Source organism: Algoriphagus sp. 4150 (genome assembly GCF_031457395.1).
Classification (GTDB): domain Bacteria; phylum Bacteroidota; class Bacteroidia; order Cytophagales; family Cyclobacteriaceae; genus Algoriphagus.
This window is the reverse complement of record NZ_JAVDWS010000001.1, coordinates 576715-692057: the sequence shown is the minus strand read 5'-3', so window position 1 is coordinate 692057 and position 115343 is coordinate 576715. Positions and strand designations below refer to the sequence as shown.

The 115343-nt window shown below is 41.8% G+C and carries 98 protein-coding genes (1 of these 98 running past the window's edge); 48 read left to right on the top strand and 50 right to left on the bottom strand.

What is annotated here, in order from left to right:
- From J2X69_RS02945 to J2X69_RS02930, 4 genes are all read right to left on the bottom strand, one after another.
- Positions 1-499: the start of a YaiO family outer membrane beta-barrel protein gene (locus tag J2X69_RS02945; protein WP_310098190.1), read on the bottom strand. The gene continues 731 nt to the left of window position 1, outside the view; the window shows 499 of its 1230 coding nt (coding positions 1-499); it begins with the start codon at positions 497-499; its stop codon lies beyond the left edge, outside the window.
- 347 nt (positions 500-846) lie between these two features.
- Positions 847-2316 (bottom strand): glycosyltransferase, encoded by a 1470-nt coding sequence (locus J2X69_RS02940; protein WP_310098187.1) that lies wholly within the window; start codon positions 2314-2316, stop codon positions 847-849.
- Positions 2309-3865 (bottom strand): hypothetical protein, encoded by a 1557-nt coding sequence (locus J2X69_RS02935; protein ID WP_310098184.1) that lies wholly within the window; start codon positions 3863-3865, stop codon positions 2309-2311. The genes J2X69_RS02940 and J2X69_RS02935 overlap by 8 nt, the downstream gene beginning before the upstream one ends.
- Positions 3866-3868: 3 nt before the next feature.
- Complete coding sequence (locus J2X69_RS02930; protein WP_310098182.1) at positions 3869-4231, bottom strand: response regulator; 363 nt, start codon at positions 4229-4231, stop codon at positions 3869-3871.
- 314 nt (positions 4232-4545) lie between these two features.
- Between J2X69_RS02930 and J2X69_RS02925 the strand changes: the two genes are divergently transcribed.
- The 6 genes from J2X69_RS02925 (at position 4546) to J2X69_RS02900 (ending at position 13139) form a co-directional block, all read left to right on the top strand.
- On the top strand, positions 4546-6243 hold the full coding sequence (locus J2X69_RS02925; RefSeq protein WP_310098179.1) for an amidohydrolase family protein: 1698 nt from the start codon (positions 4546-4548) through the stop codon (positions 6241-6243).
- 4 nt (positions 6244-6247) lie between these two features.
- Entirely contained in the window at positions 6248-7633 is a 1386-nt protein-coding gene (locus tag J2X69_RS02920; RefSeq protein ID WP_310098176.1) for an amidohydrolase family protein, read from the top strand.
- 21 nt (positions 7634-7654) lie between these two features.
- Complete coding sequence (locus J2X69_RS02915) at positions 7655-8959, top strand: amidohydrolase family protein (protein ID WP_310098171.1); 1305 nt, start codon at positions 7655-7657, stop codon at positions 8957-8959.
- Positions 8960-9292: 333 nt separating this feature from the next.
- Positions 9293-10462: a C40 family peptidase gene (locus J2X69_RS02910; RefSeq protein WP_310098168.1), complete on the top strand. Its 1170-nt coding sequence runs from the start codon at positions 9293-9295 to the stop codon at positions 10460-10462.
- Positions 10463-10464: 2 nt separating this feature from the next.
- Complete coding sequence (locus tag J2X69_RS02905; RefSeq protein ID WP_310098165.1) at positions 10465-12570, top strand: M28 family peptidase; 2106 nt, start codon at positions 10465-10467, stop codon at positions 12568-12570.
- Between the two features lie 185 nt (positions 12571-12755).
- Complete coding sequence (locus tag J2X69_RS02900) at positions 12756-13139, top strand: DUF3784 domain-containing protein (RefSeq protein ID WP_310098162.1); 384 nt, start codon at positions 12756-12758, stop codon at positions 13137-13139.
- A 201-nt stretch (positions 13140-13340) separates the two neighbouring features.
- On the opposite strand, the gene J2X69_RS02895 is transcribed toward J2X69_RS02900, so the two are convergent.
- On the bottom strand, positions 13341-14255 hold the full coding sequence (locus J2X69_RS02895) for a WYL domain-containing protein (RefSeq protein ID WP_310098159.1): 915 nt from the start codon (positions 14253-14255) through the stop codon (positions 13341-13343).
- 132 nt (positions 14256-14387) lie between these two features.
- Here J2X69_RS02895 and J2X69_RS02890 point away from each other — a divergent pair, with 132 nt between their 5' ends.
- Positions 14388-15980, top strand: a complete 1593-nt coding sequence (locus J2X69_RS02890; protein ID WP_310098156.1) for a hypothetical protein — start codon at positions 14388-14390, stop codon at positions 15978-15980.
- 803 nt (positions 15981-16783) lie between these two features.
- Here the strand turns inward: J2X69_RS02890 and J2X69_RS02885 are convergent.
- A complete protein-coding gene (locus J2X69_RS02885) occupies positions 16784-17341 on the bottom strand; it encodes a hypothetical protein (RefSeq protein ID WP_310098153.1) in 558 nt (185 codons plus the stop codon).
- 249 nt (positions 17342-17590) lie between these two features.
- Between J2X69_RS02885 and smc the strand changes: the two genes are divergently transcribed.
- Positions 17591-21130, top strand: coding sequence for a chromosome segregation protein SMC (gene smc / locus J2X69_RS02880; RefSeq protein ID WP_310098150.1), 3540 nt, complete (start codon positions 17591-17593; stop codon positions 21128-21130).
- 4 nt (positions 21131-21134) lie between these two features.
- Here smc and J2X69_RS02875 read toward each other — a convergent pair whose 3' ends face one another.
- From J2X69_RS02875 to J2X69_RS02855, 5 genes are all read right to left on the bottom strand, one after another.
- Positions 21135-22253, bottom strand: a complete 1119-nt coding sequence (locus J2X69_RS02875) for an HpaII family restriction endonuclease (RefSeq protein ID WP_310098148.1) — start codon at positions 22251-22253, stop codon at positions 21135-21137.
- Positions 22250-22870, bottom strand: a complete 621-nt coding sequence (locus J2X69_RS02870; RefSeq protein ID WP_310098145.1) for a hypothetical protein — start codon at positions 22868-22870, stop codon at positions 22250-22252. Before J2X69_RS02870 ends, J2X69_RS02875 begins: the two co-directional genes overlap by 4 nt.
- 34 nt (positions 22871-22904) lie before the next feature.
- The gene (locus tag J2X69_RS02865) at positions 22905-24173 is read right to left on the bottom strand and encodes a DNA cytosine methyltransferase (RefSeq protein ID WP_310098142.1); all 1269 of its coding nucleotides are present in this window, start codon (positions 24171-24173) and stop codon (positions 22905-22907) included.
- Positions 24174-24310: 137 nt separating this feature from the next.
- Entirely contained in the window at positions 24311-24802 is a 492-nt protein-coding gene (locus J2X69_RS02860; RefSeq protein ID WP_310098139.1) for a very short patch repair endonuclease, read from the bottom strand.
- Positions 24803-24878: 76 nt separating this feature from the next.
- The gene (locus tag J2X69_RS02855) at positions 24879-25457 is read right to left on the bottom strand and encodes a class I SAM-dependent methyltransferase (RefSeq protein ID WP_310098137.1); all 579 of its coding nucleotides are present in this window, start codon (positions 25455-25457) and stop codon (positions 24879-24881) included.
- A 91-nt stretch (positions 25458-25548) separates the two neighbouring features.
- Here J2X69_RS02855 and J2X69_RS02850 point away from each other — a divergent pair, with 91 nt between their 5' ends.
- On the top strand, positions 25549-26058 hold the full coding sequence (locus tag J2X69_RS02850; protein WP_310098134.1) for a DinB family protein: 510 nt from the start codon (positions 25549-25551) through the stop codon (positions 26056-26058).
- 85 nt (positions 26059-26143) lie between these two features.
- On the opposite strand, the gene J2X69_RS02845 is transcribed toward J2X69_RS02850, so the two are convergent.
- Entirely contained in the window at positions 26144-28768 is a 2625-nt protein-coding gene (locus tag J2X69_RS02845) for an ABC transporter permease (protein WP_310098131.1), read from the bottom strand.
- 3 nt (positions 28769-28771) lie between these two features.
- Entirely contained in the window at positions 28772-29116 is a 345-nt protein-coding gene (locus J2X69_RS02840) for a helix-turn-helix transcriptional regulator (RefSeq protein ID WP_310098127.1), read from the bottom strand.
- 559 nt (positions 29117-29675) lie between these two features.
- On the opposite strand from J2X69_RS02840, the gene J2X69_RS02835 reads away from it, so the two are divergent.
- Positions 29676-32369, top strand: a complete 2694-nt coding sequence (locus J2X69_RS02835; protein ID WP_310098124.1) for a discoidin domain-containing protein — start codon at positions 29676-29678, stop codon at positions 32367-32369.
- 245 nt (positions 32370-32614) lie between these two features.
- On the opposite strand, the gene J2X69_RS02830 is transcribed toward J2X69_RS02835, so the two are convergent.
- The gene (locus J2X69_RS02830) at positions 32615-33634 is read right to left on the bottom strand and encodes an aldo/keto reductase (protein ID WP_310098440.1); all 1020 of its coding nucleotides are present in this window, start codon (positions 33632-33634) and stop codon (positions 32615-32617) included.
- Positions 33635-34006: 372 nt separating this feature from the next.
- Here J2X69_RS02830 and J2X69_RS02825 point away from each other — a divergent pair, with 372 nt between their 5' ends.
- The gene (locus tag J2X69_RS02825; RefSeq protein WP_310098121.1) at positions 34007-34885 is read left to right on the top strand and encodes an aldose 1-epimerase family protein; all 879 of its coding nucleotides are present in this window, start codon (positions 34007-34009) and stop codon (positions 34883-34885) included.
- A 182-nt stretch (positions 34886-35067) separates the two neighbouring features.
- Here the strand turns inward: J2X69_RS02825 and J2X69_RS02820 are convergent, their stop codons facing one another.
- From J2X69_RS02820 to J2X69_RS02800, 5 genes are all read right to left on the bottom strand, one after another.
- Positions 35068-35712, bottom strand: a complete 645-nt coding sequence (locus J2X69_RS02820) for an NAD(P)H-binding protein (RefSeq protein ID WP_310098118.1) — start codon at positions 35710-35712, stop codon at positions 35068-35070.
- 213 nt (positions 35713-35925) lie between these two features.
- A complete protein-coding gene (locus tag J2X69_RS02815; protein ID WP_310098114.1) occupies positions 35926-36813 on the bottom strand; it encodes a LamG-like jellyroll fold domain-containing protein in 888 nt (295 codons plus the stop codon).
- Between the two features lie 23 nt (positions 36814-36836).
- A complete protein-coding gene (locus tag J2X69_RS02810; protein ID WP_310098112.1) occupies positions 36837-37922 on the bottom strand; it encodes a PmoA family protein in 1086 nt (361 codons plus the stop codon).
- Between the two features lie 62 nt (positions 37923-37984).
- A complete protein-coding gene (locus J2X69_RS02805; RefSeq protein ID WP_310098109.1) occupies positions 37985-38863 on the bottom strand; it encodes a sugar phosphate isomerase/epimerase family protein in 879 nt (292 codons plus the stop codon).
- Positions 38864-38868: 5 nt separating this feature from the next.
- Complete coding sequence (locus J2X69_RS02800; RefSeq protein ID WP_310098105.1) at positions 38869-40239, bottom strand: Gfo/Idh/MocA family oxidoreductase; 1371 nt, start codon at positions 40237-40239, stop codon at positions 38869-38871.
- 476 nt (positions 40240-40715) lie between these two features.
- On the opposite strand from J2X69_RS02800, the gene J2X69_RS02795 reads away from it, so the two are divergent.
- The 9 genes from J2X69_RS02795 to J2X69_RS02755 all read left to right on the top strand — a co-directional run bounded on the left by J2X69_RS02795 (position 40716) and on the right by J2X69_RS02755 (position 49726).
- The gene (locus tag J2X69_RS02795; protein WP_310098101.1) at positions 40716-41357 is read left to right on the top strand and encodes a hypothetical protein; all 642 of its coding nucleotides are present in this window, start codon (positions 40716-40718) and stop codon (positions 41355-41357) included.
- Positions 41357-42067, top strand: coding sequence for a DUF3307 domain-containing protein (locus J2X69_RS02790; protein WP_310098098.1), 711 nt, complete (start codon positions 41357-41359; stop codon positions 42065-42067). Before J2X69_RS02795 ends, J2X69_RS02790 begins: the two co-directional genes overlap by 1 nt.
- Positions 42068-42970 (top strand): bile acid:sodium symporter family protein, encoded by a 903-nt coding sequence (locus tag J2X69_RS02785; RefSeq protein ID WP_310098095.1) that lies wholly within the window; start codon positions 42068-42070, stop codon positions 42968-42970.
- 35 nt (positions 42971-43005) lie between these two features.
- Positions 43006-44007 (top strand): 1-acyl-sn-glycerol-3-phosphate acyltransferase, encoded by a 1002-nt coding sequence (locus J2X69_RS02780; protein WP_310098093.1) that lies wholly within the window; start codon positions 43006-43008, stop codon positions 44005-44007.
- 75 nt (positions 44008-44082) lie between these two features.
- Positions 44083-45177: a 4-hydroxyphenylpyruvate dioxygenase gene (gene hppD, locus J2X69_RS02775; protein WP_310098091.1), complete on the top strand. Its 1095-nt coding sequence runs from the start codon at positions 44083-44085 to the stop codon at positions 45175-45177.
- 186 nt (positions 45178-45363) lie between these two features.
- Positions 45364-46386 (top strand): DNA topoisomerase IB, encoded by a 1023-nt coding sequence (locus J2X69_RS02770; RefSeq protein WP_310098089.1) that lies wholly within the window; start codon positions 45364-45366, stop codon positions 46384-46386.
- A 248-nt stretch (positions 46387-46634) separates the two neighbouring features.
- A complete protein-coding gene (locus J2X69_RS02765; RefSeq protein ID WP_310098087.1) occupies positions 46635-46790 on the top strand; it encodes a hypothetical protein in 156 nt (51 codons plus the stop codon).
- On the top strand, positions 46790-47833 hold the full coding sequence (locus J2X69_RS02760) for a YihY/virulence factor BrkB family protein (RefSeq protein ID WP_310098085.1): 1044 nt from the start codon (positions 46790-46792) through the stop codon (positions 47831-47833). The genes J2X69_RS02765 and J2X69_RS02760 overlap by 1 nt, the downstream gene beginning before the upstream one ends.
- A gap of 162 nt (positions 47834-47995) precedes the next feature.
- Positions 47996-49726: a phospho-sugar mutase gene (locus J2X69_RS02755; RefSeq protein WP_310098084.1), complete on the top strand. Its 1731-nt coding sequence runs from the start codon at positions 47996-47998 to the stop codon at positions 49724-49726.
- A gap of 48 nt (positions 49727-49774) precedes the next feature.
- On the opposite strand, the gene egtD is transcribed toward J2X69_RS02755, so the two are convergent.
- The 3 genes from egtD to J2X69_RS02740 are packed head-to-tail and all read right to left on the bottom strand — an operon-like array spanning position 49775 to position 52876.
- A complete protein-coding gene (egtD, locus tag J2X69_RS02750; protein WP_310098082.1) occupies positions 49775-50740 on the bottom strand; it encodes an L-histidine N(alpha)-methyltransferase in 966 nt (321 codons plus the stop codon).
- Between the two features lie 3 nt (positions 50741-50743).
- Entirely contained in the window at positions 50744-51889 is a 1146-nt protein-coding gene (gene egtB, locus J2X69_RS02745) for an ergothioneine biosynthesis protein EgtB (protein WP_310098080.1), read from the bottom strand.
- A 42-nt stretch (positions 51890-51931) separates the two neighbouring features.
- Positions 51932-52876 (bottom strand): succinylglutamate desuccinylase/aspartoacylase family protein, encoded by a 945-nt coding sequence (locus J2X69_RS02740; protein ID WP_310098077.1) that lies wholly within the window; start codon positions 52874-52876, stop codon positions 51932-51934.
- Positions 52877-53431: 555 nt separating this feature from the next.
- Here J2X69_RS02740 and murB point away from each other — a divergent pair.
- On the top strand, positions 53432-54445 hold the full coding sequence (gene murB / locus J2X69_RS02735; protein ID WP_310098074.1) for a UDP-N-acetylmuramate dehydrogenase: 1014 nt from the start codon (positions 53432-53434) through the stop codon (positions 54443-54445).
- Here murB and J2X69_RS02730 read toward each other — a convergent pair.
- Positions 54442-54924, bottom strand: a complete 483-nt coding sequence (locus tag J2X69_RS02730) for a dCMP deaminase family protein (RefSeq protein WP_310098071.1) — start codon at positions 54922-54924, stop codon at positions 54442-54444. The two genes, murB and J2X69_RS02730, sit on opposite strands and share 4 nt — an antisense overlap.
- Positions 54925-55063: 139 nt before the next feature.
- On the opposite strand from J2X69_RS02730, the gene J2X69_RS02725 reads away from it, so the two are divergent.
- The 4 genes from J2X69_RS02725 to J2X69_RS02710 all read left to right on the top strand — a co-directional run bounded on the left by J2X69_RS02725 (position 55064) and on the right by J2X69_RS02710 (position 56835).
- Entirely contained in the window at positions 55064-55645 is a 582-nt protein-coding gene (locus J2X69_RS02725) for a DUF4136 domain-containing protein (protein ID WP_310098067.1), read from the top strand.
- Between the two features lie 193 nt (positions 55646-55838).
- Positions 55839-56195: a response regulator gene (locus J2X69_RS02720; RefSeq protein ID WP_310098065.1), complete on the top strand. Its 357-nt coding sequence runs from the start codon at positions 55839-55841 to the stop codon at positions 56193-56195.
- A 239-nt stretch (positions 56196-56434) separates the two neighbouring features.
- On the top strand, positions 56435-56614 hold the full coding sequence (locus J2X69_RS02715; RefSeq protein WP_310098062.1) for a hypothetical protein: 180 nt from the start codon (positions 56435-56437) through the stop codon (positions 56612-56614).
- 71 nt (positions 56615-56685) lie between these two features.
- Positions 56686-56835 carry a hypothetical protein gene (locus J2X69_RS02710; RefSeq protein WP_192351808.1) on the top strand — a complete coding sequence of 50 codons (150 nt, stop codon included), beginning with the start codon at positions 56686-56688 and terminating at the stop codon, positions 56833-56835.
- An 84-nt stretch (positions 56836-56919) separates the two neighbouring features.
- Here the strand turns inward: J2X69_RS02710 and J2X69_RS02705 are convergent, their stop codons facing one another.
- The 3 genes from J2X69_RS02705 to J2X69_RS02695 form a co-directional block, all read right to left on the bottom strand.
- Positions 56920-58026: a glycerate kinase gene (locus tag J2X69_RS02705; RefSeq protein ID WP_310098055.1), complete on the bottom strand. Its 1107-nt coding sequence runs from the start codon at positions 58024-58026 to the stop codon at positions 56920-56922.
- 5 nt (positions 58027-58031) lie between these two features.
- Entirely contained in the window at positions 58032-59381 is a 1350-nt protein-coding gene (locus J2X69_RS02700; protein WP_310098052.1) for an alanine/glycine:cation symporter family protein, read from the bottom strand.
- Positions 59382-59533: 152 nt separating this feature from the next.
- Positions 59534-61132, bottom strand: a complete 1599-nt coding sequence (locus J2X69_RS02695; protein ID WP_310098048.1) for a family 20 glycosylhydrolase — start codon at positions 61130-61132, stop codon at positions 59534-59536.
- Positions 61133-61368: 236 nt separating this feature from the next.
- Here J2X69_RS02695 and J2X69_RS02690 point away from each other — a divergent pair, with 236 nt between their 5' ends.
- On the top strand, positions 61369-62826 hold the full coding sequence (locus tag J2X69_RS02690) for a Gfo/Idh/MocA family oxidoreductase (RefSeq protein WP_310098045.1): 1458 nt from the start codon (positions 61369-61371) through the stop codon (positions 62824-62826).
- A 41-nt stretch (positions 62827-62867) separates the two neighbouring features.
- Here J2X69_RS02690 and J2X69_RS02685 read toward each other — a convergent pair whose 3' ends face one another.
- From J2X69_RS02685 to J2X69_RS02665, 5 genes are all read right to left on the bottom strand, one after another.
- Positions 62868-64493, bottom strand: a complete 1626-nt coding sequence (locus J2X69_RS02685; RefSeq protein WP_310098042.1) for an OmpA family protein — start codon at positions 64491-64493, stop codon at positions 62868-62870.
- 3 nt (positions 64494-64496) lie between these two features.
- Complete coding sequence (locus J2X69_RS02680; RefSeq protein ID WP_310098039.1) at positions 64497-65468, bottom strand: deoxyhypusine synthase family protein; 972 nt, start codon at positions 65466-65468, stop codon at positions 64497-64499.
- 98 nt (positions 65469-65566) lie between these two features.
- Complete coding sequence (locus tag J2X69_RS02675; RefSeq protein ID WP_310098036.1) at positions 65567-66166, bottom strand: OmpH family outer membrane protein; 600 nt, start codon at positions 66164-66166, stop codon at positions 65567-65569.
- A gap of 98 nt (positions 66167-66264) precedes the next feature.
- Positions 66265-67167, bottom strand: coding sequence for a histone deacetylase (locus J2X69_RS02670; protein ID WP_310098034.1), 903 nt, complete (start codon positions 67165-67167; stop codon positions 66265-66267).
- A 54-nt stretch (positions 67168-67221) separates the two neighbouring features.
- The gene (locus tag J2X69_RS02665) at positions 67222-67788 is read right to left on the bottom strand and encodes a hypothetical protein (RefSeq protein ID WP_310098032.1); all 567 of its coding nucleotides are present in this window, start codon (positions 67786-67788) and stop codon (positions 67222-67224) included.
- Between the two features lie 576 nt (positions 67789-68364).
- Here J2X69_RS02665 and J2X69_RS02660 point away from each other — a divergent pair.
- Together J2X69_RS02660 and J2X69_RS02655 are read left to right on the top strand one after the other, a co-directional pair.
- The gene (locus J2X69_RS02660) at positions 68365-69114 is read left to right on the top strand and encodes an acyl-CoA desaturase (protein WP_310098029.1); all 750 of its coding nucleotides are present in this window, start codon (positions 68365-68367) and stop codon (positions 69112-69114) included.
- A 162-nt stretch (positions 69115-69276) separates the two neighbouring features.
- On the top strand, positions 69277-69606 hold the full coding sequence (locus J2X69_RS02655; protein ID WP_310098024.1) for a BlaI/MecI/CopY family transcriptional regulator: 330 nt from the start codon (positions 69277-69279) through the stop codon (positions 69604-69606).
- A 130-nt stretch (positions 69607-69736) separates the two neighbouring features.
- On the opposite strand, the gene J2X69_RS02650 is transcribed toward J2X69_RS02655, so the two are convergent.
- Entirely contained in the window at positions 69737-72982 is a 3246-nt protein-coding gene (locus J2X69_RS02650; RefSeq protein ID WP_310098021.1) for a S41 family peptidase, read from the bottom strand.
- Between the two features lie 173 nt (positions 72983-73155).
- Between J2X69_RS02650 and tyrS the strand changes: the two genes are divergently transcribed.
- Both tyrS and J2X69_RS02640 read left to right on the top strand, forming a co-directional pair.
- Positions 73156-74448 (top strand): tyrosine--tRNA ligase, encoded by a 1293-nt coding sequence (gene tyrS, locus J2X69_RS02645; RefSeq protein WP_310098019.1) that lies wholly within the window; start codon positions 73156-73158, stop codon positions 74446-74448.
- A gap of 149 nt (positions 74449-74597) precedes the next feature.
- On the top strand, positions 74598-75299 hold the full coding sequence (locus J2X69_RS02640; protein WP_310098016.1) for a TetR/AcrR family transcriptional regulator: 702 nt from the start codon (positions 74598-74600) through the stop codon (positions 75297-75299).
- A 104-nt stretch (positions 75300-75403) separates the two neighbouring features.
- Here J2X69_RS02640 and J2X69_RS02635 read toward each other — a convergent pair whose 3' ends face one another.
- Positions 75404-76903 (bottom strand): peptide MFS transporter, encoded by a 1500-nt coding sequence (locus tag J2X69_RS02635; RefSeq protein WP_409014382.1) that lies wholly within the window; start codon positions 76901-76903, stop codon positions 75404-75406.
- A gap of 346 nt (positions 76904-77249) precedes the next feature.
- On the opposite strand from J2X69_RS02635, the gene pckA reads away from it, so the two are divergent.
- From pckA to J2X69_RS02620, 3 genes are all read left to right on the top strand, one after another.
- A complete protein-coding gene (pckA, locus tag J2X69_RS02630; RefSeq protein WP_310098008.1) occupies positions 77250-78851 on the top strand; it encodes a phosphoenolpyruvate carboxykinase (ATP) in 1602 nt (533 codons plus the stop codon).
- Positions 78852-79174: 323 nt separating this feature from the next.
- Positions 79175-79612, top strand: a complete 438-nt coding sequence (locus J2X69_RS02625) for a peptidylprolyl isomerase (RefSeq protein ID WP_310098005.1) — start codon at positions 79175-79177, stop codon at positions 79610-79612.
- Between the two features lie 609 nt (positions 79613-80221).
- Positions 80222-80830, top strand: a complete 609-nt coding sequence (locus J2X69_RS02620) for a hypothetical protein (RefSeq protein ID WP_310098003.1) — start codon at positions 80222-80224, stop codon at positions 80828-80830.
- Here the strand turns inward: J2X69_RS02620 and J2X69_RS02615 are convergent.
- From J2X69_RS02615 to J2X69_RS02590, 6 genes are all read right to left on the bottom strand, one after another.
- Entirely contained in the window at positions 80808-81530 is a 723-nt protein-coding gene (locus tag J2X69_RS02615) for an RNA methyltransferase (RefSeq protein WP_310098000.1), read from the bottom strand. The two genes, J2X69_RS02620 and J2X69_RS02615, sit on opposite strands and share 23 nt — an antisense overlap.
- A 20-nt stretch (positions 81531-81550) precedes the next feature.
- The gene (locus J2X69_RS02610) at positions 81551-84169 is read right to left on the bottom strand and encodes a DNA gyrase/topoisomerase IV subunit A (RefSeq protein ID WP_310097997.1); all 2619 of its coding nucleotides are present in this window, start codon (positions 84167-84169) and stop codon (positions 81551-81553) included.
- The gene (locus J2X69_RS02605; RefSeq protein WP_310097996.1) at positions 84166-84495 is read right to left on the bottom strand and encodes a hypothetical protein; all 330 of its coding nucleotides are present in this window, start codon (positions 84493-84495) and stop codon (positions 84166-84168) included. Before J2X69_RS02605 ends, J2X69_RS02610 begins: the two co-directional genes overlap by 4 nt.
- Positions 84479-85108 (bottom strand): SatD family protein, encoded by a 630-nt coding sequence (locus J2X69_RS02600; protein WP_310097994.1) that lies wholly within the window; start codon positions 85106-85108, stop codon positions 84479-84481. The genes J2X69_RS02605 and J2X69_RS02600 overlap by 17 nt, the downstream gene beginning before the upstream one ends.
- A gap of 105 nt (positions 85109-85213) precedes the next feature.
- Complete coding sequence (locus J2X69_RS02595) at positions 85214-87115, bottom strand: DNA topoisomerase IV subunit B (protein ID WP_310097991.1); 1902 nt, start codon at positions 87113-87115, stop codon at positions 85214-85216.
- A gap of 23 nt (positions 87116-87138) precedes the next feature.
- The gene (locus tag J2X69_RS02590; protein ID WP_310097988.1) at positions 87139-87633 is read right to left on the bottom strand and encodes a DNA topoisomerase IV; all 495 of its coding nucleotides are present in this window, start codon (positions 87631-87633) and stop codon (positions 87139-87141) included.
- Between the two features lie 115 nt (positions 87634-87748).
- On the opposite strand from J2X69_RS02590, the gene J2X69_RS02585 reads away from it, so the two are divergent.
- Both J2X69_RS02585 and J2X69_RS02580 read left to right on the top strand, forming a co-directional pair.
- Positions 87749-88981: a sterol desaturase family protein gene (locus tag J2X69_RS02585; RefSeq protein ID WP_310097985.1), complete on the top strand. Its 1233-nt coding sequence runs from the start codon at positions 87749-87751 to the stop codon at positions 88979-88981.
- 2 nt (positions 88982-88983) lie between these two features.
- The gene (locus tag J2X69_RS02580) at positions 88984-89370 is read left to right on the top strand and encodes a hypothetical protein (RefSeq protein ID WP_310097982.1); all 387 of its coding nucleotides are present in this window, start codon (positions 88984-88986) and stop codon (positions 89368-89370) included.
- Here the strand turns inward: J2X69_RS02580 and J2X69_RS02575 are convergent.
- Together J2X69_RS02575 and J2X69_RS02570 are read right to left on the bottom strand one after the other, a co-directional pair.
- Complete coding sequence (locus J2X69_RS02575) at positions 89351-90283, bottom strand: ROK family protein (RefSeq protein ID WP_310097978.1); 933 nt, start codon at positions 90281-90283, stop codon at positions 89351-89353. The two genes, J2X69_RS02580 and J2X69_RS02575, sit on opposite strands and share 20 nt — an antisense overlap.
- Before the next feature lie 46 nt (positions 90284-90329).
- Positions 90330-90824: a YkgJ family cysteine cluster protein gene (locus tag J2X69_RS02570; protein ID WP_310097975.1), complete on the bottom strand. Its 495-nt coding sequence runs from the start codon at positions 90822-90824 to the stop codon at positions 90330-90332.
- A 103-nt stretch (positions 90825-90927) separates the two neighbouring features.
- Here J2X69_RS02570 and J2X69_RS02565 point away from each other — a divergent pair, with 103 nt between their 5' ends.
- On the top strand, positions 90928-91302 hold the full coding sequence (locus J2X69_RS02565) for a glutaredoxin (protein WP_310097973.1): 375 nt from the start codon (positions 90928-90930) through the stop codon (positions 91300-91302).
- Here the strand turns inward: J2X69_RS02565 and J2X69_RS02560 are convergent.
- The gene (locus tag J2X69_RS02560; RefSeq protein ID WP_310097970.1) at positions 91280-92116 is read right to left on the bottom strand and encodes a S1-like domain-containing RNA-binding protein; all 837 of its coding nucleotides are present in this window, start codon (positions 92114-92116) and stop codon (positions 91280-91282) included. The two genes, J2X69_RS02565 and J2X69_RS02560, sit on opposite strands and share 23 nt — an antisense overlap.
- A 177-nt stretch (positions 92117-92293) precedes the next feature.
- Between J2X69_RS02560 and J2X69_RS02555 the strand changes: the two genes are divergently transcribed.
- Positions 92294-93184: a 3-hydroxybutyryl-CoA dehydrogenase gene (locus J2X69_RS02555; protein WP_310097967.1), complete on the top strand. Its 891-nt coding sequence runs from the start codon at positions 92294-92296 to the stop codon at positions 93182-93184.
- Between the two features lie 7 nt (positions 93185-93191).
- Positions 93192-93809 (top strand): deoxynucleoside kinase, encoded by a 618-nt coding sequence (locus J2X69_RS02550; RefSeq protein ID WP_310097964.1) that lies wholly within the window; start codon positions 93192-93194, stop codon positions 93807-93809.
- A gap of 144 nt (positions 93810-93953) precedes the next feature.
- On the opposite strand, the gene J2X69_RS02545 is transcribed toward J2X69_RS02550, so the two are convergent.
- Positions 93954-94601, bottom strand: a complete 648-nt coding sequence (locus J2X69_RS02545; RefSeq protein ID WP_310097962.1) for a hypothetical protein — start codon at positions 94599-94601, stop codon at positions 93954-93956.
- Between the two features lie 412 nt (positions 94602-95013).
- On the opposite strand from J2X69_RS02545, the gene J2X69_RS02540 reads away from it, so the two are divergent.
- From J2X69_RS02540 to J2X69_RS02530, 3 genes are all read left to right on the top strand, one after another.
- The gene (locus J2X69_RS02540; RefSeq protein ID WP_310097959.1) at positions 95014-95349 is read left to right on the top strand and encodes an Hpt domain-containing protein; all 336 of its coding nucleotides are present in this window, start codon (positions 95014-95016) and stop codon (positions 95347-95349) included.
- Between the two features lie 27 nt (positions 95350-95376).
- Complete coding sequence (locus tag J2X69_RS02535) at positions 95377-97746, top strand: S9 family peptidase (protein WP_310097958.1); 2370 nt, start codon at positions 95377-95379, stop codon at positions 97744-97746.
- 608 nt (positions 97747-98354) lie between these two features.
- Positions 98355-100556, top strand: coding sequence for a TonB-dependent receptor (locus J2X69_RS02530; RefSeq protein ID WP_310097955.1), 2202 nt, complete (start codon positions 98355-98357; stop codon positions 100554-100556).
- Between the two features lie 121 nt (positions 100557-100677).
- Here J2X69_RS02530 and J2X69_RS02525 read toward each other — a convergent pair whose 3' ends face one another.
- The 6 genes from J2X69_RS02525 to J2X69_RS02500 all read right to left on the bottom strand — a co-directional run bounded on the left by J2X69_RS02525 (position 100678) and on the right by J2X69_RS02500 (position 107670).
- Complete coding sequence (locus J2X69_RS02525; RefSeq protein WP_310097952.1) at positions 100678-100908, bottom strand: acyl carrier protein; 231 nt, start codon at positions 100906-100908, stop codon at positions 100678-100680.
- Positions 100909-100971: 63 nt separating this feature from the next.
- Positions 100972-104130, bottom strand: coding sequence for an efflux RND transporter permease subunit (locus J2X69_RS02520; RefSeq protein WP_310097948.1), 3159 nt, complete (start codon positions 104128-104130; stop codon positions 100972-100974).
- Between the two features lie 3 nt (positions 104131-104133).
- Entirely contained in the window at positions 104134-105186 is a 1053-nt protein-coding gene (locus tag J2X69_RS02515; protein WP_310097942.1) for an efflux RND transporter periplasmic adaptor subunit, read from the bottom strand.
- A gap of 19 nt (positions 105187-105205) precedes the next feature.
- Complete coding sequence (locus J2X69_RS02510; RefSeq protein WP_310097939.1) at positions 105206-106576, bottom strand: TolC family protein; 1371 nt, start codon at positions 106574-106576, stop codon at positions 105206-105208.
- Positions 106577-106648: 72 nt separating this feature from the next.
- The gene (locus J2X69_RS02505) at positions 106649-107110 is read right to left on the bottom strand and encodes a MarR family transcriptional regulator (RefSeq protein ID WP_310097936.1); all 462 of its coding nucleotides are present in this window, start codon (positions 107108-107110) and stop codon (positions 106649-106651) included.
- Between the two features lie 167 nt (positions 107111-107277).
- Complete coding sequence (locus tag J2X69_RS02500) at positions 107278-107670, bottom strand: helix-turn-helix domain-containing protein (protein WP_310097933.1); 393 nt, start codon at positions 107668-107670, stop codon at positions 107278-107280.
- Between the two features lie 229 nt (positions 107671-107899).
- Between J2X69_RS02500 and J2X69_RS02495 the strand changes: the two genes are divergently transcribed.
- From J2X69_RS02495 to J2X69_RS02475, 5 genes are all read left to right on the top strand, one after another.
- Positions 107900-108256 (top strand): DoxX family protein, encoded by a 357-nt coding sequence (locus J2X69_RS02495; RefSeq protein ID WP_310097930.1) that lies wholly within the window; start codon positions 107900-107902, stop codon positions 108254-108256.
- A 178-nt stretch (positions 108257-108434) separates the two neighbouring features.
- A complete protein-coding gene (locus J2X69_RS02490; RefSeq protein WP_310097927.1) occupies positions 108435-108998 on the top strand; it encodes an AraC family transcriptional regulator in 564 nt (187 codons plus the stop codon).
- Positions 108999-109326: 328 nt separating this feature from the next.
- On the top strand, positions 109327-110463 hold the full coding sequence (locus J2X69_RS02485; RefSeq protein ID WP_310097924.1) for an MBL fold metallo-hydrolase: 1137 nt from the start codon (positions 109327-109329) through the stop codon (positions 110461-110463).
- A 307-nt stretch (positions 110464-110770) separates the two neighbouring features.
- Positions 110771-111919: a Gfo/Idh/MocA family oxidoreductase gene (locus J2X69_RS02480; RefSeq protein WP_310097921.1), complete on the top strand. Its 1149-nt coding sequence runs from the start codon at positions 110771-110773 to the stop codon at positions 111917-111919.
- A gap of 154 nt (positions 111920-112073) precedes the next feature.
- The gene (locus J2X69_RS02475) at positions 112074-112583 is read left to right on the top strand and encodes a DUF2911 domain-containing protein (RefSeq protein ID WP_310097916.1); all 510 of its coding nucleotides are present in this window, start codon (positions 112074-112076) and stop codon (positions 112581-112583) included.
- 246 nt (positions 112584-112829) lie between these two features.
- On the opposite strand, the gene J2X69_RS02470 is transcribed toward J2X69_RS02475, so the two are convergent.
- Positions 112830-112979, bottom strand: a complete 150-nt coding sequence (locus J2X69_RS02470) for a hypothetical protein (RefSeq protein ID WP_310097914.1) — start codon at positions 112977-112979, stop codon at positions 112830-112832.
- Positions 112980-113153: 174 nt separating this feature from the next.
- On the opposite strand from J2X69_RS02470, the gene J2X69_RS02465 reads away from it, so the two are divergent.
- Entirely contained in the window at positions 113154-114014 is an 861-nt protein-coding gene (locus J2X69_RS02465) for a class I SAM-dependent methyltransferase (RefSeq protein ID WP_310097911.1), read from the top strand.
- 418 nt (positions 114015-114432) lie between these two features.
- Positions 114433-115218, top strand: coding sequence for an AAA family ATPase (locus J2X69_RS02460; protein ID WP_310097907.1), 786 nt, complete (start codon positions 114433-114435; stop codon positions 115216-115218).
- The last annotated feature ends 125 nt before the right edge of the window (positions 115219-115343 follow it).

The window sequence follows — 115343 nt, the reverse complement described above, 5'->3', positions numbered from 1 at the left end:
GCATATCTTCATTCTTGTATTTTTTCCGGAACAGGTCGGCTGCTATTGCATAGGCAGCATGATACTCTTCTTTGTAATAAAGCAATCTGGATTCCTTGTAACGAAGGTCGTCCGGGAGAATATCACCTAGATTCTTTTTAGCTTCTGCCAACACAATATCTGCTTCATTATATTGATCTGCCCAGGACAAATTATCCAAGTATGCAGAGTAACCGTCTGCATAATCAGGAGCAGCTACTATCGCCCTTTCCAGATAGATAGAAGCGGAGTCATTTTTGCCTTCCCACGCGTAGCTTCTACCCACCAAGATCAGTATATCTGCATAATCCGGATACTTTGACAACGCCCGAAAAGCAATTTCTCTGCCCTCCATATATTTGCCTTCCAAAATCAATGCTCTTGCTTCCGCTAGCAAAACATCCGGATCAAATGAATCCTGAGCTTTGACAGCCATTGAAAAAACCATAAAGCAAATCAGAAAAACTGCTATTTTTTTCATGTGATTATAAATTGTCTTTTAAAGGCCACTACCTGTCCCGAGAATCGGGATGGAATCTCGCTTTATTGATAATCATGCCTCTCCCGAAGCAAGTTCGGGACAAGTTGTGTGACGCTTGAGTCATGCTCGATTTCATCTGATTATAATTTGATTTTTAAAGGACAGATGGAATCTCGCATGCATTATAATCATTCCAGTGTGTGACTCTTGGGTCATGCTCGATTTCATCTGTTTATAATTTGATTTTTAATGACCAGATAGCCTGTCCCGATCCGCCGCGGCGGATCGGGAGAATCTCGTATAGTTTATAATCATTCCAGTGTGTGTCGCCTTTGACATGCTCGATTTCATGATGAAGAATTAAGTGTATCGGCTTCCATATTCTTTTTATCTTCTGATTTCTTAAAGCCTGTCCGGATCATTTGTCCCCACCCGCCTTTGCCCTTGATAAAGTCCCAGTGCCCACCAAGCCCCCAATAAACAATCTTTGGATGAATCATCATCGGTTCAAGAAAAGCTGTAAGTATAAGTTTGTTAAGGTCTTTTTTATCCTTGTAGTTATTATATGAAATCTGCTCATACAAGAGACTGAAGGCTGATACCAGGATGGACAGCAAGTAAAGAACCACAAACAAAGCAATAAAATAGAATGCCGAGAAATCACCAAGAATGATCAGGACTAAAGTATAAAGTAAGCCCAGTAATTCTAAAACAGGAGCCATTTTTTCAAATACACTCCAATAAGGATAAGAGAGCATACCCATTATTCCATACCTTGGATTAAAGCTAATAACCCTGTGCAGTTGCAGTGTTTCGATTGTCCCGCGAATCCATCGATTTCTCTGACGTGACAGTACCTCTTCCTTCTCAGGCACCTCTGTCCAGCATAGCGGATCAGGTACAAATCCTACTTTATAGGGAATTTTCCGCTCTTCCATATGACGTCTCATCCGTACGACCAACTCCATGTCCTCCCCGACAGTTTTGGGAAAATACCCGCCTACTTCCACGACTAGATCACGTTTGAAAAAACCAAATGCACCTGAGATAAGCATCAAGCCATTTACCCTAGCCCAAGCCATTCTTCCCATCAAAAAAGCTCTACAATATTCTATTACCTGAAACCTCCCCAAGAGCGTCATCGGCACTCGATACTTGGTCACTGTACCGTCTTGCACATCACAATTATTGGCTATACCGATCACACCTCCCACTGCAATAACCTGACGATTAGTCTCCTCCATAAATGGTCTGACCATTCTGGTGATAGATTCATGCGAAAGGATACAATCTACATCTATACAGGCTAATAGCTCTTTTGACGAAACATTGATCCCTGCATTGAGTGCATCTGCTTTCCCTCCATTTTCTTTGTCGATTACCACAAGCCTGTTGAATGAACGGTTTTTGGATTTATAGACTCCTTTCACGGGCTGCGCCGGGATTTCTTCACAATATGCAAATTCGGTTATTTCCAATTCAAAAGCCTGAATCAGCTTAGCAAGGGTATCGTCTTTTGACCCATCGTTAATTACCACCACTTCAAACTTTCCATAATGAAGAGAGAGCAGACTTTTCACATTCTGTACTATAGATTCTCCTTCATTGTAGGCAGGAGCCAAAATAGAAACCCCCGGAGCTATCGGGGATGTGATGATATCCTGGTAATCGGCAAATCTATTTTTCCTACGATGGTCACGCATTTCCAGTGCGCTCAATACCATAATAAACAAGTAGGTAACGATCACAGAAAAACTGAGGAAAAGAAAAATAACCCCCAAAACCTCCATAATAAGGTAAAACAGGAAACTATACATCTTTTAATAATGGGTCTAGTAAGTGATTGTTGATTCTTTGCGAATCAGAAGTCGGGTTGTCAGTGATGAACTGCCTATAAAGGTCCCCATTTAGATTTAAGAGACTCCTCAGCAAAATCAGTTTCAGCCCAAAGTCAGGAGCATTCTCCAATATTTCCCCAATTATTATGGCAGTACTATCATCCCCAATTGTTCCTGCAGCTTTTGCTGCTATTGCAACCAATTCTAAGTTTGCAGATTTCAAACCGGCATTTACAAGCTGCATTTCAGAAGGGACTCCCAAGTATTCGAAGGTTTTGATAATCTCGATTTTCTCCGGATCAGCTGACGATTGAAATTTCTCTTCCAATTCCGCCAGTAAATCTACCAGCCCCAGAATACGCACCAATTTATAGCCGAACATTCGTATGCTCTGATTCTTAGAGCTAAACAAACTGTTGATATGAAGATCCCTTGATGAATTTAGGTGTTTTATAATCCTAAGATAATTCATTTGCTGCCAGCGGGAAAGCGGATAAGCCTGATCACGGAGAAAAGAAAGATCAACATCGTCCGAAAGATTTAACACAGTCGCTACGGCCTGTGACCGGATTTGAAAATTGGGGGAATTGACAAGCTTCTTTACTTCTTTCAATCCTTCTTTCAAATCCATCTCATTTATCTCTACCAGCCCCATTACCACAGTGTCCCATTTAGAGCTCTTCAACTTTTCAATGGACGCCTTTTCAAGTTTCAATCTTCGATAGAGTGCTTTCAGTTTGAGCTTAAAATCACCTTTCATTTTCTTGTTTAGTGCCAATATCCGCCCTACCAGCACTTGAGTGTAAAGAGATTTTTTCAACTGTTTGGCTGGAAAGTTTGAATACAGTTCCTCATCACTCAAGGATTCCAACTCGTCAAGGGTTTTCTCAAATAAAATCTCGGAAAGCGGTGCTATAATTAGTTCATCATATAAGGTTTGTAATTTTTCCTTTCGGTTTCTTCGTGTTTTGTAGATCAACATAAAAATGATCATCCCTAATGCAAACAGCACAAATAGAGAAATAGTCAGAATGACAATAACCATCTTATAATCACCACCATATACAGATGTTCCCGGAAATAAAGGAGTATACCTTTCTTTACTGGCCAATGAAATATAGTCCTTTACGTTTGTATCGGGAGTGGTGACTTCTATGTCTCCATTTCTGAGAAGATTGGAAACGTACTCCCGTACTGCAGAAAAGGCATGTTCCTGTTCATAGACCAAAAACTGTATTTCCCATACTGAAGAATCCGATCTTAATAAACTATCCTTCAGGAGAAGCGCAGTTTTAAAATCGGCTGTCTGTCCTATTTCTGACAAAACATTGAGACTGCTGTCCAAAAATATTCTGCCTGAGCTGTCTGTCAATCGAAATTCTAATCCCGAAATTTCTCCCTGGTTAATTAAAAATCCTGCAAAAGAAATTGAGTCAGCAAAAACAGCCTTATCCTGACCTAAAACAATCACTGTTTTAGTTATCAAAAACAGCAAGAACACGAATGCAACTGCGTTTTTAGCAAACATGAATTATGACTTAAGAATACGCTTTACCCGAATGGCCAATTCATTGGGATTAAATGGCTTGGGAATGAAATCAGCAACACCCAAATTGAACGCTTCCAAAACAATTTTCTCCTCTTCCCCCAAGGAACTTAGGACTATGATAGGAACTTCAGGCTTTGTTTTTCTGGCATGATGGATGATTTCTATCCCGTTTTTGAAAGGAATCATGACATCTGTAATAATCAAGTCTAACGTTTCTGTGTCGATGGCGACGATCCCCGCATTTCCATCTTTTACCAGTACTGTCTCATACCCATCTTTTCTGAGGCGGAATTGAACAAGGCTGGAAATAAGCAAATCATCCTCTATGATCAGGATTTTTTTCATTCTTTCTTAGGTGTCACTAGTCTCAAATATAACAGCTAATGCTTGAAACCATACCTTATTTACCAGTCAAATAAATTCACATTAACTAGGGTGATTTTTATAGAAATTAAAGAGTATTTCAGACCCAGTAACATGCCATTGATCAAATAATAGGTTGTAAAAAATAATTCCAAATGGATTCCGAAAGTGCTTTTACTAGCTTGCTTTCTTAAACTCAACCATCAATCCTGAGGAGGTTGAAGCCGGGAATGACTGCAAGAACATTCAATTAATAGTTTCAATCCTTCCTCTTAATTTAAAACCAATTCTATCACATGAAAAAAAAATTACTGTATGCAGGAGTTTTTTGCATGTTGGTTACCGGTTTTCTTTCTTCTTCCAAGGCTCATGCTCAGAGTGATCCATCGGGAAAGAAACGAATCACCGATACCTATGCAATCACAAATGCAACCGTCTTTACTGCACCGGGCGAGAAAGGGACAAAAGCAACTGTTCTGATCAAAAATGGCGTAATACAGGGTGTAGGAAGTAATATCACCCTACCCAAAGAAGCAAAAACCATTGCGGGCGACTCGTTGTTTATCTACCCGGCCTTTATAGCCGGTGCGAGTGATGTCGGAATCACCAAGCCAAAAGATCCTGAACGGCCTGAGGATTTCGTCTCTTCAAATCCACCGGATGAAATCGCCGGTATCACTCCATGGAGATCCGCAGTTGATCAGTTTTCTATCAAAGACGGTAAAATTGATGAGCTGAGGAAAACCGGTTTTGCCATAGTCCAGATTACTCCTGATGGTGGCATGCTGGCAGGAAAGACAGCAATTGTCCTTTTGGGAAATGAGCATTCCACTAATTTATTGATGGAAAATACTGCTTTGGCTGCCAGCTTTAACGGCTCTAGAGGGATGTATCCCGGAACTGCCGTGGGTGTGATGGCTAAATTCCGTGAAGTTTATGACAATGCTGTACTTACCTCCCAGAGAGCTCAAAAATATACAACTGTAACCGGGCTAAAGCGTCCTGAGATCACTCCTACCTACAGTGCTATGCAGGAGGTCATTACAAGTCAAATTCCTGTATTGTTCTCTGCTTCATCCGAATTGGAAATCAGACGGGCGATCAGTCTTCAAAAAGAAAAAGGTTTCAAATTAATACTGACTAATCTGGTAGAATATGAAGGCGCTTTGGATGTGGTGAAATCTTCGGGAGTAGGTGTCTTGGTCAAATTGGAAATTCCGGATGATAAAGCCCTCAAAGCTCAGAAAGAGGATGCTTCAGATGAAGCGAAACTGCTCTATACCAGAGTGAAGGAAGCATATGACAAGGCACTTGCGCAGGCAGGAAAATTGGAGGAAGCGGGAATTCCCTTCGCTTTCACTACAGTGGGTGTGAAATCAGGTGATATTTTAAAGACTTTGCGCAAAATGATAGCAAATGGTCTTTCCGAAAAAGCAGCCCTGGCGGCCCTTACTACTAATGCAGCCGACATATTAGGCATCAACAAAGTTGCGGGATCAATTGAAAAAGGTAAAATGGCAAATTTGATTTTGAGCGCTGACTCTCTTTTCGCAGAAGATGCTCAAATCAAGCACATGATAGTCGATGGCTATCTGTATGACTACGAAACCAAAACTAAAAAGAAAGCTTCAAAAGAAGATAAAGGAGAAGGGTCAGTGAAAATCGAAGGAAACTGGGATTATACTTCAGAAAGTCCTGCAGGATCTTCGGGAGGAGTCCTGACTATAAAGAAAGATGGAGCTGATTTCACAGGCACAATCACTTACGATGATCCTTCAGGATCCGGTATGGCTACGGCAACGATTCAAAATGTGGCTCTAGACGGAAGCAATTTGTCCTTTTCATTTGATGTCTCCGCAAATGGCATGGAGATCACAGTAGATGTATCAGGAGAAGTAAGCGAAGGCAGCTATGATGCCACTATGACGGTAGGCGAGTTTGGATCATTTCCATTCAAAGGCACACTCAATCCAACCCTAACCGCAAACAAGTAAAGACATGAAGAAAACAACTTATTTTCTTGCCGCTCTACTGGGTCTGAGTATTCAGTTTGCCTCAGCCCAAGTGAAAAAAGGCAGTGTATTAATAAAGAATGCAACCGTTCTTACGATTACCGAAGGAGTCCTTGAAAATTCGGATGTGCTCGTCCAAGATGGAACCATCAAGAAAGTCGGACAAAATCTTAGTGCTCCCAATGGAGTGACTACAGTGGATGCTACCGGAAAATACCTGATGCCAGGAATCATAGATGCACATTCACACCTCGGGTTGGATGTAATAAATGAAGCTACCTCACCTATTGTAGCTGAAGTGAGGATGAAGGATGTCGTGAATCCATACGACGTAGGGATTTATCGCGCTTTAGCAGGTGGTGTTACTATTTCTCATGCTATGCATGGATCTGCAAATGTAATCGGTGGTCAAAACGCCACGCTAAAGCACAGATGGGGATCTACAGATCCGGCAGATATCATCATGCAGGATGCTCCCCGTACCATCAAATTCGCGCTGGGCGAAAATCCAACCAGAGTGCATGGACGTGGAAATGGCATCCAACCACGTACCAGAATGGGTGTAGAAGCTATTCTTAGAAACGGATTCAATGAAGCGGTTCAGTACAAGAAATCTTGGGATGAATATAACTCGGCTTCTTCCCAAAAAAACAGCAGCGCACTACCTCCTGTACATAATGAACGGCTTCAGATTTTATCAGACATTTTAGAGGGCAAAATAATCATCCATTGCCACTCCTACCGTGCGGATGAGATCTACATGTTGATCAATGTGGCAAGAGATTTTGACATCACCAAGCTGGTATTCCAGCATACCAATGAAGGGTTCAAGGTTGCACCGGAAATTGCAAAATACACAATGGGTGCTTCTGTCTTTGCGGACTGGTGGGCGTATAAATTTGAAGTGTACTACTCCACTGCTTACAACGCAGCCATCTTAACGGAAAATGGAGCCATCACCTCCATCAATTCAGATGATGCCGAATTGATTCGTCACCTCTACCATGAAGCTGCCAAAACCCAGCGCTATGGCGGAATGACAGATGAGCAGGCACTCGCCATGATCACGATCAATCCGGCCAAACAATTGGGAATTTCTGATAAAGTAGGATCTATCGAGGAAGGCAAGCAGGCTGACTTGGTCATCTTCGAAGGCCACCCTCTTTCCTCTTACGCTGTACCTCAGATGACTTTCGTAGATGGAGTGAAATATTTCGATATCAAGGAAGATGCCGATGACCAGAGATTAAAAGTAAGCCCAACTGAAATGGTAGAACCAGTGACGATAGCTGACGACCACAACGACCGATGCATGCAGGATACAGAACATCTCTTTGAGACTACCAACTCTCTTTTCCTATTAAATCAATAATCATCCGCAACGAAAGAAGATATGAAAAGATTAAATACAACCTTTTTCGCCTTGCTCCTTGCCTTGTTGCCCATGTTGGCAGTAGCACAACAGCTTGACGGAGAAGTGGTCAAGCCTAGAGCGGGTAAGTTCCTATTGCAAAATGCCACGGTGGTAACCATCACCAAAGGCATACTTAACAATACCTCTGTCCTAGTGGAAGACGGTAAAATCAAAGAAGTTGGGACGGGTATTTCAGCGGATGGAGCTGAAGTAATAGACTGTAGTGGGAAATTCATCTATCCCGGTATGATCGATGGAGGCACCAAACTTGGGTTGGTGGAGATCAACTCTGTTCAGGAAACGGTGGATCATATGGAATTAGGAAATTTCACTCCTAACATGCAGGCATTGACTGCCGTGAATCCTAATTCTGTTGCCATTCCCGTGACAAGAGTTTCGGGAGTAACAACGGTACTTTCTGTTCCGGGCGGAGGTTTATTTCCGGGAACAGCCGCATTAATCAATCTCAATGGATACACTCCCGATCAGATGTATGCAGGTTTTGAAGGTATAGTAATGAATTTCCCTAGCTCAGGTAGAAGAGGCAGATTTGACCGCAGGTCTGATGAGGACATCAAAAAGGCCAATGAAAAATCCCTTAAAGAAGCCGAAGCACTTTGGGAAAATGCCAAGAGTTATGCGTCTCTAAGTGCAAATGGTGCTGAATTGGAATATTATCCGGAAATGGAGCAGTTTGCTAAAGCAACTACGGGCGAACTGCCACTTCTGATTGAAGTGAATACGGTTTCTGATATTCAGGGTGCGCTCAAATGGCTGGAAGATAAAGATGCGAAAGTCATCTTCACCGGAGTGGCGGAGGGATGGAGAGTTGCCGACGAAATCGCAAAAGCAGGAATACCCGTAGTGACGGGTCCTATCCAATCACTTCCAACCAGAGAATCCGATCGCTACGATGCTCCATATGCGAATGCTGGGAAAATGGCTAAAGCCGGAGTAAAGGTGGCCATCAGAACCAACGGACAGGAGAATGTGAGAAATCTTCCTTTCTTCGCAGCCTTCGCCGCTGCGTATGGTATGGGCAAGGAAGAAGCTTGGAAAGCTGTGACGATCAATCCTGCCGAGATCTTCGGTTTGGCTGATCAGTACGGATCTGTGGAAGTCGGTAAAGTAGCCAACTTGATCGTGGCGGATGGAGATCCTTTCGAGACCAAGACCAATATCCAACATGTGTTTATCGATGGCTATAGAATGCCGCTGTCTAACCGTCAGATCAGACTATACCAAGAGTTCTTAGATCGCTCTCCAGGATTGAACATGAATTAATTTCCAAAATCAATCAGAATAAAAAACCACAGGGAAAGCTCATATTTGGGGCATTTCTTGTGGTTTTCTTTTATTTTGCCTTAGCTATGAAATCGAGCATGTCGTAAGCGACACGCAGTGGAATGATTATAATCTTGCGAGATTCCATAGCCTGCCCCGGCTAATCGGGGTGGCCAGTAGAAAACAATTATAAACACATGAAATCGAGCATGACGAAGAACGTCACACAACTTGTCCCGAACTTGCTTCGGGAGAGGGATGATTATAAACCGTGCGAGATTCCATCCCGATTCTCGGGACAGGTAGTGGCCAATAAAAATCAATTATAATCACATGAAAAGAATATATACCCCGATTTTAATTGCAGTGATTACTGTTTTTTTTTCCTGCAAAAACAATGAACACGACGAACAAGTATTAGCGTTAATTGAGGCGAAAAGAACAGAAGTTGCTCCCGATAAACGTGTGGCAATTTGGGATTTGACCTTCGAAAATGACTCTCTGAAAGGTGAAACAGATCAGCCGGAAGCTTTGGAAGAATTAATCAAAGAACTCAAAGCCCAACAAACCACCTTCACAGATGCCGTTCTACGCTTGCCGGATACTGCGCTTGGAGAAAAGACCAAAGCCTTAGTGACCATCTCGGTGGCCAATATTCGAAGCAATCCCAAACACTCAGCTGAACTTGCCACCCAAGCATTGATGGGAACTCCTTTGAATGTCCTTAAAGAAGACGATGGATGGTTTCTGGTGCAAACTCCTGATGGATATCTTTCCTGGGTAGATAAAGCCGGAATACAGTTGATCACAGAAGCGGAACTGGAGGGATGGTACAAAGAGCCGAAAGTAGTTTTCACTGCGCTCAGCGGCCACCTCTGGCAAAATACTGATCAGAAAGAAATGGTGTCTGACCTCGTTGCAGGAAATATTCTCACACTTCTGGAAGAAACCAAGGATCTCCTAAAAGTGTCCCTCCCGGACGGTCGCCAAGGCTGGATTTCCAATAAGGAAGCCCAAGACTGGGAAAACTGGATAGCGTCAAGAGAAACATCACCTGAGGCCCTAATTTCCACAGCAAAGCAAATGATGGGCATCCCCTATCTCTGGGGAGGAACTTCTATCAAAGGAGTGGATTGCAGTGGCTTTACCAAAACGATTTATTATCTAAATGGAAAGATTATTCCTCGGGATGCATCCCAGCAAGTCAACGAAGGTGAGCTGGTCGATGCGGACAAAAACTGGGAGAAACTCCAAGTGGGAGATTTGCTTTTCTTTGGAACAAAAGATACTCCTGAGAAAAAAGAGCGGGTAGTGCACGTGGGCATGTGGATAGGCAATGGAGAATTTATCCATTCCAGGGGTTTGGTAAGGATTTCAAGCTTTGATCCCGAAAACCCCAATTACGACGAGTATGAATTAGGAAGATATCTTAGAACAAAAAGAATTGTCAACGTTTCTTCGGAGCATGTTTTATCCGTTTCAGAACTTTTAACCATCAAATAAATATGTCCATAAACAAACCTATTTTAGGCATTGCTTTCGCTGTTGGATTAGCCATTTCAGCAAATGCCCAACAAGTCACCGGCTTTTTCCCACAGGATAAAAGTAAGCAAACTGTCATTGAGCAGGATTTGCTGAAAACTATCAACTTTGAAAGCTTCAAAGTTCATCTAAAAGAGCTGACTAAAGCACCACATATAGCAGGGACACCCGAAAATGAAGAAGTAGCTGCTTACTTGACCAGTGTGATGAGTAAAGCCGGAATGGAGGCAACCTCCTATCCTTATGATGTGTATCTGCCAAACGATCCCGGAGAGTCACTTCTGGAGATCATTACACCGGACCAGATCACATTATCTCAGCAAGAGGGACCAATCGAAGGAGATCCTTTCTCCACAGATCCCCGACTTCATAAGGGATTCAATGCCTACTCAGGCTCAGGAGATGTCACGGCTGAGGTGGTTTACGCCAACTATGGTGTGAAAGCTGACTTCGAGAAACTCGCCGAAATGGGAGTTGATCTAAAAGGCAAAGTAGTCATAGCCCGCTATGGTGGAAATTTCCGTGGGTACAAAGCACAATTTGCCGAGCAATACGGAGCAGCTGCACTGATTATTTATACTGACCCAAAAGATTCCGGATTTGAAAAAGGTGAGGTATATCCTGATGGGCCATTTTATAACGAAACTACTATTCAACGAGGCTCTTTACTGACACTGGACTACACGGGAGATCCTTTGACACCTTTTGAGCCTGCACTTCCACTGGATGGAGACAAAAAAGTGAAGCGTTTGGACCCTAAAGATGTTGCTTTTCATTCGATTCCCGTTTCGCCGATTGGGTATGGGGCAGCCAAGGAGATTTTGAGCAGGATGAAAGGAGTCACTGTGCCCGAAGAATGGCAGGGAGGATTGCCTTTTGAGTATAAAATCACCGGAGGTTCTGAATTGAAAGTACGTGTCAAAGTGGAGCAGCCAATCGATTATATCAGAGCAAATAATGTGATAGGAAAGTTTACGGGAAGTGAATACCCCGATGAGTGGATTATTCTGGGAAGTCATTACGATGCATGGAGCTTTGGGGCTACTGACCCGAATTCAGGCACAGCAATGATGCTCACATTGGCTGAGGCATTGGGAGAATTGATCAAAAAAGGTGAAGGACCAAAAAGATCAATCCTGATCGGTCACTGGGACGCGGAAGAGCAAGGCGTGATAGGTTCTACCGAATGGGTAGAGCATTTCAAGGATGAGCTGGGGGCAAAGGCCGTAGTGTATATGAATTTTGATGCAGCTGTTTCAGGAAGGAATTTTGGGGTATCCGCTGCCCCTACGCTGAAGAATCTGATCATAGAAGCTTCCAAGGAAGTCGCTTATCCGGATTCCGCCAAATCAGTCTATGAGGTCTGGGCCGGAAAGGACGAAGAGCCTAGAATCGGAAATCTCGGTGGTGGATCCGATCACATTGCCTTCTATATGTATGCAGGAGTGCCAAGTTTGAGTGGAGGAACCGGCGGAACTTCTGCCTATCACTCCAACTATGACAACTTCCACTACTACAGTAAGTTTGTGGATCCTACATTCAAAATGGGTGGAACCGTAGCTTCAGTGATCGGTGTGCTTACCCTCCGATTGGCAAATGCTACGATCATTCCCTACGATGTGCCGAGATATGCCCAGGACTTGAGGATGCACTTTGACAATGCGGTGGAATCTGTAAAAGAAATGGATTCTTCGTTCGCTACTTTTGAAAAAGTAGATGCTGCACTAGAAAAATTGAAGGTAAGTTCGGACGCTTACGAAAAAGCTATAAATACTGCCTTGGAATCGGATAAACTATCCGGAAAGCAGATCCGTGTATTAAACAAAGAACTGATCGGCTTGGAGAAAAGCTGGATCGATCCAAAGGGAATGTACTTTGGTAGCTGGTATAGATCTCTCTATGTGAGCACAGATCCATTCTCAGGTTATGCTTCCTGGATTTTGCCGGGCATCAAATATGAGGTAGAAACCAAGTCAACAGACCGCTTGGAAGAATGGGATACGCGCTATTCAAAAGCAATTTTGGACTTGAGCAAAAAAGTGGAGAAGATGACCAAGAATCTAAAATGAGACGTTAGATTCTAGACATCAGAAACTAGACTGGTTGATTATAAATTTAAAAACGGGCATGGATATTAATCTAAGCCCGTTTTTCTGTGCTATCCAGCTTCTCCAGAAGCTGGATTTACTTGACACTTTTTCCATCTTTTGTAAAGTCCCCTGCTCAAGGAGAAGTTTAAATCAATCTATATTTCTTGTTAAACAATTTTGAGATTGCTATATTAGGTTATGATTTTTTAAAAATTACAAACGCAATTATCATGGGAACCATTTATGTAGGCATACTTTTTATAGCAATCGGCATTTTGATCAGGATATTTCCAAATCTATTAGCGGGCTACAATCAATTATCCCAGAGAGAAAGAGAAAATTCGATAAGCAACGGCTTGCCTACATTTGCATTTATTGTCTTTTGTCTCATGGGGATAATACTAATTGCCGGACATTTTGCTGCAATTGGGTTAAATAAGCCCTCCTTAAGTGGAAGTATTAATATTTCCGTAATCTTAATAGGTGCAGTAGTGTTGATTGTTTTTGGGAAAATACTTACAAATAAGCGGGTAAAAAAAACTGAATAAATACAATTCAAAGGGCAACACAAGTTTAGCGTGGTACATCGGGCTGAGCACCTGTCATTCCATATTATCCTGCTTCTCCAGAAGCAGGATTTTACCATTTCGTCACCGCTCGTAAAGTCCTCTTTAGTGAATGTTTTGTAGAAATGCGGAAGATCATTACTAGTAAAACAGGAATACTACAGCTAATGGATACACTCGAACTTAAACGAAACTTGTATTAGCCAGCTGCTCCCTTAAATAAGCCTTCATCTCCTCTCCTTCTTCCACTTTGATCTCTCCCGGCAATCCCAGAATAAATCTGGCCAAGCCCGGCAGCTGCGGAACCTCCCCATCGAAATAATATTGATTTCTGTTCTTGATGGCCATAAATGGACGGGCATTCGGATGCTCCTCCATCATCAACTGATAAGCCTTCTTACTTAGTTTTAATTTTACCTTGAATTTATTTTTACCGGTAAACCCAAATAGCTGCGTTCCGGGAAGCTGATGTTTCCCTTCATATTTCCAAGCTCCCTGACTTAAGACCACTTCCCCAATCCGCTCGATTTTGAAAACCTTCATGCTTTTGCTTGCAGGCTCGAATGCATGGATAGTTTCGTAATTTGATGAAAAAGCCACCGGCTCGACTAAGCGATCACTGGTAGTGTCAGAACTGAGAGAATAGTAATCCTTCAGCCAGACTTGCACTTTCTGTTGAATCCCCTGGCCTATTTCATCTACCAACCTTCCCAAGTTCGCTTTAAAAAGTTGCTCTGTCCCCTGTTTTACTTCGGATCTTACATCAAGCTTTTTGATAATCGAATCGTGAAGCAAGTTATTCTTGCCCTGGCTTTCTATCACACTTCGCAGCCATTGACTTTCCTCCTGCGAAAAAGTCCCGTAATTCAAGGTTTGATCCGTCCCTGAACGTTGCTGGATTTTATACTTACTGAACTCCTTCACCACCTCAAAACCCAATGCTTCCAGCAGCTTGAAGTAGCGATAGATCGTCCGCTCATCTGTTTCCAGAAGTTCTGCAAGTCTGTGCACAGGCTTGCCGATATTGCTCTGCAAAAGGTTTATCAGTTTGAAAACACGAAGTATTTTTTGCTGTTCGATCTTTCCTGCCTGGCTCATAATTAATTCAGAATTTAGAAAGTTAAAAGTAAACAAATGAGGCAAGGTATTTAACGAATTGACGTGTATTGTCAGTTTATCTAACTTACTTTTTTAAGTTATAAGTACAAATTTCCCCCTATTTTTAGCTCAATGAATAAGTTACAACCCAGTCCATTTTTAGAAAAAGCACAATTGAAAGCTTTCGCAGTAGGTTTTCTATTTCTGTCGGGGTATTGGATTTTTGGGTACGACGGGATTACGTTCAGTGATGACGTCTACTACTTACTCGCCGGCAAAAAATTCTGGAGTGGCGAAATGGAAGTAAATGACTATCATTTCTCCAGCCGATGGGGTGCTTATGTGCCGGCTGGACTTATTGGATACTTATTTGGATTTGATGCGCATACCATCTCTCTGATATCACTTATAAGCTACCTGTTTACGCTGTTTTTGTTGCTAAAAATCCTTCCTAAATCAGTGCCGGCTTGGGTATTGGTTTTATGGTTTTGTACGCAGGTTTATTTTCTTCATTTCCTCACCAAAGTCTATCCGGACAGCTTACTGATATTCTTTGTCTGTCTTGTCCCTGTAGCTGCTTGTTACAGAAATACTAAACCGGTATTTTCCGGATGTATGCTGGTTTTAGCCTTGTTTTTAGGTTTTCTCACCAAGGAAACCAGCATATTGTTAGGACCGTTTCCCATGCTACTTTTGGTTTTTGATTGGAAGAAAAAGGAGATTTCAACGGCATTTTACTTATCCATTTTGGTCGCCGGAATTGTACTTCTCAGTATCTATTTGGGTTATTTTTGGATCAAATTTGGAGATCCATTTCACCGCATCAGTTCTATAAATGCGGGCCATTACATCTCTGAATTTACTTACGCTGACAAGGGCTTATGGTCAATGCTTAGAAGACTGACAGTTTTGCCAATCCTTACTTTTATAGAACGATCTTATTGGCCTTGGCTGGTCTTTGCCCTTCCGGGGATAGCCCTCGGATTGAGGTCAAAAAAAACTCCGTCATTTGAGTTTTCCCTTACATTCTTATGTTTGCTGGTTGGCTTTTGGTTGATGAGTTCCACACTGGAATTTTACAATCCAATTTATCTCAACCCAAGACACTTGATCATACTTATTCCCATTCTTGCGATGTTGATTGCATTAGGTTGGAATGAATGGCAAAATTCCAAAAAATGGAGAATGTATATAATAGCACTTCTCGCCTTCGGTGCAATTATAAGCTCCGCTCAAATGGATTGGAAAATGGCAGGATTTCAACTCGCATTGGTAGTAGCTGTAGTTGTCTATCATACTAAATTTCAGCCTATAGTTTTCGCAGGAATTCTGGTTGCTCCAGCCTTGTTGGCTATACCGTATCAACAAAATCTGAAGCAGTATGATTTTATGATTGAAACTTTAACGAAAGAAATTCAATCTTCAGGAAATCAATCGTTTTTATTGACCAATGATTTTCTTGAATTCAGTGATCAGGTACTTTTCCCTGATGATGAAATCAGTCAAAAAAAACTCAATGGGTTAGAGAGTCTTTCAAGCTGGAATGAATCCAAAGCGGATACAATTAAGCTTGTCCTGTACTCCTATTACCTGCATGCCTATCCTCAGGAACAAGAGGAGATTGATCGTGTGCTGCTAAAGCTTGAGCAGCTGGGATACAGCTTGAAGAAAGAAGAAAGTGACGGAGTATTATGGAAGGGAATCTATGTGAAAGAGCTGAAATAATTTGAAATCTCTAATTAGAAATTCACAATCTGAGAGGAAAGATAAAATCCTGTATTATACAATCTGCGAAGATTTGCGTCCTTTTCAGCGATCATCTGCGGGAGCCATTTAAGACTTGTAAAAATATTTCTGAATCAATAATTCACAATCTGAGAGGAAAAATAAAATCCTGTAATATACAATCTGCGGCAATCTGCGTCCTTTTCAGCGATTATCAGCGGGAATAATTTAAGACTTGCGAAAAAAAAGCCTCACAATGACTGCTGCCTTTAAAAATGCTTCCTATCCAAAATTTCCGCCGCCGTTCGGGTCATCACAAACCGAGATGAAAGATAAAATCCTGTATTATACAATCTGCGAAGATTTGCGTCCTTTTCAGCGATCATCTGCGGGAACCATTTAAGACTTGTAAAAACATTTCTGAATCAATAATTCACAATCTGAGAGGAAAAATAAAATCCTGTATTATACAATCTGCGAAGATTTGCGTCCTTTTCAGCGATCATCTGCGGGAGCTCTTTAAGACTTGTAAAAACATTTCTGAATCAATAATTCACAATCTGAGATGAAAGATAAAATCCTATATTATACAATCTGCGGCGATCAGCGTTCTTTTCAGCGATCATCTGCGGGAGCCCTTTAAGACTTGTAAAAACATTTCTGAATCAATAATTCACAATCTGAGAGGAAAAATAAAATCCTGTAATATACAATCTGCGGCAATCTGCGTCCTTTTCAGCGATCATCTGCGGGAGCCATTTGAAAACGTTCAGAAAAAAAGCCAAACACACTGACTGCTGTCTTTAAAAATGCTTTCTATCCAAAATTTCTTTGAGCACCACCGCATCTTTGATGGATTGCGGATTTTTAAGCATACGTGCATAGCGGCTTTTCCCTGCACTGGAAGATTCCACAGTCACTTCCTTCAATGAAGGAATCTCAGGAATACCCTTGGAAGTTTTACTTAAATCAGATTTGGCATTATCAAAAGCTCCGGAATAATACTCAATCTCATCATCGTCGGTATCCTCCATTTTCTTGGTGGGGAACCTCTTCACTGCCGGAGGTGGATCTGCTCTCCATTCCGGTCTTACGACAGGCTCAGCTGTGCGCTTGTATTCCACCGGCTTTGGTTGATCTACCGGTGCAGGCTGCATTCTGGGCTTTTGAGGCTCTACAGGCGTTGGCTTCTGCGCGTTACGGATTTCCCGCATCAAATCCTCAAAGGAAACCGGTTTCTGCTCAGGCTCATCCACCATTTCCTGTGGCTCTCCATCCTGATTCTTTTTCCTGCCTTTGGTAGCCTGATAAATAAAATAAGCCAATATGGCGACGATATAAAGTATATTTCCTAAATCCACAGGTGTAAGTTAATCCATTTCATTTAGTATTACCTAGTTTTTTACCACGGAGTTTGCGGAGGTGAGGCAGAGAGCACAATTCGATTCTTTTCAACTTGAAAATTGAACATTGAATCTGATCATTGAGTACTGACCACTGCGACTGAAAACTGATCACTGGCTTTTTTTTCCTCCCGGCTAAACCACAAATCTTTGGACAATCTCACAAATGATCTTATTTTGTTAATTATTTAAGACAAATCAAAAAGGATGCTGCTCAGTAAGCTGGAGATCAAAGGGTTCAAGAGTTTCGGGGATAAAATGGTGATCAACTTCGACAAGGGAATCACCGGTGTGGTAGGGCCAAACGGCTGTGGCAAATCCAATGTGGTGGATGCCATCCGCTGGGTGCTCGGAGAGCAAAAAACCCGTATGCTCCGTTCGGACAAGATGGAGAATGTGATTTTTAACGGTACCAAAAACCGGAAAGCATCCAACCTTGCCGAAGTGTCCCTGACATTTGAAAACACCAAAAATCTACTTCCTACCGAATACACCTACGTCACCGTCACACGTCGATACTACAGATCCGGAGAAAGTGAATATCAAATCAACGGAGTCACCTGTCGTCTGAAGGATATCACGAATCTCTTCATGGATACCGGGATCAATTCAAACAGCTATGCCATCATCGAGCTGAAAATGATCGATGAACTCCTCAATGACAAGAATAACTCACGAAGGGATTTGTTCGAGGAAGCTGCGGGAATTTCAAAATTCAAAAACAGAAAGAAGGAGACGCTCCGAAAACTTCAGGATACAGATGATGATTTGGCACGTGTGGAAGATGTGCTTTATGAAATAGAAAAAAATCTGAAAAGCCTTGAAAAACAGGCTAAGCAGGCTTCTAAGTATTTTGAGATTAAAAAGGATTATAGAGTAGCAAGTATCAATCTGGCAAAGAAAAGCATAGAGAAATACAGTAAATCGCTTATTGAGGCAAATCATAAAATCCAGGAAGAAGGAGACAAAAAACTACAACTTCAAACGCAGGTTGCAGACCAAGAAGCACTACTCAGCCAATTAAAGGCTGATTTGATCCAAAAAGAAAAATTGCTTTCAAGCCGTCAAAAAGCACTGAATGAACATGTAAATAAGATCAGGACTTTTGAGTCGGAAAAGAAAATCAAGAATGAACGCCTGAGATTTTTGGAAGACCGATCCCAAAAATTGCGGGAACAGATTGATGCTGACCGAAAGTCAAATGATCGCGCCGGCTTTAGTATCCGATCTCTACAGCAGGAAAAGGAATCAGCCGAAAAGATGCTTGCCGAGAAGGAAATGATCGTTTCGGAACTGCGTGAAGCTTACGAAAACCAAAAGTCAATTCAAGCTGAGAAACAACAGGCCCAAAAGACAATCAACCACAACTTCGAAGCTCTTAAAGAGAAAGTCTATCAGCTAAGTAAGGATATTGAGATCAAACAAATTCAGCTTTCTACACTTAAGCAGGAATTGGAAAGAACTTCCAGCGATGATTCCAGTCAGGAGGCCAGTTTGGTGGATTTCGAAGAGAAACTGATTGCACTGAAAGCCGAACTCGATGAGTCAAACAGTGGCTATCAAGAATTAAAAACTAAGCAGGAAGATCTGGATCAGAAGATCGAAGAAACCAATCGGGTGATCGAAATGATACGGGAGGAATTGACGCAATCTTCCCGTAAGCTCGATTCCAAAACCAACGAGTACAACCTCACCAAATCTCTGGTCGAGAATCTGGAAGGTTTTCCTGAGGCAATTAAATTCCTGAAGAAGAATCCAAGCTGGGGAAAGGATGTACCGCTACTCTCCGATCTGCTGACTACCTCAGAAAAGTATAGAGTCACCATTGAAAATTATCTGGACAGCTACATGAATTATTATGTAGTGGAGACGGAATTGCAGGCAATTACTGCCATCCAACTACTGAGTGACTCTGCCAGAGGAAAGGCCAATTTCTTTGTACTTGAGCATTTTGAGCGGTTCAAACCGAGTCAAAACAAGCTTTTTGCCAATGCAACCGCGGCTACAGAGATTATAGAATTTGATGTAAAGTATTCCCGCTTGATCAATTTTATTTTGGATAATGTGTACATAGTTCAGGGTGAACACAGAGATTTTCCACAGGATACTGAGGCCGTCTTCATCTCGGAGAACGGCAAATATACCAAACGGAAATTCAGCATTTCAGGAGGTTCTGTGGGCCTTTTCGAAGGGAAAAGAATCGGTAGAGCCAAGAACTTGGAGAAGCTGGACAAGGAAATCAAAGAACTAAACAAGAAAGTCAGCAGCACCAGAAATAACCTGGACAACAAGTTGTCTGAACTGATGAAGCTGAAGGAGATCAGCTATAAAAAGACTTTGGAAGAATGGCAAAATAAGATCAATGCCATCAATCAGGATTTCGTATCTGTTCGCACCAAAAAAGAACAGCTGGCAGAATTACTCAGCTCCAATGCCAATAAGCGGGAGGATATTCTGGACAGAATTGCTTTCATCGAAGAAAGTTTGACCGAGATTCAGCCACAGCTCTTTGATGAGCGGGCTGAGTTCGAAGCCATGCACGACGAACTCGAAGAGCTAAACGAGTCCTACGAAAAGGAATCCGGACTACTTACCGAAAAATCCCAGGCTTTCAATGCCGAAAATATTCTGTACCATCAGCATCTGAACCGTGTGACGAGTTTGGATCAGGAAATAGAGTTTAAGCAATCGGCTTATGAGGGTTCCAAAGAACGGATAGAGAAATCTCAAACTGAGCTTTCCCAGCTGGACACGGAAGTCAAATCCTTGCTTGACAATAATGAAGTGAAGGATGACGAATTGATCGAGCTGTATTCAGAAAAAGAAGGAATCGAAAAAGGGGTTCAAGAGGCAGAAAAGGATTATTATTCTTCCCGGGGATTGATAGACGAGACTGATCAAAAAATCCGGAGTTTCCAAAAATCAAAGGAAAGCTATGACCAACTGATTCATGAACTGGAGAACGCAGTGAATGAAATCAAACTGAAAATGACCGGAATGAAGGAAAGACTCAGTGTGGAATTTGAGCTGGATCTGGATGTACTGATGGAGGAAAATCCTGAAATAGATGAGGAATTCAGGGAGTTTGCCGAAGACAAGCTCCGTGAGCTCGTAAGTAGACAAAAGGAGAAACTCGATAAAATCGGACCAATCAATCCCATGGCGATGGAAGCTTACGATGAGATTAAGGTTCGGTATGATTTCATCACCATACAAAAAGAAGATCTTATCAAAGCCAAGGAATCTTTGATGGCCACAATTAAAGAGATCGATCAAGTCGCAAAGGAGACATTTCTGGAAGCTTTCGCAAAGATCAAGGAGAATTTCATCAAAGTTTTCCGCTCCCTCTTTACCGAGCAGGACGATTGTGATTTGACTTTGGTAGATCCAAGTAATCCGCTGGAATCTGCGATAGAGATTATGGCTAAGCCAAAAGGTAAGCGACCGCTGACGATCAACCAGCTATCCGGAGGAGAGAAGACGCTTACAGCCACTTCCCTACTCTTTTCTATTTACCTGCTGAAACCTGCTCCTTTCTGTATATTTGATGAGGTGGACGCCCCGCTGGATGATGCCAATATTGACAAGTTCAACCAGATTATCCAGCAATTCAGTGGAGAATCCCAGTTTATCATAGTGACCCATAATAAGCGTACCATGGCCAGCACGGACATTATTTATGGGATTACCATGATCGAAGCCGGGGTTTCTAGGGTGGTTCCGGTTGATTTGAGGGAGTTGGTTTAGAGGATCATTTCAAAAACCTAATCTGAAGATTCAGTTTAAAAAAACACTCATCCCCTACTTTATAGACTTTACCAAAATCATGTCTGGAACTGCTTGCCGTTTCAAATTTTGTATTGTTTAGCAAGTAGTCTTCAAATTCATTTCTATTGTAAATATGGTAGCATACTATTTCGCCACCTTCTTTGACTATTAGATAACCTCCCGTAGCTTCCAGTTCTCCAGTCCATACTTTAGCAGGCATCATTCCCAACGCAATATCAGTCAACAAGCGTTTAACTTTATAGAGGTAAAATGGATGCCTAGTATCAAAATTGTAACCTATTGGATTTGCTGTAGAGACTTTTGAAATCAATTCCTTTGTTTTTGAAATAGTTGCACTAAAAAACAGTTTAACCATTTCAGCAACTATTGCCGGCAAGGCGCTGTCTATCAAAGTTAGATTATTTCCAAAAACTGCACTCTCAGTACGTGCATATTCCAGATTTCCGGAAAATCCCCTTATTCTCTCAATTCTATCTTTAATCTTACTCTTGGTAGCTATCGTGTTGATTTCATTGATTTGCAAATCTGATAAAGAAGCTCCGGTTATTTTGTAGATAAAGTTGGTAGCTCTGCCGGCGTTTAGAAGTGTGGAAGCCCCTCCTAACTGGGATTTGATACTAAAGCCTAATTGGGGAGTTGTTCCTGTTCTTAGATCATGCAATACTATATCAATATCACTTTTAACTGTAGAATTTGCTTTTAATGAATGGCATTTGTAAGAATTTATAAAGTCAATCACTTCATTCACAGCAAAAGCTCCGGAAGCCTTTTTCATTTCCTTTAGAAGAATCCGGGCCATTTCTCCAAACCGCTCAATAGGAATTCGTAATGGTTCTTCTTTAGCTAAATTGAATAATGAAGGAGAAAATTCAACTCCTTTAAGAGCTATTTCCACAAAATCATCTTGGACAGTAAACTCAAAAACCCCATTTGATTCAGTTCTTATAACTTTCAGTACCGGAAATGCCAATTCATCAATTCTATTCAATTGACCGTCTCCGGCAAAAAGTTTTCTGTCTGAGATAATCTTAAAAAGTGTATACAATTCACTCCATTCTCCTTTGTTCCCGGTAAGCATCATAGGCTTTTTAGGGTTAAAATCAAGGAATCGATGTGAGTCTCTGTCAACAATAAAATCTGCCCGCACTTCTTTAGTGAAGATCTGTCTACTGAAAACTCTACCTGCTTGATACCTGCATAATCATGTCTGTTTTCTTTTTCCCGCTTGTAAAATTGTGCTCTTGAAGTATTGATAAACAAGGAGATGAAATAATCGACATTTAAATAAGAGATCTTAATATCCAAACCATCAATGTAATCAGTTCTCATAGAATAGGTAACCTGATCGAATCTTGCGGACTCAATCAATAAATAAACAAAATGTAAATCCCTGATTAGGCTTGGGTAGGTTCTGAGAATTCTATTCTTTAGTCCCTCAAGCTCAAACACTTCTCCATTAAAAATAAAATTGTTGTGCTCGATTTTCCCAAAGCTATTTAAATAGGTTTGGAGAAATTCAGTTTCACTTGGGATTTTAAGTGAAGCAAAAAACAGGTAATAAAATGCCTGTATAAAAGGTGGGAACTTAGTGTGCTCAACCTTAAAATCCTTTGGTTTGGATTCTCCTGAATAAGTTAACTTTTCAATTTGATCCTCTAACTCTTTGACTACTATTTTGGGCTCTCTTATTACGGACATATAATTGTCTGAAATTACGATGTCCCAAATATTTTTAAAAAACATCCATCTTTTCTAATATTTGCCGGGCTGTTGCCTTGATTGCGGGCACCGCCACAGAATTTCCAAATTGTTTGTAAGCTGATGCATCTGCAACGGGAATGACATAATTATCAGGAAAACCCTGAAGCCTTGCCCATTCCCTTGGTGTCATTTTCCTTATTCCAAGTCGGTTTACTTCTCCTTTGATATGGGTAACAGGAGTGAAATCTTCCAATCGATGATCATACACCAAATTACGCTCTCTTCCCATTCCCCCGCACACCACTGCATTCGCAATTCCATCATCAGGAATAATCTCATATCCAAACCCATTTCCTTTTCCCTCATGTCTGGCTTTGTGCTCAACGAGGGTTTTCATGTACTGCGTGGAAAGGTAGTATTTGACAGAAACCACAGTTTTTTCCTTTACGTCTTCAAAAGAAACTGCCTGATCAAGAGGAGCAGGATAATCAAAATCACTAACACCAAGATCGGCTCTAAATCCCACAATAAAAATCCGCTCTCTATTTTGAGGAACTCCGAAGTTCTTTGCATTCATCACCTGCGGATCAGGCACGTAATACCCCAGATCTTCTCTCAATACATTAAGTATCGTTGCCAAAGTTCTTCCTCTATCGTGATTGCGTAGCCCTTTGACATTTTCCAAGAAGAAGGCTTTTGGCTTTTTCCTTCTGATAATCTCAGCCACATCAAAAAACAAAGTTCCCCTGGTATCTTCAAACCCGCCTCTTTTTCCCGCAATCGAAAAAGCCTGACAAGGAAATCCCGCGCAAAGCACCTCAAACCCATCAGGTATAAATTGCTTTGTTTCTTCCTTTGTAATATCCCCAAAAGGAACTTCTCCAAAATTAGCTTGGTAAGTCTTCTTGGCTTGCTCATCCCACTCGCTGGTAAACACACACTTGCCACCCAAACTTTGCATCGCCATTCTGAAACCTCCAATTCCCGCGAATAAATCGATGAATTTGAATTCCGGCTCTACAGGAGCAGGGAATGGAACATCAAGCTTTGAGTCAGAAAGCATATCCTCAAGTACTTTTTCCGCATCCGTGGTTGAAATCTCCACATCCGGGTATTTAAACTCCATAGCCCTTTTCACATGCTGAATGGCTTCGTTTTTATAAAACTGAGAAACTCCATTTTGACTATTATGCATGTAATGAGTAAAGGCAGCTTTGCCAAAATCAGAAGGTTCAACTTCTTTTCTCTTCGGCTTCTGACTGAAAACCTCTTCTAGGGATATGCTCTCGTTAAATTTCATTCTGGGTAAAATTAGGCTGAGCCGACACTTTCCAACAAACTGCCCTCAACTAATTCTCATTAAAATAAGATGATTCAAATATATCCATTATCATTTTAGCCTCTTATATGGAATTGCATAATATTAAAAAATTGACATCAATCGTCAGTTCTAGCTGTATACTGGTGACCAATCGCATCTAAAATCTTCTTCAAACAGATCCCTGTTTCCTTCTTCACCTCAAAATCCCAAAATCTAATCACTGTCCAGCCTTTTGAATGGTAAAAACCATTGACTTCTCTATCCCGCTGCATATTTCGCTCGATTTTGGAAATCCAAAATTCTTGGTTGGATTTGATGGTATGCTTACGGTTTTCCCAATCGTAGCCATGCCAGAAAGATCCGTCTACAAAAATCACAAGCTTGTGCTTTTTTATACTGATATCAGGCTTTCCCGTAAGAGTCGTTTTTGGTGTCTTGTACCTCACTCCCGCTTCCCAAAGTGCTTTTCTCAGCAGTTTCTCAGGTTTTGTCCCCTTTGACTTGATTTTGGACATGTTCAGTGAGCGGGCTTTTGTAGTATAAAAACCATTCTCCTCGCAGAATTGCGCCACGGCAATTTTAGGAACAATGTATTTTTTAGTGCCCAATGGGATAATGTTTTGGTGGATATTCCGTGATAGAACCTAAGAAACCGGAATAAAGTTAACGATGCTATTCTCCACTTTATACTCTCTTCTCCCAAAACTTCAATTTCCCTTTATTACCTGACTTGATCAGTCGGTAACTTTCGGGTATCTCGGAAGCATCACCACAGTAGGTTACGATTCTGGTTTCAACGGGTAGTTCTTCAAACTTCTCCCGGATTAGCTTCTTATACGCATGATATTGCTCATGGTTGATGGCGTTATCCTTGTGAAGCTTATCTCTGAGATCTATGTTTTCTTCAAATGCATTGAAGAAATAAAAGGAATCAAATAGACTAAAATCCAGATTCCTCAAATCATCACAAATGAAATTTGTATTCTCTACCTGATATTTTTCTGCCAATTTTCCGGAGATCTGAATTAGATTCATCCGCTGCTCTACTCCGGTAATTTTAGCTTCAGAATTTACCGCCGCCACCAAGCAAAACTTTCCAACTCCCGATCCTAAATCCAAGACAGATTTACCTCCTCCCTCACCCAAATATGCTATAGCTTTCTTTGCTACATCCACCGGCGTCCAATGTGTACCGGATAGTTTTTTGATTTTTACAGGATAAAGCAAATCAAATTCTTCGTCAGCTAGTTCTCTCAATTCCATGATCCCCCAAAAGTATTCAGCTTTTACTTAATTTTAAAAACACGCAAAAATAAAACAACTCATTAAGTACAAGACGTCAAATCTAATGGTAATGAAAACCCAACCCGAAGTTTGGTTAAGAGGGCCCGTGACCGGTTTTTCTTCAGCATTGCAACCTGTGGTGCATGCTATTTTGCAGGCACAGGAAGAAATCCATCAGCTGACGAAAGACTTTCCTTCGGAGCTGCTCTGGAAAAGACCTGCGGGAATGGCAAGTCCCGGATTTCATCTTCAGCATATCACAGGAGTACTGGATCGTATGGTCACATATGCTAAAGCGGAAACCCTAGCTCAGCAACAATTTGATTATTTGAAAAATGAAGGACTGGCCAATAAAGACCTGACTAAAGAAATTCTAGTCGGAAACTTGGACGATCAGATCACTGAATTCTTGGATTTTCTTTCTGTCCTCGATGTCAATACCTTGCCTGATTTTCGGGGAGTGGGAAGAGCACAGTTACCTTCCACTGTCGGTGGATTATTGTTTCATGCTGCAGAACATACCCAGCGGCATGTTGGGCAATTGCTGGTCACAGTAAGGGTTTTGTTGGCTACTAATTAAGATAGGTGATTATCCGCAGCATTATCAGTGGTATAGTAAAAAACAGGCAGCAACCGAAAACTTTTCCCGCTGCTGCCTATTTTCTTCACTCTGTTTTTAGACTTACAGCAGGATTAATTACCGCCGCACGGACTACCTGATATCCCACAGATAGTGCTGCTATCAAAAATGAGCAGCCTACCGCAATAGCAAATGTCCAAACGTCCAATTTGATTTTGAATGCAAAATCCTGAAGCCAATTGCTCATAAACCACCAACCCAGTGGTGCTGCGATAAGAAATGCGATCACTATCAACCGGACGAATTCTTGTCCAAAAATCCAGATAATATGGCCTATCCCACCACCCATTACTTTTCTGATGCCTACTTCCTTGGTTTTCTGAGCAACCATAAATGAAACCAATCCATACAAGCCAAGACATCCGATGAAGATTGCGATAAAAGAAAAAATCTGAATTCCTCTTAGAATAGTTTCCTCGGATTCGTAAAATTGGGCAATACTTTCATCCACAAATGAGTACTCGAAAAGTTGATCCGGATAGTGTTCTTGCCAAAGCTTCTCTATTTCACTCAGAGTAGCAATCGTTGTGTTACTGTTGATCTTAATGGCAAAGTTGGAATACCAATCACTTCCGGTAGCAATCAATGCTGCGGAAATTTCCTCATGGAATGATTTATCATGAAAATTCCGAACTACTCCTACAATGGGCCCTTTCATTGACCCACCATTCGCATAAATCATTTTTCCAAGTGCTTCTTCGTATGATTCTATCCCAAGTTTGTGAAGTAAAGCTTCATTTACTACCACCTCCCGCACTGTATCTGAAGGATGAAGATTTCTTCCCGCCAGCAATTCCAAATCAAACGTGGAGATATAATCCGCATCTGCCAATTTCATATTTGTCCGAAAATTTACCTCTTCCGTATCATTTTCGAACCGGATAGAGTTTCCCCAATCATTGGTTGAAGCAGGAGCAGCAAGGCAAAGCGAAACTTTTTCCACTCCCGGTAACCTTAAAAACTCATTCTTCAGTGTGTGCATAGTATTCAGAGAATCCCCGCCCAGCTTCACCATCACCAGTGATTCTTTGTCGAAACCAAGTTCCGCCTGCCTGGAAAAACGCATTTGATTCATAATGACAATCAGACCTATGATCAATACCTGTGAAATAGCGAACTGCGTAACAATAAGTGAGCGCCGGGTATTGAAGCCGCCCAACTGCTGCATGGAAAGTTTTCCCTTCAGTGCAGTCACCGGCTTGAATCCAGTCAATATAAGCGCAGGATAGCATCCTGCAAGAAAAGTAATCAAGATGCCCAGACCTGCAATAAACAGCAGGAACATTCCGTCTACTCCGAAATTCAGCGGTATCTGTGTTTTGAAAAAAGAATTGACTGAGGGTACCAAGAAATATGCTGCCACTAGTGCCAAGAATATGCTTGCGGACGTGATTATGGCTGTTTCCATAAGGAATTGCCAGAAAAGCTGTCCGCGGAGACTGCCCAGAACTTTTCTTACGCCTACTTCTTTTGATCTCTTAAGTGCCTGCGCAGTAGCAAGATTTATGAAGTTTACACAGGCTGTAATCAAAAGGAAAATCCCGATAGCTGACAGAATCCATAAATCAGACTTCTCTATGGCTCCTCCGTACTTGGCATTGAAATGAATGTCCGACAGCGGCTGTAATTTGTAGTGATGTACATTCTTACTAGTTGGCCGGAACTGTTTTACATAAGGCTGTAGCGCTTCCTCTACGTCCGCAGGAGTCACATAAGGCTGAAGCAAAGTATAGCAATACATCCCACTGCTGATTCCTCCCCAGGCGTTTTCGCTTGCCAGCCAGGGATTGAAATCCTTCAATGTAGGATAAGAAACAAATAACTCCGTTTTGATATCCGTGGTAACAGGCAGATCCTCCAAGATGCCCGTAATGGTAAAAGGTATTTTATTGTTATAGGAAATCACCTGGCCTATGGGATTCTGGGTTCCAAAATACTTCCGAGCCATCCGTTCGGTAATGATTGCAGTATTGGGTTCATTTAATGCTGTGGTGATATTCCCTTGGGAAAGCGGGAAATTAAAGATTTCGAAGAAGGCCGGTTCAGTGAAAGCTATTCCCTCTGGTTCTTTGATTTTCACCAGCTCCCCTCCCCGTTCAAATGTGATCAGCGCATCGGTTTCATTGAACAGCCTCGCTACTTTTTCTCCGTAAGTATGATTTTCCCTGAAAACTTCTCCCAATGGTGAGGGGACCGCATTGACAAAAGAAACCGTTTCACGATGTTGCTCGGTTACTATTCGATATATCCTATCCCCATTTTCATGAAAATCGTCAAAGCCTGTATGATGCTTCACCAGTGCGAAAATTAAAATGCAGCAGGTGATGCTGAGTGCCAGTCCGGCAATATTGATCAGCGCATATTCTTTGTTCCGAATGATAGTTCTCCAGCCGATTTTGAAATAACTTTTATACATACCGTTTGTGTTAAATTTTTGATATCCTTTTCTTGATTTTATTATGCCCGGACGAAAAAGCAGGGCTACATCGATAATGAATTTCCAGTCAGCTTTACGTTTTCCGAATTCTTTGTAGCGACGGTCATATACTTCCAGTAGATCTCCTTCTATGTAATCCAGAAGTCTTGGTTGACAAAACCAGCGGAAAAAGCTCAGGAAAAGTCCGGGAGGAGAAATTTGTTTTTCCTTCATCGCTTATATTCCTGCTAAGTTTGATTGCCAAATTGTCTCCGGGATCGCTCTCCAGAGTTCATCCCGGGTATCTTTGGCATATTGTATAGCTTTCTTCCCCAGTGCCGTGATTTCGAAATACCTTCTCGGGCGGCCTGCCCTCTCCTCGGTAGATTCACCTGCATAGGATTTGAGGTAGCCCTTGTCTTCCATCCTATTCAAAGCCGTGTGCAGAGCTCCCATACTCACAGTTCTGGTGAGTCTGGATTCTATTTCATCTTTGATCGCAACGCTATAGGCAGCATTATTCAGAATTCCAACAGTAAGAATCACGATTTCTTCAAACTCCCCCAGTTGATAATCTTTCATAGCATACAGTATATTCTCTAATTGTAGGAATAAGAGTCGTGCCAATATAATAACCCCCTAATCTGCCTAAGGAAAGGCTATTTCTAAACTTCCGGCGTACGCAACAGAACATCTTTGACCGATAATGGACTTTTTCAAAAATTCCGATAACAGACTTCCCCTGTGAAAGAAGATAAAAGCATTCTGGGATTTGGTAAACTTTAGTACTTCTGTCAAGCAAGCATCATTCATCTTGCAGCAAAAAGAAGCAAAGGATAGATGGATTCATAAAGAATCAGCTCTATACTATTCTTCACATTTTACTTTTTCGGTAAAAAAGAAACTCCAATAATCCCATAATTTGCAAATCCTTTCTGCTAAGACAACAATCATGAAGTAGGGCTTCATAAACAGGCATAAAATTGTTCTTGGAAAATAAGACTTAGACTTGCTGCCCTTCCTTCGGCGGGCAGGCGCTCAGTCTGACAATTATCGCTAATACCGTGTCCTCTGCGAAAACCTCTATGTACTTCGTGGTTAAAAGTCTTTCAGAAAAACTTTAAATAAACCTATTCTCCAAATGCATAAACCTATTAAGCTACTTCTTTCCTGTAGCATATCACTTGTTGTTTTTTCCAACTGTACCCCCGAAAAATCTCCGTTTGACGTTTCTCCCGCAGATTCTCTGGATCCAAAAAGGATGGAGGCTCCCTATCCTTCCATCAGTATTCCCGAAGGAACAGATATGGAATCCCCACGCTGGAAGGGCATAGACTTATCTCCCCAGCCTCCTGTGGTTCCCCTTTCAGCAAATGAACAGCTGAAAACTTTTGTGCTGCAGCCCGGCTATAAGCTGGAACCGATTCTTTCTGAACCTCAGATCCGGGAGCCCGCAGCGATACAGTTTGACGGTAACGGGAGAATGTATGTCTTGGAGCTGAGAACATACATGCAGGATATCGATGCCAATGGAGAACTAATGCCGACTTCCAGGATATCAAGATGGGAAGACAAGGACAATGATGGAGTTTATGAAACCAGTGTCATCTTTCTGGACAGTTTAATATTCCCGCGATTTGTAGTTCCTTTTGGGAAAAACTCCATTCTATCTATGGAGTCAAACGAGGATAATGTCTACAAATACACCGATACCAATAACGACGGCAAGGCAGACAAAAAGGAGCTTTTTGCGACCGGACTGGGAAGATCCGGAAACGTCGAGCATCAGACGAGTTTCCTGACTTGGACCATGGACAACTGGATGTACAGTACCTATAATTCGAAAAGGATCCGCTGGACACCCGATGGAGTCATTCAGGAACCTACAGGAAACCCTTATGGGCAATGGGGCGTAACCCAGGACAACTACGGTCAGGTATGGTTTCAAGATGGCGCAGGTGGTGTGCCGCAAAACTTCAATTTGCCAATCGTCTATGGCAATTTTGCTATTAAGGGACAGTTTCAAGATGGTTTCAGAGAACCGTTTAGCTTGGTGAAACTGGCTGATTTCGAGCCCGGCATGAGAGAAACAAAACCTGATGGCTCGCTGAGTAATGTAACCGGTTCAGCAGGAAATGATGTGTTCAGAGGGGACAGACTTCCAAAGGAAATCCAAAATCAATACTTCTACGGTGAGCCTGTGGGACGAATTATACGTCAAGTCCAAGTAGAGAAATCGGAAGGACTTTCGTATATCCAAAATCCTTACAGAGAAGCCCAGACGGAATTCATCCAATCTACCGATCCACTTTTCCGACCGGTGGATATGGCAACTGCCCCAGACGGCACCATGTATATCGTCGATATGTACCGCGGCATTATCCAGCAGGGAAATTGGACTCAGGATGGCAGCTACCTGCGTACCAAAATCCAACAATATCAAATGGATGATATCATAGGCAACGGAAGAATTTGGAGATTGACCTATGAAGGAATGGAAAGAAACAAGGAGAAGCCGAGAATGTACGAGGAAACTTCTGCCGAGCTTGTACGTCACCTGAGCAATCCAAACGGTTGGTGGAGAGATCAAGCGCAGCAGCTGATCATTCTAAATCAGGATAAATCGGTGGTGAAGGAGCTGGAAAATCTGGTGAACACTTCCGATAATGAATTGACCCGTATTCATGCGCTATGGACTTTGGAAGGCTTAAGTTCTCTGGATCTTGCCCTTGTCAAAAAACTGATGAAGGATTCCAGTTCGCAAATACGGATTCAGGCACTTCGTGCAAGTGAAAGCCTATTCAAATATGGAGAGAAAAGTCTGGCTGCGGATTACAGAGAACTAATCAAAGACCCGTCTACAGATGTGGCACTACAGGCATTGCTAAGTGCTTATGTAGTGAACATTGATCAGGTAGAGGATTTGATCAAAGCTACGCTAAAAGAGAATCAAGCACAGGGAATTCAGGTCATTGGAACCCAGCTTTTGGAACGTATGGCTAAGGAGAAGGAACTCTCAGCTACCCAGTATGCTCCTGAGGAATTGGCGCTTTTTAATAAAGGAAAAAGCATTTTTGACAGCTACTGCTCTACCTGTCATGGAGTAAAAGGTCTGGGAACTCCTACCGGCGGAGGGCAACTGATTGCACCAGCTTTCTCCGGATCACCAAGAATCATGGGGCACCCGGAATATGCTGTAAAAACATTGCTGCATGGCTTGACCGGTGCGATTGACGGCAAAGAATACGAAGGTGTGATGATTGCTATGGATAGCAATGACGACGAGTGGATCGCCTCAGTCGTTTCATACATTCGAAATGAGTTTGGCAATTCAGGAAGTTTTGTGAGTCCTGAATTTGTAACTCAACTGAGACAAGAAACTGCAAGCAGAGAAGGTACATACCAATTTGATGAACTAATTCAGGAAATACCCAAGGCACTTAGCTATCAGGATAACTGGAAAATCACTGCAAGCAGCACTGCACTGCAGGGTGTGGGCTCTACGAAAGATCCTTCTTACGCTTTCAGCTTCAAAGGATGGAAAACAGAAACTCCACAAGAATCAGGGATGTGGTTCCAGATCGAACTTCCAAAAGAAAGAAACTTGACTGAAATACAGTTTGATGCCGGTGATAAAAAATTTCCTAAAAAGTACAAAGTATCACTTTCCCCTGATGGCAAAAACTGGACTGAGGTTGCCCAGGGATCAGGTGCAAAAGGATTGAATACCATTCAATGGAAAGCCGAAGAAAATGCAAGGTTTCTGAAAATGGAAACTACTGAAAAAGGTGAAGAACCCTGGGCAATGAAGCAATTGCTGCTCTTTGCCAGATAATATTCAACGGTCTATAGACTTTACCAAACTTAGAAAACCCTTTGCTGCTTTATTTCGGCAAGGGGTTTTTAAACCCGGATTATGCATTAGGTTTCGTTATGAGGACATTAATTGCAAGAAAATCAGGTTGTTTGGAAAGTGAGGCATAGCACCGCTATGGTGAACTCGAAAACGGCAATGTAATGGCTGATTTTGAAGCAATTAATGGCCACAATAGAATTGCTAATGCATATTCCGGGTTAAAATTACTTTCTGTAGTTCGCCTGACGTTCTACCATCCAGCCGGGATATTGCATAGCAAGCGGGCTGACTTCATCTATTTTTTTCAAGTCATTTTCCGTTAAAATAAGATTCGTAGATTCTATATTTAGCTGCAGTTGCTCTAAAGTTTTTGCCCCAATAATTGTACTGGTAATTCCTCTCTGCTGTCTTACCCAAGCCAACGCAACCTGTGCGATACTTGCATCATGGATCTTTGCCAAATCTCCCATCACATCTATCAGGTCATAGGCCTTCTCCTTATCAATCGGAGGAAAATCAAATTTTGATCTTCTCGAATCCGAATCTGCTCCCTCTCTGGTGAATTTTCCCGTCAAGAAACCTCCTGCAAGCGGACTCCACGGAAAAATGGCCAAGTCGTGATCTATTGCCATAGGCACCAGCTCATGCTCAATATCACGACTCACCGCAGAGTAATAATACTGCAAGCCCATGAATTTATGCCATCCTCTATAGTGTGCAATCGTTTGGGCCTTTGCCACCATCCATGCAGGCCAATTACAGATTGCTATATATCTGACTTTGCCTGATTCCACGATATCGTTTAGCGAGCGGACAATTTCCTCCAGTGAGGTCAAAAAATCTGCACCGTGGACATATAGAATATCTACATAATCCATTTGCAACCTTTTCAAACTGGCTTCTACCGAGTTGAAAATATTGTACCTGGAAAGTCCGGCGCTATTTGGTTTATCCTTCATCTTGGCCAGTAGCTTGGTCGCTATAACCACCTCATCCCTTGGCACAGATAAATCCAGTAAGCCTTGGCCCAATAGCTTCTCCGACTGCCCAAAGGAATAAACATTGGCAGTATCGATAAAATTAATGCCCGATTCTACCACAGCATCAAGCATTTCATTCACTTCGTTTTGTTGCAGCTTGCCGATATTGGCCCACATGTCAGCTTCCTGACCTCCAAAAGTCATGGTTCCAAAGCAAAGCTCAGAAACCATTAAGCCGGTATTTCCGACAGAATTGTACTTCATCATTAAAATAGGTTAAGTAGTGGTTATAGATTAATGCGGGTAAAACAGAAGCTGCGCAAAAACAGTTGCCTAGGGCGAAAAAATTATCCGGTTTATTTTAAATATTTTGGATTTGAAGCATAGTCAACCATCTTCTTGAATTATTTTTGGCAAATCAACACAACCCGGATCTATCAGCCTGTAATAGAAAATCCAATGCATATTTCGGGTTCAAACCTATTTTCAAATGAAATCGAGCCTGCCTGAGGCCAGACAGGCATGATCCCGTAGGTACCGGATGACACACCGGGATGATTATTGCCCTGCTAGACAGTTCATCCTGTTTCTTTCGCCACTGGGCAGGTTATGACCATTAAAAATCAACTATAAAACATGAAACACAGAATTAATTCTTCAGAATTATCCATAGAAATCAATCAGACCGGAATGGAGCTTTCCTCCATAAAATCCCTACATACAAATACTGAATACCTTTGGCAAGGTGACCCAGCTTTTTGGAGCGGTCAGGCACCTGTATTGTTTCCCATTATCGGAGCGCTGAAAGATGGCTTTATGGTATATAAAAATCAAAAGTATGCCATTCCAAAACATGGAATTTTAAGAAATTCACCTAAACCTGTCCTAAAGGAATCCACAGAAAATTCCTTGTTATTTTCTTTAGTTTGGGATGAGGAAAGTCTAAAACAGTACCCATTTAAATTTGAACTGGAGATCCAATTCACTGTGCTGGGCAGCAAAATTGAAGTTGTCCATAGAATCCTAAATCAGGGTGAAGAAACGATGTGGTATAGTTTAGGCGGACACCCTGCATTCAATTGTCCGCTAAATGAAGGAGAGGAATACGAGGACTACTTTCTACAATTCGCCTATCCTGAAACTGACTCCACCTGGAACGTAGAGTCTAGCGGACTTATAGGAACGGACACCAAACCGGTATTGGAAAACAGTTCGGCATTGCCCCTCCACAAGCATCTATTTGATGATGACGCGTTGATTTTCAAAAATCTCAAATCCCGGGAAATTACCTTAATGAATAAAAATATAGGAGGACTCCTGTCTTTAAAATTTGATGATTTCGATTATCTGGGAATCTGGGCAAAGCCCGGAGCTTCCTTTGTTTGTATCGAGCCATGGTTGGGAATAGCCGATAGTGTAGATTCCAATCAGAAGTTTGAGGAAAAAGAAGGTATTCTGAAATTGGAAGCTCATCAAAGTGATGTGAAAACATACTCAATAACTATCCTGAAATAAGATTTTGAGGCTGTCTCATAGTCAACTTTTCTTGTCAGGCTGAGTAAGGAAAATTTGGGATTTACGAAAAAATTAGGACAGTAAGGGATTTAGGTACAAAGGTGGGTCACCCTGAGCGGAGTCGAAGGGTCCTCGACTCCGCTCAGGGTGACAATTATGAGTTATGAAACAACCTCTATTTTCTATTGATTAGCTATAAATGGAGCCTGTTTAATAAACCGTCTATCTGACAGTTGATCAATGAGAAAGTGAGCCAGACTCGTCGCCGAGATCTGATCCCCAAGGCAATCTTCCAGTGAGACGTTGATTGGCTTGTTCTCCTCATCCATAACTATTAAAGGTAATCTCACCAAAGTCCAATCCACTTGGCTCTCCTTGAGTAGTTTATATTCAAACTGCCTATCAATAGTAGAATCAGGATAATTTGCGTACATCCACTCAGTAGCAGCTTTTGTAGTGGCTCCTTTTTTATCTCCTTGTGCATCTACATTTATTCCTGTCACCACCACATATCGCTTGATTTGATGCAGCTTCATTTGTTGAAGTACATTCCCAGTTCCTTCTGAGGAAATCGTATTCTTACTTGGAGGCACACCCCAGCCCAGTGCGCTGATCACAGCTTCACAATCCTCCAGTAATTTATTGACTACAGTTTGGTTTAAAACATCACCTAACACAACTTCTATCTGAGGATTGGAAGCAGGTGCCCGATCAGGATTTCTGACAAGCATCTTGATTTGAAAACCTGATTTAACCAATTCTTTGACAAGGAATTTACCTGATTTTCCGGTTCCGCCGATTACGGCTATTTTCTTATTTGTATTCATGGGATTCTTTATAAAATGTGATAAAAATGTACCCTCACATCTTCCCTGATTGGAAATGTTATTCCATTGCTTCTAGCAACAGATCGGGTGTTCAGCTATTTTATAAAGAGATTTTAATACGCCAAACATAAGATAAAATAAGGATGTAAAAAAGAAAATCCTGAGATGGTAACACCTCAGGATTAGAAATAATTATCTATTTTTTATAACAGTCTAGAAATTTGCAAGGTCTTTAACTTCTTGCTCAGTCAGTGCCCGATCAAAAACTACCAGACCTCCAATCTGGCCTTTGAAGAAATTTCCCATTCCTCTTTCCAATAAAACAGCTCCTACAGTAAAATCAGATCCATTATCACCCAATCCATCAGGAAAATGATAAGGGTTTTTCGATTGCACCAAACCTTCTGGATAACCTTCAAATCCTTTGGTATGGTTAAGCAGTTCAGGTTCTCGGGACTCAAAGTCACCGTTCACAAATGACTTGATGTATTCCCCATCATAAGTGAATGCAATACAACTCCACTGATTCTTCACTACAAGTTGCTTACTTGCTGAGTAATCAATGGAATATGGAAAAGGAGGAGTAGCTTTTCCAGACCAAGAGACATGACCACAAACCTGATCTGCCCCATTATAATAGCCCAAAGATACGAAGAGTCCGTATTGCCTTTTCCCGCCTTCCTCGTGTTCATTCCACATACCTCCTACAAAACCTGTTGGCTCGCCTGACCATTTCACCCAGGCGATCACAGTGACTCCCTGATTTTTTCCATGGATATTGAGTTCCGCTGTTTGATCACTGGGCAAACTCAGGAAATTTGTCCCGTCAAAATAAGATGAAAATCCTGAAATCGGCCCCTCTGAAACCCGCTTGACCTTAGTGGGAAATTCCGATAAGGGAAATTTTCCTTTGCCTTGTGCCAATCTAGGTTCACCTGCACTTTCATCAAATTTCCAGAAAGCCACCATTCCTTCTGTAGCTTCAATTCGTCGGATTAAATCTTCATTTTGACTGTTTTGCTGCCCGGAAGCTACTACGCCACTTCCGAGTACGCAAAAAGATATTGCAAGGAATGAAAAGAAGTTTGGCGGTTTAATCATTTGTGGTAGGCTAAAACAACAAACTATTTCGCCCATTGGATATAATCCTGATTGACTTGACCGTCGAAAATACTTTCATTGGAATAAACGATGACTCTATACTTGAATGTTGCTGATTCACCTTTCTCAAGTTTGAAATTAAGCTCTTCCTTGCCATCACTTAGCGCTTTTTGACCCAGTGGATTTGCCGCAAACAAACCATATCCTCTTGCGTGCCAGTAAGTCGGATAACCGGGATTGGAAGGGAAATCAAGGATTGCAACAGAGATATTCTCGTTATTGATCTTGCCTGTAAGACTGACCCACTCTCCTCTGGTTCCCCATACATCGTGTCCTTCCACTCCTTTACTACTCAAGTACATTCCTGTGATCCCCTCATTATTCATCGTCGGCACATCGGTTGCTTTGCCGGAAGCATCAGTGAATATTTCGGGCTTATCGGAAGGATGCTCCAATTGCCTGGCGGTACGAAGACCCAGCATACCTTCTTTGTTATCTGTCAGTTTCACTTCACCGTTAGGAGCAGTCAGCGTGGCAATTCTATCAATGGATCTTTGGTCATCTTTTCCCCGGAAAATAAAGGTGGTATTCTCCGTCAAAAGCACTTCTCCTTTACTATTCATCCAGTCCATACTTACTTCCAACACACCCTCTTCCTTACCGCTCTTCACAGACTTGATTGATTTATGTGCGATATGCCCATAGTTCGTTTTGTCTTTGATATCAGAAGAATTGTTCCAAAAATCAAGACCATTCACATCTCCGTAGTTAAACCAAAGTCCCAAATGATGCGGATGATCCACACGTTCTCCCGGACGGGGTGTAATTGGCCAGCCTCTGGTAATCGCATTTCCATTTGCTGTATTGATTGGATATAAAACCGGCTTTTCCAGAGAATCGGGATAGATGTACGAGGTGAAGAGCTTTCCGTCAATGAGGACATCTACTTTCTTGGCAGCTTCGTCTTGGATCAGTTCTATTCTGTCTTTCATCTGTTCGGGTTCTGATTCTGACACTGTTTTTTCCTGAGTTCCACCACAGGCAAAAGTCGCTGCTGATAAAGCTATTACAGTAGTGTAGCTAAAGAGTTTATGTTTATGAAAAATCATCGTATAATTCTGGTTTTGATTTTAATAGTTTTAAAGATTAAGGCCGATAAGTTCAGTTGGTCTTATTTGTTCTCCTTCTTTAATTGATTGAATAAAGCCAATTGCTCCTTCAGAGCAGCTACCCGGTCTGTTGGTTCAGTTCTGGCTTCCATCAGAATCCAGCCATCGTATTTGATGTCATTGAATAATTTGAAAAGGGCTGGATAAGGATAGTCGCCATCGTTGAATTCACGCACATGAACCGTGTCACCAAACCATTTTTTCACTGAGTTGAAATTAGCTTCTAATCCGGGAGGCAGAAGATCCTCGTCGTTACAGTTCCAGCATATCTTAACGGCCGGTTCAGTGACTTGATCAAAAATTGCTTTCATATTCGGAAGTTCTTGGGTTAAATGCCCATGCACTTCCACCCGTACCAATTGTCCGTAATCAGCAGCAAACTTCCCAACTTCATTGAAGGAAGCCGCAATCTGGGCAATGGTTTTTTCCTTGGGAACATCAGCCGGGAGATTGTTAGGTTTCACTTTAATCCCTGTAGCTCCTATGTCCTTGCAAAGCTTGATATATTCTTTAGTTCCCTCAATGTTTTCCCGGAGTACTGCCGGATCAGGACTGTGATACTCAAAATTACTTCCGTAACCCAAGCAAGTCACTTTGCTGTCCTTGAATCGCTTTTTCACTTCAGCTCTTTCTGTAGCTGTCAGACTTGTTTCCACTCCATGAGCATGCTCTGTACGAAGCTCCACACCGAGCACACCGGCTTTTTCGCAATTCGATATAAGTGTAGGAAGGTCCCAATCCCTACCCCACTGATAGGTTACCAATCCGAATTTCATTCCTGACTTTGCCATGGAAAAAGCATCCAGGGGAAACTGCATCGCTGCCATGCTCAAGCTGGCAGCTACGCTTTTCTTCATAAAATCTCTTCTGTTATTGCTCATAAAAATCAAACTTTAGTTGGAATGGTGTAGGGATCACGATACGCTCTTGTGAGCATTTTATCTGCTTCCTTATCCTTGACAAACGTTTCGGTAGTGCCGTCAAATCTTAATTCACGACCTGTCAGGTAAGATACATTGGCGATCAATGGTAGCACTGATGACTTAAAACCTTCTTCTATATCACAGTGAAGAGCCTCGTTATTCCCTGCTCTTATTGCATCCAGGAAGTTGGCATAATGCTCTGCACCTCCCGGCGCTGCCAAAACTTGGCTACTCGGCTCCTGAACGGCTTCTTTTTTAGACTGGGCAAAAGGCTCCGTTTCCTTCTCACGGAAAGCTTTCCACCTACCTCCATTCAACTCCAGATACCCTTTGGTTCCGTAAAACACATTGCCTATATGGACATCTAAGCTGGATTCTCCATTTGTATATCTCCCTCTGGTTTCAAATTCCAGCATAGTGCCATCGGCGTATTTGAAGACCGAGCTTTGCGTATTGGGAGTTTCCTGTGAGCATTCGCTCGGGTCGATGCCGTAGATTCCTCCGGCAGAATAAACTGAAACAGGATGCTCATTCTTGTTCATTCCCCATCGGGCTACATCAAACTGATGCGGTCCCTGATTTCCTGTGTCTCCATTTCCTGTGGCCCAGTGCCAGTGCCAATTGTAGTGTACTTTCTTTTCGTTATATGGAATCATCTCAGCAGGACCTCTCCAGTAATCGTAGTGCAAAGAATCGGGTGCTGTACTATCTGCCACTTTGCCAAAAGAATCACGTGGCTTGAAGCATGTGCCACGGGCCATGTAGACATCGCCTATTCCCCCACCGTGAAGAAATTCCATCGCTTCCATTACATTGGCAATGGACCGGTTTTGGAAGCCTACCTGTACCCTGCGGTCATATTTGCGGGCGGCTTCCACCATTTTTCTTCCCTCCCATACGTTGTGGCTGGCAGGTTTTTCTACATAGACATGTTTTCCGGCTTGGCAAGCCCATATAGTGGCCAGCGCATGCCAGTGATTTGGTATAGCAAGAGACACCGCATCTATTTCTTTATCTTCCAGTACCTTGCGTATATCCCATTCAGTCAGGGGAGTTATTCCTGTTTTCTCAATTACAACTTTTGAGCCCGGTTCGAAATACTGCTCATCCGCATCACATAGGGTTTTCAATCTGACGTTGCGGTTATCTTTCAAAGCGCACCACTGATCGATGTGATTGCTTCCCTGTCCCCGGATTCCCACGACGGCTATGTTGATCCGTTCGTTTGCTCCAATGATCGAAGCGTATGATTTGGCACTCATACTCATGCCGGCCACCGCTATTCCGGCAGTACCTAAGAGACTTTTCTTAATGAATTCTCTTCTTTTTTCCATTTGATATAAGGTTATAGGGTTTGTTGTGTTTTTTCTGAGTTTTTAGATACATCGCTTGTTCGCTCATAATCAGTTCTTCAGCTATGACTTTTTAATCTAATCAATCTCTTTCTTTCCACCAATACTAATTATCCGGATAGCCAAATAACATGTGCAAACGATTGCGTTATTTATTGTACAACCACCGGGTTCTCACTATTTCCGAAAGACAAATCAGTTGTAGCTAGTGTAATGTTAAGTGTGAAAAGTACTGGATAAACCTGTCAGGTGGGGTGTTCAATATGATCGATATTTCAATATTTCCTCATCTCATTTACTAAATGTTATTAATCAAAATATTGGAAATCAGCGTGTTTAAGTCGATTTCCAAATTCGCTGATATACTGGGACACTATCGCCATTTACGGTGATATTCTATTTTATCACCATTTACGGTGATATTTTGATTTATCACCATTTACGGTGATATTAGCACCATGATTGCATTACTTACAGGAGATATTATCAATTCCAGAGAACTGAAAGATCAGAATCTCTGGATCCAACCGGTTAAGAAATTGCTGAGCAACTGGGGACAAACACCCAAGCAATGGGAGATATTCCGTGGTGATAGTTTTCAGTTGGAAATACCGGATCCCACAGAGAGTCTTCTGGCAGCCCTACGGATTAAAGCGCTAATCAAAAGCCTTCATAATCCGGATGAGAATAAAAGAAGCTCTCCCATCGATGTACGCATGGCGATAGGAATAGGCTCCAAGACCTATGACGCAAGTAGAATCTCCGAGAGCAACGGAGAGGCTTTTGTACGATCAGGTGAGAAATTTGAGCAACTGAAAAGTGAAATGATCACACTAGCCATTAATTCACCCTGGACGGATTGGAATATCGAAATGAATCTCTACCTGAAACTGGCAGGGATCCAAATGGATAGTTGGTCGATTTCCTCCGGTGAACTGATGTCAGAAATGCTCTCCAACCCGGCGCGTACACAAACAGAAATAGGAGAAGTGCTTCACATCAATCAAAACTCTGTGAGTAAACGGTACAAAGCAGCACATGGAGAAGATATTATGGCAATGGAAAAATTGTTTAGAAAGAAACTCAGCCAATTACTCTAATGCTAATTCTTATAAAACTCATACTCGCTCATCTAATTGGGGATTTTCTGTTGCAGCCCACCTCTTGGGTGAAGGAAAAAGAACAGCGTAAAGCTACCTCTCCAAAACTTTACTTTCATCTATTGATCCATGGTTGCCTTGTCCTGTTGCTTCTTTGGGATCTTGGCCTTTGGCCAATCGCCCTCTCTATCTGCATTGCACATGGGCTCATTGATCTGCTCAAACTTTACGCTCAGAAACCTAAAACCAAAACAAGGTGGTTTGTCGCAGACCAAGTGATGCATCTTGGGAGTATTTTTATTATTTGGGCAGTTTTCACGAAAGTGTCCCTGGATTGGCAATCCCTATTTCAGGATCCTACGATCCTTGCACTGATTACATTGGTGTTTTTTCTCACTCAACCTACGTCCATTATCTTATCAACTTTGCTCAGAAAATGGTCTGATTCCATTCCTACCCAGCCTGATCAATCCCTTCAGGATGCAGGCAAATACATAGGGATACTAGAGCGACTGTTTGTTTTTTCCTTCATAGCCACCGGGCATTGGGAGGCAGTGGGGTTCCTGCTCGCTGCCAAATCTGTATTCCGATTCGGCGATCTAAGAAAATCCAAAGAGCGAAAGCTCACTGAATACATTCTGATCGGAACCTTGCTGAGCTTTGGAACCGCCATGCTTTCAGGGCTTATCTTTTTATCCATTATCAATTAAATGAGCCCAAACGCAGAACTGGATTCCATCCAACTCAATTTTTCCTCCGGTGATTTGTTGCTTCTCAATCTCGCCCTGGCGCTGATCATGTATGGCGTAGCCTTGAACTTGAGGTTCGAAGATTTCAAGTACTTGGCAAAAAATCCCAAAGGCTTCTTTCTGGGCGTATTTTCCCAGTTTCTACTTTTGCCATTTCTTACTTGGTGTCTGGTGCTGATTATGAATCCCCCGCCATCGGTTGCTTTGGGAATGTTTTTGGTAGCAGCTTGTCCGGGAGGAAATGTCTCCAATTTCCTATCAAGTCTCGCCAAAGGAAATACAGCGCTCTCGGTAAGTCTCACTGCATTTTCCAGTTCTATTTCCATTATCAGTACTCCTTTGAACTTTGCACTTTGGGCAGGTTTCTATGCCCCTACTTCAGATTTACTTCGGGAAATCAGTCTGGACTATTCTGATGTCTTTTCTACAGTTTTGTTGATTCTGGGTGTTCCGTTGATTCTTGGGATTTTCACACATCGCTATGCTCCTGCATTTGCTGAAAAAACCTCCAAAATCCTCAAGCCATTGAGTATTCTGATTTTTGCGGCCTTTGTGGTGATTGCTTTTGCAGGGAATTTTAAGCTGTTTACCACATACATTTCTCTTATTTTCCTTTGGGTATTGGTGCATAATTTTGTGGCAATGGGCTCGGGATTTATTACAGGCAAAATCTTCAAATTGCCCCTGGCAGATGTGAAAACTTTGACGATAGAGACAGGAATTCAAAATTCAGGTTTGGGGCTGGTTTTGATTTTCACTTATTTTGATGGACTTGGTGGAATGGCTATTATTACGGCCTGGTGGGGCATCTGGCACCTAATCTCAGGAATGAGCATCGCAAGTCTTTGGAAATCAAAAGTCTGAATTATGACAACAGTTTGTGAAACGCTAAAAAATCAATGAAATACTTAATCAATGAATTCCTTCGCTTACTAGTTAAGATCTCGTTGAAGGGCTATTTCAAGAAAATCATCATTGAGGGTGCTGAAAATATACCGAAAAACACTCCCATTCTTTTGGTAGCAAACCACCAAAATGCACTGATTGATCCATTACTTTTGGCCACACACACTTCGCTAAAACCATATTTTTTAACTCGTGCATCTGTTTTCAAAAAATCATTTGTTGCCAAATTGCTGAATTTCATCCAAATGTTACCCGTATATAGAGTACGGGATGGATTCGCTACAATTCAGCAAAATCAAGGCACTTTTGACCAAACCTATGAAGTACTTCGTAAAAATGGATCAGTGATTATTTTTGCTGAAGGCAGTCATAGTCTGATCCGAAATCTACGTCCTCTAAGTAAGGGTTTTACCAGAATAGCTTTTGGTCTCAAAGAAAAATATCCTGATACTATCCCGGTAATTTTGCCGGTAGCATTAGACTATAGTGCACATAAGCGGTCCGGAAGTATTGCACGCATCACAATTGGGAAAATTATTCCTGTGGACATGCCTGCTTCAAAATCCGGTCTACTGACCAAATCGGTACAAAAAGCGCTGCAAGACCTCGTGGTGGAGATACCGAATGAAGGATATGAGCAGCATCTGGAAAACCTAATAGAGCATCAAGTAGACCTGAGTTCAAGAGCAGATGTAAATCTATTCTTGGAAACAGGCGAAGTTGCAAATCCTGTAGCAGAAGCATCAGGACTAAAAAACAAACTGATGAAAATCTTCCATTTTCCACTCTATTGGCTGTGGCTATGGAAAAAGCCAAGTGTACAGGACCCTGTTTTTTCATCCACTTGGAAGTTTATGATAGGCTTTGCTTTAGCTCCATTTTACTATTTATTCTTGCTTTGGTTAGCGATGGATACCTCACTTGGAAGCTGGGCGTTGGCATTCCTGATTATGGCTTGGATTTCCCTCGTAGGCAATAAAAATCCTCAGGAATAAAGATGACCCTGGCAAAATTTTCTTTGGGATATTTTATAACTTTGAAAGAAGAGATAAACCCAAAAGAATATAACCATGAGTCAAGACTTCCTACCTTTAAAAGGGACTGATTACGTAGAATTGTATGTAGGCAATGCCAAACAATCTGCGCTCTACTATCAATACGCTTTCGGCTATGAACTGATAGCCTATGCGGGTCCCGAGACCGGCGTGAAAGACCGGGCTTCTTATGTCTTGAAGCAAGACAAAATCAGATTGGTACTCACTTCTCCCCTACAACCGGATGGAGAGATAGCTGCACATATCCAAAAACACGGCGATGGGGTAAAAGTACTGGCTCTCTGGGTGGATGATGCAAAGCAATCGTGGCTGGAAACAACCAATAGAGGGGCTGTTTCCGCTATGGAGCCACAAACGGTCATGGATGAAAACGGTCATGTGGTCTTGGCATCCATTGAAACTTACGGAGAAACCATCCATACTTTTGTGGAGCGTAAGGACTATACCGGAATTTTTCTTCCCGGATATCAGCCGAGATCCAGTACCTATTCACCTCAGCCCATTGGTCTCAAATATATAGATCATTGTGTGGGAAATGTTGCGCTGGGGGAAATGAACCGTTGGGTTGAATTTTATGAAAATGTCATGGGATTCAAGTTGCTCATCACCTTTGACGACGAGGATATTTCCACTGAATATTCCGCGTTGATGTCCAAAGTGGTGTCCAATGGCAACGGTTACATCAAATTCCCCATCAATGAGCCCGCAGAAGGCAAAAAGAAATCGCAAATAGAAGAATACCTTGATTTCTACCATGGTCCGGGCGTACAGCACATGGCTATAGCCACAGATGACATTATTCACACCGTGACGGAGTTGAGAAAAAGAGGAGTAGAGTTTCTGGTGGTGCCCGCTTCCTACTATGATGACCTGCTTGATCGTGTGGGTAAAATAGATGAAGACCTTCAGCCATTGAAACACCTAAATATCCTTGTAGACAGGGATGACGAAGGGTACCTGTTGCAGATTTTCACCAAACCTGTGCAGGACAGACCTACTTTGTTTTATGAAATCATCCAGCGAAAAGGTGCGAAATCCTTCGGAAAAGGAAACTTCAAAGCACTGTTTGAAGCCATCGAGAGAGAACAGGGACTCCGGGGAAACCTATAATAACAAAAAGCCGACTTCTGATAAGGTCGGCTTTTGATTTGCAATTCTTTCCACATCCATGCTTTCTGAAAGATGCGCTCTGGATAAGCCGGAGAGCTTCTCGCCTGACTTTAGCTTTCTGTCACCAAATCTGCTTGCGCATGAGTCTTGTTAAGTAGAGATAAATTACCCAAACATGACGAGCAAATGGTCACAGCAGCCGAACTCCCAAAAGGTCTTGTGTATATACGGGACTCACAGCCCGGAATACTTAGAAAGAAACGAGGCCGTGGTTTTATTTTTCTGGACAAAGACAACCAAAAGCTTACCGATGAGTCACAATTAGAGCGGATCAAAGAGCTGGTAATTCCACCGGCATGGAAGGATGTATGGATCAGCCCAAAAAAGAACAGCTATTTACAGGCTACAGGAATAGACGAAAAGGGCAGAAAACAATACCTATACCATCCAAAATGGTCAGAATATTCAACTAAAATCAAGTATGACGACCTGCTCAAATTTGGGTTTTATTTGCCCATTCTGCGAGAGCGGTACAAGAAGGACTTAAAGGAAAAAACCTGGAATAAAAATAAAGTTTTGGCTCTGGCAACGGCATTGCTGGATGAATTATACCTACGTGTGGGTAACAAACACTATACAGAGAGCAATAATACCCATGGACTGACTACGCTAAGAAGAAAGCACCTCAAGGAAGATGGTCAAAAATTGCTGATCAATTACACGGCAAAAAGCGGAAAAGAACGCTCTGTTTCACTCACCGACAAAAGACTGATCCGGCTGCTCAAAGATTGCTCTCAGCTCCCCGGATATGAGCTCTTCAGGTATCGGGATGGAGATGTGTGGCATACAGTAGGCTCTTCTTCATTAAACGACTACATCAGCCAGGAAGCTCCGGAAGATGATTATTATACTGCCAAATATTTTAGAACTTGGGGAGCAAACTGTGTTTGTATCAAACATACAGATGAAGTAAAACTCCTGTGTGAAGGGACAAAAAAAAAGCCTGAAACTACTTTAATCAAATTGGTAGCGGAAGAAATGGGACATACAGTAGCTGTCTGCAAAAACTCCTATTTGCATCCTGAAATTTTGTCCCAATGCCTGAATCCCCAAAAGCTAAAGAATTGCTTACCTAAAGGATTTTCCAATAGAGGATACAAACCTGAAGAGATTCGACTGATGAAAATCCTTTGTTCCAGAATTAGCTAAATTTCGATAAACTCACCTTGGCATGTTTTTTTAACTCTAAAAAAGCAAAGAAAATATAACTATGAGCAGAACCGATGTGAGGCATAGCATCCAAAAGATATTTGCACAAATCACACACAAACAAAGTGGATGACCTTACATTTTGACAGAGAAGCTACCTAATCTTCCAATTAGTCATATACATCATATCTGTCCTACTATTTCCATGCGATTATCCGAAAGAAACAATCACAAAAAATTCAGTGTGAATGAAACTATCAGTTGCTCAAAACCTTACTATGATACCATTCCCAATTCGTACTTTGGGTTTTGAAACCAAAGATGGTAATCAGCTTTATAAGCAATTGGCAGGATCATTCCCTACTACTCAATTTGGCTCTTCAAATACAACCGTGAGTTACTAATGGAAAACGAACAAAATATGGGAAATCTAACCCCGTCGCGATTTAAAATCACACATATCCCCAACTTAATGGTGGAGAGTTTTAAGCAATGGAATGACGCTGATCCATGGAGGCTCAGTGCCGTGGTAGCTTATTATGCTGTGCTATCTCTCCCGGCACTTATGGTGATTGTGATCAATACTGTAGGAGCAATCTGGGGCGTAGAGATCGTCACAGGCCAACTCAACAATGAACTTGCTTCAGCTATGGGTCCGGAAACGGCAAAATTCATGACTGACATGGTGGAGCAAACCCAGAGTAGCGGCAAGTCCTGGATTGCTTCTATCATTGGGATTGGTGTTTTGATATTCGGTGCTTCAGGTGTCTTCTTTCACTTGAAAATCTCTATAAATGCCATCTGGGGACTCAAGCAAACAGATGACGTAAAATGGTACTATACTTTGTGGGATCGTGCCCTCAGTTTCGGATTTGTACTAGTGTTAGGTTTTTTGTTATTGATCAGTTTTGTATTGACTGCACTCCTGTCCTTCTTCAGTGATTTTATCAAAAGTATATTACCTGAGTTTGTTGTAGTTTTTGCGTTTGTCGTGGATTTCGCAATTTCTTATGGAGTAATCGCCTCCCTTTTCGCCTTAATATTCAAATACCTGCCAGACGCAAAGATCAGATGGAAATCCGTGTGGGTCGGAGCATTTCTCACTTCTTTCCTTTTCTCCATTTCTAAATTCCTACTGGGTATATATTTTGGGGCTGCAGAACCGGGATCTACCTACGGAGCCGCAGGCTCAATAATTCTGATCTTACTTTGGGTTTCCTACTCCTGCTTGATCTTCTTCTATGGTGCCGAATTTACCAAAGTATTCTCCATAAGATATGGCTATGGCATTATCCCCAAAAAACATTATTCCAGAGTAAAAAAAAAGGAGATAGTACTTAAAGGGGATTATGTCCCTCCGCCAAAAGATCCTGTGGTGGAAGGTGAAGTGGATGAATTAAAAGAAGAAAATCAGCCAGGAAGAGAAGATGGTGTGGATGCAGGTTAAAATAAGATTGGCGATTGTAAATGAATTTATCCAAATGGTTTAGAGGGGGCTTAGCAGTGGAGCTGAGAGAAATTTAACCCAGTCATATTCAATATCGAAAGAATTAACAGATGGCATATTTTGTGTTTTTATATATCTTAGAACCTAAATAATTTTTAAAACATGACTACCATAGATCCCAGCATCTCAGCCAAAGCAGACTTTTGGCTTAATGGCAATATCGATGAAGACTCGAAAGCCCAAATCCGAACACTTATTGATCAAAATCCCTCAGAGTTAACAGATTCATTCTATCAGGATCTGGAATTCGGCACCGGAGGACTTAGGGGCTTGATGGGTGTAGGAACCAATAGAATGAATGTCTACACGATAGGAATGGCTACCCAAGGGCTGGCAAATTACCTTCTGAAGTGCTTTCCCGGTGAAACAATCCGTGTAGCAATTACCCACGATTGTAGAATAAATAATACACTTTTTGCCACAACTACGGCAAATGTCCTCACTGCAAACGGAATTCACGTACTCTACTTCAAAGAAATGCGTCCTACTCCCATGCTTTCTTTTGCTGTACGTCATTACGGTTGCAAAAGCGGTGTGATGATCACAGCTTCGCACAATCCAAAAGAATACAATGGCTATAAGGCCTATTGGGACGACGGTGCACAGGTAGTCGCTCCGCACGACAAAAACATCATCGATGAAGTGAAAAAAATCACCTCTTTTGATGATGTCAATTGGGATAAAAACGACGCTCTTTTCCAGTACATCGAAGAAGACTTCGATGGGATTTACATGGATCTTGTCAAAGGATTGAGCCTGGCTCCTGATGCTATTGCTGCACAAAAAGATATGCCTATAGTCTTTTCTCCAATCCATGGAGCTTCAGGCAAAATGGTTCCTGCAGCTCTTAGGGCCTTTGGATTTGAAAATATCAACATCGTAAAAGAGCAGGCTGAACCCGACGGAAATTTCCCGACGGTCATATACCCAAATCCCGAAGAAGCAGAGGCTTTGACACTTTCACTGAAGCTTGGAAAAGAAGTAGGAGCAGAATTAGTGTTGGCTTGTGATCCCGACGGTGACCGATACGCAGCAGCTGTACCAAATGCTTCCGGAGAATTTGAACTGTTGAACGGAAATCAAACAGGTGCATTTCTGACCTACTATCTACTCAGCCAATGGAAAAAATCGGGTAAATTAGACGGTAATCAGTTCATGGTGAACACCATCGTCACCACAGAGCTAATTGATAAAATCTGTGAAGGATTTGGAGTGAAATGTTTCTCGGTTCTAACAGGATTCAAAAACATCGCCGCAATCATTAAAGATCTTGAAGGGAAGCAGACCTTCATCGGTGGCGGGGAAGAATCTTACGGATATTTGATTGGTGATTTTGTACGTGACAAAGATGGGGTTAGTGCCTGCGCCATGGTAGCAGAAGCAATATCCTATTACAAAACCCAAGGCAAGACCGTGTTTGATGTGCTTGCCGAGATATACACTCAGTTTGGATTCTATAAGGAATCACTTATTTCTGTCACCAAAAAAGGCAAAGACGGAGCTGAGCAAATTCAAGCTTTAATGACTGATTTCCGTCATAATCCACCTGCAGAAATGAATGGTGTGGAAGTAGTGAAAATAGTGGATGTAAAAGAAAGTACCGTAAAAGATGTGAAATCCGGAAAGTCAGAAAAACTCGATATGGATAAATCCAATGTGATGCAGTTTTATCTTACTGACGGAAGTAAAATCTCTGCCAGACCTTCCGGAACAGAGCCTAAAATCAAGTATTACTTCTCGGTAAATGCTCCATTGACCAATGCAGCAGACTACAGAAAAGTAGAAGCTACCTTATCTGAAAAACTGGAAGGACTTAAGAGATATTTCAGCTAATATCCTAACCAATCAAACTACAAAAAGCACTGATTTCTCAGTGCTTTTTTATTGCCTTTTCCACAACACATCAGCAAAATATCCTTCCGAATCCATAAAACTTTCTTCTACATGAAATCCACCTGATGATGCTAAAGCATGGATTTCACTCAAACTGTACTTCTTGGAAATTTCAGTAAAAATTGACTCATATGCCTCAAATTCAAAAGTTTGATTTAAGGCTCCAACGGTTACTTGCTGGGCTTTTTGAGAAACCAAATAGCTTCTACACTCCCCGCTTACAGGATTATAAGTAGGCCAGTGCACAAATGAATCCCGGTCAAAATCAGCGTCCAATTCTCTGTTGATTCGGTCAAGCAAATTAAGGTTAAATTCACGCGTAATTCCCTGCTTATCATGATAAGCATCTAAGATGGTCTGCGGATGTTTTTTTAAGTCAAAACCAATCAAAACCAAGTCTCCGCGCTTAGTTCCCACACGTAAATGGTTTATAATATTTTTGGCTTCTTTTACCCCAAAATTTCCAAGATTGGCTCCAAGAAATAAGACAAAGTTCGGTTTTCCATCTTCCCAAATTTGCTTCTTGAGTGAGTCACTATAGGTATCCTGAATAGGGCTAACCGATAATTCAGGAAGTTCAGACGCCAAACTTTGCTGCAACTCTTCCAATACCGATCCTGAAAAATCCACAGGGAAATAGCTGAACTCAACTCTCTTTTCTACTAGATATCTCAGTAAGATCTTCGTCTTTAATCCATCACCGGCACCAAGTTCCACCAAATTGAACGGTTTTCCCAAAGCAAGAATTCCTGCCAATATTTGCTCCTGCTGTTCTTCCAATATCTCATATTCCTTGCGTGTGAGGTAATATTCCGGCAACGCCATAATCTGCTGAAAGAGTTTGTCTCCTTTAGCATCATAGAAATATTTGGAAGGGAGTGTTTTGGGCCTAGAATTCAGTCCCAGCATTACATCTTGGGCGAAGGTCCCAAAATCTGTGTTTTTTGCATTCATAAATTAAAGTGATTTGGCAAGGCGTATTCCCATAAACTGCCATCTAAACTGTGGATGAAAAAAGTTTCTATAAGTAGGTCGTGAGTGATCTTCAGATGTAGCAACAGAAGCTCCCCGCAAAACCATCTGGTTTATCATAAATTTGCCGTTATACTCCCCTATCGCACCTGGAGCAACTTTAAAGCCCGGATAAGCCAGATAAGCAGAGTTGGTCCACTCCCATCTTTTGCCCCAGTCAAATTGACTCTGGGCTACTTCCCACTCAAATTCTGTGGGTAATCTCTCCCCTCTCCAACTTGCGAAAGCCGATGCTTCATAGAAATTCACATGGGCAACAGCTGCTTCTTTATCAATTGGATTCAATCCATTTAATGTGTAGTAGAACCAAGCGCCGTCTTTCTTTTCCCAATAAAGTGGAGCTTTGACCTTCAATTCCTTTGCCCAAGCCCAGCCTTCATCATGCCAAAAGGTCGGTTCTTCATAGCCCCCGGCTTCCATAAACTCCAAATACTCCTGATTGGTAACTAAAGCAGAGGAGATTGCAAAATCATTGATATAGACCTTATGCGGATTAAGCTCATTGTCATAGCAAAAATCATCACCTCCATATCCAATTTCATAAATACCTGAATCAACAGCAATCCATTTTGACTTTGGTTCAGAAGCATATTCTTTGATATCCATCACACTTGGATTCAACGGATTAAACCACAAACTGTACTTTAAATCCGTGATTAGTAATTCTTGGTGCTGCTGCTCGTGATTCATTCCTAAGATTACCAGGTCATTTATCCCGGCAATATTCTTTTGAATCAGATTTTTCATCGCCTCATCCACATAAGCCCTATAAGTTTTCACTTCCTCGACAGAAGGCCTGGACATCAGCCCTCGCTGATTTCTCGCTGTTCTGGCTCCTAAAGAATTATAATAGGAATTGAAAAGGAAATTGAATTGGGGATGTTTCACCACATAAGTGGGGTCATTTGGCACCAAGATAAATTGCTCAAAAAACCAAGTAGTATGGGCCAAGTGCCACTTGGGAGGGCTCACTTCCTCTGAGGCTTGTAGGCTGAAATCCTCAGTAATTAAATTTGAGCAAAGATGAAGGGAGCAATTTCTAACTCCCTGAAAAGCTTCTGTTAAATCCATATGTGTCTAATAGATAAGCTACAAGATATAAGGTTATGGTTTTTATTCCTTGCCAATATGCACCAAAGCATCACCGGTATTGATCACCGGCATATTGTTCATTCCGATGATATGGCCATTGGTCGGTGACTTAACGGGAATTTTAATCTGACCATAAGGATCCGAAATCCGTGCCAAGATCTGACCCTTTTTTACTGATTCGCCTACTTTGACACTGGCATTGAAAATCCCGGAAGCCTTAGCCCTTACCCAATTACTTTCTTTCAGGAAAACAGTCGTTTGAGGCGCAGGAGCATCCGCAAGCATTCCTAAGCTTGCCAGCATACGCTTTGTCCCATTTACTCCTTCCTCTATTCCATAGTCATCCAGACGCATAGATTCTCCACCTTCAAAGACCAAGATATGTTTCCGTGCTTTGTAGGCCTCCTTTCTGAAGGACTTCTCTATGTATTTTGAGTTGAGTATGTAGTGGGTTCCGAAAGCTTTTGCCAGATCTACCGCTACTTTATCCTTATAATCCACGCGAACTTGCGGATAATTACCCAGCATACGCCCGCCCGTATGGAAATCAATACCGTAATCAATCTGCGGTATAATTTCATTGCTGAGAATAAAGGCAATACTAGCTGCCAAAGATCCTTTTTTACTCCCCGGAAAACTACGGTTCAAATCTCTCCCATCAGGAAAAGTCCGGCTATTGGAAAGAAAGCCGTATATATTCACCAAAGGGATAAATATCAAGGTCCCTCTCAAAAGCTGCAGCCCCTCGTCTATTTCCTCCAAAAGCCTCTTGGCAGTTACCACACCATTGATTTCATCTCCATGTACTCCGCCACTGATCAAAACTACAGGGCCGTCTTCTTTGGATGATCGAATGAAAATAGGAAGATCAATTAATGTATGGGTGGGGAGTTTGGCGATTGCAATTTCTATATTCATTGACTGACCCGATCTGATCCGCACACCGTTTATGACCAATTCTTTCATGTGTGTTTATAAATTAAGTTTTTTCTTTTAGAGAAATAGTCGAGTTTAAATGGGTTATTAAATAACCTTCTGTGTGATCCCGTAGGTACGGGATGAAGCCTGTCTGGCCACAGGCAGGCTTCATTTCTTTGTTCTTTTGGCTTGGCCCAAAAGAACCAAAAGGCCAAGACGCCAGCAATCTTCCGCCCTCAGACCAGCCGCACCCTCGTGCTGCGTCACCCTCCCGATACACTGCGTTATCGGGACAGGCTAACGCGCCCTAACAACAAGCAAATCTGCTGAGGCGGTGTATGCCTGGATATAATCCCTGTACGTCGACCGCCTGTCATGGGTATTTCATCTGTTTATATTTTATTTTAAGAGGTCAGATAGCCTGTCCCGTCCGTCGCGGCGGATCGGGAGAATCTTGCCGGCTTTATATCATCCCAGTGTGTGATCCCGTAGGTAAGGTATCATGTCTGCCTGACGGCTCGATTTCATGTAATAAATTCAATTGGATGATTTCATTTCTTATTGGAGTAAAATCTTGCTTATTTCGCAAGGCACTCTAGGCTTATGAATATACAAGAAAACATTTCCCTCAAGGCATACAACACGTTTGGAATTGCTAAAAATGCGCGGTTTTTTGTCTCAATAAAATCAGTAGATGAGCTGAAAGAAGCGTTAGAATGGGCTAAAATACAGAATATCAATCCCTTGATCCTTGGTGGAGGAAGTAATATTCTATTAACCCAAAATCAGGAAACATTGGTGATTAAAATTGAAATTCAAGGCATCAAGGTAGTTCAAGAAAATGATGGGTTTTATTTCGTCGAAGTTGGTGCCGGAGTGAACTGGCATCAGTTTGTCCTTACTTCCATAGAAAATAACTGGGCAGGAATAGAGAATTTATCACTGATTCCCGGAACCGTAGGCGCATCCCCCATGCAGAACATCGGGGCGTATGGAATAGAGATCAAAGATGTATTCTCCAGCTTGAAAGCGCTTAACCGCGACACCTTAACACTACAGGAATTCAATGCCGGGCAGTGCAAATTTGGATATAGAGAAAGTATATTCAAGCATGAACTCAAGGACAAATATGTGATTTGCTCCGTGGTTTTCAGGTTGAGCAAAGAACCGAAATTCCATACAGAATACGGAGCTATTAAGGAAACGTTGGAAGCCTCAGGAATAAAAGAGCTTAGCCTAAAAGCAATATCAGATGCAGTGATTCATATTCGCCAATCAAAGCTTCCCGATCCAAAAGAAATAGGAAATTCAGGTTCATTCTTCAAAAATCCGACTATTTCTAAGGAGCACTTCAGCGTTTTGCAAAATGAGAACCCTTCCATTCCGGGTTTTCCAAATGCCGAAGGGATAAAAGTCCCGGCTGCCTGGCTGATCGAGCAATGCGGCTGGAAAGGACAGCGGTTTGGGGAAATAGGCGTACATGCAAAGCAGCCCCTTGTGCTGGTGAATTACGGTGAAGGAGACGGAAATGAAATCAAAAATTTGGCGACAAGGATTCAGCAATCTGTCCTTGAGAGATTTGGTATAACTATTCACCCGGAGGTGAATTTCCTTTAAACCAAGGGATCGTTGACCTCCAGTGTCTTTTCGTATTTGTCCACTTGTACGCCGAATTTTCTCAAGAAATCCACCCCTTCGTCGGAGCCTATGCCCTTGTATTCTGCATATGAAAAAAGGTAAATAACTCTCGAAATACCCATGGAGAAAATGATTCTAGAGCAGGCAAGACAAGGAGAAAGTGTCACAAAAAGTGTTGATCCTTCCACTGAAGTGTTATTTTTCACCGCATAAAGTATTGCATTTTGCTCAGCATGCAGGGCTAGTGAACAGCTTCCTTTACTGTCTCTGGCACATCCTTTTTCGGGGAATTCAACATCACAATTATGAGTTCCGGCAGGAGGGCCGTTATAGCCTATAGAGATAATACGTGTGTCTTTTGTGAGAACAGCTCCCACATGCTTCTTGATACAATGAGAACGTTTGGCCAAATTGACCGCCAGTTCCATAAAAATATCATCAAAATCAGGTCTAATCATTTCTTATACTTTCGCCAAAATTAGCATTAGAAATCGAAGGCGGGTAAGAATCCTAAATTTTTGGTGCAAGTTTTTCGTTAATAAAGTATAAGTTAACATTCAGATACATTCCCCGTATTGAGAAGAAAAGATTAAAGCAATGAACAATCAACGCAAAAGCCTCTTTCTATTTACACTTATTCTGGCAATCGGTCTTACCTCTTGCAGCTCCATAGAAATTTTTGAAGAGAACAATGAAATCCCCATCAAAAACCCGTATCAGTCATTTGTCATCATCAATCAGGAAGTGGGGATGAGAGGTTTTTCTTCAGAATTTATAGATCACCAAGTACAAATACACTTAAGAGAAGCTTTGGAAGCACGCGGGTTAATTTACGATAAAACAACTCCTGAATTGGTAATCCGCTACACATCAAACGAAGATCCTAGAAAAAGAGAAAATTTCCAGAATTACAACCCTTACCCTTTTTGGGGTTACAGAGTATGGGATCCTTGGATGTACAATCCATACTTCAATAATCGGAATAACAATTCGGGCACAACCCACTACGAATTAGTTCAGGTGATTGTAGATTTTATCGATCAGAAAGAGGATAAACTACTGATGACTCTGACAGGGGTAACTGAAGTAAGCAGTCAGAAAAGTAAAAGTAAAAAAGTACTGAAAACCACTGATAAAATCATTGATTACTTCCTATATGAGTTGAAGCAAAGCCAATAGCTTCTACATTATTTCCCGGAAGCCGGTTACACCGGCTTTTCCCGGATTTCATCCGTATCCAAAACGCCCCCTCTTTCTGATAAAACCCTCATTTTTATTTGATACTTAGTTGGCAAAAAATTTGTGGCGCATTAATTGACTGTTACTTTTGTAACATATATAATGTATTTCAAACACAAATTTTAGTCATTTGATGCTAACCATTGTCCTGATAGATGACGATCCAATCAGTACCTTTATTACTGAAAAGCTCATTTCCAGAAATGTGAAAGAGCCCTGTCAATTCTATAAATATCTAAGTGCAAAGGCGGCTCTTAAAGAAATCTATTCCATCAAGCCCAATTACCTATTTTTGGATTTGAACATGCCGGAGATGACAGGTTGGGATTTTCTGGATAATTTTAATTCTGAGCAGACCGAAGCTCAAATCTACATATTGAGTAGTTCTGTGGACGAGAGGGATATCAGCAAAGCCAGCCGCTACAGTGTAGTGAAAGACTATCTCTCAAAACCCCTCATAAAAAAAAATATCAAATCTATTTTCAATTAATTCCCGACAGAGGCATTTACTTGCTTAAAAACGGGCTTTCAAACTTAATATCCACCATTTTTCTTTCTCTCACCTAAGCTGCCATATAGAGATGGCAGCGTAGAACTATCCTGTAAAACTATCGGAATATAGGTCGCGTAAAAAAAGTTGAAAAAAAATATATCCGCAGTATGGTGCTAATTATTTTTTTACTTTAATTCGTATCATTCAACTATTAAAAAACCCCTATCTAAACTACTATGGAGGATTTTGACGACGATTTCGAAGATGACGACAACTTCGCTGATGAGGAGGATTTCGACAATGATTTCGAAGATGAATATGATCTCGACGAAGAGAGTGGATTTGTCGATGACAACATCTTGGATTTTGATGAGGCCGATGAAGAGGAAGATTTCGATGATGATCAGTTCGATTAACGGGATTCCTTTGGTTAATTGGACTGAAGAATTTATCTTCGGGCAATCTTTAGAATTTCAACAATTTGATCATGATACTACTTGACGTTTTCAGTTCTCCGCTCGCCGGAGGTGCCCAGACCTTCCTAGTAATTGTATGTATATTAATCGGTCTTGGAGCCGGAATAACTGCAATAGACACCAGGAGCACATTCACCAAGAAGAAGAAAGCTGATCATTAATAACTTATATCTTAATTAAAAGGAGGCAAATGCCTCCTTTTTTTATGCCCACTGAAACACGCTTAGAGACCAAACCACATCAATTCAACTTTCCGGAGAAAATTCACTTTCCAGTAAAGCGAGGAGGTTTCTCTTGGAATTTTCTCTGTAGTTTTCCTGTGAAAAATCCAGATCAGGCAAAGTCATCACCTGATCAAATTGTTCTACTCCTCTTTCCCGGCCAGAGGTAATCAGCGTTATCTTCTTTGCATTCCTATGGGCTAATTGCAGCAATTCATAGCAAGCCTTACCTTCAGAAGACTGGCTATCGTATCTCCCCTCTCCCGTAATTATCAGATCGGCCCATTTCACTTTAATTTCCAGATTCACCGTCTCAAAAAAATACTCGGATCCAAACTTGATTTCCGTCTCAAAAAAAGCCGATAAGCCCAACGCAATTCCGCCCGCAGCTCCAAATCCAGATCTGTCTTCAAAAGTTTTCTTCTGTTTAAGAAACAAGCGGTCAATGACAGTTTTACATTCTTCTTCGTAAGTCTCAATTTGGTTTGGCAAAATTCCTTTTTGCGGGCCAAATACGGGAATTGCTCCCCTATCGCCGAAAAAAGTATTTCTAACATCACAAAGGCAGGAAAAACGAATGTTGTTGGGTGTTCGCAAAGATCTCTGAATGTGTCTGATTTTGGAAAGATAATTAGGAGAAAACTGTGTCAATTCCCTTCCCCTCTCATCCAAAAAAACTACTCCTAAAGCGGCTAGCATCCCTATTGCCAAATCAACTGTAGCGCTTCCGCCAAGTCCCAATATTATCTCCTCAGCGCCTAAGTCCACAGCATGCCCGATAAGCAGACCTGTACCAAAGCTGGATGCTACAAAGGGCTTCTTGGCCTCATTTCCCAACTTTGCTATTCCCGAGGCAGTAGAAACGTCTATATAGGCTTTTTTAGCGTCTTTATCCCATCCATAGGAGCAGGGAATGGGTCTTCCAAAGGGATCAAGAGCCCAAACACTCTTTCTTTCCAACTTTAGAATCTCAGTCAACAACTCACAGGTACCGTCTCCACCGTCAGCAATTGGAAGAACTTCTGTATTGACCTTGGAAAACTTATTGCGGATAAAAGTCTGTATTATTTCACCTGATTCACGTGCACTCATCGTGCCTTTGAATGCATTGGGAGAAATCAGGATATTCATAGCAATCAGGAATTTTTCATTCTTCGAAAATAATCCTTTGAAGCAGCTCTTACTTTTGGAGCTAAGTAAAATGTGGAGACCATAGTAGGAACGGCCATAATCGCATACATGCCATCCACCAAGCTAACCACCACCTCCAGGGAAGCTACAGCACCGGCAACGATTGTGATCAAATAGAAATAATTGTAATAATCGGCTCTTTTGGCTCCAAACAGATAGCCAAAACACTTATGACCATAATAAGAGTAGGTGAACATAGTGGACAGCGCAAAAACCAATACAGCAAACATCAACAGGTATCTACCTACTACCGGAAGCGCCATATCAAAAGCCGCGAGTGTAAGCCTCACACCATCCTTTTCGGTTGATTCCCACACGCCCGTAAGCATAATCACCAAAGCTGTCAACGTACAGACGATCACTGTATCGATAAAAGGACCAAGCATTGCAATCAAACCTTCACGAATAGGCTCATTGTTTTTGGAAGCACCATGTACCATGGGAGCAGTACCAATACCCGCTTCATTGGAGAAGGCTGCCCGTCTCGCTCCTACGACAATCACAGCCCCTACAGCTCCCCCTGCCACCGCCTCTCCTGTAAATGCATCAGTTACGATTTTCAACAGCATCTCAGGTACATCTCCTAGGTATTTGAATACGATAATAATCACCGTGACAAAATACAGCCCGACCATAAACGGAACCATCTTAGCCGCCACTGCAGCGATTCTCTTGATTCCTCCAAGAATTACGATCGCTACAAGTACCATCATTGTAATGCCTATAATCCATCGCGTCTTATCTCCTTCGTCCAGTCCTGCCGGTTCGAGAATTACCGTTCTGAGTACGGCAGTTAATTGATTGGCTTGAAAAATCGCCAGCAAACCTAAAATGCCTGCTGTACAAAAAATGACCGACAGGAACTTCCACTTTTTTCCCATCCCCTCTTCTATTACATACATGGGACCTCCTTGTATTTGTCCTTCGGAATCTTTTCCCCTATACATAATGGCGAGACTACAGGTATAAAACTTGGTTGCCATGCCTACAAAAGCAGAGACCCACATCCAAAAAATTGCACCGGGGCCGCCCATATTTATTGCGATAGCCACACCACTGATATTTCCAAGACCTACCGTGGCTGCAATAGCCGCAGACAATGCCTGAAAGGATGTGATCTGACCAGGCGCCATACTATCATCGTATTTCCCGCGAAGCAATCCTACCGCATGACCTATGCGACGAAAAGGAACAAACCCTGAGTGAAACAATAAAACCATTCCTCCGCCCATTAATATGATAAGCATTGGGGTTCCCCAAATCCAGTTAGCAAAGGAAATAATGTACTCGCCCATTAAGTGTTTATTGTTCCGGTAATCAAATTACCTGATTGTATCATTTAAATTAACATCCATATTAGGTTCATTTTAATCAATTTCAAAGAAGATTTCCGTCTAAGCAATAAAAAACCCGACTTCCGCCGGGTCTTTTAATTCTTTAATATGGTTTACCAATTGACTTTTGGAGATCGGTAGAAGCCTATACCGTTGATATCCCAGCGCTTACCCTGAATAGCAATTCTCTTCTGAAAATCTTCCCAGTTTCTCCGTTCATTGGATGACCAGGCGACTTCGGCCAAAGCTGCCAATCTAGGGAAAGCCATATATTCGATGTCTGCACGGCTGGCGATAGTTTCAGTCCACAGCGGTGCTTCAACACCCAAAATATCCGATTTGTTTATCCCTTCTGAATAAGTGGCAGGATCCCAATTGTACGCATCATCAAGTTCTATATAAGCTGCCCAGTGAAGTCCCAGTGTAGAAGTGGAATCATATTGCATATCAAGGTAGGCGCGCTTGGCAGGTGACATCAGTATTTGATTTCCTTGCTCCTTAGCCAAGTTTGCATTTTCTTCCAACGCCCAAAACTGAGCTACTGATCCGGGTAGCAGTTTTGCTGTGGCTATTTCATCCCAACCTATGCTCTTTTTACCATACTTGGTGACGATCTCCTGCACACGCTCTACAAAATAAATATAGTCAGCCTTCTCAGTGACATGTGACTCATCTCCACCAATATGAATATATGGTCCGGGAGTAAGCTCTACCAGTTCTCTTATTACATCCTCTACAAAAGTATAAGTGATCTCTTTGTTGGTGGCGAATGTGCTAAATCCCACTTCAATCCCCGTGTAAATCTCGGCAGGCTGAGGATTCTTGTCAAGAATGTCAAAATCAATCTTGCCTTCATTCATTATAGCGAAATCACCATTCGGCAGATTCACCCCCGGGTTTAGTTCTCCGTAAGACGCCAAAGCAGCATTGGTATGACCCGGCATATCTATTTCCGGTACGACTGTGATAAATCTATCAGCTGCGTATTTGACGATTTCGACATAATCTTCTTGGGTGAAAAATCCACCTTCAGTTCCCCCAACCTCGGTTTTCCCTCCTATTTCGGTCAATTTTGGCCAAGATTTGATTTCAATTCTCCAGCCCTGATCATCAGACAAATGTAGATGGAGGTAGTTGAATTTCAGGCTTCCCATCTGATCGATGTAATGCTTCACGTCTTCTACACTTATAAAGTGTCTAGCCACATCCAGCATTGCTCCTCTATAGGCAAACTCCGGTTCATCTTCAATTTTGCCATTTGATACCAACCAATCATGAGCTACGACAGAAGTGTTTTCTATCTCCACAGGAAGAGCTTTGATTAAAGTCTGCATCCCATAATACAACCCAGCGGCAGAAGTGGATGATATTTTTATCCAATCACTTTTGATTTCAATACTATATTTTTCTGAGGCCTCTCCGGAGATCAATTCCAAAATCAAATCGCCTTTACCAGTGCCTACAGGAATATCATATCCGGTGGCCGGACGTAGCTTTTCTGCCAAGTAATCTCCCACCCTTTTCAAGTCCTCACCACTTCCTACCAATTGAATGGAAGATCCTGAACCTAATTCAAATACTCCCGATGAGGATAAGATAGAGCTTGGAATTGGAATAATGCCCGTCTGGTCCAAAGGTATTGAATTTGGCGCTTGACAAGAACTGATAGAAAATGCTACAAGTGCAGCAATGATCTGTAAGGTATGCTTCATAAGATAAAAGGTTTGAGTAAACTTAATCTATTTTTTCAATAATCTCCCCAGCACTAATTGATTTTATAATTAAACAGCTATTCTTGTCTATTCATAAATCTCTTCAGCATAAGTCGAAGTATTTTTATGAGTGGACTCAAGATTGTGCGTTGTTTTTGATAATTTCAAATTTTACAGATCAGGAATTTGTCCGGTCAAATAAATCCAAAACCCTCTTTAACATAACTATTAATCTAATGAAAAGTGAAGGCTCAAATTCTGGGAATTCCAGAAGAAAATTTCTCAAAGGCTCTGCATTGGCAGCAGCCGGGTTTTACATTGTTCCCAGGCATGTCTTAGGAGGTCCCGGTTTTATAGCTCCAAGTGACAAACTTAGGGTAGCCGGTATTGGTGTAGGTGGAATGGGAGGAAGTGATGTACGTGGTATAACCCAAACAGGAAAAGTTGACTTTGTAGCACTTTGCGATGTAGATGATAGTAGAGCAAAGTCAAGTAGGGAATTACACCCAAAAGCTAACTATTACAAGGATTTCCGGGACTTGCTGGAAAAGGAGGAAAAGAATATTGACGCAGTCACTGTATCCACTCCCGATCACATGCATGCTGTAGCGGCCATGACTGCCATGAAAATGGGTAAGCATGTCTATGTGCAAAAACCACTTGCCCACGATATCTACGAGGCTAGAATGCTTACTGAAGCAGCTGAAAAATATAAAGTAGTCACCCAAATGGGTAATCAGGGTTCTTCAGGGGATGGTGTCCGTCAAATGGTGGAGTGGTACGAAGCAGGATTAATAGGTGACGCTACCAAAGTATATTCATGGACAGATAGACCGGTATGGCCTCAGGGGATCCAATGGCCTACAGAACCTGTGACTCCTCCCGCTGATTTGGACTGGGATCTTTGGTTAGGGACAGCACCATACAAAGATTACGTAGGCAATCTAGTTCCGTTTAACTGGCGTGGATGGTGGGATTATGGAACAGGTGCACTAGGCGATATGGCTTGCCACATTATGGAGCCTCCATTCCGGGTTTTGGGTCTTGGCTATCCGAAATCCGCCGAGTGTTCTGTAGGTTCTGTATATGTGGGTGAATTTAAAAGAGGCTACTTCCCTGAAAGCTGTCCTCCTTCTTCCCATATTACTTTACGATTTGACAGACCGGGAAAAGATGACCTTGAATTCCATTGGATGGATGGGGGCATTCAACCTACCAGACCTGAGGAATTGGCTCCAAACGAGCAAATGGGAGATGGCGGTAATGGCGTTATAATAGAAGGCACTAAAGGAAAAATGATGTGCTCTACATACGGTAAAAATCCGCAGTTGCTACCTACTTCAAAAACCCAAGAAGTAAATACTCCTCAGACGCTGCACAGGGTTTCCGGTGGAGATAGTGGTCACTACAATAACTGGGTAGAAGCCTGTATCGCCGGACATGGATCAGAGGAGTTCAAGAACTTAAGTTCACCATTCTCTATCGCAGGTCCATTGACTGAATCTGTCCTGATGGGAAATCTTGCTATAAGAAGCTACGATTACAGAACCCCTAAGCCTGATAATGCCAACCAATTCGATTATCCGGGCAGAGGAATCAAGCTAGTATGGGATGGTCCTGAGATGAAGGTTACCAACTTCGAACCTGCCAATCAATTTGTTCGCAGGGAATACAGAGGAGATTATTCACTTTAATAAAAAAAACGGCTTTGAAAATATTTTCAAAGCCGTTTTCACTATTGCTCTACTTCCAGTTCTACTCTTCTGTTTTTGGATCTCCCTACTTCTGTTGCATTGGAAGCAAGTGGCTTTGTACCTCCCCAGCCTGAGATCCTGAGACTCTCGAAGGCAACTCCCTGTCCGGTCAAGAAATCCCGCACGCTTCCGGCTCTTTCCAATGAAAGTCCTTTGTTCAGCCCCGGATCCCCCGCATTGTCCGTATGCCCATGGATTCTGAGTTTCATACTCGGGTTTTCCAATAAGAATTCCGCCAATTCTTTCAATGAAGCTTTTGTCTGCTCTCCTTCCAATTCTGCAGTTCCTCTTTTGAAGTTCACATTATCAAGCAATACCACATTTCCAGACTCTGCTTTTGTCATTAGAACCACAGTAGGCTCACCGGTCTTTATCTCATTGAGTGAAATAATTTTCGGGAAATACCCTTCGGCATTGACCTTTATCTCTCCCACTTTTGTATCCTCCAATTCTGAAAATTTAATAGGGTCAGTTGCACTTTTGGAAACTATTGAGTCTCCTACTTTCCAGGTGATAGTGTAAGGAACCAATTTCTTATTCTTTGCATCCACGACGAACCAAGAAATAGGATTTTCTTCCTTATCGGCACTTTTTTCCATTACTTTCACCTCAGGAATTCCAATAGTAGTAGAAGGATAAATTGGCACCACTGACACGCTTTTGGCCTCTGCCTGAGGGATCTCAGGAGTCAAAGGCTCAGAAGCAGCCGCGGTAAACTCCTCCGGTATCACTAGAGGAACCACGGTTTCGAAAGTTAATAAGTCTGCAAAACCATCGCTATTCTGCGTGCTAGTCCACACCACCTCTTCCTCATTGATAAATGTAACTGAAACTTCAGATCCCGGAGAACTCACTTGCTGCCATATTACCGGTTTGCTCCAGTTATCCCAGCCGTCTCCCATTCGTTTTGAAATAAATATATCCTTCCCCTGTGCTCCCTCGTGCATATTGGAAGAGAAATACAATTTTTGTGTTTTAGAATCGTAGTAAGGACTCATCTCCTGTCCCTTGGTATTTATAGCAGCCCCAATGTTGACAGGGGTTGACCATGCGATCGGTCCGGTTTTCTCGCTCACATAGATATCTTCATTTCCTTTGGAATCTTTTCCCTTTCCTGAAAGAAAAATCACATTCCCGCCCGAAGCCACTCTACCGGTGACCTGCCCGGAAATCCCTTCCAGACCATCCATGGTTACCTGACGAAGAAAATTCCATTCAGTACCAAACTTGGAATATTGGTAAATCCCGAATCTCTTACCTCCTGTATGATACACCAGCAGGGTAAGGTAATCTTCCAAGCCCAGGGAAAAATCATATCCATCTGTGCTGAGATCTGCGCGGTGAACTGCTTCTTGCCATTCTCCGGACTCGGATTTTCTGGTCATCCAGATATCTCCGGGATCTGTGATGCCCCCAATATTATCAGGGTGAAAAGCACGGGTGAACAGTAGCGTATTGTCTCCAATCCATACCGGATTCATATCATCCTGTGGACTATTGGCTCCGGAAAGTGATACTATCTTTTGAGCTTCCAGATTACCTGAAAAGCAAAAAGCAAGTAGCATTGCGCCACTTGCTCCTTTTAATACATTCGTGAATTTTCTCATAGTTTATTGATCCAGCACAATGGCAAATACCAATGGTGCTACGATCGTTGCATCAGACTCGATGATAAATTTCGGAGTATCTATTCCCAACTTGCCCCAAGTGATTTTTTCATTTGGCACAGCTCCGGAATACGAACCGTAAGAAGTGGTCGAATCAGAGATCTGACAGAAATATCCCCAAAGCGGCACATTATCTCTCTGCAAGTCCTGATGCAACATCGGCACCACACATATAGGGAAGTCTCCTGCAATTCCCCCGCCAATCTGGAAAAATCCGATAGTACTTTCGTCGGTTGCGGTATTAGTATACCATTCGGCTAGGTACATCATGTACTCAATTCCGCTGCGTACGGTGTGTACATTCTTCACATCACCGGAGATCACATGACCTGCAAACATATTTCCCAACGTAGAATCTTCCCATCCCGGCACAATGATAGGCAGGTTTTTCTTAGCTGCCTCCAGCAACCAGCTGTCCTTGGGATCGATTTGATAAGACCCTTCCAACTTACCGGATAGGAGAATTTTATAGAAAAACTCGTGCGGAAAGAAAGCTTCTCCGGCCTGATCCGCCTTTACCCATTCTTCCAAGATCACATTTTCAATTCTTCGCATAGCTTCCATTTCAGGAATGCAGGTATCAGTCACACGATTCATGTGCCGCTCTACCAAATCCTGCTCCTGTGCAGGAGTAAGCTCACGGTAGTTTGGAATCCTCTCATAATAATCATGCGCCACCAAATTGAAGACGTCCTCTTCCAAATTTGCACCTGTACAGGTGATGATTTGGATTTTGTCTTGACGGATCATCTCAGCAAGAGAAATACCCAGCTCAGCAGTAGACATCGCTCCCGCCAGGGTGACCATCATCTTACCACCATTGTCCAGATGGCTTTTATATCCTTCTGCGGCATCGATCAATGCGGCTGCATTGAAATGACGGTAGTTATGCTTTAAAAATTCAGTGATTTTCATTCTATAAATTTTCGTTAGAGTGCCAAAATTACCCAATTTTTTCCCACAAAAAAACCCAGTCTAAACCGGGTTTCACTAGTTGGAAAGAGTAACTCAACTTATTTAGCTGTGTCCGTAGGAGACGAAGTGTACTCTTTATTAATTCCTTCAATTACGGTGGAAGTAAGGTCAATTGCATCATTGGCGTACCAAACTGCTCCGCCCCTGGTGTAGCTCAAGATCACATCAATGTTATTGGTTTCGGCATAACTTTTAAGATACTTCTGAACTTTGTCATAAACGTCGCTATAAAGAGTAGACTCATCAGCCGACAATTCCTGCATCAGATTATCACGGTAGGTCATCAAGTTTTGCTCTTTCTTAGCCAATTCCTCTTGCTTAGCTCTAGCCTGATTTTGAGTCATATTGCCACCAGTCTGTTGGAAAGTTTGGATTTCCTGTTCAAATCCCCTAGCTCTGCTTTGAAGATCGCCTTCAAATTTCTTTCCTTTTTCGGTAAGCTCTTCTGATTTCTTCTTAAAGTAATCATACTTATTGATCACGCTGTCAGTGTAAACAAAAGCGATGTTCAATTCGCCTTGTTTCACTTCTTTGGAAGTGCTTTCGCCAGCCGCTGTAGAAGTTTCAGCTTTATCACAGCTGTATAGAAGCATTGTAGCAAGGCTCAATGCACCGATTAGTATTAGTCCTCTTTTCACTTTGTAGATGTTAATGATTACAAGGTCGCAAATATAAAGAAAGTATTGATTTTACAAGAATTGACTAAAAATCTCTCTCAAACTTTAAAATCCACCTTTCAAAAATACAACTCTTGGGCTAGCCTATATACCATGGTATGAGCTTCGACTATTTTGGATACCTGAGAGGAATATCCACCGCCCATACAGCACATTATTGGTACATTCAGAGATTTAGCCAGCTTCAGAATAATAGCATCGCGGGTTTTCACACCGGCTAAACTCAATGACAACCTTCCCAATTTGTCACTATCCAACACATCCACCCCAGACTGATAGATGATGAAGTCAGGTGTGAATTTTTTCAGAATGAGTTCAAGCTGAGATTGAAGAATTGCTAAATATTCCTGATCTCCGGTCCCATCCGCCACCGCACAGTCTAGGTCAGAAACTTCTTTGTGCATAGGGTAGTTTTTTTCTCCATGCATGCTGAACGTGAAAACAGATGGATCATCAGCAAATATACTTGCAGTGCCATTGCCCTGATGTACGTCTAGATCAATAATCAAAACTTTCTTAGAAAACTGATTGTCAATCAAATAGTTAGCCACAACAGCAATATCATTTAACAAGCAAAAGCCCTCTCCCCGATCAGCAAAAGCATGGTGGGTGCCTCCTGCTATGTTCATCGCAACCCCATACTCCAAGGCATACAGCGCAGCTTGTATAGAACCCTGCACAATAATAACCTCCCTATCCACCAGTTCTTTAGACAAAGGAAAACCCGTAGCGCGAACTTCTGATTTGGACAAAGTCAACTGCTTAAGCTTATTCCAATATTCCCTCGTATGGGTATTTAGAATCCATTTTTCACTTACAGGAGTCGGTTCAAAGAAATTCTCCTCAGTCACCACCCCTTCGTATAATAACTGACCCGGGAGCAACTCATATTTCTCCATCGGAAATCTATGATTTTCGGGCAATGGATGCTTATATATAGGCGAAAATGCAATTTTCAGCATAAAAAAACGCTTGTGGTTAGCAAGCGTTGTTTGGTGTTTACGGCTAAAATACCATCAATCTTCGATATCCTCCTCTTCTTCGGATTGAAAAGCATACATGGTATCGTCAAGCTTTAGCGTGTCATCGTTAAATTCCTTAATAAAATTTGAAATCACAGTCTCATCTATATGATCCACATTCAAACCGGCATCTACACCTATGCCGAAATCATGATGAGTATCCACATCTACGAATTCCTGTACTTTCACACTTTCCTCCTCTTCGATTTCCATGATAATTTCGGTGATAAACCAACCGATTTCCTCCTCCTCACTTGTCAATGGCTTCAGATTGCCATTTTCATCTTCTTCATAGGATATACTTTTAAAATTTGGAAATTTCTGAGCGGCCTTATGTTCAGCCAATTCATATACTTCACTGGCATGATGTAGCCTAAGTGTGTACAATGCTGCATCGTATATTACTTCTTTGCCTTGATACATTCCTATGAAATAGAAATTCACAAACTCGTCGGAGTTTTCTTCATCGGGAATGATTTTGAAGGTCTTATTGAGCTTACTTAGCTCTTCCTTTAGCTCCTCGATGCGCTGCGGGTCAAAACCTGGATTTGAGATTGACATAGGTCAAATATTTAAAGAATATTTAGTTTAAGTGATTAGCAGGTCAATAGTACTAAATCCTTTAGTAATATAGCATCAAAATCTAATCGAATTTTATTAATTACACAAAGTCTTCTTAAGAAATTGTAATGAAATGGGATGTTTTTTAGAATCACAATACCCTGAAATTCAAGGAGAAAATTGATTTTTGTTTTTTCAGTATAACTGCAAGAGTGAATTTTTTGTTTTTCGTATTTACTGATTTTTAGGCAGAGTAAAATAAGGCGCATTATTAGAACGAATGAAATGGTCAAATAATCTTCATTTCCTACATTTCTGCCTCAAAAAAATCATTTTCTCGAATAGAGGGTTTCAAATCATGGACTAAGCCTTTAAGAGAATGAGTGACTCACAGAGCATTCTGTCTTGAAAGCTCAACCATTGCCCCTTACATCTAAGCAAGTCGTATTAAATCCGGCCTGCATTTTTGAAAACCTGATAAATATCATCTAATCAGATGGAATGGAAAGGGCATGAATTTCGTTACTTGATTTACGTTGCATTATATTTGTATTTCTAACATTAATCTTAAGCCGAGTGATAATTATAGTCTTCTTCTTGTTGCATTGGTATTTCTCCCTGTTTTGCCAAAGCTTCTTCCTACACAGATACGCTGCCCATCAAATGTTCTACATGAATAAGTATTGGGAAAAGTTCTTCTATTTCTTCACATGGATGTGGCAAGGCAGCTCATACCTTTCTCCACGGGCATATGCTATCTTACATAGAATGCACCATGCCTACAGTGATACCCCAAAAGATCCACATAGCCCTCATCATACAGAGAATTTATTTACCATGATGTGGAAGACAAAGAATATTTACAATGAGTATTTTTCTTTCCGTCTGAAACCTGAAGAGCGATTCTCCAAGGATATTCCTGATTGGAACAAATTTGACAAATTTGCAGACACCATGATTGTGAGGGTAAGCTGGGGATTACTGTATGTAGCCATCTATGTACTTTGTATCTCTGTATTTGATCTGCCCGGTACACATTGGTGGATGTATTTCCTTCTCCCTATTCACTTCCTTATGGGGCCAGTGCATGGCGCTATTGTAAACTGGAGCGGGCACAAGTACGGGTATGCGAATTTTGACAACAATGACCAGTCTAAAAACAGTCTTCTTCTAGACGTTTTGATGCTGGGAGAGTTGTTCCAAAACAATCACCACAGACTTCCCAACAGACCAAATTTCGCTGTTAAATGGTATGAATTTGACCCTACTTACCCGATCGTGAAATTGCTTCACATGACAAGGATAATCAAATTAAGACCTGCATAATTGAAATGGCCTCAAATGAGGCCATTTTTGTTGAAATCGATAAATTAGAGTACAAACGTCAGATCTCTTTGGTTAAAAAATATTAAAAGTAAAGGTGGTTTTTTTTGCAATTGTGAAACTAAACGAATAATTTTCTAGCAATTAAAACTTAACGCCTTATTTATGAAACCATTAACAAGAGCAGAAGAGGATATCATGCAGATCCTCTGGGATATCGAACGAGGGTTCGTGAAAGATATCCTTACTCCGATGAGCGAACCGAAGCCCGCCTATAACACTGTCTCGACAATTGTCAGGATTTTGGAAAGAAAAGGATTTGTAAGCCACAAATCTTACGGTAAAAGTCACGAGTACTTTCCAATTGTTTCCAAAGACGAATATCGTTCATTCATCATTAAGAAAATGCTGGATGGCTATTTCGAAAATTCTTTCGGAAAACTCACTGATTTTTTCAAAAATGACGAGACACTGAATACGAAATCGTATCAATAGCCATTTTTGAAAAAGTGAAAAAGAACAAAAACCTGGTAGTAATACCAGGTTTTTTTATCTCTAACTTATATTCCATTTTTGCCCCGATAGGCGTTATTCCGACATATCTCGGCAAGCTTTTTCGACTTTATCAATTCACTTCTTTTAATAATTCTTCTACAGCCTTCTGAAGTTGCTGATCTTGTCCCTGATCAATTTTGCCCGGCATATTTTTCACTTCAAATTGAGGTTTGGTCTCGTTATTCTCCAGCCATTCTCCCGCTTTATTCTTAGCCGATATAGGTACGGCTCCCCAGCGTGATCCATCAGGTAAAGCTTCCCAGCCGGCAAATGAACAGGTGCCCGGCGTAGGCATTCCCACTGTCTTACCTATCTTTAAATCAGTGTAACCACAGGCGAAGCAATGCCCGTCAGAATAATTGGCTTCATTGAACATCGCCAGCGTAGGCTTAGTCCATCGGGCAGTAGGCTCGTATCCTACTTCCCTCGCCTCAGTAGCGTAAGTCAGAAATTTCTCTCCCGTGAAAAACATGGCCAAGTCAGCTACCAAATCACCGCCTCCATTGAATCTGGTATCTACGATTACAGCCTCACTATCATGGTATTTGCCCATCATCTCCTCATACACGTTTCTATAAGGTTCATCACTCATGCCCGGAATATGCACATAGCCGAGTTTGCCATCACTAAGACTGTCCACTTCTGCCTGATTCATTTTCACCCATCGCTTGTACAGCAATTGATTTTCTGTCCTAAGCGAAATCGGCTTGACAGTAACTTGCTTTCTCTCCTTCGACTCCGGATTTACCAGTTCAAGTAATGTGAATGTATCCGCTTTTCGATTGAGAAACTTTGCTATATCACTTTCAGCCGTAAGGGTCTGACCATCTATTTTCTCGATAACCATTCCTTTCTTGATGTCTAAACCCGTTTTATCCAAAGGTCCACCTGCAATAACCTCCGTGATTTTAATGCCGTCACCCGTATGTTTATAATCCCAAAACACACCCAGAGATGCAGTGGCATCAGCCATATCCACAGATCTTGAGTATCGGGCACCGGCATGTGACACATTCAATTCTCCTATCATCTCTGAGATCATCTCAGAAAACTCGTAGCTATTACCTATGGATGGAAGATACTTCTGATAATCTACCTTGGCAGAATCCCAATCAACCCCATGCATGTCCGGCGTATAGAATATGCCTTTGGTGCGGAGCCATACGTGCTCAAACATATAGGCCATTTCTGCTTCCTTATCATACGTCATTTCACCTGAGATTTTAATCGCCTCCTTTTTCATCCCTTCAGGATTGATCTTAGAGATGCTTCCATTGCTTAGCAGATAAAGAAATTTCTGATCCTTATCCCAGGTCAAATTCGCATAATTGGCATCTAAGCTAAGTTCCTGCTTTGTCTCCTTGGTTCTAAGATCTGTGCTCCATAGATTCATTCCCTTCTCAAATGCCGCCAAATAATAAAGTTTATCTCCATCCTTTGACAAAACCGCATCTCCAAGAGAAGAAGAATGAATCGTCAATTTGGCTTTCCGGTCTTCTATTCCATCCCACTCAAACTTCAAATCCCCAACCTTCTTGTCTTTTTCTTTGTCCTTCTCCTTATCCTCTTTTGATTTATCGTCCTTCTCTTCCTTCTTATTGGCTTTCTCTATTTCCTTCATCAAGTCAAAGTCTTCTTTGGATAGGGTGAATTTCTCCCAAGCAGTCTTATCAAAAAAGAGGGTATAGACATCATTCTGGCTTTGTCCACTGGTAGCATAGCTCCGCAAACCGTCTCGATTGGAGAACCACAGCATTTGTTTTCCATCGTTCACCCACATCGCATTGTCATCTCCGTACCCACTTTTAGTCAGGTTTTTCATCTTCTGCTTGCCGGAAGCATCCAAGAGCACGACTTCGGAATTTGCCATTGTAGGTCTATAAGTAGCCAAAAGCCACTTGCTGTCAGGAGCCCAAGTGAAGTACTGATCTCCATCACGCATATGGAAAAGTTCATCCGGAGTCATCAGCGTAACAGTTTCCTGCGATGCCAAGTCCAATACTTTTAGAGTTCTTCTGTCTTCCACATAAGCCAGCTTTTTCCCATCCGGGGAAAACTTGGGTAAGTAAGCCTCACCTTCTGATTTTACGAGTGGTTTCTCTTCCAGCAGTGTTGAAGCAAAGAAAAAAGGCTCTTCTGATCTTACTTTGGTACTTTGGAAAATCTGCCACTTGCCCTCTCTTTCACTTGCATAGACCAGTGATTTTCCGTCAGGGGCAAACTCCACAAAGCGTTCCTGCTCCGGAGTATTTGTGATTCTTTTAGTGAAAGATCCGTCCACTGAAGTCACAAAAACCTCTCCTCTAGCCACAAAAGCAATCTCTTTGCCATCGGGAGAAATGGACATTTCTCTTACGCCTCCATTGATAGAGATGTAATTATCTGAATTGGTAATTGCTTGTGTCTGGAGCGTGATCGCGAGCTTCTTTGGAGCTTGCCCCTTGCGAAGTGTATAGAGTTCTCCATCGTATCCAAAGCTCATCAACCCATCACTGGAAATGCTCAAAAAACGGACTGGGAAATTCTCCAATGTAGTAAGTGCCTCTGTTTGGGAAGGATCGGCAGCATTCATTGCAAAGATATTGAAGCTTCCATTGGCCTCGCTCAGGTAATAGATCTCCGATTCATCAGGAGAAAAGACCGGGTTTCTATCTTCTCCATAGAAGGTGGTCAGCATTTTATGGGTGTTGGCTTTGGTGTCATAGAGCCAGATGTCTCTGGCAATGCCCGACTGATGGTGCTTGCGCCATTCATTCTCTCCTCCCTTTTTGTCGTGGTAGATCATCTTGCTTCCGTCCTTGCTCACCTTCGTATATTCAGCAGGAACCGTCAAGATCTGATCTACCCTTCCACCCTTACGGGGGACGGAATATAGCTCAGGCTGCGAACCCGATGGATATTGTCTATGCTCAGCCATATCCATCCGCTGGGTTCCAAATAGTATCGATTGATCATCCGCGGAGAATTCAAATGGCAGTTCATCATTCGAATGAAATGTAAGTCTGGTAGCAGGGCCGCCTTCAGGACTCATGGTGAAAATATCAAAGTTACCATAGCGGTCAGAAGCGAAAGCGATTGTCTTTCCATCGTGACTCCATACAGCCTGATAATCATGAGCCTCGTGAAATGTAAGCTGTCGGGCAACTCCCCCAGAACTGGCTACTAAATACAGATCACCCTTATAGGTAAAGACAATCCGGGTTCCATCGGGAGAAATAGCCGGATAGCGCATCCATCTGGGAGCTTCTTGTGCTATTGAAATATTGCCCAATAAACAGCATATGAGCAGTGCAAAAATCTTTAATCTTTTAGTCATAAAGTTGGATTTAGTGCTTTAAATTAAACAAAAATCGAATTTGAATTACCTGACTTTATTTGATCGGCTTTATTCTGTACACTTAGGATTAAAATCCTATAATGGATTAAAGCTTTCCTTCATTCCTTCGGTATACAAGACTATATTTGCACCTCGAAAAATCAACTCATTGGATGAACTCATTTATAGAAGAATTACGCTGGAGAGGCATGCTTCAGGATATGACCCCCGAAATCGAAGAACACCTGACTAAAGGCATGGCTTCGGCATATCTGGGTTTTGACCCTACAGCAGATTCCCTGCATATTGGTCACTTGGTAGGTGTGATGACCTTACTGCACTTCCAGCGTGCCGGACATAAGCCATTTGCGCTCGTAGGCGGTGCTACAGGGATGATCGGAGATCCTTCCTTCAAATCCGCTGAGAGAAATCTTCTGGATAAACCTACACTGGATCACAACGTGGCATGCATTCAGGACCAACTTTCGAAGTTTTTGGATTTTTCCGGTTCTACGGCTAACAAAGCCGAACTGGTGAATAACTATGACTGGATGTCAGAATTCAGCTTTTTGGACTTTATCCGCGATATAGGAAAACACATCACCGTGAATTACATGATGTCCAAGGATTCTGTAAAAAGACGACTGGAAGACGGCAATGGGCTTTCCTTTACAGAATTCACTTATCAGCTGATCCAAGGCTATGATTTTTATCATTTGTGGAAAAATAAAAACTGCTCTATTCAGTTGGGCGGATCAGATCAATGGGGAAATATCGTAACAGGCACAGAATTGATCCGAAGAATGGGAGGAGGAAGTGCTTATGCGCTGACCGTTCCTTTGATCACCAAAGCAGATGGAACGAAATTCGGCAAAACCGAAGGCGGCTCGGTATGGCTGGATCCAGAAAAAACTTCCCCTTATGCATTCTACCAGTTTTGGCTGAATGTGTCTGATGAAGATGCTACGAAATACATCCGGATTTTTACCGTTTTGGATCAGACCACAATTGAAACACTGGAAGCTGAGCATGCCGAGGCACCGCATCTTCGCGTATTTCAAAAGGAAATAGCGAAGCAAATCACGGTTATGGTTCATGGTGAATCCAATTTTGATATGGCCGTGAAAGCATCGGAGATATTATTTGGCAAGTCTTCCACTGAAGATTTGGCGGCACTGGATGAGCGTACTTTCCTTCAGGTCTTCGAGGGCGTTCCCCAGGTTCAGGTTGATCGGGAAGAATATGCAGGACTAAATTCTATTCTGGATCTCTTTGGGGAAATTACTCAGGGAGTTGTTTTTCCATCGAAAGGAGAAGCCAGAAAAATGATCCAAGGAGGTGGAGTAAGTATCAACAAAGAAAAGCTTTCGGATCCGAACGCTGCAATTGATTTGACTCTACTTCAAAACAAATATTTGCTTGTGCAAAAAGGCAAGAAAAATTATTACATCGTGGAAGTTAAGTAAGTACATGATACTCACTCCAAAAAAGGCTTTAGGGAATCTCTAAAGCCTTTTTTTTAGGACTTTTGGTCAAAATAATAAATGACCGCAAGCCTGTTTTTGACCCAAGTTTAATATCTTTGAACTCTATTTTTATAAACTATTTAATATCCATGGCAGGAGAGAAAAATAAGGAAAAACTCATTTTAGATTCAGCTGTAGCACTCTTTACTTCCAAAGGTTATCTGGCCACTAGAATGGAGGATGTGGCCAAAGCAGCCGGGATCAGCAAAGGCCTCACCTATTTCTATTACAAAAATAAGGAAGACCTTTTTATGGCTTTGACCAAGAAAGCCTTCGATCAGTTCAAGGATGAATTCCGCGACGAATGGTCTACTAGATCCAAGGGGAAAACAGGGCTGGATATGCTTTGTTCTTTGCTGGTGAAGATTGTTGTCTTTGCGAAAGCCAATCAAGTGTATTACGATTCTATTCTCAATTTCCTTGATCTACTCAAGAAGTACAACAATCCGGAAACACGAAAATTAATTGATCCGAAAACACTGGAATCTACCCATTTTCAGAAACTCCTGGAAATCCATCATGAGCCTGCCAAAATAGGAATAATGATGGTGAGTCAAGGGATCAAAGACGGCAGTATTCGGGCAGAATTACAGCCGGAAATTACTTTTTACACGATCTGGAGTATGATCATTGGCTATGAGAAAATGCTCGGTCCGATAGAATATGAAGGCAAAGATCTAAAAATCCACTCTGAAAACTGGGAACCGGGATTCCTTCGTCTTATGCAGGAAATGCTAAAAGGCACTATTCAAGCAACCAAGAAAACTACAGTGCAAACTAGCTTATTCTAGTACAAGTAAAGAGAGCACAGGTAGTATAAAATAATAAAGGCTGTCGAGAAGGTTTTTCGACAGCCTTTATTTATATACTTAGTAGATGGTGCTCAACTTAATTATCAATTTACATCTCCCATCATTTTCTTGATCATAGGCCTCAGTAGGAAGAGTAAGGCAGCAGAACCGAAGACGGTATAAACGATCAACATGTATTGGTCAGGCATCTGGGCCAAGGCTTCATCCGTACCACCGCTTGCCTCACCGGCTATCAAGCCTGCAAACAGATTTCCCAGAGCAATGGATAAAAACCAGATTCCCATCATTTGCCCTCCATAGCCTTTTGGAGCCAATTTAGTCACCAGACTAAGCCCTACAGGAGATAAACTCAATTCACCGAATGTATGGAACATAAAAGTGACCAGCAGCCAAGTAGGTGCTGCAAGCTCACCTGAAGCTGCGATTTTGGTAGCGAAATACATCACAAAAAAACCAATGCCCAAAAACAGAAGCCCAAACGTAAATTTCAGAGGTGAGCTTGGCTCAAGGTTCCTTCTGCCCATCCATACCCAAAGTGCTCCAAAAAGCGGTGCAAAAAGGATAATAAAAAAAGAATTAATAGACTGGAAATAACTGGTAGGGATCTCCCAATCCAAAATAGTGCGATCTGTAAAACGCTCAGCAAATAGATTCAGTGTAGATCCTGCCTGTTCAAATCCTGACCAGAACATGGCGGAGAAAAGAAATAGAATAGCAATTACCCCTACTTTGCTTTTGTCTGACTTTTCCAGCCCTCCAAAAATTATCACATATCCCAGATAACCGAAAGCAACCAGTGCGATAATCGTACCCGAAGCTCCTGCGATGGCAGAAACATTGATCGGTATCACACCCATAAATAGCACCCCAACTACCGCTACCACACCAAGTCCTATATAAGTCACCAAGGATCTCAATTTCTTTTGACCCGATACTTCTTCTTCGGTCACCACCAACGGCGGTTCACCGTATCCTTCCAGTATTCCCCCGGACAGTTTATACTGAATTAGTCCGAAAACCATTCCCAATCCCGCAAGCCCAAAACCGAGGTGCATATCATAAGTTGCCAACGTACCACAGGCAATTGGAGCTATAAATCCGCCAAGGTTGATTCCCATGTAGAAAATAGAAAAACCTGCATCACGTTTTGAGCTCCCTTTAGGATAAAGCTGTCCTACAATCGAACTGATATTTGGCTTCAAAAGCCCGGTTCCCACTACTATCAGTACCAAACCCAGAAAGAAAGAGGAGGTATCAAGTGCGCTCAATTCGGCTTTGATCGAATGGCTGCCCGAGAACAACGCCATTAATCCGGGAAGAGCCATTGTAAAGTGACCTATAGCAATGATAATCCCACCGTACCATACAGATTTTTTCAATCCGAAAAGCCGGTCCGCAAGCCAGCCGCCGGGCAAAGCCAACAAATAAACCCCCATGGTGTAGAGACCATAAATTGCTCCGGAAGTCTGGTCGTCAAACCCCAAACCTCCCTCCGCGATAGACATAGTCATAAACAGTATGAGCAATGCCCGCATGCCATAAAAGCTGAATCGCTCCCACATTTCTGTGAAAAAGAGTATCATCAGGCCTTTAGGATGGCCAAAAACAGTAGGCCCTTCAAATTCAGGAGTAAGTTGTTTTTCCAAGGAAAGTTTTATTTGGGTGAAATCAATTTTGCAATGATAAACCTTTTTAGGGCTTGTTTCCAAAGTTAGAGCAACTGAATTATAGCTTTGTACCTGATTTTTACACCACTGGAAAGACATAACCGCACCATGTCTTCTTATATACAAACCAGTACCGAAATAAACATCTGTTTTTTACATGCAATCGATTGTAATGTAAAATAAAGCACATTTTATTGGTCTATTTAAAAGGTATTTCAGTAGTTTTGTGAAGACAATTTTCAGATTGTAAACCCAAATATTTATGCAGGAACTAGATCTGGCAACCCAGACTTCCCCCCTGGCTTTTCTTAGTACTACAACCAACAGAAAAGTTCATGTCAATCTTCCACCCGCTGAGCTGGTGGAAATTGCTTTAGCGCGAAAAGAAGGAAAACTCACTTCCACCGGCGCATTGATGGCAGATACCGGTGCATTCACCGGGAGATCCCCAAAAGACCGTTACATCGTCCTAGATGATAAAACCAAAGAATCGGTCTGGTGGAGTGACATCAACATTCCATTTGATGTTGAGAAATTCAGTCTGCTAATGGGCAAGATGAAAGCATTTTTAGCGGACAAGGAGCTCTTTGTCAGGGATGCTTATGCCGGTGCAGACGAGAGCTACAGACTCAAATTGAAGGTGATTAATACCAAAGCTTGGCACAATCTCTTCTGCTACAACATGTTTCTAAGGCCTTCGGAATCAGAATTGGAAAATTTTGAGCATGATTTTACAATCATTTGTGCTCCGGAATTCGAGGCCGATCCCAAAACTGACGGTACCAAAAGCCCAAATTTCGCAATAATCAATCTCACCGAGCGAATCATCCTGATTGGTGGTACCGGTTACGCAGGGGAAATGAAAAAGGGGATTTTCTCAGTACTCAACTTCATTCTTCCCCATGAACGAAATGTTCTTTCTATGCATTGCTCTGCAAATGTGGGATCGGATGGAGACACCGCTATTTTCTTTGGGCTATCCGGCACTGGCAAAACCACCCTTTCGGCAGATCCTAACCGATATTTAATCGGAGATGACGAGCATGGCTGGACCGAAGAAGGAGTATTCAACTTCGAAGGAGGTTGCTATGCCAAAGTCATTGATTTAAGCAGAGAGAAAGAGCCCGAAATCTGGGATGCGATCAAATTCGGATCCATCGTAGAAAACACACGATTTAAGGGAAAATCCAGGGAAGTTGATTTTACGGATAAATCCGTAACTGAAAATACCCGTACTGCCTACCCTATTGACTATATACCGAATGCACTGATACCATCTAAAGCAGATATACCGAAAAATATTTTCTTCCTGACGGCAGATGCTTTTGGGGTGATCCCTCCTATTTCCAAATTGAATAAAAGTCAGGCAATGTATCATTTTATTTCCGGCTACACAGCAAAAGTGGCAGGGACAGAAATGGGTATAACCGAACCAAAACTGACTTTCTCGGCATGTTTTGGTGCAGCTTTCCTTCCACTTCATCCTACAAAATATGCCACTTTATTCGGCGAAAAGATGGAAAAGTATGACACCAATGTTTGGTTGATCAATACCGGCTGGACCGGTGGTCCCTACGGAGTAGGATCAAGAATGAAACTGGCTTATACCCGGGCTATGATTACGGCAGCTTTGGAGGGGAAATTAGATCAGGTCAAGTTCGCTGAGCATCGGTTTTTTGGATTTCAGATCCCTCAGGAATGTCCAAATGTGCCCTCAGAGATACTTAATCCGAGACAAACTTGGACAGATGTGGATGCCTACGATATCCAAGCAAAGAAACTTGCGGATGCATTCAAGACAAATTTTCAACAATTTGAAGAATTTTCATCTGAGTCCATCATAAAAGGAGGTCCACTTCTCTGAAAAGAATAAATAAGCTATAGAAAGGTATGTCTTGGTACAAGACCCTTTCTACAACTTGGTTTCAAATGGTTAATGGAAAATCCTTTGAAACTTTATTTCGGCGTTTCTACTGTCCTGACAATAAAACACTACGTGTATCCGTGTGGATGCACGTAGTGAATTTATCCCTGATTTCAGCAAGGATGTGCTCATTCAGAACAAGCAAGAGTTCATAAAATAGTCACCGGTATAATTTTCGTGTTAAATCTTATCGTAATTATTATATTTTTGCGCAGCTAAGAATCTAAAAGCTCCTGATTGGAACATAACGAAAACCTGAAAAAATGAAGACAGCAGAATTAATTACGGAGAAAGGCACAATGAAAGTGGAGTTCTATGAGAAGGATGCACCTATTGCAGTACAGAATTTCATTGACCTTGCCAATAAAGGTTTTTACGATGGATTGACTTTCCATAGAGTTATCCCAAATTTTGTAATACAGGGTGGTTGTCCCAAAGGCAATGGTACCGGCGGCCCGGGTTACCACATTAAATGTGAACTGGACGGAGAAAATCAGTACCATGACCGGGGTGTACTTTCTATGGCACATGCGGGAAGAAATACGGGAGGATCTCAATTCTTTATTTGTCATAGCAGAGACAATACAGCCCATTTGGACAGAAATCACACCTGTTTCGGCAAAGTAGTGGAAGGCTTGGATATCATCGACGAGATCAAAGCAGGAGACAAAATCGAAAAAATTGTAGTTTCTGAGTCTTAAACGACACCTCCAAACGTTGAAATGCCCTCATCAGCCAATTGCTTTTGAGGGCATTCTTTTTTAAGTCTATTTGGCGCAGAAAGTCTATTTACCACTGAGGGCACAGAGAATTGCGCAGAGGGACACAGTTTATTGAAATACTGCGAGACGAACGCCTGCATCAGAGTTATCCTGCTTCTCCAGAAGCTGGATCTAAATGCGCTTTCCTCCCATTTCTCCGGAAATCATTCTTGATTCTACTCAGCCTTAAGCACAACCTCGGTCCTTCGCCCCCGCGCGTGTCCTCACGCACGGAAAAAACGGTATCAGATACCTGTACACAAACGCCCGATTCAGAGTTATCCTGCTTCTCCAGAAGCTGGATTTAGTTTGCACTTCCCCACTCATTTCTCCGGAAATCATTCTTGATCCTATTGAGCCTTAAGCACAACATCGATCCTTCGCCCCCGTGCGTGTCTCACGCACGGAAAAACGGTATCAGATACCTGTACACAAACTGCAACAAAGGAGAGGTTCTACATTCCAACTTACGATTGTTTTATTGTGACTGCATGAAATTTAAAGGTTGGAATAGTTATTGAACAACAGTCATTTCCTTTGATATAGTCTATGAAAATACGCCTTACGCTCGTCACCATCGTGTTCTTCGCAACCCTGCCCATCTCAGAGGCTCAGCGCTATGGAACTGCAGTGGGTCTCCGTTTTGGAAATAATAATCTGTACAGAACAGTTGGGATGACAGCACAGCAGAGGATCACAAAAAGGCTCACTCTGGAAGGAATTCTCCAATCCGATTTCAAGTTGAACACTACTTTTTCAGTATTGCTGGAAAAGCATCACCCCATAATCTCCAAACGCTTTAATTATTACTATGGAGTAGGTCCCTCATTTGGAGTAGAAGAGAGCTTTGTGAAAGATCCGGAGCAAAAACAAATTCTTCATACCTATGGAAACTCCACTACAGGATTGGATTTGATTGGGGGACTGGAACTAACGCTGTTGAATACGGTGGTTTCTCTGGATTATAAGCCTAATATCAATCTGGCTGGGCGGGAAGAATTCTATAGAGGACAAGTCGGAATCTCCGCACGTATGGTTTTGGTAAAAAGCAAAGAGCAAAAGAAAAGACAGAGAAAGCGACAAAAAGCGAAAAGGAAATCTCAAAAGAAGAGTTCATTCAATGACCAAATCAACGCTATTTTTCAGAAGAGGAATTAGGCAGTTTTGACTTCAAATAAGCCTTTTCATGTAAATCAGCTCTATTTACCACCGACCTATACCATTTCATTCTTAGGATTTGCTTCTCATCCCCTGTCAGATAGAAATCAGTATGATCGTAGTTTTTGGCTTTTTTGACAAGCTCATAGAGAGAAATGGAAGCTGCTACTGAAATATTGAAACTCTCAGTAAAGCCCAGCATAGGAATATGCACCAATCCATCCACACTTTCCTGAACTTCCGCACTTATACCCTCATGCTCATTTCCAAATACCAGCGCAAGCTTTTCATCTGGTTCCAGATCATAGATTGAAATAGATCCGGGCAATGGGCTGGTTCCGTAGATTTTATATCCTCTTTCTCTCAAACTGGAAAAACAATCCTGAACCGCTGATCCCTCCTTGGTGTAATACTTATGCAAATCCACCCATTGGGAGGCGCCCCGGGTCACGTAAGGATTGATTTTGTACTTATTCACCTTCTCGATGACATGCACATCCTGAATCCCGAAACAATCGCATGTGCGTAAAACAGCACTGGCATTATGAGGTTTGAAAATATCCTCCAGGACTACAGTAAGGAAGCGGGTTCTTTTCGCCAGCACCTTCTCCATTACTGATTTCTTATGTTCAGTGATGTATTGGCCCAAATAATCCAACCAGTCTTGATCTATAGTTTCTAAGTGATTTTTCGCTTCCATTTTGAAAAACATGGGGCTAATTAAAACAGCCCCAGTTGATCTTCATCGTCTTTATTAACGGATAAGTCTATAGTGGAACCAACTTCCAAATCATCATCCGAATCATTTTCATCTCCTTCAGATTCAGAATCTTTGGATGGTTCGACTTTTTTAGACTCTATCAGACTCAGATCTTTCACTTGATAGGTACTTAATTTATTACCCAACGCCTTCCAGCCCTTGATATCAATCAGCATATCCAAGTCATACTCCATCACTTCTTCCTCTTTTCCTTTGATCAGAGTCACACGCGCTTGTGGTTGCTTCTCCGTGGAAATAAGTTTCAGATACGATTGCTTATGATCTGAAATGAAATTGAAATTCTTGTTTAATGTCGTTGTTTCTATCTGGAAACGTTTTATATAATAGGTTTTACTACCACCATCAAAGTAAATGGCTGACAGCACTTTATCCGGATCAAACTTCTCTATAAGTAAGATATTGGGAGCATCATATCTATTGGTAGTTTCAAAACTGGTCAATTCATAGTCTCCACTTTTGTAGCAGACCAACACCCTATCGTCTCCCAAGAAATTACCTATCAATTTCCCACGCGCATCGGTATTCAATCTTCCTACAATGGAATCATAGTAAACATTTAATCCTCCCAGCGTAGACACACCTTCCATTTTCAACTGGATTTTCCGTATCGGATATCGGGTCAAAATATTTCCGCCTGCTCCCCTGCCCTTGATATCTATTGTAGCGAAATCAAAGTCAAAAACTTTCACACGGGCTTTTGCTCCCTGAGTCAAATACACCGTGATGATCTCAGCTTCACCATTTGCGTTGGCAGTGAGGTAAAGTGTTTTACTTCCCTTGGTACCTTTGGTAAGCAGGTATTCTTTATCACGAGTCACGGCCAATACCTGAAAACGCTTGACCATCGCCCGTCCGGTATCACCATCCAGATAGATATAGTTGTATACCATCCGCTCGTCGCCTTTGCGGAACACGGCTACATGCAAAATATCCTTGCCCATGAAATTCTTCTCCTGGATCTTGGAAACCATACAGACTCCATCCTTGCGGATCACGATGATATCATCCAGATCCGAACAATCACAGACAAACTCATCCTTCTTAAGCGCATACCCTACAAAACCATCTGCACGATTTACATACAGCTTTGCATTACTGGCAGCTACAGCATTTGCCTGAATGGTATCAAAAGCTCTGATTTCTGTCTTACGCTCTCTCCCTTTACCATATTTTGTAAGCAGATTTTCATAGTAAGCAATTGCGTAATCCGTCAGATGCCTTAAATGATGATTCACTTCCTTCAGCTCATCCTGAAGTCGCTTCATCAGCTCATCTGCTTTGAATGTATCAAATTTGGAAATACGCTTAATCTTAATCTCAGTCAAACGGACCAAATCCTCCGTAGTGATCTCTCTATAGAAATCTGGCTTGTAGGGATCCAACCCCTCATCTATTGCCTTTAAGACATCATCCCAAGTGGTACATTCTTCTATGTCCCGGTAGATTCTGTTTTCGATGAAGATCTTTTCCAATGAGGAGAACAACAACTTCTCCATCAATTCCGCCTTACGGATTTCTAACTCACGCTTGAGTAGCGCTTTGGTTTGCTTGGTATTGTATTCGAGGATATCATTTACTGTCAGGAAGACCGGAGTATCCTTGATAATTACACAGGCATTTGGTGAAATCGATACTTCGCAATCCGTGAAAGCATAAAGTGCATCTATCGTTACATCAGGAGAAACTCCAGGCGCAAGTTGTATTGCTATTTCTACATCTTTGGCAGTATTATCTACGACCTTCTTGATTTTAATCTTGCCCTTCTCATTTGCTTTCAGGATAGAATCAATCAATGTATCTGTAGTTACTCCAAAAGGTATATCTTTGATTAAAAGAGTTTTACTATCCTCCTCTTCTATTCTTGCTCGAACTTTTACTTTGCCTCCTCTCAGTCCTTCATTGTATTCAGAAAAATCAGCAAATCCGCCGGTGATAAAATCAGGAAGCACATTGGATCTATTTCCCCTGAGAATCTCGATGGAAGCGAGTATCAGCTCACAGAAGTTGTGTGGAAGGATCTTGGTGGAAAGTCCCACAGCAATACCTTCTACTCCTTGCGCCAGCAAAAGGGGAAATTTAACAGGTAATGTTACCGGCTCCCGCTTTCTACCGTCGTATGAAAGCTGCCACTCAGTAGTCTGGGCATTAAACAACACCTCAAGTGCGAACTTGGAGAGTCTGGCTTCAATGTAACGGGCAGCCGCAGCCCGGTCGCCGGTCCGCACGTCTCCCCAGTTACCCTGAGTTTCTATAAGTAGATCCTTTTGACCGATATTTACGATAGCATCTCCAATGGAAGCGTCACCATGCGGGTGAAACTGCATGGACTGACCGATGATGTTGGCAACTTTATTGAATCGCCCATCATCCATTTCCTTCATCGCATGCATAATACGACGCTGCACGGGTTTCAAACCGTCTTCGATCGCAGGAACCGCCCGCTCAAGGATGACATAAGAAGCATAATCAAGAAACCATTCTTTGTACATTCCTGTCACCGGGACAGAAGTGTGCAGGGATTCGTCTCCATTTTCAGGCAAATTGTTTTCTTCACTCATGTTGTAGTCCAGTATTTATAAAGTTGGAAGGTCAATAATACCAATCCAACAGAAATCATATTTCCAATCAGGAAATAATCATTTGAAATTTTATTGTCATCCACTTTGATTCTTGTTCCTATTTTCAAAGCGCCAAATAAAGTCAATCCATGGTAAACACCACTAATTAGACATAGATAGATAAACATCCGCTCTATTATCCCATTCCACATCGGGCGTCTAGAACCGTAGTTTTTCAGATACTTCATCCGAACCAACTTAAAAACAAAATAAGCAACCAGTTCTGAAGCCAGATAAAAGCCAATAAACCTAATCCCTATCTCCATATATCAGATTGACAAGCTTCTTCCGTTTTTGATAAGAGGAAAATTCTAACGAGTTAAATCTTCTCCACATCAAAGAAACATCCTTGTTTAAGTCTTTTGCTACTTTTTTGTAATCCTTAAACTTAAAATATCCTTTGATAATGTCCCTATCCTTCCATTTCCATTGCTCCTGCAATTCTAGCAAAAGATTGAGAGACAAAGCCATTTGACGTTTTTTTGGGAAATCTCCGTTCAATACCAATCTATCTTCGGCTGACTTCATCTCGACCAAGGCTTCTCTCGCTTCTGCCAAGCCGGCACCAAGCATTCCGTAAGCGATTACCGGATTGATTTCAGTATCAATCTCCCCCAACGTCACACTATATCTAATCAAAATAGGAATCTCCAGCTGCCATCGATACTCTTCCAAGGCTACGAGTACAAAGGCTACATCTTCTGAAGATTTCACAATTCCCTGAAATTCATCCCCGAGCGTAATAGTTAGTGGAGAGGCCAATTCCTCTTTGAATGATTCGTTAACCATTTTGATCAGCACAGCAAAATTCTTCTGTAAGGCGATTTGATCTGCATGACTGCTTTTGATCACATCTCCCATTAGTATCCACTCTCTCATACAGCATTAGATTTACATTAATAACATATTGTAAAAATAATGCAATTTTTAATAATTTTGCATAAAACATACAATACTTTACATTATTGCATATTTTATGCAAAACTATGCCGCTTCGCTTTCCTCTTCAGCCACAGCGGCGGCTTTAGGATCCTCAAGTGCCAAATCCTTCTCTATCTTTAAATTCTTAATAATAAAGTTCTGACGATTGGGGGTATTCTTACCCATGTAGAAAGTCAGCAAGTCACCTATTTTGGTTTCCTTATTCAATATTATCGGCTCCAAACGAATATCCTCTCCGATAAATCCTCCGAATTCTTCAGGAGAAATCTCACCCAATCCTTTAAATCGTGTGATTTCAGGCTTATTACCCAGCTTATGAATCGCCCGCTGCCGCTCCTCATCCGAATAGCAATAGATCGTCTCTTTTTTATTCCTCACTCGAAAAAGCGGTGTTTCGAGAATGAATAAATGCCCATTTTTCACCAAATCAGGAAAAAACTGCAAGAAATAGGTCATGATCAGCAAGCGGATGTGCATCCCATCGACATCAGCATCCGTAGCAATTACAATCTTTCTGTAGCGAAGATTTTCTATTCCATCTTCAATATTCAACGCATGCTGTAAGAGGTTGAACTCCTCATTCTCATACACCACCTTCTTGGTCATCCCAAAGCAATTCAAAGGCTTCCCTCTTAGGGAAAATACCGCCTGAGTCTGCACATCACGGGATTTGGTGATAGATCCGGAGGCAGAGTCCCCCTCGGTAAGGAACAGCATGGTATTGGCTTTCACATCCTCATTGGCTTTAGGATCATCATAATGCACACGGCAATCTCTCAGCTTCTTATTGTGAAGATTGGCTTTTTTCGCCCGCTCGTTTGCGAGTTTCTTGATGCCGGAAATCTCTTTGCGCTCACGTTCAGATTGGAGGATTCTCTTTAACAGAGCATCGGCAACCGCCGGATTTTTATGTAAATAATTATCCAGCTCTGTCTTAAGGAAGTCATTGATAAACGTGCGGACGGTCGGACCATCAGGCCCTACGGATTGAGAACCAAGTTTAGTTTTGGTTTGTGATTCGAACACCGGCTCCTGCACGCGGATAGAAATAGCGGCTACCACACTTTGACGAATGTCGGAAGCATCGTAATCTTTCTTGAAAAACTCCCGGACAGTCTTGACCACCGCTTCACGGAATGCGGCTAAATGTGTCCCACCCTGGGTTGTGTACTGTCCGTTTACAAAAGAATAATATTCCTCTCCATACTGATTGGAGTGAGTGAGAGCCATTTCTATATCATTCCCTTTCAGGTGAATAATAGGATAGCGCTGGGTTTCTTCGTCTATCTTATTGGATAGTAAATCGAAAAGCCCCCTGTCAGAGAAATACTTCTTTCCGTTATAATTGATCGTAAGACCTGCGTTCAGATAAGCGTAGTTCCAAATCTGGTTTTCGAGATATTCCGGTATGAAATGGTAGTTTTTGAAAATGCCGCCATCAGGAGAAAAAACGACTTTTGTGCCATTTCTATCTGATGTTTTGTTGATCGGAGGATCATTTACCAAGATGCCTTTTTCGAATTCGGCTACCTTGGTTTCTCCCTCACGATAAGCCTGTACTTTGAAGAAATCGGACAAGGCATTCACTGCTTTGGTACCTACCCCATTTAAGCCTACAGACTTCTGGAAAGCACCGGAATCGTATTTACCGCCTGTGTTGATCTTGGATACACAATCGATGACTTTGCCCAGGGGAATTCCACGGCCATAGTCACGGACTTCCACCTTATGTTCGGAGATTTTGACATCTATGGTTCTCCCATAGCCCATCATATGCTCATCAATAGAATTGTCCAGCACCTCTTTTACAAGGACATAAATCCCATCATCCTGCGCACTTCCATCTCCCAATTTACCGATATACATACCGGGTCTTAGCCTGATATGCTCCCTCCAATCGAGGGACTTGATACTGTCTTCTGTATATTTAACTGCTTCAGCCATATGCTATTTGATACTTATTCTGCTCAAGACTTATTTTTAACTTGATTGAATTTCCCCACGAGAATCGCGAACAATCCTATAACCCAAACGACAAAAAGTCCGGGAATGAGGTAAAAGAAGAAATTGTACTGACTCGCAGCGATTTCCTCCTGATTATTGATCGCATGGGTATAAAATACCAACATGCCCAAACTCATATTAAGGATTCCCCCAAAAGAATAAAACCATCCCAAATAATAATCCCGAAACTTATCGCCAATCGGGAAAATCCGGGTCAAACCCTGATGGTTTTTGGTTTCCAGCAATTTAGGAGGTAGTAGAACAATCATATTCATGATAATAAAAACAGCGATCATTCCATAGAAGAACATCTCCTTACTTACTTTTTCGGGTGACAGTCCATTTTCATCAAAATTGTAACTGATATTCTCCGCCAATGCAGAATAGAAATACAGCAGAAAGAAAATGAACAGGACTATACTTAGAAAATAGAAGGCTTTTCCGAATCGGTAATACATGATAGAGGGGAATTGAATGTGCTAATATAAAGGATTTGGACAAACTGAATCCGACTTATCGATGATCCTTTTATCTTTATCTTTGACAAGTAGCTTCGCAAAACCACCCAAAATAATGAACCTCAGCCCAGTAGTGATCGCGATTCCGATGTATTTCATTTTGATGGCAATAGAAATGATTGCCCTCAGATTTCAAAGACATCCAGGATATAGGCTTAATGATGCTATTACAAATATCAATTGTGGTGTACTTTCTCAAGTCACCGGCGTCTTCATCAAGGTACTTTCCATCGGGATTTACACCTTGATCTTTCAGCATCTCGCCCTCTTTGCTATCCCCAACAACATCTGGACATTTTGCCTCCTATTCTTCCTTTATGATTTTTGCTACTATTGGGCGCATCGGATGAGTCACGAGGTAAATCTATTCTGGGGAGGCCATGTAGTGCATCACTCCAGTGAAGAATATAATCTTTCGGTAGCACTCCGCCAGAGCAGCACCCAGACTATTTGGACCTTCTTTTTTTATTTCCCGCTTGCACTACTTGGGTTTGATCCCATCATGCTGGTGCTGGCATCAGGAATCAACCTATTGTACCAATTCTGGATTCATACCGAAGCAATAGGCAGAATGGGATTTTTGGAGAAATTCATGAATACGCCTTCCCATCATCGCGTTCATCACGGCCGCAATCCCAAGTACATCGACAAGAATCATGGAGGCACTTTCATCATTTTCGATAAATGGTTTGGCACCTTTCAGCAGGAAGAGGAAAAACCCACATACGGTATAACCACCCCCGTAAAAAGCTGGAACCCACTCTGGGTGAATCTTGCCCATTATGCCAATATGAAAGAAGAATGGAAAATGATCCCCAATTGGTCGGATCGTATGAAATACCTCTTTTACAAACCCGGCTGGCTACCGGAATCGCTCGGGGGGTATCGCGCGCCCAAAGAGGTGGAAGCTGATTATCAGAAGTTCGATACAGTAGTTCCCAATTCACTGAATTGGTATGTGTTTGCCCAATATATTTTCATCTTACTGCTTACAGGTTTCTTCCTCTTCGAAGTGGACAGTTTTAACTGGCTGCCCAAAGTTCTAGTAAGCGCACTCATCATGTGGACTACGATAAGTTTCTCAGGAGTCTTTGAAAACAAAAACTGGTATCTGCCACAAGAAGTAATAAGAATTCTTGCTTTTGCAGCTGTTGTCTTTTTCTTAGTTCAATCTCTCCTACCTTTGCCGATCCTAGTCGGAGTTTCAGGCGCATATTGTTTGGCCTCTTTCTACTGGCTTTGGAAAAACCAGCAGCTCAAATCGCAAATCCATTCCATTTCTGTGTAATCATGAATAAATCCTTATTGTTTTTCTCTGTCCTGTTTCTTTCCATTGCCTCTTCCTGCAGCTCAAAAAAAGACACAGGAGATATGAATATGGAAAACTGGAAATCTGACCGATATGGCTGCAAGGGATTAAGAATACAGGATTTGGAAGAGTTTGAGCGATTAAAGCACTCTTATCTAGGTGCTGACAACCAAGCCTTGATCAAGACATTTGGTCGTCCGGACCGTGTGGAATTGGTGGATAAAAGCCAAACTTTCTTCTTCTACTTTCTAGAACCCAGTGGTAACTGTGATGGAGTGGAAATGGAAAAAGAACCCCTGAGAGTTCTTTTTCGACTGAATGCTATAAGTAAAGTATCCGAGGTGACTATTACAACCCAGAACCCATAAAACACAGTGCTGCAGCCCCAAGGGTTCCTGCATTGTTTTCGAGAGTGGCTTTCTTCAAAATCAAATCCTTACTATAATACTGGGATAAATATTGTTTGATGGTACGCTCCAGTGTAGGCATCATAAATTCCAGTCCGGCAGAAATTCCACCGCCAAAATACACATCGGTCACATCCAGAATACGGATAGCCGATACAATGGCTTCTCCCAGAATCCTCCCTACCTCTTCGAATACCATCAATGACACGGGATTTCCGGCCTTGGCTGTGTCAACTAGAAGGTGAGTCCCCAGTTCGGCACCAACCAAAACTCCGGCCTTTTCGGGATATGCATCTATAAAACGCGACATAATATTCAAAATTCCCTGTCTTCCGATAAGCGTCTCAAGCCTTGCTGCTCCCTGAGAAAGCATATGCCCCATTTCCATTGCATTTCCTCTGGATCCTTTGAACACTTCTCCGTCCAATACCAAAGCACTGCCAATTCCTGTTCCCATGGTGATGAAAAGGAAATTCTGAGAGGGTTCATCCTTTCCAAAATAAAACTCTCCGATTGCAGCTGCTGCTGCATCATTTTCCAAAGCAAAATCATATCCCGGATACTTCTCTTCCAATCCTCTTTTGAGATTGAAACCGTTAAGTGTAGGGATTGCAGGAATCTCAAGAGCAGTAGTCCTGTCCTTTGAAATCATACCCGGTAAGCCAATTCCCACATCTTTTACGTTGGGATATTTGGTCAGAAACTTCCCCAATCCTGTAATAAAAGCAGGCCCAAAGCCTTCAGGATGATCACGGTAAGAGGTGGTATCTTCCTTTACAAAGTCCAAAATTTTTCCTTCCTTATCTACAAGGCCGATTTTCAAGTGAGTTCCCCCCACATCCACTCCTAGGAATTGTGCTTCCTGATTTTGCATAATATTATTAATAGGTTTACGGTTTCAAAAAAGCAAAAGAATAGCATTACTTCCTATAATCCTTGCCAATCTGCTGGAAAATTTTGAAAACAGCAGGGCAAACAAGGGTATTTTTAAGCGAAAGTTCCAAAATACCATGCATTTTTTTACGGTTGGTGTGAGGATATTCCCTACAAGCCTTCGGCCTATCTTCATACACGAGGCATTTATTGTCCTGACCCAAAAATGTACAGGGAGAAGAATTCAACACAAAATCTCCTTCCTCATCCCTATGTAAGTACTCATCAATAAAAGCACTGCTCTTCATTCGAAAAACTTTGGCAAGGCGATCAATATCTGTATACAGAAAAATAGGGCTTGTCGTCTTACAACAGTTGGCGCAATCTAAGCAGTCTATCCCGCTGAAGGTCTCCTCATGCAATATCCCAAATCTTTCGTCCAGTAGCTTTGGTTTTAATTTCTTAAGCCTGGCTTTTAATTTTTGGTGAGAAGAATATTCTGATTTACACTCTTTACCAAAATTCTCAAGGTCAATAGCCATTTTTTATGGAAGTTCAATTAGGTAAAACCGTTAATTAAGAAAAAAAACTCTTTTATAAAACATAGATTTTCAGTATCTTATAAATCATCAAACCCTTTTAGTCATGAAAACTCATCCTTCAGAACTGTATTTCTACCATTCTCCCACTCAGGTGGTAGATAAGCAAACGCTTGCTTATGCCAAGTCAATCTCCCAATTCGTCAATACAATTGACCTGAGTAAAGAAAAGCTTACACCCACCCAATGGAATAGTCTTTTGCTCAAACTGAATCTCAGAGCTAAGGATCTGCTCAACCGGGCCCATCCTGATTATCAGAAATTCATCGCAGGCAAAAATTGGGATGACGAAAGCTGGCTCAACATCTTGATCAAATCTCCCAATCTGATCAAAGCGCCCATAGCCAGTCTTCGTGGAAACGCAGTGCTATGCCTTACACCTACTGATATCTTAAAGCTTAATTCGATGCATTTAGTCTGATTCCATCGGGCTCGATTTGAATCATTCTCGCTTTGTACAACTGGCCAATGCACTGTTTGAAATGCTTTTTGCTCATTTCCAAATACTCCTGAATTTCTTCGGGGGATGATTTGTCATGCACCGGCAAAAAACCTTTTGATTCCAGAATTGCAAGTATTTTTTCTGATCCCTCATCGTACTTCACGCGACCGGGAGGAAGCAACTGCAGATCCAACTTACCGTCTTCCCGGTTCTTTTTCACATATATTTTACGTTTTACGCCCAATTCCAAGGGTTGGAAAACCTCATTTTTAAAAAGTAAACCCTCATATTGGTTGTCTATCAATACTTTGAATCCCAAATCGGTCTCCTCGAAAACCACTCCTTCAAGTTCCTTTCCTTCCTCCCAATCCAGCGGAGCCAACCGCATGAAGTCCCGATACTTATTGACTCCGATTAATCGGTTGGTTTTGTAATCCACACAGATCTTCACCAAGTACTTTTGGCCAACTTCCATGTTTTTGCCCATTTCGGATTTAGGCACAAACAGATCTTTTGGCAGTCCCCAATCCACAAATGCTCCGAAAGAGGTGACTTCCTTAGCTTCTAGAACAGCAAATTCGTCCAAAAGCGCCAAAGGCTTCTGCGTCACTGCCACCGGTCGATCCTCACTGTCTGTGTAAACAAAAACTTCAATTTCGTCTCCTTCTTTTTCCTCTCCCGTGAGGTATCCTTTGGGAAGCAAAAGTTCTTCACCTGAACTGAGAGCCAAGTAAGCACCGAAATCCGTAAATCTATTGATGGGTAATTTTGAAATTAGACCAAGTTCTTTCATGCCCTAAAGGTAGGCAATAATCGCAGTTTGAAACTGAACTTTTGTGACAAACAAAGCCATGAAATCAAAAGTTAAAAAATTGGATTTGGTAACAGGCAGGATTAGCTTTGAACTCTTCAACTGTTTAATTCCGTTGATATAGACCCAAATTTAACTTTAATCCTTAATCACCTCCTTATGAAAAACATCTCTGTCATTGGTTCCGGCACTATGGGAAACGGCATTGCCCATGTATTTGCGCAGCATGGCTATGAAGTCAGTCTGATAGATATCAAACAGGATTTTTTGGACAAAGCCATGGCTACCATTCATAAGAATCTAGACAGGCAAGTAGGTAAAGAGTTGATTTCCGAAGACGATAAAAGGGCAACACTGGGAAGAATTGCCACTTTCACCGACTTGGAAGCAGGTGTCAAATCAGCTGATCTTGTGGTGGAAGCGGCCACGGAGAATATGGAGATCAAACTGGATCTTTTCCGGCAGATCGATAGATTAAGTCCGGAAGCGGCTATTCTGGCCAGCAACACTTCATCTATTTCCATCACAAAAATAGCTTCCGTAACCAACAGACCGAAACAGGTGATTGGAATGCATTTTATGAATCCGGTACCGGTGATGAAGCTGGTGGAAGTAATCCGCGGATATGCTACTTCTGATGAAGTGACCGGCAGAATCATGGCTTTATCTACCAAACTCTCAAAAGATCCCGTAGAAGTGAATGATTATCCGGGATTTGTGGCAAACAGAATATTGATGCCTATGATCAATGAGGCGATCTACTCCCTATTCGAAGGAGTGGCTGGTGTGAATGAGATTGATACTGTGATGAAACTTGGAATGGCACATCCCATGGGACCTTTGCAGCTGGCGGATTTTATAGGTTTGGATGTCTGCCTTTCTATCCTCAAAGTGCTTCATGAGGGTTTTGGCAACCCAAAATACGCTCCATGTCCTTTGCTGGTGAATATGGTTCAGGCCGGCTACAAAGGAGTCAAGACCGGAGAAGGATTCTATAAATACACTGCCGGCAGCAAGGATTTGGTTGTTGCTCCCCGCTTTGACAACTAACTAGACTATGCACATTGCTGTATCCGGAAATATAGGTAGCGGTAAGACCACCCTCACCGAAAAACTGGCCAAACACTATGGCTGGAAGGCTGAATTCGAAGCTGTAGATGAAAACCCTTATCTACCTGACTTCTATGAAGATATGAAAAGATGGGCTTTCCACCTTCAGGTGTATTTTCTAAACTCCCGATTCAACCAAATCAAGACCCTTCAGGAAAGTAAGACTCCTACTATTCAGGATAGGACTATCTATGAAGATGCCTATATTTTCGCTGCCAACCTCTATAAAAGTAAACTGTTGACCGAGCGGGATTATCAAAATTACCAAAGCTTATTCACAAGTATGATCGCTCATGTGAAAGCTCCCGACCTTTTGATTTATCTGAAAGCTGATATCCCGAAACTTGTGGGGCAGATAGAAAAACGTGGGAGAAGCTATGAGACGACCATGCGGATAGATTATCTGAAAAACCTCAACACACATTATGAAGAATGGATCACCGGCTACACTGAGGGGAAATTATTGATTATAGATGTCACTAAACTGGATTTTGTGGAGAATCCGGGCGATTTCTCTTTTGTAGTGGAAAAAGTGGAGAGAGAGATATTTGGTCTATTTTCCTAAGATATAAAGCACTGAAATCAATAAACCATATAGTCACATAGAAAAGCATAGGGCTGAACTACTAAGCGGAAAGGAAACACATTATTCTTGCTCATCCGACATAGCGACCTCTGCGAAAATCTTTGTGACTCTGCGGTGAAAAAATCACCCTTTATATTTCCTGATAAACCAATTCAACAGCATTGCCCGTTGCTCCTCTTTTGGATTGATAAGCAATTGATCCAATCGCTTCAGAGATCCACCGGTCATCAGCGTCTCGAATGGTGTGATCCGAAAAAACTTATAGCCGTGAATTCTTGTCTGTATATCATACTGACAGTCGTTGTAGGCGGTAAGCTTCCATCCTGTTGCCCCATTTCCGGAGAAGTCTCCAGGCTCAGTCGCTTCTCCAAAACAATGCTTGGCCAAAGGAGCTCCATTCCAGATTCTTTGCTGCATCCCCACCTTCAGGCATTCCTTTTCATAGCTTCTACATAGCCTTTTCTGAGTCTCCATAAAAGGAAAATTCAACTCAGAATAAAGATCTGATCTAAAAGTTATTAGACGATACCTATTGAAGTGAATTTCATCATCATAGACAAACAGATTACGATTGATTTTAAAGTCAAACTTCAACTTCTCAAGCAAAGGATACTTTCCAACTCCGCCGAGGTCTTCATAGATTTCTGTAACCCATTTTCGTCCCTTTTGGTCCAGGTATTTCGGTTCTAATTCTAATTCAAAATCCCGTTCAAAATCCACTTCCCCTTCCCGTAAAATAAGGTCAAGCTGGCGGGTCATTAAGTTATCCATTGAGTTGGTTTTATCCCGGTAAGGCTACCGCGTAGTCGTAATCCATCATACAAATTAGTATTGAAGGAAATTATTTTCTCCCTTTTTCCAGGTCATCACCTATTCGCTGCTCTAAATTTCCCTTGGAGCCGGGAAAAGTCGTTCTCTGTGAAATATCATATCCGATCCAGCACATGATCAACATGAATATCACAAACAGGATCAAAAATATTTTCTTATTCCGCTGCATATCGGATTAAATGTCTGTCTTGATGGAGTGCAAAATTAACCAATCATAGGAAATCCAAGGCCATTGTTCATGAATTAGTGAAAAACTTTGTTGAAAATCATACTTTTTCAAAAATGTGGTTAATTTTAGGTAGATGGTTGCCAAACCGACTTTTTTACATTTTAGCACCTTCTCCATCCAGTCATGTATAAATTCATAAGTACGCAGTCGATTTATCAGTACTTTGGGGAAGATAAACCAGAGATGATTAGAGAAATGATTCAGATAATTTTAGATACCAATATCAAAGATTTGAAGGAGTTGGACACATACTATAAGCTGGATCAATATGCAACAGTTAATAACCGTTGCCACAAAGCCAAGCCAACAATGGTATACATAGGAGCTCAAAAGACACGAAAAATTTTAGAAGAGATTGAAACTAATCCCGGAGATTTCCCTGAATTGAATGAAAGCCTTCAAGCACACCTTATCGAGATAGAAACTGAATTGAATCAATTTCTTGCAACACTAAATTAAATTCAGAATAAACAAACCCATAAGAATATGCAGCGAAAACTACTGTTTCTGCCTTTGCTTTGCATTGCCTTTTTGCAAGCTCAGGCTCAATCAACTTTAAGTGTAGAACACATCATGCAGGATCCGACGTGGATGGGAACTTTCCCTTCTTCAGCATCATGGAGCGACGATTCCCAGACTATTTACTTCCGGTATAATCCTGAAAAGAACCCCGCTGATTCATTGTACAAACTAAATTTAGCCAATAAAACCTCCATTTCTAAAGTGAGTTGGAAAGAGCTAAAGGACAATGAGCGTAGTGAAGAGGATTTTAATACAGACAAGTCTCTACGCGTATATCAAGCGGACAGAAAGTTGATGCTTGAAAACATGATTTCTCACTCGACTGAGTTGCTTCTTGAATGGCCGGAGAACTTTACTAATCCAAAGTTTATGGCAAATGAAATGGAGATCTCATTCGCCTCAAAGAGCAATATTTTTATCTTCAATAGGTCTTCCAAAATATTCCGAAAAGTCACCAACATATCCACGGAATCCAAGCCAAAAGACGATTCCAACAGTGAAGATGAAAAGGTAAAATGGCTGGAATCCGAAAATCTTGAACTCCTTGATGTGGTAAGAGAGCGAAAAGAGAAAAATAAAATGCAAAAGGATTATAGGGAGACTTATCGTGATTCGGAGAAGGATAAATTCGCCTACTATACCGAGGGGAAAAGCCCGGTAAATCTACAGTTGTCTCCTGACGGAAACTACGCCTCATTCACCATCTATAATTCTTCAGAGAATAAGAATACCAAAGTTCCGGATTACGTGGATGCTTCCGGATATACGGTGGAACTGAACGCACGGTCAAAAGTCGGCTCAACTCCCACTAAAACGGATGTGGGAATCTACGATTTACAGCGCGATACGGTGTATTTCATAAGTTCTTCTGAATTACCGGGAATCAAAGATTTGCCGGATTATGTAGCTGACTACCCCGACAAAGAATGGGAAGAGAAAGAAAGAGATGTCATTTTCTCAAATCCATATTTTTCTCCTGATGGCAAAAAAGCTATCCTAAACATCCGGTCTACCGACAATAAAGATCGATGGATTGCTTCCATAGATTTGGAAACAGGGAAATTGAACACACTTGATAGACAACGCGATGAAGCGTGGATTGCAGGTCCCGGAATTGGTTATTCATTCTCCGGCGGGACAATGGGATGGCTCCCTGATAATAAGCACATTTACTTTCAGTCGGAAGAAAGTGGATATTCTCACCTTTACCTGCTGGATGTCGTTTCCGGTGAAAAGAAAGCGCTCACTTCAGGAGATTACGAGGTGTTTAATCCTTTCCTATCCAAGGACAAAAAATCATGGTACTTGACCACGTCTGAAGTAGATCCCGGTGAGCGGCACTTCTACAAGATGCCGGTGATGGGTGGAAAAATGCAAAAACTAACCTCCCTCACGGGTAACAATGAAGTTTCTCTTTCTCCTGATGAGAAAAAACTTGCCATTATCTATTCCTACAGCAATAAGCCCGCAGAGCTTTACCTCCAAGACAATAAAGTAGGTGCAAAACCTGAGCAATTAACCTCCGGTCAAAGCGAGGAATTCAAAGCTTACAATTGGAGAGAGCCTGAACTTGTAAGGTTTACCGCAGAAGATGGAGCTCAGGTACCTGCAAGACTTTACCTACCCGATCCGGCCAAAAAGAATGGTGCAGCTGTAGTGTTTGTCCATGGCGCAGGCTACTTACAAAACGTCCATAAATGGTGGAGCAGCTATTTTAGGGAATACATGTTTCATAACCTGTTGACAGATTTGGGCTACACGGTGTTGGATATTGACTACAGAGGATCTGCCGGATATGGCCGTGACTGGAGAACGGGTATCTACCGTCATATGGGAGGGAAAGACCTATCCGATCAAGTTGATGGTGTGAAATACCTCGTGTCTTCTCATGGAGTCGATCCGGATCGTGTGGGTTTATACGGCGGTAGTTATGGTGGATTCATCACGTTGATGGCACTTTTCAATGCTTCTGAAACATTCAAATCCGGTGCAGCGCTACGTTCAGTTACTGACTGGGCGCATTACAATCACGGCTACACTGCCAATATTCTCAACACACCGGAGGAAGACCCCATCGCGTACCGTCGTTCCTCTCCTATTTACTTTGCCGAAGGCCTAAAGGGAAACTTGCTGATGGCTCATGGAATGGTCGATGTAAATGTGCATTTCCAGGATGTGGTAAGGCTTTCGCAGCGATTTATAGAATTGGGAAAAGACAATTGGGAAATGGCTATCTATCCGGTGGAAGACCATGGATTCGTGGAGCCAAGCTCCTGGACGGATGAATACAAACGGATTTTAAAGTTATTTAATGAAACACTTTTGGAGGAATAGTATTAAAAAAGCAAGCAAAAAGTAAATTCCAGTTTAAGGCTGTCTCATAATCAGGTTTTCTTGTCAGGCTGAGCAGCCAGTCTGCCGAAGGCATGAAAGCCGAAGCCCTTTAAGTGCTAATTAAGCTCATTTCGGCTTCCAGTCCTCCGGGAGGCGGGCGCTCAATGAGACAATTATGAGTTATGAGACAGCCTCTTTTTTTAAATGAATTCTGTGCATTTTTTTTCAAAGCAAGAGAATTACCCAAATTCCTTTTTCATAAAATAATCATGACTCATTGTTTAATCAACAGGCAAAATATACAGATCATTCAAGAGAATGACTTCAGCTTATATTTTTATTACCCAAGTAACTGTACTGTAAAACAAAAACCGGTAAGTACCAGTCAAACATACCGCCTGTTTGGGTAAAACAGAAGTTCATACAACAGTTTTTTTAACCTTAATCTGAATAAAAGTGTGGATTCTACTAAATACATCTGATAGGCTCAGTAAGGAATCAGCAAGTAACTCACTTATAATCAATTAGATAAATAAAAGTAAATCTAAATTTGGGACAAAGGGTATCAGAATATATATTTGTATTTAATTAATCTAAATAAAAATAATATGAGAAAATATTATACTCTTGCTCTTTTTGTGTTGACGGGGAGCATGTCAACTGTCTTTGCGCAGGAAGCGGAGAAAGACACGACCAAGGTATCCAATCTGATGGAAGTGGTCGTGCTCGGTACCCAGAATATTGTCAAGAATGCCAACTCAGAATTTGTGGCAAAAATGCCGCTAAAAAACCTGGAAAACCCACAGGTATATACGAGCGTATCCGCAGAATTAATGAAAGAGCAGGTGATCAGCAATTACGACGATGCATTGAGGAATGTCCCCGGCATAGCGAAAAGCTGGGAATCCACAGGACGTGGCGGGGATGGTGGCGCTTATTTTTCCTTAAGAGGATTTGAGGCACAACCGGCATTGGTGAACGGATTGCCGGGATTGGTCAGTGGCAACCTTGATCCTTCCAATGTCGAGGAAATACAGGTCATAAAAGGGCCTTCGGGTACATTATTCGGTGCCAGTTTCTACGGCTATGGCGGCATTATCAATACGATCACTAAAAAACCTTATCTAGGTTTTGGCGGTGAAGTGGCCTACAATACCGGCAGTTTTGGTTTGCATAGGCTGACTGTCGATGTCAACACTCCATTGAACAAAACAAAAAAAATGGCACTTCGGTTAAATACTGCCCTTCATACCGAAAATAGCTTTCAAGACGCCGGGTTTAAAAAATCATTTTTTATCTCGCCAACATTTGCATATGAAGTAAATGACAAACTCACAATTTCCCTACTGATGGAAATTCTGGAGGAGAAACGGGCGGTTCCACCTGTGCTCTTCCATACAGACCGTCAGAGCCCTTTGGAATTCAAAAACATTGAAGAGCTAAATCTCAACAATAAGATGTCTTTCACCAATAATGATTTGACGATCATGAACCCAAGAAAGAATCTGCAAGCTCAAGCTTTGTACAAACTCGGTAATAGTTGGAACTCACAAACTGTGTTTTCCGCAAGTAATATTAAGTCGGACGGAATTTATACCTACCTATGGGGAACAGACCCGGATCAACCTTCACAGCGGGATTATTTTTATCAGTATTTCAACAATCAGGATTATAACACTAACACGTTAGATGTACAACAGAACTTCAATGGTGATTTTAAAATAGGCAAGCTGAGGAACATGCTCCTAATTGGAGTGGACTTTTTTACAAGAACCGTGGAAAACAAGAGTTCTGGCTGGATTCCCACAAGAAGGATAAATCCTCAGGGTGATTTTATTGCCTTAGATCCTTCTAATCCTGATGGACTGAACTCATCCATCATCGCAGATCAATTAGCTGCCAGCAATCATTCAAATACCAAAATCACAAATAGCGCTTATAGTGCCTATGTGTCGGATATGTTACAAATCACTCCTACACTATCCACGTTAATAGGTTTAAGGCTTGATTATTTTAATAATAAGACAAATGAAAACTCGGAAGACTACAATCAACTAACCTTTTCTCCAAAATTTGGATTGGTGTACCAACCGATTGATGACAAACTCTCTCTTTTCGGGAACTATATGAACACTTTTTACAATGTAGCACCAAGGGAAATTTTTGATGATGGGGGAAATAGCCTTGGTGTAAAGACATTTAAGCCAGAGCATGCCAATCAAATGGAAGCTGGAGCCAAAACCATCTTAATGGAAGGGAAATTGTCGGCGACTGTTTCCTTGTATGATGTAAGGGTTTCGAACCGTGTGTACTATTCACCGACAAGTGCCATACAAGGTGGAAAGACAAGAAGCAGAGGCTTCGAATTGGAAATAAAGGCAAATCCAATACCCCGATTGAATTTTATAGCAGGGTTTAGCTATGGTAAAATCGAAGTAACTGAAGGCAACACGGCAACACCAAATGACTTCTACAACGAGGAAGGAAGAAGTCCAGGTGGACAGGGACCGCAAACATTGGCCAACTTTTGGGGAACTTATAAAATCGACTCCGGTAAACTCAAAAATTTCGGCTTAGGGTTTGGCGGTAATTATGCCGGCGTGTACAAAGTGATTGACAATAGTGTTACAGGTGTGTTTAACCTTCCCAGTTATACTCTTTTGAACAGTTCATTGTTTTATAGTGGCGAAAGGTTCACCGTTTCTGCCAATGTAAACAACCTTACCAACGAAACCTATTACATTGGTTACTGGTCTGTAAATCCCCAAAAACCCAGAAATTTTGCTGCACGTGTAGCTTACAAATTCTAATGGTGATAAGAAAAACAGTCTATATAAAGTGTTAGGAATTTTCAACTTGCAGCCACTACTTATGCTAGTCACATAACAAATAAAAAAGAGTCCCGCACGTGCGGGACTCTTTTTCAAAACATTAACTCATCAACAATTCAATAATCTGGGCGGGTGCCTGTACACCTTCAACCTTATCATCGGCAATCTCTTTTCTTAGTTCGTATTCCAGCTCGAAGATCAAGCCGGAAACGAATACTTTATCCATTCTCAAATCGCTTTCGAAAGAAGCGTATTTTCTTTTTCCTGTCAGGTCTATTCCATATTGATGGAAGACCTTCGAGATTTTGCGGAGATCGTTATAGTTTTTCATTGGGTATTTGGCTAACCCGTGTCAATCTAAGCGACTGACACGGGTAGAATGAATCATTTATTATTACACGTAAGCTGCAGCTTCGGATTCAAATTCCTCCACATTCGTCTCTTCGAGTTCGATTTGCTTCTTCTCAGCTTTGCCTATTTTCACCATGAATCTGTCAAACAGATAGTAGATCACAGGAACCACGACCAAAGTCAGGAACATGGAAGAAAGCAAACCACCGATGATTACCCAGGCCAGGCTGTTTTTCCACTCAGCACCCGCACCAGTCGCCAAAGCGATAGGCATCATACCTATCACCATCGCAATCGTAGTCATCAGGATTGGACGGAATCGTATCTTCACCGCTTTCTCAAGAGCTGCCTTCACCTCTACCCCAGCCTCTTTCAGCTGATTGGTGAAATCGACCAATAAGATCGCATTCTTCGCTACCAGTCCCATAAGCATAATCAATCCCATGATAGAGAAGATACTTAGGGTTCCCTTGGTCAGTGCCAAAGCAAGTAAGGCTCCGATCAATGCCATAGGAAGAGAGAACATCACCACCAGCGGATAGATATAGGAATCATACAATGCCACCATGATCAGGTAGATCAGAATGATAGAAGCCATAAGTGCTATTCCCAAAGAACCGAAACCTTCGCTTTGGTTTTTCATATCACCGTCATAATTGATCTGCACCTGCTGTGGAAGATCCATTTGCTCTATTGCGGCAGTCAATTCGGCTCCCACTGTTCCCGAAGGAACTCCGGCAACCTGAGAGGTGATTTTCACGGAGGAAACACGATCTCTTCTTTCCAATTTGGTCGGTCCTTCAGACTGATTTACTGTTGCAAACTGCTCTAGCTTCACCAGCTTTCCATTTCTGTTTAAGAACGTAAGGTTTTGAACATCTGAGATAGATTTTCTGTCAAACTCATTCAGTTTGATCATAATATCATATTCGTAGTCACCGTCTGTATATTTTGAGTCATCGTTCCCGTTAAACGCTACCTGAAGTGCTCCGCCCACCATGTCCATGGAAAGGCCAAGTTCATTCATTTTATAGCGATCCACTTCTACACGGATTTCAGGATTACCATCTTCGAGTGAGCTCTCGATTTTACGGGTTCCTTTCAATCCTGCCAGAATAGCTTCTATTTTCTCAGACACTACACGGATGGAATCCTTGTCAGGCCCCGAAACAATCACCTGAATCGGTGCATCATTTGCAGTACCCATGATAGAAATCGGAACACCGGTATATTCAGCTCCGGTAATATTTTCCTCCAAGTAATTTTCTAGGTTTCTGGCATAGTCAGGCCCAGTCATAGATCTGTATTCAGGTTCTACCAGTTTTACGAAGATCTCAGAAGTGAATGGGGAAGACTGCGAACCTGTAAACTGACCACTGGCCACACCCACGGTGGTAAACACCTCAGTGACCTCAGGAAGAGTTCTTAGGTAATCCTCTACTTCGCGGGTTTTGAAGTTAGTCTGCTCCAATGTTGCATCCTTAGGCAGTTCCAGTCTAAGAAGGAATTCCCCTCTATCACCTTCTGAAACGAATTCGGAACCGATAAAGCCTTGGATTACCAAGAAGAACGAAGAAATAAAGAGTAAGAACGTAATTGCCAACAAAGCAAATTTATGAGCAAATCCCCATCTCAAAATCCCTATCAACCAGTCCACAAAGGCATCCAATCCGGCTTCAAAGCCATAGACGATTTTTCCAAAGAAAGAATTCTTATCCAAATGCTCCAGCTTCGAAAACCGCGAAGTGAGTAGCGGAATCAGTGTAAATGCAACCAGTAAACTGATCAATGTAGCCGTGGCCACCGTGATACTGAATTGGGTCAAAATACCTGCAATCAATCCTCCTGTCATCGCCAGTGGTACGAACACCACAATAATCACCAAAGTGATGGATACTACGGTAGAGCCGATCTCACGAACACCGTCATATGAAGCCTGGGCTATGCTTTTACCCATCTCCAGGTGTCGGTAGATATTTTCAATAACCACAATGGCATCATCCACCAGAATACCCACTACAAGTGAAAGTGCCAGCAATGACATCAGATTCAGTGTAAATCCCGCCAAGAACATCACTGTAAATGTGGCCACGATAGATGCCGGCACTGCAACCATTACAATGACTGCATTTCGGATACTGTGCAGGAACAGCAGCATAATCAAAGCCACCAACACAATCGCAATAATCAAATCCTTGATCACATCATTTGCAGCTTCCAAGGTAAACTCAGAGGTATTCTGAGAAATCTGGAAAGAAACGCCCTCAGCAGTATAAGTCTGCTCTATATTATAAAGTTCATGCTCCAACATCTCCGAAACCTCCACCGCATTTGCATCAGATTGTTTTTGTACCGTAAGACCAATTGCTGATTTACCGTTTAATCTGGTAAGTATATCTTCGTCCTTATAAGAGTCAGCAACTTCCGCCACTTCTTTCAATTGTATAGGAGATTCGTCATCACGGTAGGCAATCACCAGATTTTCTATATCCTGAATGTTTTGAAATTTCCCCGCAAGACGGATTAAAACTTGGCCCTCATTATTTTTCAACCTTCCGGTAGGAAAATCAAGATTGCTCGCATTGATAACCTGTGCTACCGAAATTGGAGAAATACCGTATCCATCCAGCTTGTTTCTATCCAAGTTTACTTTGATCTCACGCTCAGTACCACCCAACATATTCACTTGAGCCACACCTTTGATCTGAGCCAGCGATGGCTGAACCTTATTCTTGATCAAATCATAAAAATCGGAAGGATTCAGATTGGAGTAAACTGCAAGTTGCATGATGGGCAAATCATCCAAATCAAACTTGCCCAAACTTGGAGGATCAGCATCATCTGGAAGATCTCCCAAGATCGCATTGATCTTACGCTGGGCATCCTGCATGGAATAATCCACATCTTCTCCTGCCTCCAATTCTATAGTGATGATGGAGATACTTTCTTGGGAAATGGAACTCATGGATTTGATTCCCTCCAAAGAAGCTACCGCATCCTCGATCTTCTTAGTCACGGATGTTTCCACTTCCGATGGAGCAGCCCCCGGATAGATGGTGGATATGGTCACCACATTGGTTTCCATCTTTGGCAATAGCTCGTATGACAGCTGCGTGTAGGAAAAAATCCCAAGCAAGGTCAGTACTGTGAACAGTACGACCACCATGGTCGACCGTTGTATCGATATTTTAGTGATTTGCATAGTTTACTGAACTTTGACTTTTGTTCCTTCTTTCACATTGATCAGCCCTGAAGCAATCACTTCGTCACCTGCTGTCAAGCCTTCTAGGATTTCTACAGAACCATCATCCAAAGGATGGATTTTTACTGGCTGATACATTGCCACATCATTTTTGATCAAGTAAACCCCCGGGGATTTCAGGCTTCCCGCGATTGATTTTCTGTCAATCTTCAGCACTTTCTCTTCCTGTGAGAATTTGAACTGAGCCGTACCGAACATCCCCGGCTTGATCTGATCCTGGTTGGCGCTATTCATGATAAGTTCCACTTCGTACTTGAAAGAACCGTCTGCTTTATCGGAAATGAAGTGTACTTTGCCGGTAAAGTCCTGATTTGATATAGCATTTACTTTTACTGCGATCTCATCTCCTATTTTCACTTTGGAGATTTCACTTTCAGTTACCTTCACAGACAGTTTCAATGGATTTTTATTGATGATATCTGCCAAAGGCATTCCCGGGCTCACCAAGGTTCCCAATTCATAGTAATCCTGATTGATAAAACCGGCGATCGGAGCAATCACCTGTGTGTCGTCCAGCCTCTTCTTCAAAGCTGTCAACTGTGCATCAGCTATTTTGAAAGCATTTTCGTTCTCTTCCAGCTGCTTCTTTGTAATCGCATCAGTGGCTGCAAGATTTTCAAAACGCTTCAGGTCTTTCTCCGCTTGGTCTCTGTTTAGTTTTGCGATAATATATTCAGACCGAATCAGACGGTCATCTACCTGCACCAGCAAGTCTCCTTTGCGCACATAGTCTCCTTTTCTTCGTTGGATTTTTATAATCGCCCCTGAAGTCTCAGACATCAATTTCAATTCTTGGGATGGGGCAAAAATTCCGTTTGCTTCAAAATTTCTGTTAACGGTCTTCTCTTCCACTTTTTCCACTGTCACAGAGATGTATTCGCTGGACTTCATGGCTAGTGTGGCGGCTTCGTTCATTTCCTGTTTATTATTATAAAGCGTGAATGCAACTGCCCCTACTCCTATCAGGAGTAATGCTATGATTATTAATTTCTTCATCGTTGGTATGAGTTTTCTATTACAGTAAAAGATTTGTGATTTTTCCGGTGGAATTCAGAATCTCCAATTGGGCGATTCTGACCTGTATGATTTGATTGTTATAATTTGCTTGTGCCTGACGCTGGGTAGTCTCAGCATCCAGGAGGTCAGTCAATGGACTCAGGCCTTCCTTGTAAAGCAATGTGGTCTCTTGCAGCACTTCATCAGCCAGATCAAGATTCCCATCCAGCGACCTAAGTGTGCTTAGGGAATTGTAATACTTATTGAGTGCATTCTTATACTCCAATTCTGCCGCATCCTCTGCCTGTAGACGGTCAAGACTTAATTGCTGTGCATTCACTTTGGATTGAGCTGCCTTGTACTTTGTCTGCATTCCATCAAAAATTGGAATCTGCAGTTTCAATCCGATCAAAAACCCCTGATACCAAACTTTATTTTGGCTCATAAAATCAAAATCCTGAGAGAATGCATTCTTGTTGAAGTCAGCAAAACCAACTAACTGTGGCTGGTGGGCGGCTTTGATATTTTTGTACTCGTAATCATACAATTGCTTCTGCACACCCAGTACTTGTATATCTTTTCTATCTAAAATATTGAAACCCTGTATTTCGAACGCCTTAATTATCTGATCAGAGTCAGCTATAGATTGATCAAGGTTGATTTCTGTATCTACCGGAATCCCCATCAACAGCTTCAGGTAACCCTCTTGTTGGTAGATAGAGATTTCCAGATTTTCAAGCTCACTTTTAATAGAAGTCAGGTTTACCCTTACCCTATTTAGATCCACTTTGCGCGCCAAATCATTCTCATATTGGGATTGAAGAATTTTCTCAAGACTCCCCAACTGATCAATGTTTGCCAACAAATTTTCTTTTTGAAGTTCCAGTTGAATCACTCCCAAGTAATTCATTGATATTTCGCGGATTACATCTTCTTCTGACTGCTGTGCCAGTATATGGTAAAACTCTTCGCCTGTTTTAGCCGCTTTCAAACCTATCAAATAGGAATTGCTGAAAATCAGTTGATTCAATTCAAAGCCCGCTTTCAATGACTGCGGTACACCCAAGGATATCACTTCAATATCATTTGGATTACCGCCGCCGAAAATCCCACCAGGAACTGCCTGAGGAAATACATCCAAGAAATTATTGTATTGACCATAAGCAGAAAACTGGGGAAGACCGGATCCTCTGATCTCATTTCTCTGATACTTAGCCTTTTCTTCATCCAGAATGGCTTTCTTCAGTGTTCGGTTGTTCTTCAAACCAATCTGTATACTCTCTTTCAGTGTGAGCGTATCCGAAAGATTAAATTCCTGCACCGTTTCTTGACCCATAGCCACCGCCGGAGCCAATAAGAAAAATGCATACGTTAAATACTTCTTTAACATGTCTTTGATTAATAGTTGGTTATAAAATATGTAGTTGGTTCTGTTTTTAATGAACTTACTGTTCAAATTTTTTTAGCCTTGTTGTCGTCTAAAGCGTTCAAACAAAACTGGAATCTCCTTTTTGAAAAAGCCCAAGAAGTTGGAAAAGTCCTTCATCTTACAATTGAACTCTGGGTTTCTGTCTGTTCTCACTTCCAGCACCTCATCTATGAATTTTTGGATCTCTGCAATGTTTTCAAGTTCTTCAGCAAAATCCTCTCGCCAATCACTCATCTTCAATGCGAAATATCTTTTTCTATCACCTGGACGGGTAGAATAGACACATCTGCCTTTGGCCTGAAGAAAAGTCAATGCATTACTTACTGCACTTTTACTTACTCCAAGATGCTCCACAATTTCATCAAAAGAAACCTCACCTTCTTCGTGAATCAATAGCAGTCCGATAATCCTTCCTACCAAAGGTTGCATTCCCTTATGCTCATGGAATACACCAATTCGCTCGATCAACTCCTTATGTCTTTCTGTTAAAATCATCTTCAATTAATTTGGGTTATGCTCTGACAACGGTGCAAAGGTATATAAAGTTCTTTTGGTTCTGCAAATACAGAACCAAGTATTTTTTATGCATTTTCTAGGTCGTTGATTCTTAAATCAATACACTAAGAAAAAGATGGAAAATTTAAAGTAAGGGCAAGTATCAATCAAACCAAATGATCCTTGTTCACAGGTTCCCGCAATGAATGGTCCCCAAAGATTTTGCGTCTGTGGTTCACTCCCCAAACATGAAGGGACTCAATGACATCCTTGAGTGTTTCCCCATATTCTGTCATTGTATATTCCACTGTCACAGGAAAAGTATCGTAGACAGTCCTCTTGACCAGATGATTTAGCTCAAGATCCCGAAGTTCCTTCGAAAGCATTCGATCAGTAATTCCATGTACCTGTCTGGAAATTTCCGAAAAACGCTTGTACCCATGCAGCAAGGCCACAATGATAGGCAACTTCCATTTTCCGTTCAATACGTCTAAAGCATCCTGTACAGGTCTAATAATACCTGTGCATTGCGTGTGGTTCGATTTATCCAGCTTCTCCATTAGTCTTCTGATAGTAATCCGGCCAAAACTATACTAAAGTATAGTGCTATACAATGTTATAGTACTTACAAATGTATAGCTAATTCCTTTAGGTTTGTGAAAAGATTATGCAATTATGAAATCGAACCTACCTGCGCAGACATGATCCCGTACGTACGGGAACCCGCAGAGGAATGGTTATTCGTAATGCGAGACAGGTTGTGACCAATTCAAACAAAATTACAAACACATGAAAAACAAAATTATTTACTGGGTAGCTACTGGGCTGGTATCACTTATGATGCTTTTCAGCGCATATGCCTACTTCGCCGATCCAAGCGTATCTGAGGGATTTGCTTCGATGGGATTTAAGGATTTCTTCAGAATAGAGCTTGGAATAGCCAAAATACTTGGAGCATTTGTATTATTAATTCCCGTAGTTCCCAAGCTAATCAAAGAATGGGCTTATGCAGGATTTGGGATCACGTTTATCTCGGCTTTTATAGCTCATTCTGCCAACGGGCACCCAGCGAACACCATGGCAATGCCTCTAATAGCATTCGCCTTATTGGTTACTTCCCGGGTTTTCCTCGAAAAAATCAGCTAGTATTACTCTTGCCCTCTTGAAGCATCCTAAAAGAAATTTTGGGATGCTTTTTACTTTTATATGGATGTCCACTTTTATGCAACTGATTGAATTAACTTAGAAAATTCTACCTACATAAGCCCAATTCAGAACTTTTGCTAGACTGAATACATTTGTATTGGGTAATAATCCCTGAAATATGCCCCTGATATACGTCAAAAACATGGTATGTCCCCGCTGTATCTCTTCTGTGAAGGAAGTTCTGGATCAGCAGCAACTGTCCTACTCCACGGTGGAATTGGGAAAAATAGTATTGGATTCTCCACTTAGTCACCCTCAAAAAAAACAATTGGCTAAAGGGCTGGAAAATCGTGGTTTTGAACTTTTGGAAGCTGAAAAATCAAAGTTAATATCTCAGATCAAAAGCATTTTGATCGGTCAGATACAACATTCAGATCAGCCAATGTCTGAAAACTATTCGAGTTTTATCTCCGAAAATCTCATGCATGAATACACGTATTTAAGTAAGCTTTTTTCGCAGGTAGAAGGAATAACTATAGAAAAGTACATCACCGGATTGAAAATCGAGCGTGTGAAGGAGTTGATTTTCTACAATGAAAAAAGTCTCTCGGAAATAGCTGATCTGCTCAATTACAGCAGTGTTGCCTACCTATCGTCACAGTTCAAAAAAGAAACAGGCATGTCTCCAAGCATATTCAAAAAACAGGGAAATCACAAACGTAGAAGTTTGGATGAAATTTGAATGGTTCAAAATCAGATCATGTGTAGTGAGGAGGCAGAAACTTTGTGAGGTGATTCATAAGTTGATGAGCACACGACATTTTTTCACGAGGGTATTTAATTAAACATAGGAGTTTTCGCTAAGGCCACAGTTTGGAAATAATTTTCTGTCAAAGTCGAATTTTGCCATACTCAGACTAAGCGTCTGCCTTTACGGATAATCAGAAAAAAGCATAAAAAATAGCTCAACTTGCATCTTTTACTCAGTTTTTGAGTTAAAGCCCATAGTTTATCCCCCGCTATTACGCCTCCTTATGCTCAGGTTATTGTTCAAAACGCTGAAAATCTTTATGATCACTCTAATTTCCATTGTACTGATTCTTTTATTGGTAGTTGTATTATTTGTCAATTTCAACCCTGAATTTGGTGGCAGCCCTTCCAAGCAAAAACTAGCTCAGTTTGAAAAACTGGACTATTTCGAAGATGGAAAATTCAGCAATCTGATGCCTACCAATATGGATATGGATTTTGCTGAAGCAATCAAAATGCTTCCTGAGTTCTTTAAGAATGATCCGACACGAAGACCTGGTTTTGATTTACCGTTAGTGCATAGGGATGCCTTGGAATTGGTGACAAAAGAGCAGCCTACCCGTCTGGTTTGGTTTGGGCACTCTACATTTCTGCTTCAAATGGATGGCAAAACAATTCTCATCGATCCCATGTTCGGAGAAGTTCCTGCACCCAATCCTATTTTAGGCAAAAAGCGCTTCAGTAATCAACTTCCTATAGCCATAGAAAAGCTGCCTCAGATAGACATGATTATTATGTCCCACGATCATTACGATCATTTGGACTATGGTTCAATTCAGAAATTAAAAGGTAAAACAAAGGCTTTTTATATGCCTCTGGGGATGGGAGCGCATTTTGAAGAATGGGGAGTGGATTCTTCCCAAATCCATGAATTAGGCTGGTGGGATGAAATTCAGGCCGACGGATTACTCTTGGCTTTGACCCCTGCCCGTCATTTCTCCGGACGGGGCTTGAACAACCGCTTCTCTACGTTATGGGGCTCCTGGGTGATCCGCGGTGAAAGCGACAATATCTATTTTAGTGGAGACAGCGGATATGGACCTCATTTTAAGCAGATCGGAGAGAAATACGGACCGTTCGACTTTGCCATGATGGAGTGTGGTCAGTACAATGAGCGTTGGAAAGATATCCATATGATGCCCGAGGAAACTGCCCAAGCGGCAAAGGATATCAATGCAAAGGTATTTATGCCTATCCATTGGGCTGCGTTTACCCTGGCGATGCATTCTTGGACAGATCCGGTAGAGCGGGTAATCGCAAAGGCAGATGAAATAAACCAACCCATCTTTGTCCCGGAAATCGGAGAATTCATTGAGTTGGAAAAAAATCTCATGACCAAGCGTCAGTGGTGGCTGGCCCCCTCCTCGCCATCTAACCAAATGAGTTCCAAACAGTAGAAATGTAAATTTCGCCAATCTCTTATTTTCTTCCGCTTTCTCAGGACAGACTAATAAGGAAATCTCCCCTAATCTATGGAGATGTTTTACGGCATTTTTCCTAATTTGACATTTGATAATTAAATCAATATCCGCTTTTCTGCCAATAAAAGGGAAAGACTATAGTCCGATATGCTTGGCTCTAATGAAATAGGGAGCTTCGATCAACGATCTTACAACCCTATACCTTTGTATCATTCAATGTCTTTTATTAGTAGAATTGTAGATAATCAATTTTAAAATTAATTTATAACAACCTAAAAAACCTATGTCTCAGACTATTAATGCTGCTGTTGTGGGAACCGGATTTATCGGTCCAGCTCATTTGGAAGCCCTTAGAAGAATCCCTAATATCCAGGTAACCAGCCTGGTAGAAGTAAATCAGGAAGTGGCAGATGCCAAAGCCAAAGAGCTTGGAATCCCAAATGCCTACACTTTTGACAATATGCTGAAGGATGACAGTATAGATGTAGTACATATTTGTACGCCTAATTTCCTTCATTTCCCGCAGGCAAAAGCATGTTTGCTAGCCGGCAAGCACGTGGTATGCGAAAAGCCTTTGTCAGTCAGCGTAGAAGAAGCTGAAGAGCTTGTGAGATTGGCTAAGGAAACAGGATTGATTAATGCCGTTCACTTCAATCTTCGCTATTATCCTATGGTTCGCCAGATGAAAGTAATGCGTGAAAAAGGTGAATTGGGAGATGTTTATTCTGTCATGGGTTCCTACCTGCAGGATTGGCTTATCCACAAGACTGATTACAGCTGGAGATTGGATCCTAAGCAATCCGGAGGATCAAGAGTGGTGGCAGACATCGGTTCTCACCTATTGGATATGACCGAATATGTGACTGGACTAAAAGTCACTGCGGTAATGGCTGATTTCTCTATAGTTCATCCTACCCGCCTGAAACCTCTGAAAGCTGTCGAATCCTTCTCAGGCAAAGCGCTAGATCTGTCGGATTACGAAGAATATGAAGTAACGTCTGAAGATTACGCTACTATTATGCTTCGCTTTGATAATGGCCGGACAGGTTCTATCGTAGTGAGCCAGGTGAATGCAGGGCGTAAAAACCGTCTGAACATCGAGATCTCAGGTTCAAAGGCCAATTTCGAGTTCAACGCTGAGAAGCCAAACGAGCTTTGGATAGGAAAGAGAGATTCCGCCAACTCCATCCTGATGAAGGATCCTTCTTTGATAGACGAGGGAGCACGCTCGTTGGTAAGTTTCCCGGGAGGTCATCAAGAAGGGTTCCCGGATACGTCAAAGCAGCTTTTCAAGGAAGTGTATGCAGCGATAAGAGAAGGCAAGCAGCCTGAGTCCCCTACTTTCCCAACTTTCGCCGACGGCCTTCGGGAACTGATCATCGGTGATGCTATTGTGGAAAGCAATGCTAATGAAGCTTGGGTGAAGATTTAGGGCAAAGACAGGAGACAGAAGACGGGAGATTAGAGAACTGCAACATTGAAGCTTCTCATGATCACTGTCTTTTGTCTTTCCAATAAAGTCTGATCGAAGATGTTCTGTTTTCATAAAATGTCGTATTTTAATGGCAAATCTAAAACCAATGACAATGAACTTGAAAAAGAACCTTTTAGCCTTTGCCCTACTCGCATTTGTAGGCTTTGCTGCTAATGCACAAGAGAAAGCCAGCCCAGCCAAAACCGCAGAAGGAATGGTAGGTGACGCCAAAATCACGATTAATTACAGTAGTCCTGCAGTAAAAGGACGTACAATCTGGGGGGACTTGGTTCCTATGGGAGAAGTATGGAGAGCAGGTGCCAATGAGGCGACTACCTTCACTACCACGAAAGATATCACTGTACAGGGACAGAAACTGCCTGCAGGTACTTACGGTTTCTTTATTATTCCAAGCGAAACAGGTCAGTCTACCTTTATTTTCAACAAGGTTTCCAAGCAATGGGGAGCTTTTGACTATGACTCAAGTGAGGATGTTCTTAGAGTGGATGTTCCTTCGGGAGAAAACTCCACCTTGGAAGAGCGTTTGGTATATGAGGTTAAGCCGGAAAGCTTTGAAATAAGATGGGAATACGGAAAAGCTTCCGCTAAGCTTGGTTCGTAAATCAGAAATCTAATTCACAATAAAACCACGGGATAAGCTCTCGTGGTTTTTTTCTTCATTTTTTTTTAACCGCTGAGCACACAGAGGTTTTTGCTGAGAGCACCATTGCGGACGACGGAGAAGTACGACGACGCTGTATGGTACTTGATACCGAGCTTGTCTATCTGATGCAAGATTCTTTTATGTCAGCTTCATCTTAGTTCCCACTGATCGACACAGAAAAGAGCTCGGATCTCCGCAAATCTTTTAAGGAAGCCCAAGCCATGAATTGAGATAAGCAAAGGTGGGATGATCAGTCTGAGCCTGAACACTCGAATAGCAAAGCACTGCAAAAACTAAAGCGAACAGGTGTTTTCCATAAGTGTACGGATTTTCTGAATCTAAAAACTTGAGCATAGGATTGATGGTTATAGTTTTTATAAAAGTAAAATTTTGAGCTTAACAACCTTTGATTGACTGTATGAACGGACTAAAGTTATTTTAATCATAAAATCAATTGTACACTTTCAGAAAAAATACAGACCTTGAATATGAAATTTTAAGAGCAGCTCAATTTTTACAAAAAAAATTATGAATTCAGATGAAAAGTCACCTTGGGAATTTCCTTTTTATATTCCCACAAACCCGGTTAAAAAATTCCTCAAAAATTCAATTGGAAAAGCAGCCATACTTATTTCCCCAAAGATCAAAAATGAATTGTTGGGTGGCAAAATGCCTAAAAACAAGTTTGAACGTGCAGCCCTTACATCTATCTTCATTGAGTTAAATGACAAAAAACTCCTTGATGAATTGGCTGAACTTCATAAGAAAATCTGGACCTCAAATGACAACCAAGGCTATTACGATTTCACCTCAAATCGTCTCCGAGGTATGTTTGAGCAACTGAAAGAGCCTCTTTACACAACTATTTCCAACCAAACTAAAGAAAATGCCTATGACGAGTTCATCGAATTAGGCTGTGGTGAAGGGATTATTGTCAACAGAATGTCAGAGAAATACCCGGAAATCAACAGCTTTTTGGGAGTGGATATCAATAAGGCTCAGATTGAGATAAATAAAACTACTTATGCCGGTAATACCAAGCTTAGATTTCAGTCAGGCGATTTATCCAAGGACCTGGCTTCGATAAAAGGCCCAAATAAAATCTACCTGACTTTTGGAGGGGTGCTGGAGTATTTGACAGAACAAGAATTACTGTTTCTTCTGAAGGAATTATCCGTTTTGAAAAACACAGTATTTATACTTTACGAACCTATAGAACCGGGATTCAATATCAAAGAAGAGAAACATTCCATACTTTACGGCAGTGAATTCAGCTTTTGCCATCCATACCATTACTATTTATCCAAAGCTGGATTTGATATAATTGGTGAAAAACTTGTGAACTCTGACAAAACCAGCTGGATATATCTTGCTGCGAAGATTAATTAGGGCTTGCTGAAAAAGTCTCAGGCATGCCAGCTTCAAGGCGGCCGAGTGAAGATGTATGCTTATACCTCGAATGAGGCCAACATAGAAGATGGCATGCCTGAGGCTAGCTAAAAAATCCCGATTTTGGAATTTTCTGATGCATGGATAAATGCTTATTGTGTTCAATAAGCTTGCACTTGCTGAAAAACCGTTCGCATCAAAAATGGATTAAGCATTCAATTTGATAGCTTTTGATCTATTATTGGCGTTTTTCGGCATGCCCTAATTAAAGCGTTTATCAGCAATGCTGCCTGTAGCTATGTCTTCTTTGGTTTAATGGCTGTAAATCCCCGCCTACCGGAGAGGAAGGCAGCCCGATAAGAAAGGAAAATATGGCTACTGGTATCACTACCTATAACATAATAACCACTAATTCCCCATGTACTTCCTTCATCAAATCCATCTTCCCACAAGTAGAAGTGCCCAGTTTCCCTTTTCGATAAAGTCTTTGGCTGAATTGGAAACGATGACTTTCGATAATCCGGTGACGGTTTTTGTTGGGGAAAATGGATCCGGAAAGTCAACGCTTCTAAAAGCGCTGGCTATCAAGTTGAATTTGCCGGCCATTGGCAGTACAGATTTGGAAAAAGACGACACACTTGATGGAGTCAAATCCTATGGAGAAAGTATAATCACCCGATGGAACAATAAAGCATATCGAGGCTTTTTCTTTAGAGCTGAGGATTATTTCGGCTTTGTAAAACGTCTTCGGAACCTGGACGATGAACTGAAAAGGGACATTGTGGATTTCGAGAAAAGATTGAGCGGATCCGGATTAAAATTAGCTGTGGGAGCTGTGCAGGGACAGAAGGAAGCATTACTCCGCAAATATGGAAACCTTACAGAAGTTTCACACGGAGAGGGCTTTCTAAAAGTCCTGGAAGGCAGGTTGCAGGCAGAAGGAATTTACCTGATCGATGAACCCGAAGCCGCGCTTTCACCCCAGCGCCAACTGGCACTTTTCTCCCTGATCAAAAATCTGGCAGAGAATCACGGTTGCCAGTTTATCATCGCCACCCACTCTCCTATCTTGATGACACTGCCGAATGCGACGATATTCCAATTTGGGGATAAAATCCGGAAAGTTGATTATCAGGAAACAGAGCATTTTACGATTTTGAAAAACTTCCTGAATAACCCTGAGGCTTTCTTAAGGTATTTGTAGCTGAATGGAATAGGTAATTATTCCAATAAGAACAGAGAAACCCTTCGGTGGTTTTAGAAACCCCAAAGGTTAATTGTCTCTTCCGCACGCACCGTGTGCTCTGTGTTATCTTCTGTTACCAACGT

Coding starts and splice junctions, on each gene's coding strand:
- J2X69_RS02670 (WP_310098034.1), bottom strand. CDS start 67,167: ATGCTGAAAATTGCATTTTCGCCTATATATAAGCATCCATTGCCCGAA.
- J2X69_RS02605 (WP_310097996.1), bottom strand. CDS start 84,495: ATGGAGATAGGGATTAGGTTTATTGGCTTTTATCTGGCTTCAGAACTG.
- J2X69_RS02525 (WP_310097952.1), bottom strand. CDS start 100,908: ATGAAAAACTATAACGATCTCCGCAAAATCTCGAAGGTCTTCCATCAA.
- J2X69_RS02600 (WP_310097994.1), bottom strand. CDS start 85,108: ATGAGAGAGTGGATACTAATGGGAGATGTGATCAAAAGCAGTCATGCA.
- J2X69_RS02845 (WP_310098131.1), bottom strand. CDS start 28,768: ATGAAGGAAAAACAAATTTCTCCTCCCGGACTTTTCCTGAGCTTTTTC.
- J2X69_RS02555 (WP_310097967.1), top strand. CDS start 92,294: ATGAAAAACATCTCTGTCATTGGTTCCGGCACTATGGGAAACGGCATT.
- J2X69_RS02545 (WP_310097962.1), bottom strand. CDS start 94,601: ATGGATAACTTAATGACCCGCCAGCTTGACCTTATTTTACGGGAAGGG.
- J2X69_RS02810 (WP_310098112.1), bottom strand. CDS start 37,922: ATGATTTTTCATAAACATAAACTCTTTAGCTACACTACTGTAATAGCT.
- J2X69_RS02855 (WP_310098137.1), bottom strand. CDS start 25,457: ATGGAATTGAGAGAACTAGCTGACGAAGAATTTGATTTGCTTTATCCT.
- J2X69_RS02650 (WP_310098021.1), bottom strand. CDS start 72,982: ATGACTAAAAGATTAAAGATTTTTGCACTGCTCATATGCTGTTTATTG.
- murB (WP_310098074.1), top strand. CDS start 53,432: ATGAATATACAAGAAAACATTTCCCTCAAGGCATACAACACGTTTGGA.
- J2X69_RS02705 (WP_310098055.1), bottom strand. CDS start 58,026: ATGAATATCCTGATTTCTCCCAATGCATTCAAAGGCACGATGAGTGCA.
- J2X69_RS02720 (WP_310098065.1), top strand. CDS start 55,839: ATGCTAACCATTGTCCTGATAGATGACGATCCAATCAGTACCTTTATT.
- J2X69_RS02895 (WP_310098159.1), bottom strand. CDS start 14,255: ATGAGCCAGGCAGGAAAGATCGAACAGCAAAAAATACTTCGTGTTTTC.
- J2X69_RS02640 (WP_310098016.1), top strand. CDS start 74,598: ATGGCAGGAGAGAAAAATAAGGAAAAACTCATTTTAGATTCAGCTGTA.
- J2X69_RS02920 (WP_310098176.1), top strand. CDS start 6,248: ATGAAGAAAACAACTTATTTTCTTGCCGCTCTACTGGGTCTGAGTATT.
- J2X69_RS02595 (WP_310097991.1), bottom strand. CDS start 87,115: ATGGCTGAAGCAGTTAAATATACAGAAGACAGTATCAAGTCCCTCGAT.
- J2X69_RS02715 (WP_310098062.1), top strand. CDS start 56,435: ATGGAGGATTTTGACGACGATTTCGAAGATGACGACAACTTCGCTGAT.
- J2X69_RS02690 (WP_310098045.1), top strand. CDS start 61,369: ATGAAAAGTGAAGGCTCAAATTCTGGGAATTCCAGAAGAAAATTTCTC.
- J2X69_RS02785 (WP_310098095.1), top strand. CDS start 42,068: ATGAGCCCAAACGCAGAACTGGATTCCATCCAACTCAATTTTTCCTCC.
- J2X69_RS02835 (WP_310098124.1), top strand. CDS start 29,676: ATGCATAAACCTATTAAGCTACTTCTTTCCTGTAGCATATCACTTGTT.
- J2X69_RS02460 (WP_310097907.1), top strand. CDS start 114,433: ATGTACTTCCTTCATCAAATCCATCTTCCCACAAGTAGAAGTGCCCAG.
- J2X69_RS02575 (WP_310097978.1), bottom strand. CDS start 90,283: ATGCAAAATCAGGAAGCACAATTCCTAGGAGTGGATGTGGGGGGAACT.
- J2X69_RS02585 (WP_310097985.1), top strand. CDS start 87,749: ATGAACCTCAGCCCAGTAGTGATCGCGATTCCGATGTATTTCATTTTG.
- J2X69_RS02610 (WP_310097997.1), bottom strand. CDS start 84,169: ATGAGTGAAGAAAACAATTTGCCTGAAAATGGAGACGAATCCCTGCAC.
- J2X69_RS02655 (WP_310098024.1), top strand. CDS start 69,277: ATGAAACCATTAACAAGAGCAGAAGAGGATATCATGCAGATCCTCTGG.
- J2X69_RS02805 (WP_310098109.1), bottom strand. CDS start 38,863: ATGAGCAATAACAGAAGAGATTTTATGAAGAAAAGCGTAGCTGCCAGC.
- J2X69_RS02635 (WP_409014382.1), bottom strand. CDS start 76,903: ATGATACTCTTTTTCACAGAAATGTGGGAGCGATTCAGCTTTTATGGC.
- J2X69_RS02800 (WP_310098105.1), bottom strand. CDS start 40,239: ATGGAAAAAAGAAGAGAATTCATTAAGAAAAGTCTCTTAGGTACTGCC.
- J2X69_RS02850 (WP_310098134.1), top strand. CDS start 25,549: ATGAAAACCCAACCCGAAGTTTGGTTAAGAGGGCCCGTGACCGGTTTT.
- J2X69_RS02905 (WP_310098165.1), top strand. CDS start 10,465: ATGTCCATAAACAAACCTATTTTAGGCATTGCTTTCGCTGTTGGATTA.
- hppD (WP_310098091.1), top strand. CDS start 44,083: ATGAGTCAAGACTTCCTACCTTTAAAAGGGACTGATTACGTAGAATTG.
- J2X69_RS02930 (WP_310098182.1), bottom strand. CDS start 4,231: ATGAAAAAAATCCTGATCATAGAGGATGATTTGCTTATTTCCAGCCTT.
- J2X69_RS02940 (WP_310098187.1), bottom strand. CDS start 2,316: ATGTATAGTTTCCTGTTTTACCTTATTATGGAGGTTTTGGGGGTTATT.
- J2X69_RS02470 (WP_310097914.1), bottom strand. CDS start 112,979: ATGCTCAAGTTTTTAGATTCAGAAAATCCGTACACTTATGGAAAACAC.
- J2X69_RS02700 (WP_310098052.1), bottom strand. CDS start 59,381: ATGGGCGAGTACATTATTTCCTTTGCTAACTGGATTTGGGGAACCCCA.
- J2X69_RS02550 (WP_310097964.1), top strand. CDS start 93,192: ATGCACATTGCTGTATCCGGAAATATAGGTAGCGGTAAGACCACCCTC.
- J2X69_RS02725 (WP_310098067.1), top strand. CDS start 55,064: ATGAACAATCAACGCAAAAGCCTCTTTCTATTTACACTTATTCTGGCA.
- J2X69_RS02685 (WP_310098042.1), bottom strand. CDS start 64,493: ATGAGAAAATTCACGAATGTATTAAAAGGAGCAAGTGGCGCAATGCTA.
- J2X69_RS02820 (WP_310098118.1), bottom strand. CDS start 35,712: ATGAATACAAATAAGAAAATAGCCGTAATCGGCGGAACCGGAAAATCA.
- egtB (WP_310098080.1), bottom strand. CDS start 51,889: ATGGATTTAACAGAAGCTTTTCAGGGAGTTAGAAATTGCTCCCTTCAT.
- J2X69_RS02765 (WP_310098087.1), top strand. CDS start 46,635: ATGAAACTATCAGTTGCTCAAAACCTTACTATGATACCATTCCCAATT.
- J2X69_RS02870 (WP_310098145.1), bottom strand. CDS start 22,870: ATGTCCGTAATAAGAGAGCCCAAAATAGTAGTCAAAGAGTTAGAGGAT.
- J2X69_RS02485 (WP_310097924.1), top strand. CDS start 109,327: ATGATCACTCTAATTTCCATTGTACTGATTCTTTTATTGGTAGTTGTA.
- J2X69_RS02480 (WP_310097921.1), top strand. CDS start 110,771: ATGTCTCAGACTATTAATGCTGCTGTTGTGGGAACCGGATTTATCGGT.
- J2X69_RS02795 (WP_310098101.1), top strand. CDS start 40,716: ATGATTGCATTACTTACAGGAGATATTATCAATTCCAGAGAACTGAAA.
- J2X69_RS02925 (WP_310098179.1), top strand. CDS start 4,546: ATGAAAAAAAAATTACTGTATGCAGGAGTTTTTTGCATGTTGGTTACC.
- J2X69_RS02540 (WP_310097959.1), top strand. CDS start 95,014: ATGTATAAATTCATAAGTACGCAGTCGATTTATCAGTACTTTGGGGAA.
- J2X69_RS02830 (WP_310098440.1), bottom strand. CDS start 33,634: ATGAAGTACAATTCTGTCGGAAATACCGGCTTAATGGTTTCTGAGCTT.
- J2X69_RS02590 (WP_310097988.1), bottom strand. CDS start 87,633: ATGTATTACCGATTCGGAAAAGCCTTCTATTTTCTAAGTATAGTCCTG.
- J2X69_RS02910 (WP_310098168.1), top strand. CDS start 9,293: ATGAAAAGAATATATACCCCGATTTTAATTGCAGTGATTACTGTTTTT.
- J2X69_RS02570 (WP_310097975.1), bottom strand. CDS start 90,824: ATGGCTATTGACCTTGAGAATTTTGGTAAAGAGTGTAAATCAGAATAT.
- J2X69_RS02490 (WP_310097927.1), top strand. CDS start 108,435: ATGCCCCTGATATACGTCAAAAACATGGTATGTCCCCGCTGTATCTCT.
- J2X69_RS02465 (WP_310097911.1), top strand. CDS start 113,154: ATGAATTCAGATGAAAAGTCACCTTGGGAATTTCCTTTTTATATTCCC.
- J2X69_RS02915 (WP_310098171.1), top strand. CDS start 7,655: ATGAAAAGATTAAATACAACCTTTTTCGCCTTGCTCCTTGCCTTGTTG.
- J2X69_RS02515 (WP_310097942.1), bottom strand. CDS start 105,186: ATGAAGAAATTAATAATCATAGCATTACTCCTGATAGGAGTAGGGGCA.
- J2X69_RS02500 (WP_310097933.1), bottom strand. CDS start 107,670: ATGGAGAAGCTGGATAAATCGAACCACACGCAATGCACAGGTATTATT.
- J2X69_RS02695 (WP_310098048.1), bottom strand. CDS start 61,132: ATGAAGCATACCTTACAGATCATTGCTGCACTTGTAGCATTTTCTATC.
- J2X69_RS02790 (WP_310098098.1), top strand. CDS start 41,357: ATGCTAATTCTTATAAAACTCATACTCGCTCATCTAATTGGGGATTTT.
- J2X69_RS02840 (WP_310098127.1), bottom strand. CDS start 29,116: ATGAAAGATTATCAACTGGGGGAGTTTGAAGAAATCGTGATTCTTACT.
- J2X69_RS02615 (WP_310098000.1), bottom strand. CDS start 81,530: ATGGAAGCGAAAAATCACTTAGAAACTATAGATCAAGACTGGTTGGAT.
- smc (WP_310098150.1), top strand. CDS start 17,591: ATGCTGCTCAGTAAGCTGGAGATCAAAGGGTTCAAGAGTTTCGGGGAT.
- J2X69_RS02565 (WP_310097973.1), top strand. CDS start 90,928: ATGAAAACTCATCCTTCAGAACTGTATTTCTACCATTCTCCCACTCAG.
- J2X69_RS02875 (WP_310098148.1), bottom strand. CDS start 22,253: ATGATGCTTACCGGGAACAAAGGAGAATGGAGTGAATTGTATACACTT.
- egtD (WP_310098082.1), bottom strand. CDS start 50,740: ATGAATGCAAAAAACACAGATTTTGGGACCTTCGCCCAAGATGTAATG.
- J2X69_RS02770 (WP_310098089.1), top strand. CDS start 45,364: ATGGTCACAGCAGCCGAACTCCCAAAAGGTCTTGTGTATATACGGGAC.
- J2X69_RS02625 (WP_310098005.1), top strand. CDS start 79,175: ATGAAGACAGCAGAATTAATTACGGAGAAAGGCACAATGAAAGTGGAG.
- J2X69_RS02530 (WP_310097955.1), top strand. CDS start 98,355: ATGAGAAAATATTATACTCTTGCTCTTTTTGTGTTGACGGGGAGCATG.
- J2X69_RS02890 (WP_310098156.1), top strand. CDS start 14,388: ATGAATAAGTTACAACCCAGTCCATTTTTAGAAAAAGCACAATTGAAA.
- J2X69_RS02815 (WP_310098114.1), bottom strand. CDS start 36,813: ATGATTAAACCGCCAAACTTCTTTTCATTCCTTGCAATATCTTTTTGC.
- J2X69_RS02680 (WP_310098039.1), bottom strand. CDS start 65,468: ATGAAAATCACTGAATTTTTAAAGCATAACTACCGTCATTTCAATGCA.
- J2X69_RS02865 (WP_310098142.1), bottom strand. CDS start 24,173: ATGAAATTTAACGAGAGCATATCCCTAGAAGAGGTTTTCAGTCAGAAG.
- J2X69_RS02825 (WP_310098121.1), top strand. CDS start 34,007: ATGAAACACAGAATTAATTCTTCAGAATTATCCATAGAAATCAATCAG.
- J2X69_RS02730 (WP_310098071.1), bottom strand. CDS start 54,924: ATGATTAGACCTGATTTTGATGATATTTTTATGGAACTGGCGGTCAAT.
- J2X69_RS02740 (WP_310098077.1), bottom strand. CDS start 52,876: ATGAAAGAATTGGTCATAAACGGTGTGCGGATCAGATCGGGTCAGTCA.
- J2X69_RS02620 (WP_310098003.1), top strand. CDS start 80,222: ATGAAAATACGCCTTACGCTCGTCACCATCGTGTTCTTCGCAACCCTG.
- J2X69_RS02580 (WP_310097982.1), top strand. CDS start 88,984: ATGAATAAATCCTTATTGTTTTTCTCTGTCCTGTTTCTTTCCATTGCC.
- J2X69_RS02560 (WP_310097970.1), bottom strand. CDS start 92,116: ATGAAAGAACTTGGTCTAATTTCAAAATTACCCATCAATAGATTTACG.
- J2X69_RS02935 (WP_310098184.1), bottom strand. CDS start 3,865: ATGTTTGCTAAAAACGCAGTTGCATTCGTGTTCTTGCTGTTTTTGATA.
- J2X69_RS02755 (WP_310098084.1), top strand. CDS start 47,996: ATGACTACCATAGATCCCAGCATCTCAGCCAAAGCAGACTTTTGGCTT.
- J2X69_RS02665 (WP_310098032.1), bottom strand. CDS start 67,788: ATGTCAATCTCAAATCCAGGTTTTGACCCGCAGCGCATCGAGGAGCTA.
- J2X69_RS02760 (WP_310098085.1), top strand. CDS start 46,790: ATGGAAAACGAACAAAATATGGGAAATCTAACCCCGTCGCGATTTAAA.
- J2X69_RS02510 (WP_310097939.1), bottom strand. CDS start 106,576: ATGTTAAAGAAGTATTTAACGTATGCATTTTTCTTATTGGCTCCGGCG.
- J2X69_RS02475 (WP_310097916.1), top strand. CDS start 112,074: ATGAACTTGAAAAAGAACCTTTTAGCCTTTGCCCTACTCGCATTTGTA.
- J2X69_RS02505 (WP_310097936.1), bottom strand. CDS start 107,110: ATGATTTTAACAGAAAGACATAAGGAGTTGATCGAGCGAATTGGTGTA.
- J2X69_RS02520 (WP_310097948.1), bottom strand. CDS start 104,130: ATGCAAATCACTAAAATATCGATACAACGGTCGACCATGGTGGTCGTA.
- J2X69_RS02495 (WP_310097930.1), top strand. CDS start 107,900: ATGAAAAACAAAATTATTTACTGGGTAGCTACTGGGCTGGTATCACTT.
- tyrS (WP_310098019.1), top strand. CDS start 73,156: ATGAACTCATTTATAGAAGAATTACGCTGGAGAGGCATGCTTCAGGAT.
- J2X69_RS02535 (WP_310097958.1), top strand. CDS start 95,377: ATGCAGCGAAAACTACTGTTTCTGCCTTTGCTTTGCATTGCCTTTTTG.
- J2X69_RS02710 (WP_192351808.1), top strand. CDS start 56,686: ATGATACTACTTGACGTTTTCAGTTCTCCGCTCGCCGGAGGTGCCCAG.
- pckA (WP_310098008.1), top strand. CDS start 77,250: ATGCAGGAACTAGATCTGGCAACCCAGACTTCCCCCCTGGCTTTTCTT.
- J2X69_RS02780 (WP_310098093.1), top strand. CDS start 43,006: ATGAAATACTTAATCAATGAATTCCTTCGCTTACTAGTTAAGATCTCG.